At 58.2% G+C, this 115,343-nt stretch carries 91 protein-coding genes, 2 tRNA genes and 1 pseudogene (2 of these 94 only partly in view); 54 read left to right on the forward strand and 40 right to left on the reverse strand.

Translation table 11 applies throughout. From position 1 onward, the window contains the following. Window positions 1-390, forward strand: the 3' portion of a protein-coding gene (locus CENDO_RS04180; protein WP_136140919.1) for an ATP-binding cassette domain-containing protein. The gene continues 375 nt to the left of window position 1, outside the view; the window shows 390 of its 765 coding nt (coding positions 376-765); its start codon lies off the left edge, out of view; it ends in the stop codon at window positions 388-390. A gap of 22 nt (window positions 391-412) precedes the next feature. Here CENDO_RS04180 and CENDO_RS04185 read toward each other — a convergent pair whose 3' ends face one another. The 3 genes from CENDO_RS04185 to CENDO_RS04195 all read right to left on the reverse strand — a co-directional run bounded on the left by CENDO_RS04185 (window position 413) and on the right by CENDO_RS04195 (window position 3,300). Next, a complete protein-coding gene (locus CENDO_RS04185) occupies window positions 413-1,984 on the reverse strand; it encodes a succinic semialdehyde dehydrogenase (RefSeq protein WP_136140920.1) in 1,572 nt (523 codons plus the stop codon). A 247-nt stretch (window positions 1,985-2,231) separates the two neighbouring features. Further along, window positions 2,232-2,843: an NAD(P)-dependent oxidoreductase gene (locus CENDO_RS04190; RefSeq protein WP_136140921.1), complete on the reverse strand. Its 612-nt coding sequence runs from the start codon at window positions 2,841-2,843 to the stop codon at window positions 2,232-2,234. A 22-nt stretch (window positions 2,844-2,865) separates the two neighbouring features. Continuing rightward, the gene (locus CENDO_RS04195) at window positions 2,866-3,300 is read right to left on the reverse strand and encodes a 2-thiouracil desulfurase family protein (RefSeq protein ID WP_136140922.1); all 435 of its coding nucleotides are present in this window, start codon (window positions 3,298-3,300) and stop codon (window positions 2,866-2,868) included. Window positions 3,301-3,767: 467 nt separating this feature from the next. On the opposite strand from CENDO_RS04195, the gene CENDO_RS04200 reads away from it, so the two are divergent. From CENDO_RS04200 to nrfD, 4 genes are all read left to right on the forward strand, one after another. Continuing rightward, window positions 3,768-4,235, forward strand: a complete 468-nt coding sequence (locus tag CENDO_RS04200; RefSeq protein ID WP_136140923.1) for a hypothetical protein — start codon at window positions 3,768-3,770, stop codon at window positions 4,233-4,235. 120 nt (window positions 4,236-4,355) lie between these two features. After that, window positions 4,356-7,628: a formate dehydrogenase-N subunit alpha gene (fdnG, locus tag CENDO_RS04210; RefSeq protein ID WP_246014373.1), complete on the forward strand. Its 3,273-nt coding sequence runs from the start codon at window positions 4,356-4,358 to the stop codon at window positions 7,626-7,628. Continuing rightward, entirely contained in the window at window positions 7,628-8,725 is a 1,098-nt protein-coding gene (locus tag CENDO_RS04215) for a 4Fe-4S dicluster domain-containing protein (protein ID WP_136140926.1), read from the forward strand. The genes fdnG and CENDO_RS04215 overlap by 1 nt, the downstream gene beginning before the upstream one ends. Beyond that, a complete protein-coding gene (gene nrfD, locus CENDO_RS04220) occupies window positions 8,726-9,862 on the forward strand; it encodes an NrfD/PsrC family molybdoenzyme membrane anchor subunit (RefSeq protein ID WP_136140927.1) in 1,137 nt (378 codons plus the stop codon). Between the two features lie 118 nt (window positions 9,863-9,980). Here nrfD and selD read toward each other — a convergent pair whose 3' ends face one another. Next, window positions 9,981-10,985 carry a selenide, water dikinase SelD gene (gene selD / locus CENDO_RS04225; RefSeq protein WP_136140928.1) on the reverse strand — a complete coding sequence of 335 codons (1,005 nt, stop codon included), beginning with the start codon at window positions 10,983-10,985 and terminating at the stop codon, window positions 9,981-9,983. 23 nt (window positions 10,986-11,008) lie between these two features. Continuing rightward, window positions 11,009-12,076 (reverse strand): lipoate-protein ligase small subunit, encoded by a 1,068-nt coding sequence (gene lplB, locus CENDO_RS04230; protein ID WP_246014423.1) that lies wholly within the window; start codon window positions 12,074-12,076, stop codon window positions 11,009-11,011. Window positions 12,077-12,311: 235 nt separating this feature from the next. On the opposite strand from lplB, the gene CENDO_RS04235 reads away from it, so the two are divergent. The 3 genes from CENDO_RS04235 (at window position 12,312) to selB (ending at window position 15,552) form a co-directional block, all read left to right on the forward strand. Beyond that, window positions 12,312-12,406, forward strand: a tRNA-Sec gene (locus CENDO_RS04235). A gap of 35 nt (window positions 12,407-12,441) precedes the next feature. Next, complete coding sequence (selA, locus tag CENDO_RS04240; protein ID WP_136140930.1) at window positions 12,442-13,752, forward strand: L-seryl-tRNA(Sec) selenium transferase; 1,311 nt, start codon at window positions 12,442-12,444, stop codon at window positions 13,750-13,752. Continuing rightward, complete coding sequence (selB, locus tag CENDO_RS04245; RefSeq protein ID WP_136140931.1) at window positions 13,753-15,552, forward strand: selenocysteine-specific translation elongation factor; 1,800 nt, start codon at window positions 13,753-13,755, stop codon at window positions 15,550-15,552. Between the two features lie 26 nt (window positions 15,553-15,578). Here selB and CENDO_RS04250 read toward each other — a convergent pair whose 3' ends face one another. Further along, the gene (locus CENDO_RS04250) at window positions 15,579-16,826 is read right to left on the reverse strand and encodes a hypothetical protein (protein ID WP_136140932.1); all 1,248 of its coding nucleotides are present in this window, start codon (window positions 16,824-16,826) and stop codon (window positions 15,579-15,581) included. 186 nt (window positions 16,827-17,012) lie between these two features. Between CENDO_RS04250 and zupT the strand changes: the two genes are divergently transcribed. Beyond that, window positions 17,013-17,816 (forward strand): zinc transporter ZupT, encoded by an 804-nt coding sequence (gene zupT, locus CENDO_RS04255; RefSeq protein WP_136140933.1) that lies wholly within the window; start codon window positions 17,013-17,015, stop codon window positions 17,814-17,816. Window positions 17,817-18,041: 225 nt separating this feature from the next. Here zupT and CENDO_RS04260 read toward each other — a convergent pair whose 3' ends face one another. Further along, entirely contained in the window at window positions 18,042-18,980 is a 939-nt protein-coding gene (locus tag CENDO_RS04260) for a DUF808 domain-containing protein (protein ID WP_136140934.1), read from the reverse strand. Between the two features lie 123 nt (window positions 18,981-19,103). On the opposite strand from CENDO_RS04260, the gene CENDO_RS04265 reads away from it, so the two are divergent. Continuing rightward, window positions 19,104-20,006: a 2-dehydropantoate 2-reductase gene (locus tag CENDO_RS04265; RefSeq protein WP_136140935.1), complete on the forward strand. Its 903-nt coding sequence runs from the start codon at window positions 19,104-19,106 to the stop codon at window positions 20,004-20,006. A gap of 126 nt (window positions 20,007-20,132) precedes the next feature. Here CENDO_RS04265 and CENDO_RS04270 read toward each other — a convergent pair whose 3' ends face one another. Both CENDO_RS04270 and CENDO_RS04275 read right to left on the reverse strand, forming a co-directional pair. Continuing rightward, window positions 20,133-20,669, reverse strand: a complete 537-nt coding sequence (locus CENDO_RS04270; protein ID WP_136140936.1) for a ribonuclease FAU-1 family protein — start codon at window positions 20,667-20,669, stop codon at window positions 20,133-20,135. A gap of 5 nt (window positions 20,670-20,674) precedes the next feature. Further along, window positions 20,675-21,394 carry an Rv1157c family protein gene (locus CENDO_RS04275; RefSeq protein ID WP_246014375.1) on the reverse strand — a complete coding sequence of 240 codons (720 nt, stop codon included), beginning with the start codon at window positions 21,392-21,394 and terminating at the stop codon, window positions 20,675-20,677. A gap of 511 nt (window positions 21,395-21,905) precedes the next feature. Between CENDO_RS04275 and typA the strand changes: the two genes are divergently transcribed. From typA to CENDO_RS04315, 8 genes are all read left to right on the forward strand, one after another. Next, on the forward strand, window positions 21,906-23,816 hold the full coding sequence (gene typA, locus CENDO_RS04280) for a translational GTPase TypA (protein ID WP_136140937.1): 1,911 nt from the start codon (window positions 21,906-21,908) through the stop codon (window positions 23,814-23,816). Window positions 23,817-23,929: 113 nt separating this feature from the next. After that, window positions 23,930-25,780, forward strand: coding sequence for an ABC transporter family substrate-binding protein (locus tag CENDO_RS04285; RefSeq protein ID WP_246014377.1), 1,851 nt, complete (start codon window positions 23,930-23,932; stop codon window positions 25,778-25,780). Between the two features lie 98 nt (window positions 25,781-25,878). Further along, entirely contained in the window at window positions 25,879-26,805 is a 927-nt protein-coding gene (gene mshB / locus CENDO_RS04290; protein ID WP_136140938.1) for an N-acetyl-1-D-myo-inositol-2-amino-2-deoxy-alpha-D-glucopyranoside deacetylase, read from the forward strand. Then, the gene (locus CENDO_RS04295) at window positions 26,798-27,223 is read left to right on the forward strand and encodes a hypothetical protein (RefSeq protein ID WP_136140939.1); all 426 of its coding nucleotides are present in this window, start codon (window positions 26,798-26,800) and stop codon (window positions 27,221-27,223) included. The genes mshB and CENDO_RS04295 overlap by 8 nt, the downstream gene beginning before the upstream one ends. Before the next feature lie 52 nt (window positions 27,224-27,275). Then, entirely contained in the window at window positions 27,276-27,599 is a 324-nt protein-coding gene (gene fdxA / locus CENDO_RS04300; RefSeq protein WP_136140940.1) for a ferredoxin, read from the forward strand. A gap of 34 nt (window positions 27,600-27,633) precedes the next feature. After that, complete coding sequence (gene dapC / locus CENDO_RS04305; protein WP_136140941.1) at window positions 27,634-28,749, forward strand: succinyldiaminopimelate transaminase; 1,116 nt, start codon at window positions 27,634-27,636, stop codon at window positions 28,747-28,749. Window positions 28,750-28,815: 66 nt separating this feature from the next. Beyond that, complete coding sequence (locus CENDO_RS04310; RefSeq protein ID WP_136140942.1) at window positions 28,816-29,607, forward strand: pseudouridine synthase; 792 nt, start codon at window positions 28,816-28,818, stop codon at window positions 29,605-29,607. Window positions 29,608-29,650: 43 nt separating this feature from the next. After that, window positions 29,651-30,229 carry a GtrA family protein gene (locus CENDO_RS04315; RefSeq protein WP_246014379.1) on the forward strand — a complete coding sequence of 193 codons (579 nt, stop codon included), beginning with the start codon at window positions 29,651-29,653 and terminating at the stop codon, window positions 30,227-30,229. A gap of 92 nt (window positions 30,230-30,321) precedes the next feature. Here the strand turns inward: CENDO_RS04315 and CENDO_RS04320 are convergent, their stop codons facing one another. The 5 genes from CENDO_RS04320 to CENDO_RS04335 form a co-directional block, all read right to left on the reverse strand. Next, window positions 30,322-30,816 (reverse strand): hypothetical protein, encoded by a 495-nt coding sequence (locus CENDO_RS04320; protein WP_136140943.1) that lies wholly within the window; start codon window positions 30,814-30,816, stop codon window positions 30,322-30,324. 3 nt (window positions 30,817-30,819) lie between these two features. Then, a complete protein-coding gene (locus CENDO_RS04325) occupies window positions 30,820-31,056 on the reverse strand; it encodes a helix-turn-helix transcriptional regulator (protein WP_136140944.1) in 237 nt (78 codons plus the stop codon). Between the two features lie 2 nt (window positions 31,057-31,058). Further along, the gene (locus tag CENDO_RS11140; protein ID WP_168707167.1) at window positions 31,059-31,226 is read right to left on the reverse strand and encodes a hypothetical protein; all 168 of its coding nucleotides are present in this window, start codon (window positions 31,224-31,226) and stop codon (window positions 31,059-31,061) included. A gap of 209 nt (window positions 31,227-31,435) precedes the next feature. Continuing rightward, window positions 31,436-32,407 (reverse strand): 2,3,4,5-tetrahydropyridine-2,6-dicarboxylate N-succinyltransferase, encoded by a 972-nt coding sequence (dapD, locus tag CENDO_RS04330; protein WP_136140945.1) that lies wholly within the window; start codon window positions 32,405-32,407, stop codon window positions 31,436-31,438. A 334-nt stretch (window positions 32,408-32,741) separates the two neighbouring features. Further along, a complete protein-coding gene (locus tag CENDO_RS04335) occupies window positions 32,742-34,157 on the reverse strand; it encodes an amino acid permease (RefSeq protein ID WP_136140946.1) in 1,416 nt (471 codons plus the stop codon). 200 nt (window positions 34,158-34,357) lie between these two features. Here CENDO_RS04335 and dapE point away from each other — a divergent pair, with 200 nt between their 5' ends. From dapE to folP, 3 genes are read left to right on the forward strand one after another with little or no spacing between them, the layout of a single operon-like run. After that, window positions 34,358-35,533: a succinyl-diaminopimelate desuccinylase gene (dapE, locus tag CENDO_RS04340; protein ID WP_246014381.1), complete on the forward strand. Its 1,176-nt coding sequence runs from the start codon at window positions 34,358-34,360 to the stop codon at window positions 35,531-35,533. Window positions 35,534-35,561: 28 nt separating this feature from the next. Next, window positions 35,562-36,326 (forward strand): LOG family protein, encoded by a 765-nt coding sequence (locus CENDO_RS04345; RefSeq protein ID WP_136140948.1) that lies wholly within the window; start codon window positions 35,562-35,564, stop codon window positions 36,324-36,326. A gap of 3 nt (window positions 36,327-36,329) precedes the next feature. Beyond that, on the forward strand, window positions 36,330-37,175 hold the full coding sequence (folP, locus tag CENDO_RS04350; RefSeq protein ID WP_246014383.1) for a dihydropteroate synthase: 846 nt from the start codon (window positions 36,330-36,332) through the stop codon (window positions 37,173-37,175). 36 nt (window positions 37,176-37,211) lie between these two features. Here the strand turns inward: folP and CENDO_RS04355 are convergent, their stop codons facing one another. Together CENDO_RS04355 and CENDO_RS04360 are read right to left on the reverse strand one after the other, a co-directional pair. Then, window positions 37,212-38,015, reverse strand: a complete 804-nt coding sequence (locus CENDO_RS04355; protein WP_136140949.1) for a glycosyltransferase family 2 protein — start codon at window positions 38,013-38,015, stop codon at window positions 37,212-37,214. Continuing rightward, on the reverse strand, window positions 38,015-39,952 hold the full coding sequence (locus CENDO_RS04360; protein ID WP_136140950.1) for a hypothetical protein: 1,938 nt from the start codon (window positions 39,950-39,952) through the stop codon (window positions 38,015-38,017). Before CENDO_RS04360 ends, CENDO_RS04355 begins: the two co-directional genes overlap by 1 nt. 198 nt (window positions 39,953-40,150) lie before the next feature. On the opposite strand from CENDO_RS04360, the gene CENDO_RS04365 reads away from it, so the two are divergent. From CENDO_RS04365 to CENDO_RS04375, 3 genes are all read left to right on the forward strand, one after another. Beyond that, on the forward strand, window positions 40,151-40,504 hold the full coding sequence (locus CENDO_RS04365; protein ID WP_210726569.1) for a cell division protein DivIVA: 354 nt from the start codon (window positions 40,151-40,153) through the stop codon (window positions 40,502-40,504). 197 nt (window positions 40,505-40,701) lie between these two features. Then, on the forward strand, window positions 40,702-40,869 hold the full coding sequence (locus CENDO_RS04370; protein ID WP_136140951.1) for a DUF3117 domain-containing protein: 168 nt from the start codon (window positions 40,702-40,704) through the stop codon (window positions 40,867-40,869). A 9-nt stretch (window positions 40,870-40,878) separates the two neighbouring features. Next, window positions 40,879-41,748, forward strand: coding sequence for a methyltransferase domain-containing protein (locus tag CENDO_RS04375; RefSeq protein ID WP_136140952.1), 870 nt, complete (start codon window positions 40,879-40,881; stop codon window positions 41,746-41,748). A gap of 624 nt (window positions 41,749-42,372) precedes the next feature. Here the strand turns inward: CENDO_RS04375 and CENDO_RS04380 are convergent. Continuing rightward, window positions 42,373-43,815: a GH32 C-terminal domain-containing protein gene (locus CENDO_RS04380; RefSeq protein ID WP_136140953.1), complete on the reverse strand. Its 1,443-nt coding sequence runs from the start codon at window positions 43,813-43,815 to the stop codon at window positions 42,373-42,375. A gap of 132 nt (window positions 43,816-43,947) precedes the next feature. Further along, window positions 43,948-45,102: a glycogen synthase gene (gene glgA, locus CENDO_RS04385; protein WP_136140954.1), complete on the reverse strand. Its 1,155-nt coding sequence runs from the start codon at window positions 45,100-45,102 to the stop codon at window positions 43,948-43,950. 162 nt (window positions 45,103-45,264) lie between these two features. On the opposite strand from glgA, the gene glgC reads away from it, so the two are divergent. After that, the gene (gene glgC / locus CENDO_RS04390; protein ID WP_136140955.1) at window positions 45,265-46,491 is read left to right on the forward strand and encodes a glucose-1-phosphate adenylyltransferase; all 1,227 of its coding nucleotides are present in this window, start codon (window positions 45,265-45,267) and stop codon (window positions 46,489-46,491) included. Between the two features lie 323 nt (window positions 46,492-46,814). On the opposite strand, the gene CENDO_RS04395 is transcribed toward glgC, so the two are convergent. Beyond that, window positions 46,815-47,474: an O-methyltransferase gene (locus CENDO_RS04395; protein ID WP_136140956.1), complete on the reverse strand. Its 660-nt coding sequence runs from the start codon at window positions 47,472-47,474 to the stop codon at window positions 46,815-46,817. Window positions 47,475-47,626: 152 nt separating this feature from the next. Here CENDO_RS04395 and sigE point away from each other — a divergent pair, with 152 nt between their 5' ends. The 3 genes from sigE (at window position 47,627) to CENDO_RS04410 (ending at window position 49,621) form a co-directional block, all read left to right on the forward strand. Beyond that, entirely contained in the window at window positions 47,627-48,250 is a 624-nt protein-coding gene (sigE, locus tag CENDO_RS04400; RefSeq protein ID WP_136140957.1) for an RNA polymerase sigma factor SigE, read from the forward strand. A gap of 287 nt (window positions 48,251-48,537) precedes the next feature. Continuing rightward, on the forward strand, window positions 48,538-49,080 hold the full coding sequence (locus CENDO_RS04405) for an anti-sigma factor family protein (RefSeq protein ID WP_246014385.1): 543 nt from the start codon (window positions 48,538-48,540) through the stop codon (window positions 49,078-49,080). 43 nt (window positions 49,081-49,123) lie between these two features. Continuing rightward, entirely contained in the window at window positions 49,124-49,621 is a 498-nt protein-coding gene (locus CENDO_RS04410) for a twin-arginine translocase TatA/TatE family subunit (protein ID WP_136140958.1), read from the forward strand. 44 nt (window positions 49,622-49,665) lie between these two features. Here CENDO_RS04410 and CENDO_RS04415 read toward each other — a convergent pair whose 3' ends face one another. Beyond that, window positions 49,666-49,881: a hypothetical protein gene (locus tag CENDO_RS04415; RefSeq protein ID WP_136140959.1), complete on the reverse strand. Its 216-nt coding sequence runs from the start codon at window positions 49,879-49,881 to the stop codon at window positions 49,666-49,668. Window positions 49,882-50,021: 140 nt separating this feature from the next. Further along, entirely contained in the window at window positions 50,022-51,155 is a 1,134-nt protein-coding gene (locus tag CENDO_RS04420; RefSeq protein ID WP_136140960.1) for an Mrp/NBP35 family ATP-binding protein, read from the reverse strand. A gap of 233 nt (window positions 51,156-51,388) precedes the next feature. Between CENDO_RS04420 and CENDO_RS04425 the strand changes: the two genes are divergently transcribed. Next, window positions 51,389-52,111: a hypothetical protein gene (locus CENDO_RS04425; RefSeq protein ID WP_136140961.1), complete on the forward strand. Its 723-nt coding sequence runs from the start codon at window positions 51,389-51,391 to the stop codon at window positions 52,109-52,111. A gap of 519 nt (window positions 52,112-52,630) precedes the next feature. Here CENDO_RS04425 and CENDO_RS04430 read toward each other — a convergent pair. Together CENDO_RS04430 and CENDO_RS04435 are read right to left on the reverse strand one after the other, a co-directional pair. After that, window positions 52,631-56,353, reverse strand: a complete 3,723-nt coding sequence (locus CENDO_RS04430) for a multifunctional oxoglutarate decarboxylase/oxoglutarate dehydrogenase thiamine pyrophosphate-binding subunit/dihydrolipoyllysine-residue succinyltransferase subunit (protein WP_136140962.1) — start codon at window positions 56,351-56,353, stop codon at window positions 52,631-52,633. 548 nt (window positions 56,354-56,901) lie between these two features. Next, window positions 56,902-57,663, reverse strand: coding sequence for a hypothetical protein (locus tag CENDO_RS04435; RefSeq protein WP_136140963.1), 762 nt, complete (start codon window positions 57,661-57,663; stop codon window positions 56,902-56,904). 642 nt (window positions 57,664-58,305) lie between these two features. On the opposite strand from CENDO_RS04435, the gene CENDO_RS04440 reads away from it, so the two are divergent. From CENDO_RS04440 to CENDO_RS04450, 3 genes are all read left to right on the forward strand, one after another. Next, on the forward strand, window positions 58,306-59,685 hold the full coding sequence (locus CENDO_RS04440; RefSeq protein ID WP_136140964.1) for a YjiH family protein: 1,380 nt from the start codon (window positions 58,306-58,308) through the stop codon (window positions 59,683-59,685). Between the two features lie 143 nt (window positions 59,686-59,828). Next, window positions 59,829-61,568: a carboxylesterase/lipase family protein gene (locus CENDO_RS04445; protein ID WP_136140965.1), complete on the forward strand. Its 1,740-nt coding sequence runs from the start codon at window positions 59,829-59,831 to the stop codon at window positions 61,566-61,568. A 68-nt stretch (window positions 61,569-61,636) separates the two neighbouring features. Beyond that, window positions 61,637-62,524, forward strand: a complete 888-nt coding sequence (locus CENDO_RS04450; protein ID WP_136140966.1) for a DNA primase — start codon at window positions 61,637-61,639, stop codon at window positions 62,522-62,524. 155 nt (window positions 62,525-62,679) lie between these two features. Here CENDO_RS04450 and CENDO_RS04455 read toward each other — a convergent pair whose 3' ends face one another. After that, window positions 62,680-63,258, reverse strand: a complete 579-nt coding sequence (locus tag CENDO_RS04455) for a hypothetical protein (RefSeq protein ID WP_246014386.1) — start codon at window positions 63,256-63,258, stop codon at window positions 62,680-62,682. Between the two features lie 114 nt (window positions 63,259-63,372). Here CENDO_RS04455 and CENDO_RS04460 point away from each other — a divergent pair, with 114 nt between their 5' ends. From CENDO_RS04460 to CENDO_RS11145, 3 genes are all read left to right on the forward strand, one after another. Then, window positions 63,373-64,641, forward strand: a complete 1,269-nt coding sequence (locus tag CENDO_RS04460; protein WP_136140967.1) for an MFS transporter — start codon at window positions 63,373-63,375, stop codon at window positions 64,639-64,641. An 85-nt stretch (window positions 64,642-64,726) separates the two neighbouring features. Continuing rightward, window positions 64,727-65,971, forward strand: a complete 1,245-nt coding sequence (locus CENDO_RS04465) for an IS256 family transposase (RefSeq protein WP_136140968.1) — start codon at window positions 64,727-64,729, stop codon at window positions 65,969-65,971. Between the two features lie 166 nt (window positions 65,972-66,137). Further along, window positions 66,138-66,299 (forward strand): hypothetical protein, encoded by a 162-nt coding sequence (locus tag CENDO_RS11145; protein ID WP_168707169.1) that lies wholly within the window; start codon window positions 66,138-66,140, stop codon window positions 66,297-66,299. Window positions 66,300-66,321: 22 nt separating this feature from the next. On the opposite strand, the gene CENDO_RS04470 is transcribed toward CENDO_RS11145, so the two are convergent. The 6 genes and pseudogenes from CENDO_RS04470 to CENDO_RS11340 form a co-directional block, all read right to left on the reverse strand. Further along, entirely contained in the window at window positions 66,322-67,386 is a 1,065-nt protein-coding gene (locus CENDO_RS04470) for a DNA cytosine methyltransferase (protein ID WP_136140969.1), read from the reverse strand. A gap of 43 nt (window positions 67,387-67,429) precedes the next feature. Then, the gene (gene drmB, locus CENDO_RS04475; protein WP_136140970.1) at window positions 67,430-69,229 is read right to left on the reverse strand and encodes a DUF1998 domain-containing protein; all 1,800 of its coding nucleotides are present in this window, start codon (window positions 69,227-69,229) and stop codon (window positions 67,430-67,432) included. Continuing rightward, on the reverse strand, window positions 69,222-72,560 hold the full coding sequence (locus CENDO_RS04480) for a helicase-related protein (RefSeq protein WP_136140971.1): 3,339 nt from the start codon (window positions 72,558-72,560) through the stop codon (window positions 69,222-69,224). The genes drmB and CENDO_RS04480 overlap by 8 nt, the downstream gene beginning before the upstream one ends. A gap of 2 nt (window positions 72,561-72,562) precedes the next feature. Then, complete coding sequence (locus tag CENDO_RS04485; RefSeq protein WP_136140972.1) at window positions 72,563-74,305, reverse strand: UvrD-helicase domain-containing protein; 1,743 nt, start codon at window positions 74,303-74,305, stop codon at window positions 72,563-72,565. Then, complete coding sequence (locus CENDO_RS04490; RefSeq protein ID WP_136140973.1) at window positions 74,306-79,039, reverse strand: DEAD/DEAH box helicase; 4,734 nt, start codon at window positions 79,037-79,039, stop codon at window positions 74,306-74,308. 591 nt (window positions 79,040-79,630) lie between these two features. Beyond that, a pseudogene (locus CENDO_RS11340) lies at window positions 79,631-80,019 on the reverse strand ((deoxy)nucleoside triphosphate pyrophosphohydrolase). Window positions 80,020-80,168: 149 nt separating this feature from the next. Here CENDO_RS11340 and gltS point away from each other — a divergent pair. Next, window positions 80,169-81,365, forward strand: coding sequence for a sodium/glutamate symporter (gene gltS, locus CENDO_RS04500; RefSeq protein ID WP_136140974.1), 1,197 nt, complete (start codon window positions 80,169-80,171; stop codon window positions 81,363-81,365). A gap of 113 nt (window positions 81,366-81,478) precedes the next feature. On the opposite strand, the gene hutG is transcribed toward gltS, so the two are convergent. Beyond that, entirely contained in the window at window positions 81,479-82,459 is a 981-nt protein-coding gene (gene hutG, locus CENDO_RS04505; RefSeq protein ID WP_136140975.1) for a formimidoylglutamase, read from the reverse strand. Between the two features lie 307 nt (window positions 82,460-82,766). On the opposite strand from hutG, the gene CENDO_RS04510 reads away from it, so the two are divergent. The 6 genes from CENDO_RS04510 (at window position 82,767) to pntB (ending at window position 91,614) form a co-directional block, all read left to right on the forward strand. Further along, a complete protein-coding gene (locus CENDO_RS04510) occupies window positions 82,767-83,513 on the forward strand; it encodes an IclR family transcriptional regulator (RefSeq protein WP_136140976.1) in 747 nt (248 codons plus the stop codon). Window positions 83,514-83,647: 134 nt separating this feature from the next. Further along, the gene (gene hutH, locus CENDO_RS04515; protein ID WP_136140977.1) at window positions 83,648-85,222 is read left to right on the forward strand and encodes a histidine ammonia-lyase; all 1,575 of its coding nucleotides are present in this window, start codon (window positions 83,648-83,650) and stop codon (window positions 85,220-85,222) included. A 257-nt stretch (window positions 85,223-85,479) separates the two neighbouring features. After that, entirely contained in the window at window positions 85,480-87,159 is a 1,680-nt protein-coding gene (gene hutU / locus CENDO_RS04520; RefSeq protein ID WP_136140978.1) for a urocanate hydratase, read from the forward strand. A gap of 86 nt (window positions 87,160-87,245) precedes the next feature. Beyond that, on the forward strand, window positions 87,246-88,442 hold the full coding sequence (gene hutI, locus CENDO_RS04525; RefSeq protein ID WP_136140979.1) for an imidazolonepropionase: 1,197 nt from the start codon (window positions 87,246-87,248) through the stop codon (window positions 88,440-88,442). Window positions 88,443-88,612: 170 nt separating this feature from the next. Next, window positions 88,613-90,163 (forward strand): Re/Si-specific NAD(P)(+) transhydrogenase subunit alpha, encoded by a 1,551-nt coding sequence (locus tag CENDO_RS04530; RefSeq protein ID WP_136140980.1) that lies wholly within the window; start codon window positions 88,613-88,615, stop codon window positions 90,161-90,163. An 8-nt stretch (window positions 90,164-90,171) separates the two neighbouring features. Beyond that, window positions 90,172-91,614 carry a Re/Si-specific NAD(P)(+) transhydrogenase subunit beta gene (gene pntB, locus CENDO_RS04535; protein ID WP_136142143.1) on the forward strand — a complete coding sequence of 481 codons (1,443 nt, stop codon included), beginning with the start codon at window positions 90,172-90,174 and terminating at the stop codon, window positions 91,612-91,614. Window positions 91,615-91,676: 62 nt separating this feature from the next. Here pntB and CENDO_RS04540 read toward each other — a convergent pair whose 3' ends face one another. Then, window positions 91,677-92,585, reverse strand: a complete 909-nt coding sequence (locus tag CENDO_RS04540) for an SGNH/GDSL hydrolase family protein (RefSeq protein WP_136140981.1) — start codon at window positions 92,583-92,585, stop codon at window positions 91,677-91,679. Window positions 92,586-92,829: 244 nt separating this feature from the next. Between CENDO_RS04540 and CENDO_RS04545 the strand changes: the two genes are divergently transcribed. Further along, window positions 92,830-94,908, forward strand: a complete 2,079-nt coding sequence (locus CENDO_RS04545) for a DEAD/DEAH box helicase (protein ID WP_136140982.1) — start codon at window positions 92,830-92,832, stop codon at window positions 94,906-94,908. 200 nt (window positions 94,909-95,108) lie between these two features. On the opposite strand, the gene CENDO_RS04550 is transcribed toward CENDO_RS04545, so the two are convergent. From CENDO_RS04550 to putP, 4 genes are all read right to left on the reverse strand, one after another. Further along, a complete protein-coding gene (locus CENDO_RS04550; RefSeq protein WP_136140983.1) occupies window positions 95,109-95,555 on the reverse strand; it encodes a DUF2269 domain-containing protein in 447 nt (148 codons plus the stop codon). A 74-nt stretch (window positions 95,556-95,629) separates the two neighbouring features. Next, complete coding sequence (locus CENDO_RS04555) at window positions 95,630-96,283, reverse strand: HNH endonuclease family protein (RefSeq protein ID WP_136140984.1); 654 nt, start codon at window positions 96,281-96,283, stop codon at window positions 95,630-95,632. Window positions 96,284-96,343: 60 nt separating this feature from the next. Further along, a complete protein-coding gene (locus CENDO_RS04560; RefSeq protein ID WP_136140985.1) occupies window positions 96,344-96,751 on the reverse strand; it encodes a hypothetical protein in 408 nt (135 codons plus the stop codon). Window positions 96,752-96,953: 202 nt separating this feature from the next. Further along, window positions 96,954-98,516, reverse strand: coding sequence for a sodium/proline symporter PutP (gene putP, locus CENDO_RS04565; protein ID WP_136140986.1), 1,563 nt, complete (start codon window positions 98,514-98,516; stop codon window positions 96,954-96,956). Between the two features lie 344 nt (window positions 98,517-98,860). Here putP and CENDO_RS04570 point away from each other — a divergent pair, with 344 nt between their 5' ends. The 8 genes from CENDO_RS04570 to CENDO_RS11155 all read left to right on the forward strand — a co-directional run bounded on the left by CENDO_RS04570 (window position 98,861) and on the right by CENDO_RS11155 (window position 108,811). Then, entirely contained in the window at window positions 98,861-102,004 is a 3,144-nt protein-coding gene (locus CENDO_RS04570; RefSeq protein WP_136140987.1) for a DEAD/DEAH box helicase, read from the forward strand. Window positions 102,005-102,073: 69 nt separating this feature from the next. After that, window positions 102,074-102,907 carry an SWIM zinc finger family protein gene (locus CENDO_RS04575; RefSeq protein ID WP_136140988.1) on the forward strand — a complete coding sequence of 278 codons (834 nt, stop codon included), beginning with the start codon at window positions 102,074-102,076 and terminating at the stop codon, window positions 102,905-102,907. 39 nt (window positions 102,908-102,946) lie between these two features. After that, window positions 102,947-104,092 carry a metallophosphoesterase family protein gene (locus tag CENDO_RS04580; RefSeq protein WP_136140989.1) on the forward strand — a complete coding sequence of 382 codons (1,146 nt, stop codon included), beginning with the start codon at window positions 102,947-102,949 and terminating at the stop codon, window positions 104,090-104,092. After that, window positions 104,092-106,743 (forward strand): AAA family ATPase, encoded by a 2,652-nt coding sequence (locus CENDO_RS04585; protein ID WP_136140990.1) that lies wholly within the window; start codon window positions 104,092-104,094, stop codon window positions 106,741-106,743. The genes CENDO_RS04580 and CENDO_RS04585 overlap by 1 nt, the downstream gene beginning before the upstream one ends. 81 nt (window positions 106,744-106,824) lie before the next feature. Then, the gene (locus tag CENDO_RS04590) at window positions 106,825-107,337 is read left to right on the forward strand and encodes a MarR family winged helix-turn-helix transcriptional regulator (protein WP_136140991.1); all 513 of its coding nucleotides are present in this window, start codon (window positions 106,825-106,827) and stop codon (window positions 107,335-107,337) included. Between the two features lie 262 nt (window positions 107,338-107,599). Continuing rightward, entirely contained in the window at window positions 107,600-107,965 is a 366-nt protein-coding gene (locus CENDO_RS11440; RefSeq protein WP_136140992.1) for a PspC domain-containing protein, read from the forward strand. Continuing rightward, window positions 107,938-108,399 carry a hypothetical protein gene (locus tag CENDO_RS11280; RefSeq protein ID WP_246014387.1) on the forward strand — a complete coding sequence of 154 codons (462 nt, stop codon included), beginning with the start codon at window positions 107,938-107,940 and terminating at the stop codon, window positions 108,397-108,399. The genes CENDO_RS11440 and CENDO_RS11280 overlap by 28 nt, the downstream gene beginning before the upstream one ends. A 235-nt stretch (window positions 108,400-108,634) precedes the next feature. After that, window positions 108,635-108,811: a hypothetical protein gene (locus tag CENDO_RS11155; RefSeq protein WP_168707171.1), complete on the forward strand. Its 177-nt coding sequence runs from the start codon at window positions 108,635-108,637 to the stop codon at window positions 108,809-108,811. A gap of 93 nt (window positions 108,812-108,904) precedes the next feature. On the opposite strand, the gene CENDO_RS04605 is transcribed toward CENDO_RS11155, so the two are convergent. From CENDO_RS04605 to CENDO_RS04615, 3 genes are all read right to left on the reverse strand, one after another. Continuing rightward, on the reverse strand, window positions 108,905-109,105 hold the full coding sequence (locus tag CENDO_RS04605; RefSeq protein WP_136140993.1) for a hypothetical protein: 201 nt from the start codon (window positions 109,103-109,105) through the stop codon (window positions 108,905-108,907). A gap of 80 nt (window positions 109,106-109,185) precedes the next feature. Beyond that, window positions 109,186-109,259, reverse strand: a tRNA-Arg gene (locus CENDO_RS04610). A gap of 110 nt (window positions 109,260-109,369) precedes the next feature. After that, window positions 109,370-110,595, reverse strand: a protein-coding gene (locus CENDO_RS04615) for an IS3 family transposase (RefSeq protein ID WP_136140994.1) whose coding sequence is annotated in 2 segments (ribosomal slippage) — window positions 109,370-110,334 and window positions 110,334-110,595 — 1,227 coding nt in all. Because the reading frame shifts where the segments join, the coding sequence is not laid out codon by codon here. Between the two features lie 549 nt (window positions 110,596-111,144). On the opposite strand from CENDO_RS04615, the gene argS reads away from it, so the two are divergent. Both argS and lysA read left to right on the forward strand, forming a co-directional pair. After that, window positions 111,145-112,797, forward strand: coding sequence for an arginine--tRNA ligase (argS, locus tag CENDO_RS04620; RefSeq protein WP_136140995.1), 1,653 nt, complete (start codon window positions 111,145-111,147; stop codon window positions 112,795-112,797). Continuing rightward, window positions 112,798-114,135, forward strand: coding sequence for a diaminopimelate decarboxylase (gene lysA, locus CENDO_RS04625; RefSeq protein WP_136140996.1), 1,338 nt, complete (start codon window positions 112,798-112,800; stop codon window positions 114,133-114,135). It abuts the gene before it with no gap. Window positions 114,136-114,297: 162 nt separating this feature from the next. On the opposite strand, the gene CENDO_RS04630 is transcribed toward lysA, so the two are convergent. Continuing rightward, window positions 114,298-114,708 (reverse strand): hypothetical protein, encoded by a 411-nt coding sequence (locus CENDO_RS04630; RefSeq protein ID WP_136140997.1) that lies wholly within the window; start codon window positions 114,706-114,708, stop codon window positions 114,298-114,300. Between the two features lie 438 nt (window positions 114,709-115,146). Here CENDO_RS04630 and CENDO_RS04635 point away from each other — a divergent pair, with 438 nt between their 5' ends. Then, window positions 115,147-115,343 carry the 5' end (the start) of a homoserine dehydrogenase gene (locus CENDO_RS04635; protein ID WP_210726572.1) on the forward strand. The gene runs 1,144 nt beyond the window's last position, so only the first 197 of its 1,341 coding nucleotides appear in the window; it begins with the start codon at window positions 115,147-115,149; its stop codon lies beyond the right edge, outside the window.

The following is a 115,343-nucleotide window of genomic DNA, read 5'->3' on the forward strand; positions in this document are numbered from 1 at the left end:
CGCGACATGGGTATTGACATCCCGGATGTGGACGTAGAAGCCGGCAATCTATCCGGTGGTCAGCGCCAGGTGGTTGCCATCGCCCGTGCGGTCTACTTCGGTGCCCGCGTGTTGATTCTGGATGAACCAACCGCGGCCTTGGGCGTCAAGCAGTCCGGCGTGGTACTAAAGTTCATCGCCGCCGCGCGCGACCGTGGCCTGGGCGTGGTCTTTATTACCCACAATCCGCACCATGCTTACCTGGTGGGAGATCATTTCAGTATCCTCAAGCTGGGCCGCCAGGAGCTTGATGCTCGCCGTGACGAGGTCACCCTAGAGGAGCTGACCCGCCAGATGGCCGGCGGCGGAGAACTTGAGGCGCTCAGCCACGAATTAGGGCGCCAAGGCTAGCCGCCCGCCCGGCGCGGGGCGGTTACATGCGCATCGCCTTCATGGCCCTCATGCCGGTTCTGACTATTGCACGGAATGTGGAAGGGGAGACGTGGTGGGATGGGGCGATGGGGTGGAAGCGCTGCTGGGACACGGTGCGCTTGTTCGTCCACAAACGCATGCCGGTGATCCCGTGCCGATGATTGAGCCCGGAGTCCTTGACCCCGCCCCCAGGCGCGGAGATGGAACCGTACGCGGGGGCAAAGGCCTCATTGATATTGACCATCCCGGCCTCAAGCCGGCTGGCCACAGCCCAGGCGCGTCTGGTGTTTTTACCCCACACCGAAGCGGTGAGGCCAAAGTCTGAATCATTAGCGCGCGCGATGGCCTCCTCCGCGGAATCCACCACATAGACGGCGACCACCGGGCCGAAGGTCTCCGAGTCATACAGTTTCATTTCAGGGGTAACTCCGGTGATGATGGTGGGCTCATAGAAGTATGGGCCCAACTCGGGCAGGGCGGTGCCGCCAGCTATCACAGTAGCCCCTTTAGCCACGGCGTCCTCAACGTGGGAAGAGACCGTCTCAAGCTGGGCCGGGCCGGTGAGGGAACCGATGGTGGCGGCGTCGCTAAAAGCGGGGCCTACAACCTGGCGCTTAGTGGCCCGGGCAAACGCCTCGATGAACTCATCCGCAATGGCGGAGTGGACATAGATGCGCTCGGCCGACATGCACAGCTGGCCGGACGAGGAGAAACAGGCGCGCACCGCGCCCTCGGCGGCGTAGTCTACGTCAGCATCCTCCAGCACCAGCATCGGATTCTTGCCTCCCAATTCGGCCATGGTGGGCAGCAGGCGCGCCGCGGCCTGGGAGGCCATTTGCTTGCCCACGCGGGTCGAACCGGTAAAGGAGAGCCCGTCCACGCGCTCGACCAGCGCGTCACCCACTTCGGCGCCACGGCCGGGGACCAGTTGCCATACGCCGGAGGGAAGGCCCGCCTGGATTGCCAAGCGCCGCAGGTACACAGCGGTAAGCGAGGTCTGGGAATCGGGCTTATGGACCACCGCATTGCCCGCGATGAGCGCGGCAAGCACGTCACCCACGCCGAGGGATAGAGGGTAATTCCATGGGGAGATGAGCCCCACCACACCTAGCGGGTAGTACTGCGTGCGGGTCTTGGTCAGTACCGGCAGAGCCCCTTTGTGGCGTTCGGTCCCGTAGGCCTTTTGGGCACTGACCGCGTAGAAGCGGCAGCAATTGTAGATATCCATCAACTCGTCATACGCATGGCTGCGGGACTTGCCGTTTTCTGCCTGTATAAGGTCCAGCACCGCTTCTTCATGCTCCATGACAAGGTCATGCAAGCGCAGGAGCACGGCGGAGCGCGCCGCGAGTTTGGCGTTGCCCCATTCGGGTTGCGCCGCCCGTGCATCGTTTACAGCCTGGTCCACGTCACCGGCTGTGGCGTTGGAAAAAGTAAAGAGTCGCTCACCGGTAAACGGGAAGACGGACGTGTGCTGCTCGCCGGTGCCGCGCAGGTCTGCCGCGGGGGACGAATCGAGAAACGTCCGGACGCTAGCGGGCAATGAGACAGAGGCTGGTGTAAAAACAGTCATGCACCCGATTGTGCCTGAACCAACCCCGCCAACGCACAAACCCAGTGCCCGGAGGAAAACCCGCGGTCCTCCCCAAACGGTACGGGCGGTTTCAGCGGCCCACGGGTAGTGCAACCGCGTGGGGGCCGGCCGCCATACCCTTCCTTTCTCATTCCGCCAGGGGAGTTGTTTAAAACTTATAAGCCGCCATGCCGACCGTTGGGGTCCGCATGACGGCTAGCACCGGCGCTCCGGGGGGACTAAGGGACTAAGTACTCAGCCCGATTGCTTTGCCGATGGTAGAAGGCGTGTGTAAGGCCTCAAGGATGAAGGCGGCAACGTCAGAGCGGGAAATGGAACCGCCAAGGTGTCCTTCTTGGCCAACCTCAAGGGCCTTGTACTTGCCTGTAGCCGGCGCATCGCGAAGGCCCGAGGGGCGGACGATGGTCCAATCCAGGCCAGAGGCCGTGACCAGCTCCTCCTGCTCGTTGTGATCGGCCAACGGCTTGGCCAGTGTCTTCTGCGCGATCCAGCGCAGCGGCTGCTTCATTTGCTGGGCGGAATCTCCAGCGCCGAGTGAAGAGTGCACGACGATGCGCTTGACGCCCGCCGCGCGCATGGCGTCGATGACAACTTCTGTAACCTTGGCGCGGTTGCGATCATCGCCTTTGCTACCGCCGACGGCTACCACCACGGCGTCGGCGCCGCGTACGGCTTCGGCTACAACCGCAGGGTCCTGTGCGGAGCCCTGCACTACGGTGGCAAACCCCGGGGCGTTGCCGCTGCGGCTGACGATGGTCACCTGGTCACCGGCAATGTAGGCCTGGTCAGCGAGCGCGGCACCGGTGCCGCTTGAACCGCCAATGATGGTTAATTTCATAATGTCGTAATACTTTCCTGATTTAGACTTCCGTGACGCGAATGCCGCGTTCCTTCAGGGCCGCCGCGAACACGCCGTGGCCCTCTTTGAGCCTTCCGCTATGAGTCCCATCGAAGATACGCGTGCAGCCGCACGCGGGGGACTTAGACTTCAACAGCGCCTCTTCAACCCCAGCGTCCACCGCGCGCTGGGCGGCGGCCCGCGCCCCGTTGATGAAGTGCTCGGTGACGTCCGCGCCCGCCGCGGTTACTACCCTCGCGGTTCCGGCTAGGACATCGGAGCCATCGCCGCCGGCGATTTCCGCCGCCGGCCGTGGGGTGGGAAGCCCGCCCACCTGCTCAGGGCAGACGGCCAATGCGCGTCCACTGGCAACCAGCGTTTGGGCGGCGGCTGAAGGTTTCGCTTTGCCGTCAAAGCGGCAGGGGATCCCGGCCAGGCAGGCGCTCACGAGCTTCATGCGCAGTGCCTCCTATCTCATTGGGGCGGGAATGGGGGATGGCCTCGTGGCCATGTAACTACTCGTTTATACCCACCGCGAAATGAATAATCCAGTCCGTGGATGGGCAGGAGTTGGCCACGCGCGGCCGCCCGCGCTGGAATGGGCTGAGGTGTAGGGGGCCGTTCGTCCGGGGCACCATTGGCGTCACGGCTCGCCCGCGGGCCTGTAGAAGCCCGCGGGATTCGCGCCCTTGACGGGGTTTAGCTATACAAGTTCCACTCCCTAATTCGGGGCGATTGGGCTGGTAGTTGGGCTGCGGGGTCCACGCGGCGGTGCGAGAATGAGGGCGGACTACGAATACTTTATTCAGCGATAGTGCGCCCGAGGGCGCTAAGCAGTGCTTTTACGCTCGAGGGGCCTAGGACCCTGGGACATAGGCGTGAGAAGGGCCTTTACGTGGAGGAGGTTGGAGAGATGCCCCACTTATGGTCTGCGTTATCGCGGTGATCACCGTGGCATCGTTGCTCTATGTAACGTGCGTCCAGAGCATCCAGCGCCAACGCGCCCGTGCGGGGGAGCGGGGCCGCGGGGAGCTGCGCGCCGTCAGGATCGTGGCGGACGCCTACCGCCCGGGAGGATTGGTGCACACGGCGATTATCCGCCGCGATGATGGCAGGCGGATTAACAGCACAGAAGTGCCGGATTGGTTGCTCGATAACCACGTGTATTCGCCTCCGGCCAGGCGCAGCGGCGCGAGGAGCGTGAACCTGCGCGCGACAGGCCAGGAACGCAGGCATGCGGCGGACAAAATCCGCCATGGTGGATACGTTTTTGAACTCGCCGCGCCCGTTCGGGTGCGCTGGACGTGCCATGCCCCAAGCGTGGTGCACTGGACCGTGGATGGGGAGGGGATTGATCACCCTGGCAATCCAGGCGCACACGGCGGAATCTAAATAGTCCGACTCTTTACCTTCATTACCATCCACGGGATGGCAGGAAACAGTGGCCGGTGAGAGCCAAGCCCGCCAGCCGAATTCTGGCGTTTAATTTCCCGGGGCACTATCTTTAGACGTATGACTTCCTTTAGCCCCCTAAACTGGCCGGTGGTTCGCCAGTTGCGGAACAAGGACCCGTTTGGCAGGGACGCTAACACCCAATCCGCCAAATCTGAGGGACTTGAAGGCCGCATCGCGGATGCTGACCGCGTGGTTCAGTCCGTTTGCCCGTATTGCGCGGTGGGGTGCTCACAGCGTGTGTACGTCAAGGACAACAAGGTAATCCAGATTGAGGGTGACCCGGATTCGCCGATTTCCCGCGGCCGTCTGTGCCCAAAGGGCTCCGCATCGGAGCAGCTGGTCAACTCGGCAACCCGCCTGACCAAGATCAAGTACCGCGCGCCGTACTCCACCGAGTGGCAGGAACTCGATCAGGACACGGCAATGGACATGATTGCTGACCGCTACGTTGAATCTCGCCGCAACGGCTGGCAGGACAAGGATGAGCACGGGCGTGTCTTAAACCGCACCATGGCGATCGCGGGCCTGGGCGGGGCCACGCTCGATAATGAGGAAAACTACCTGATTAAGAAGCTGTTTACCGCCACCGGAGCCATACAGGTCGAGAACCAGGCCCGCATATGACACTCCGCCACCGTTCCTAGTTTAGGAACTTCTTATGGCCGCGGCGGAGCTACCCAACCGCTGCAGGATATGGCGAATGCGGACTGCATTGTCATTCAGGGTTCAAACATGGCTGAGTGCCACCCAGTGGGTTTCCAGTGGGTCAGCGAGGCGAAGAAGCGCGGTGCACGCATCATCCACGTGGATCCGCGTTACACCCGCACCTCGGCATTCGCCAACCGTCACATAGCCATCCGCGGCGGCACGGACGTGGTGCTACTAGGTGCCGCAATCAAGTACATGCTGGACAATGACCTCTACTTCAAGGAGTATGTCCTGGCATATACCAACGCCTCCCACATCATTAATCCCCAATTCCGGGATACCGAGGATTTGGACGGCCTGTTTTCCGGCTATGACCCGGAGACCGGCAAGTACGACAATGAGACCTGGAGCTATGTTGGGCGGGAGCAGGCCAACTCCTGGTCCCACGAGAAGGATGAGACCCTTCAGGATCCGAACTGCGTGTTCCAGATTCTCAAGCGCCATTACTCCCGGTACACGCCGGAAATGGTGGAGGAGACCTGCGGCATTTCCCAGGATGATTTTGAGTACTTCGTCACGTCCATCGCGCAGAACTCCAACCGCGAGCGCACCACGTGTTTCGCCTACGCCTTGGGCTTTACCCAACACACCCTAGGGGCCCAATTCATCCGCACGGCGACTATCCTGCAGCTGTTGATGGGCAATGTGGGACGCCCGGGCTCCGGAATCATGGCGCTGCGCGGGCACGCATCGATTCAGGGTTCCACGGATATCCCCACGTTGTTTAACTCGCTACCGGGATACCTGCCTATGCCACATGCGGATAATGCAACGTGGCAGGACTATCTGGACTCCTTCTACAAGCGGGACCAGAAGGGCTTTTGGACGTGGGGAGACCGTTACGCGGTCTCACTCATGAAGTCCTACTGGGGTGACTATGCCACGAAGGACAATAATTGGGGCCTCGACCTGATGCCTCGCCTGACCGGGGCGCACTCAACGTATGAGACCCTGCTGGGCATGCTTGAGGGCTGGGTAGAAGGCTACCTAGTCTTCGGCCAGAATCCGGCGGTGGCTCAGTCTAACGGCAGCATGCAGCGCAAGGCGCTGGCCAACCTTAAGTGGCTCGTCGTGCGTGACTTCCAGGAGATTGAGACTGCCTCTTTCTGGTATGACTCTCCCGAGATTAAAAACGGCGAGCTCAAGACAGAGGAAATTGGCACCGAGGTATTCCTGATGCCGGCGTCTACCCACGTTGAAAAGGCCGGAACGTTTACCCAAACCCAGCGCCTGCTGCAGTGGCGTTTCAAGGCCGCTGATTCGCCGGGTGATGCAACCTCTGAACTGTGGTTCTTCTATCAACTGGGCAAGCGCATCAAGGAGCGGCTGGCGGATTCTAAGGATCCGCGAGACCTGCCGGTCCAGGCTGTGACGTGGGATTACAAGGAAACCCACGAGCATGAGCCAGACTCAGAGGACGTGCTCCGAGAAATCAACGGTTACTACCTTGACGGCCCCCGCAAGGGCCAGCTTCTGCCGTCCTACGCGGAGATGAAGGCAGACGGTACAACCTCCGGCGGCTGCTGGATCTACACCGGTGTATTCAAGGACAATATCAACCACTCCGCTAATAAGGTGCCAGCCTCGGAACAAGATGAGCTGGCCCTCGAGTGGGGCTGGGCGTGGCCGGCTAACCGCCGCATGCTCTACAACCGCGCGTCCGCGGATCCGGATGGAAAGCCTTGGTCCGAGCGTAAAAAGTACGTCTGGTGGGATGATAAGTCCGGCAGGTGGGTAGGCAAGGACGTTGTTGACTTCCCTGTCGACAAGGCCCCTGATTACCGGGCGCCCGCCGAAGCGGTGGGGCCCGACGCGCTTGACGGCACGGATGCGTTCATCATGAAGGAAGACGGCGTGGGCTGGCTCTTTGCCCCAACGGGAATGGCAGATGGTCCTTTGCCTACGCACTACGAGCCGCATGAGTCGCCGACTCACAATGCGCTCTACACCCAGCAGCAGTCCCCGACGCGCCTGACCATCAAGCGCGAGGACAACCTGTCCCGCCCCGGGGCGGGGGAACCCGGCTCCGAGGTCTACCCGTTTGTCTTCTCCACCTACCGCCTGACCGAGATGTACACCTCAGGTGCAATGTCCCGCCGCCTGCCGTTCCTCGCGGAGCTGCAGCCGGGCCTGTTTGCCGAGGTCGATCCGTACCTCGCGGAAAAGCGCGGGTTGACCAATGGGGACTGGGCCACCATCGTCTCCCCACGCGGAGTGATTGAGGCACGCGTGCTGGTCACCGAGCGCATTGAGCCAATGATCATCAACGGGCAGGAGTTCCATCAGATAGGCCTGCCGTACCACTACGGTGAATCCGCGAGCGCGCCCGTTGCGACCGACGGCCCCAACGACCTGCTGGGGCTTACCCTCGAGCCAAACGTGTTCATCCAGAACTCCAAGATCGGCGCTTGTGACATTCAGCCGGGCCGCCGCCCCCGCGGTGACGCGCGGGTCGAGATGCTCAAGGAGTACCAACGGCGAGCCGGCCTGACCATCGAGTCCGGAAATGAATTGGCAACCGGGATTCAGGACGCTCACTCCTCCGGCGAGGACGTTGGAGGCACGGGCAGTGATGACTTGGCGGGCAATGACGCGGACGAGGAAGGCAAGGAGGGCAATTAATGTCAGAAAACTTCCTGACTGAAAACCGCCACGGTGAAGGCTACGGGCACTATCAGCGCATGGCGTTTTTCACGGATACCTCCATCTGCATTGGCTGCAAGGCCTGCGAGGTGGCGTGTAAGGAGTGGAACCGCAACCCGGTTGAGGGGTATGAGGTCACTGGTAACTCCTATGACAACACTGGCTCCTTGGGCGCTAATACCTGGCGCCATGTGGCCTTTATTGAGCAGGGCCATGAGCGCATGGCCAAGGCGCGGCGCGAGGGTGCCAAGTTGATTTTCCTCGGCATGCCTACGGTGGGCGGGCCCGCCGCAGACCCACTCTCGCCGGCGGCTGGAGGGGGTACTGCGGAGCGCAAGATTCCAGACACTGACTCCTTCCGCTGGTTGATGTCTTCTGACGTGTGCAAGCACTGCACCCATGCCGGGTGTTTGGATGTGTGTCCCACCGGCGCCCTCTTCCGCTCCGAGTTTGGCACCGTCGTGGTCCAGGATGACGTGTGCAATGGTTGCGGCACCTGCGTAGCCGGTTGCCCGTTCGGCGTGATTGAGCGTCGCGAGGACGGCGGCGTCAGCTTGAACGCCACCCGTGAGGAGGCCGCCGAGCAGTCCGAGCATCCCCGCAGCCACGCCGGGGTCAACGTTCTGGCCAAGCTGCGGCAGCTGAAAAGGCAGGGCCCTGACCACACCCCGGGTGAGGTCATGCCGATTAAGAACATCGGCATGGCTCAGAAATGCACCATGTGTTACGACCGGCTAAAGGTGGGGGAGCAGCCGGCTTGTTCCAAGACCTGCCCCACGCAGTCCATCACCTTCGGCACCTACGAGGACATGTTGGCTGCGGCCAAGGAACGCGTCGCCGTGCTCCATGAGCAGGGCATGACTGAGGCCCGCCTCTACGGCGCCAACGATCAAGACGGTGTGGGTGGAACCGGGTCCATCTTCCTGCTCCTGGATTCACCGGAGGTCTACGGTCTTCCACCAGACCCGCACGTGCCCACCCAGGATTTACCCGCGTTGGCGGCCACCGCGGCGAAGGCCGTGGGCGGGATGGTCGTGGCGGCAGCGGCAGCCTTTGCGATTGGAGGACGCTCCTAGATGACTACCCCAAGCGAGATGGACGCCTACCGTCCACCAAATACCTTTAGGCGCTCGGGCGCGCGCAAAGGCCCTCGCCGCAAATCGGATGCTCGGAGGAAGGGCTTTAGGTCTTATGGCGCGGGCGCCGGCGCGCAGGATGGTTCCAAGGAGCAGCGCGTCGCTGAGGACTTCGAGTTCACCTCCTATTACGGAAAGCCCGTGGTCAAGGCCCCGCCTTGGGAGTGGCCCATCGCCGCCTACTTTGCCCTCGGAGGCATAGCCGGCGGTTCCGGTCTGCTTTCCCTAGGCGCCAAGCTCACGAAGAATGCGCCCCTGCGCAGGTCCACGGCGCTCACGGCGTTCGGTGCGGCCTCTGTGGGATCGGTGTTTTTGATTTTGGACCTGGGGCGCCCAGAGCGTTTGCTGCACATGTTCCGGGTGTTCAAGCTGTCCTCGCCCATGAACCTCGGTTCGTGGATCCTTGCCTCCTTTGCCTCCGCCGCGGCCGTGCCGGCGGTGGTGGAGGCGGACAAGCTCACCGGTGAGAAATTGCCGCTGGGGTTTGTCCGCACGCTGCTCAAAGCCGCCGATGGCCCCGCCGCGGCGGTAGTTGGCGCCCTCGGAGGCCCCCTGGCCGGCTACACCGCGGTGCTGATTGCCGATACATCAAACCCAACGTGGAATGACTCCAAGAAGCACCTGCCGTACGTCTTTGCCGCTTCGGCCACGATGGCCGCCTCCGCAACCGCTATGATCTTCACCCCGGTAAGCCACGCGGGCCCAGCCCGCGCGCTGGCGCTGGCGGGCGCGGCAGCGGACATTACCGCCACCAAGGCCATGGAAGCGGGCATGGAGCCGGAGACGGTCAAGCACTACCATCAAGGCACACCCGGCAAGCTCATGAAGGCCTCGGAGATCCTGGTCGCCGCCGGCGGCGTGGGCACGGCCCTCGCCGCGGCTACTAAGTCCCGAACGCTGTCTGTGTTGTCCGGCGCCGCATTGGTCGCCGGTTCCGCGTGCACCCGCTTCGGGGTCCTCGGCGCCGGCCTCGAATCGGCGAAGGATGCCGAAGCCGTGGTCGGCCCGCAAAAGCGCCGTGCGCAGGCAAAGATGGACGAATCTGGCACGCGGCATACCATCATCACCCCGCGCTAACCTCCCCGTGTTCCGGCGGTGAACCCCGGCCGGAGCACCCCTGCCGGAGCATTCCGCCGGGGCACCCTGATGTGACCCGGGGCGGTTTTCCGGGATTGCCGGGAAACATGCACTATCCTTACGCGTTTATGGTGACGGTTGCCTCGCCGCCGGATTGCGGGATGGTGCGGCCAATGACCGGGTAGCCGGGAACCTCGCCGATGAGGATGAGGCCGCCGGAGGTTTGGGCGTCGGCGAGCAAGACTAGCTGTTCCTCGGAGAGATCCGCGCGTACGTCGAGGTGCTCGCGAACCCAGTCCAGGTTGCGGCGGGAGCCGCCCGGGATGTAGCCCTCAGCGAGGCGCTCGGCAGCCCCCTCGATGAGAGGGACGGACGAGAAATCAATCTCGGCGCTGATCCCGGAGGCGCGGCACATTTTCCAGAGGTGGCCTAGCAGGCCGAATCCCGTGACGTCCGTAGCTGCCTTAATCCCCGCGGCCACGGCGGCCTGGGACGCGTCCTTGTTAAGCGTTGTCATGGAATCGATGGCGGGCTGGGATACCTCACCGGTGGCCTTGTGCCAGTTATTGAGCACGCCCACGCCGATTCCCTTGGTCAGGGTGATGGGAAGGCCAGACTCGGCCGCGTCGTTGCGCATCAGTTTTTCCGGAGCCACGATGCCGGTGGCCGCCATGCCGTAGATGGGTTCGGGGGCGGTGATGGAGTGGCCACCGGTCACGGAGATGCCCGCTTGCGTGCACACGTCCATGCCGCCGCGCAGCACCTCACGCAGGATCTCCAAGGGGAGGACCTCGCGCGGCCAGCCCACCAAGTTGATGGCGGTGACAGGGGTGCCGCCCATTGCGTATACATCGCTGAGCGCATTAGCCGCGGCCACGCGGCCCCAGTCATAGGCATCGTCGATCATAGGGGTAAAGAAATCCGCGGTGGAGATGACCGCCATGCCGTTATCGAGTTTCACGGCCGCGGCGTCATCACCGTCATCGAGGCCCACCAGCACGTTGGGATCCGCGGTGCCCACTAGCCCCTGCACGGCTGATTCCAGCTCACCGGGGGGAATCTTGCATGCGCACCCGCCACCGGCGGCAAACGAGGTCAACCTGGTTTCGTGTGGAGTAATCATAGCCCCCACGCTACCCGCCTAGCCTACGGGATGCGTTTGGTCCATTCCTCCGTGGAGTATTTCTCTTCCACTAGACGCTTGGCGGCGTTGATGGTCTCATCGGTCAGCTGCGTTTCCCGGGCGCCGTAGCGGGTGGCGAATTCCGCGGCCATAGTATCGACAATCTCCTCGCGTGCCACACCGGTCTGGCGGCGCAGCGGATCCACGCGTTTCTTGGCGCTGGCCAGCCCCTTGGAGGAGACCTTCACCTTGCCGATGCGCAGGACCTCCATCATCTTGTCCGCGTCGATGTCATAGCTCATGGTGGTGTGGTGGAGCACCGCGCCGGCGCGGCGCTTTTGGGCGGCGCCGCCAATCTTGCCGCCATCGGAAGTGATGTCATTAATCGGCACGTACCAGGCGTTAACGCCGTGCTTGGCGAGTGCCGCCAACACCCACTGGTCCAGGTACGCATAGGAATCCTCGTAGGAATAGCCCGCCACGAGAGATTCGGGCGCGTAGAGGGAATAGGTGATGCAGTTGCCGCCCTCCATGAACATGGCGCCTCCGCCGGACATGCGGCGAACCGGCGTGATCCCGTGCTTGTCCACGCCTTCTTGCTCCAATTCGTTGGCGTACGACTGGTAGCTTCCAAAGACCACGGCCTTGTCATCCCATTCCCAGAAGCGCAGGGTAGGGCCGCGCTTTCCCTCAGCCACTTCGTTTAGGATTTGCTCATCCAGCGCCACGTTAAGCGGGGTGGGGAGCACGCCGGGGCGCAGAATCTCCCACGTGTGATCCGTAAAGTCAGTGCCCCCAGCCAGCGCGCGCTTGACCGTAACGGCCACGTCCTTGGTGGAAAAACCATGCAGGGCCACTGGGTGCTCTGCGTCAATTTCCGCCAGGGCCGCGTCGAGCCGGGCCTGAATATCCGCGGTGGAATCGGATTTCTTGGTCCCTTCCAGCGCGGGGGCGAGTGCGTCGTAGGCCTCCTCTGGCTCCAGGAAAAAGTCGCCAGATACCTGGGCGTGGTTGATAACGCCATCCTGGACGTCGAGGTCAACTACCACAAGCTTTCCGCCCGGAACTTTAAGCTCAAAATGAGAATTAATCATACCCCTGTCAACGGACCTGGACCGGCATTTGTTCCCGCCTTTGCGCGCGCCGCTATGAGGCCTTAGGCGCCGGACCTACGGGACTTCGACCGGGTAGTGGGACCGCCGGCTACAAGCAAACGCTCATGCGTGGCCCACGGTGCTTGTTCCATGTTGGACGGCGCCAGTTGAGGCTGTCCCCGTAGGGGCCGATGGAGGCGCGGGCGAGCGGGGCTGTATATTGTCATGGAGTGGAGGCGTACGTGTCCTGGTGGGCGCCCCGGTCTTCAAAACCGGTGAGACCAAGTATCTTGGCCTGGCAAGTTCGATTCTTGTCCGCCTCCGCCATAGCTTTCTTACCCTTCCAGCGGAGCCCCTCATAGATGAATGACCCTCGTCGGCACATTCCCCGGACCGATGCCCTTCTAGACTTGCCCGCAGCGCGTGCATCGCGATTATCGGATGCCCGGATTAAATCCATCATTGTTGCCGCGCAGGAGGCGGCCCGGCGCGGCGAGATTGCGCCGGGGGACGTGGCCGCGCGGGTGGAAAGCCAGCTTCGCGGCGCGGCGCCGTATTCCCTGCGCCCGGTGCTCAACGCGACTGGCGTGATCATCCACACCAATTTGGGCCGCGCCCCGTTGCCGCAGGCCTCCGTCGACGCCCTGGTGGCCGCGGCGGGGTACACCGATGTGGAACTCGAGCTCGCCGCAGGCGTGCGTTCCGCGCACCGGGGCAGGGGCGCTATCGATGCGTTGCTGGCGGCCTGCCCGGGCGCTGAGGACGCGCTGGTGGTCAACAATGGTGCGGCGGCATTGCTCCTTGCTTGCGCCGCCTTGGCCGAGGGCGGGGAGGTGGTTATCTCCAGGGGTGAGCTCATCGAGATTGGGGCGGGGTTCCGCCTGCCGGAGCTTATCGAATCCGCTCACGTCACGCTCAAGGAAATAGGCGCGACCAACCGCACTCATCTGTGGGACTACCAGCGGGCGACCACCGCCAATACCGGTGCTTACCTCAAGGTTCACCCGTCCAATTTCCGCATGGAGGGCTTTACTTCGTCGGTCGGCGTGGAAGAACTCGCAGGGGAGGCCCGGCAGCGCGGTGTGGGGCTGATAGTGGATTTGGGCTCTGGGCTTTTAACCCCGGACGCTACCTTGCCGGACGAGCCGGACCTGCACGCCCAGTTAGCCGCCGGGGCGGATCTGGTGATTGCCTCCGGGGATAAGCTTTTAGGAGGCCCGCAGGCCGGCATCCTGCTGGGGACCCGACACGCCATTGCCAGGGCCAAGAAACACCCGCTGGCGCGGGCGCTGCGCATCGATAAGCTGCGGCTCAATGCTTTAGAGGCTGCGGTCAATGTGGGTTCCAACGCGGTGCAGGATTTCCTGCACATCGCTCCGGAAACCCTCAAGGCCCGCAGTCAATCCGTGCTGGAGCAGCTGCCCAAGGCCTTGCCAGCCCGCCTGGTTGCCCATGCCGGGCGGGTTGGTGGCGGCGGCGCGCCCGAACACCCGCTCGACGGGTGGGCCATCGCCGCTCCGGAAGCCCTGGCCGCGCCCTTGCGCCAGGGCGAGCCCGCCGTTATGCCGCGCACGCACAAAGGCCAGTGCATCATCGACTTGCGTTGCGTGCCGGAGTCCCAAGACGCGGCGATCGTCGCCGCTATCGCTGCGGCATGGGAACGGGTGAACTAAATGTACGTCATTGCCACCGCGGGCCACGTGGACCACGGAAAATCCACCCTAGTTAAGGCGTTGACCGGGATGGAGCCTGACCGCTGGGAGGAAGAACGCCGCCGCGGGCTGACCATCGATCTCGGCTTCGTATGGACCACCTTGGATTCCGGGGCCAACGTGGCCTTCGTCGACGTTCCCGGGCACGAAAGGTTCATAGGCAACATGCTGGCCGGGGTGGGGCCGGCACCCGCCGTGATGTTCGTGGTTGCCGCCGATGAAGGATGGCAGGCCCAATCCAGCGATCATCGCGACGCCCTTGCCGCACTAGGGATTGAGCGCGGCCTGGTCGTGCTCACCCGGACTGACCGCACCGATGACGCCGGTATCGCGGCGACCGCAGACCGCGTTCGGGCTGAACTCGCCGGCACTACCCTGGCCCAGTTTCCCGTTGTTAGCGTCTCAGCGCACACCGGCGCGGGCCTGGAAGAACTCAAGCATAGGTTGGATGGGCTGCTCGCGGGCATGGAAAAGCCGCGCCATTCCGGACCGGTGCGCCTGTGGATCGACCGGGCGTTTACTGTTACGGGCTCGGGAACCGTGGTCACCGGTACCCTCAATGCCGGAACCCTCACCGTGGGTGATCGCCTGGAACTGCACACCGCGGCGGGCGTACAAACCGTCGATGTTCGCGGCCTCCACTCAGAAAACCGGCCGCATACCGCCGTTGGGCCCGTAAGCCGCGTCGCCGTTAACCTACGCGGCATCCCGGCAGAAGCCATCTCCCGCGGTGATAGCCTGCTGACCCCAGGCCATCTCACCCCTGTTGCTGAGGTTGATGTGCGCCTCACCACCGGGCGGAGCGGCACCACCGTGGACGCGACCCGGCTGCCCCAGGAGCTGACCCTGCACGTCGGCACCAGCACCATCCAAGCCCGCCTGCGCGCCCTAGATTCCACCTTCGCCCGCCTCCGGCTGGCCCACCCCGTGCCGCTGGAGCTAGGGGACCGCATCGTGGCCCGCGCACCGGGAAGCCGCCACGTGGCCGCCGGCCTCCACGTGGTTGACATAGCCCCGCCCGCGCTCACCCGCCGCGGTGACGCCGCCCGCCGCGCCCACGACCTCCTTAAGCGCCGCCACGACTCGGATCCGCTCGACGTGGTCAAACGCCAGGGCGCCGTCAAAGCCACGTCGCTTTCCGCCCAGGGACTCGACACATCCAGCCTGCCCAAGGGAATCATTGCGTTTCGCGACTGGTGGATTTACGCCCCTGAGGTCACTGCCTGGAAAAAGGCGCTGATCAATGCAGTCCAGGAACACGCGAAGGCTCAGCCACTTTCGCCGGGCCTAAGCCGCAGGGCCGCGGTCAACGCGGTGGGACTCGCCAGCGAAGAGCTGCTAGGCATCGCCGTGGCCGCCGCTCGATACGAATCCCGCGACGGCCTCATCGTGGATCCTGCACGGAAACTGGATTTAGGGCCCGCGGAGCCCGCGGTGGCCGAGCTGGAGCGGCGCCTCAACGAGGATTCCTTCGCCGCCCCCGAGGCCAAAGAACTGGCCGCCCTAGGACTGGGGCTTAAGGAATTGGCGGCCGCCGAGCGCGCCGGGCGTGTGCTGCGGATAAGTGACGCAATCGTTTTGCCGCCCACAGCCCCCGCCCACGCCATCCGCCTGCTTAGCTCCATCGAGCAGCCGTTTACTACCTCCCAGGCCCGCCAGGTGTTGGGCACCACACGGCGGGTGGCCATCCCGTTACTGGAGTATCTGGACCGCAAGGGCCTGACCCGCCGCCTCGACGGGCAGCGTCGCGAGGTCTGCTAACCCCACGGGGCGGGATCAACGTGCCCCTATCGACGGTGGTGGCCGCGCCTGCGGCGGCGGGCCGGCCGGCGCTGGTGCACGCGGGCCGACTCAGAGTTTGAACGCTTGGGTGGCTGGGAGCCCGCAAGGGCGTTGACGAGTTCGGCAACGGATACCAGCTGCTGCGCATGGCCGCCCTCCGATGCGGTGGCCGGTTCCAGCAGCGCTTCAGGCTGAGCCAGCGCGTGGGTTTTTCCTTGGGCCTCCGGTTCTAGGCCCGGCTTGTTCCCCGCGTGCGGATCCAGTTCTGAATCGAGTTCTGGTTCTTGTTCCTGCTCTTGTTCACGTTCGGGCAGCCGTGCCGTTGTGGAAGCCCCGGGGGTCTCCAGGGGCTGGCCGCCCACTGGGGGTTCGCCTGCGGGCACGGGTCCTGCGGGTACCCCGCTTGGCGGGGAGGCGCTAAGGATCGAAGAAATGGCTCGAGGCCCTCGAGGGGCCGGGGAGTGGGAGGCAAAGTCCTCCGCGTCCACTGAGAATTCAAATTCGAGCGGGTGCGGCAGTTCGGATTCCTTCGGCGGAATGATGGGAGCATCATGCGGGGTGGTGATCTGGGGCAGGGGCGCGGCAAAGAGTTCGGCAGAATCCGCGGCGGGCAAATCCACGGCGATGCAGCCCGATGCCACGTATGCGCGCGCGCAGACCACGGTGCCTTGTTGCTGCGCTTGGCGCACCACATCTACGAGGCCGGCGCTGACATCCTCGAGGCGCACCGCCCCCAGGGCCACATCGTCTATGGCGGCCACCAGGTGTTCGCCCACTGCGGCGACGGTAGCGATAAGCTGGCAGGTCCCCATGGCCAGAAGCTGATACTCATCGAGGTCATCTGCCACGGAAGTATCAAGGATGTAGCCTTGGCCGCCGTTAAATAGCACTGAGCCCGCCGGCTGGTTGTTTCGCGGGACACTCCACACGTTAAGCCCCAGGTGGACCGCGATCTCGATGTCCCCATCGATGATCTCCGCGGTGGCCCACGTGGCCGGATTGAGCTGGGAGGCTAGCAACCGGTCCAGATCCGGAAATTCGGCAGACTCCTGCGCGTCTAAGAAGCCTATGATCCCAAACGGGCTGCGCACCTTCCACCAATGGTTAAGCGGGTTCGCCTCCAGCGTTACCTCCATTAGCACCGGGGCTTCGTTCAGGCGTGGAATGGACAAAGCCGTGCCAAGGACCACGTGGTCCAGGATAGTGACGTGCTCAACCCCCAAATGGGCAGCGGGAAGGGGGTAAAGCTGCATGGGGCGTCACCTCATGTTTAGTGCGGACAATGTTTAGGGATCTTCACGGCCCCGCGGGTCGCTCAGAGATTCTAGATACAAACTCTAGGCGCGATTGCCGAGTATTTCATCTAAGCGTGGGTAACTACCGCTATTGTTGTATTGAAAATTATTTCAACCTAATTTCGAGATGTACTGGACGGACCTTTGGACTACGAACTGTCAACCGTTGCCTTCGCGCTGGGACTCACGCTGTTTGCAGGCCTGTCAACCGCCATCGGCGGGGCAATAGCGGTAGGGCGCAGGGCGCCGGGGCCCAAGTTCCTGGCCGCATCCCTGGGACTGTCGGCAGGCGTGATGCTGTATGTGTCCTTCATGGAAATCCTGCCGGAGGCCGCTAACCACTTCGGTGAGGTCTACGACTCAGAAATGCGTTCCATGGGCGCTGCGGTCACCGCCTTCTTCGGCGGCGTTGCCGTCATCGCCATCATCGACCGCTTAGTGCCGGAGGAAATTAACCCCCACGAGCCATCCACAACCGATGAGGAGGCGCGCAGGCGCCGATTAATGAAAGCGGGCGTATTCACCGCCGCTGCGCTGGCCGTGCACAATTTCCCCGAAGGCTTTGCAACCTTTGTCTCGGGTCTTGAGGATCTCTCCATCGCCATTCCCATTGCCGTGGCGATTGCCATTCACAACATCCCGGAAGGGATCGCCGTGGCCGTGCCCCTGCGCGAAGCACTGGGCTCGCGCAAAAAGGCTTTCTGGTGGGCCACCCTATCCGGTTTGGCCGAGCCATTAGGCGCCGTCATCGGCTTCCTCATCCTCATGCCACTGCTGGGGCCCATGACCATGGGCGTTGCCTTGGCCGGCGTGGCCGGAATTATGGTGTTTATCTCCCTGGACGAACTTCTGCCTACGGCAGAGGAATTTGGCGAGCACCACAGCGCCATCTACGGCATGATCGGCGGAATGGCCGTCATGGCCTTTTCATTGGTGCTGTTTATGTAGCCCGCCCGCGCGCCCCAGTCGGCCCGCGCAATCGATGTGGCCGATTCTCGCCTAGCTAACACGGGCCGGATAATGGTCAACCGCACGGGCGTGGGCGGCCATGCCTTGGGGCGTGAGAGGCTACCGCCACACAAAGGCGCAAGACGCCAACAGCCACCTCACCGGCCAGGGGTCAGCGCAGAGTGCGCTGCGGCTTGGTGAGATGGCTGTTAATGGCCTGGTAGCTTAGTGTGCTGCGTCTTTCGGCTTATTCTTGCCAAAAAGTGGCTTGACCAGGGATACGACGCCTAGGACTATCATGCCGACGATAAGGCCAAAGACCATGGACGCGCCGGTATCGACCAACCAGGAAACAACACCCGCAGGTACGGACTCGGACCAGTGGTGGATGGTCTCATAGGGCCATGACAAGCCGAACTCATCCAGGCCGGCGACGATAATGTGACCGCCCACCCACAGCATGGCTGCGGTACCCACGATGCCGATGAGGGACAAGACGTATGGCATGCCCTTAACCAGCAGATGGCCTATGGAGGCCTTGCCATCACGGCGTTCGATCATGCGCAGCCCAACGTCATCCATTTTCACCAGGATGGCCACCGCGCCGTAGACCGCCAGGGTGATGCCAATGCCAACGACGATCAACACCATGAGGCGCGTCCAGAAAGGCTGATCAATGATCTCATTGAGGGAGATCACCATGATTTCAGCAGAGAGAATCAGATCGGTGGTGATAGCGGAGTTGACCAGCTTGTCCTCGGCGTTGGCGTCCCGCTCCTGAACCGGATCGTGGTGTGCCTTCTCATGGGGGACCACCTTCTCCCAAATCTTGTGGGCGCCCTCATAACACAGGTATGCGCCACCACACATCAGGATTGGTGTCAGGGCCCAAGGGGCAAGCCAGGAAAGCAGGAGGACAATGGGCAGGATGATAAGCAGCTTATTGCGCAGCGAGCCCTTCGTGATCTTCCAGATCATTGGAAGCTCACGCTTTGGATTCACGCCGGTGACATACTGCGGAGTCACCGCGGCGTCATCAATGACTACGCCGGCCGCTTTCATGGAGGTCTTGCCGGCCATCGCCACCACGTCGTCGGCAGAGGCTGCGGCGGCGCGCGCAATCACAGCAACATCATCAAGGAGAGCAAGTAGGCCACCGGCCATTGGCTGGTTCCTTTCATCGAAACAGTAAAAGTGGGGTTACGAAAACCAAGATACAGGCTCCTGCGATCAAGACCCCTTGGCTGAAACTCAACCATCGTATCGCGAAAGGCCTAAACTGGCAGAATGAGAATAGGTTTCCTAGGTTCCGGTGCCGTGGGTTGCTGGTTCGGTGGCCGCTTGGCCGAATGCGGTTATGACGTCACGATGATCGGCCGCGGCGCTACTTACGACGCGTTGCGGCGGCGCGGCATTCAAATCAACGATGAGGCCCCCAAGGAGGTGCGCGTAGCCCGCAGCGTAGCCGAGGCCGGCCCACTGGACATTGTGGTATTGGCGGTCAAAGTCACAGCCGATACGTGCGTTGCACGGCTCCTGGAAGGAATAGGCCCGGACACCGTGGTGGCGGTGACCCAAAACTGCGTGGAGACTCCGTACCTGGTGGCGGACGTGGTGGGTCAACATCGCACATGGCCCGGCGTTATTCGCGGATACCTGCACCACACAGGACCGGCCGCGGTGGAATATCATGGCGGGCCCACGAGCCATACCTTTGGCACGTGGGATGGGCAGCACTCTGAACTTGCCGCCGCTTTTGCCGGTGCCATCAACGCTTCCGGCAATGAAGGAATCTACCATCCGGCCATCTTCGAAGACGTGTGGGAAAAGGCCATGTTCGTCTCTTCGAGCGGGGCCCTAGGCGCCCTGGTGGATAAGCCTTTGGGCTACCTGCGTGCTGATTTGCGAAGCACGTTTGAAGGGGTGATGGCGGAGATCTACCGCGTGGGGGTGGCGGCCGGCGCGCCGCTGCGGGATGATGCGGTGGCCCGGGTGATGGATTTCGCAGACCGGATGCCGCAGGACGTCACCACGTCGATGCAGCGCGACCTCAAGGCGGGCATGGCGCCGTCCGAAACGGAACTGGATGCACAGGTCACGGCGATAAGCCGCATTGGTAGGGCCCATGGGGTAGACACGCCGATTTTGGACCTGTGCGCCCAACAGGTACGCCAGCGGCACCTAGGCTGAGCCGGGAGATTTTTAAGGGGCTTAAAACACCGGAAGCTGCCCAAGGAGCCCGGCTTCACGCCGGCCTTCATGGTCAGTGATAGGCAGGGCGCTTTTTCGTACGCTGTAGCTGTACCGGTGCGGGTGCTATGAGGCTGGGGAAAGCTCTACCTTGTCGGCCCAGGTGAGCTCAATGCCCTGGGCTTTAAGCCACTCCATGGCGTCATCACCATTGCGGGTAATGCCCTCAACGGCATTAAGGGTGGCGTCTATGGCGCGCTCTGCTTCCTCGGCGGTGATAAAGCCCGCCGAGGTAGCGGCGGAGAGCTCATCGATATCCAGCACGTCAATTGGTTCGCCGGTGATGGAGACCAAGTCCACGTAGAGATCGCGAGTGGTCCACACATCGCCGTCTACGCTGATGTCCGCGACATCGAAGTAGAAATCCTGCTTCTTGTCCACGCCGTCTCGGAAGTGGAAGATGTTGGCGCGGATGCCCAGGCTTGGGAGCAACCATGACTCCAGGTAACCAAACTGCGGATGGTCGGCGCCGCGGCCCATGTATAGGCCGAAGTCCGTGACGCGGTAAGTATCCACGGCCCGGAGGAAACCCTTTGGATCCACATTTACGTTATCCGCGGTGTTGAAGGTTTCTTCCTTCACTGGATGGAGATCGACGCTCATAAGTGCTATTTCACCTCGAAAAATGCTGCCGTGGGCAGGAAGTTGCACGATTGGGTCTGGGTGTTAACCGTGCCGGACAACAGTGCAATCACGGTGCCGGAACCGGTCTTAGCGGTGCCGGATACGGTGGTTGGGCCGTCAGTGTTGATGCCGTTGTTGGCCAAGGGGGTGACACCCGAGGTGAAGGTATCGATGTTAAACCACTGAACCCGCATTCCGCCCTGGCGTTCGGCGGCCGAATCTGTGCCCAGTGCCGTGAACAGGAAGACGGTTTCCCCAGCGCCGGCTCCCGGCGAAGGGATCTTAGTGGGGCCAGGAACAGCGATTCCCGAGCCCACGGAATCATCCCGGCCGCCGATGCAGTTAGCGGAGACTGTTGGCCAGTAGAATTGGGTGAAATTTGGCCCGCCTTCAACCAAGGCTGGCCCGCCTGATTCGCCAGTGCCTGCGGCAAAAGCAAGCGCAGAAAGAATCGCGTTGCGTGCATCTGCCGGCAACCACGGCTGCTCCGCAAACGCTCGAATGCGGTCCTGCGTGGCTGGGGTAGGGCGGCCCAGCTCATCGAGGGGGTTATCAATCCCCATCATGGAGGACATCTGGTAATTCACCTGGGCCAGGCTAGGGGCCTGCGCTTGGGCGGGAGCTAGCGACGGGGCCGCGATTCCAATCACCGCAGCGGCTGCGGCGATGGAGGCGGCGGCGCGGTTCAAACTAGTTGAGCTCACAGGTCCTAATTCCTTGCTTCGGGGGATTTACGCGGGAACACTTCGGCGGCTTCTGGGGCGTTTGCGACTCGGCCGGTATGTATGGCGCGATGGATACACCGGCGGCATTCGACCCAGATCACACAAGTCACAGAAGTCACACCTTTACCTTCAGTAACAATATTCACTTTTGGCTGGCAGTCAAGCGGTTGCCCAACCTGCTATCAACTAATTCGCCCTTAGTGACCGTTTCGTTACATTTGCTCATGTGCGCGGTGAAAATTTTCACGTGGCTCGCCTGCTAACGATGCCGGGTGAGGATCGCAAGTCACAATGAGGCACGTCATCTAGGCAAATTGGGGCAATAGGGGTATTGTTAGTGCGGTTGTTCACTAAGGGGTACCTGGCACCACGGCTGGGCCGAGCGCCATTCGGCGAAACGCTGACAATCTTTCTAACCCGCGGCCCTGCAGGTTAGATGCCCTGCTGGAAATTACCCCCATACACCTCAAATTCTATTAGGAGATCTTTCGTGACCCATACCGAGTTTCGCAACGTAGCAATCGTCGCACACGTTGACCACGGTAAGACCACTCTCGTCAACGGCATGCTGGAACAGTCCGGCGCATTCGGCGATCACGGCGAAGCCGCGGACCGCGTGATGGACTCTAATGACCAGGAGAAGGAACGTGGCATCACCATCCTGGCCAAGAACACCGCCATTACCCGTAAAGGCAAGGGCAAGGACGGCGCTGACCTGATTATCAACGTCATTGATACCCCAGGCCACGCCGACTTTGGCGGAGAAGTAGAGCGCGGCATCTCCATGGTGGACGGCGTGGTCCTTCTCGTCGATGCTTCTGAGGGTCCACTGCCGCAGACCCGCTTTGTGCTGACTAAGGCGCTGGAAGCAAAACTTCCGGTGATCATCTGCGTGAACAAGACGGATCGCCCCGATGCGCGCATCGATGAAGTTGTATCCGAATCCCATGATCTGCTTCTCGAGATCGCGTCCGGCCTCGAGGATGAAGAAGCGGCCGAGGCCGCGGAAACCCTGCTGGACCTGCCGGTCCTCTACGCCTCCGGCCGTGCTGGCGTGGCGTCCACCGAGAACCCTGGTGACGGAAACATTCCAGACGCTGAAGATCTGCAGGCGCTCTTCGATGTTATCTACGACGTACTGCCAGAGCCTTCCGCTAAGGTTGATGGCCCGCTGCAGGCGCACGTTACCAACCTTGACTCCTCCGACTTCCTGGGCCGCATAGCGTTGCTGCGCATCTACTCCGGTTCTATCAAGAAGGGCCAGCAAGTTGCGTGGATTCACTATGACGATGAGGGTAACCAGCACGTCAAGAACGTGAAGGTTGCAGAGCTTTTGCGCACCGTTGGCTTTGAGCGCCAGCCCGCTACTAGTGCCATCGCCGGTGACATCGTGGCCATCTCCGGTATCTCCGACATTATGATTGGTGACACCATCGCCGACGTGGAGAATCCGGAGCCACTGCCGCGCATCAAGGTTGATGAGCCCGCTATCTCCATGACCATCGGCGTCAATACCTCCCCAATGGCCGGCCAGGGTGGCGGCGATAAGCTCACCGCACGCATGGTCAAGGCCCGCCTGGACCAGGAGCTCATTGGTAACGTTTCCATTCGCGTGCTTCCTACCGAACGCCCAGACGCCTGGGAAGTTCAAGGTCGTGGCGAAATGGCCCTTTCCGTCCTGATCGAGTCCATGCGCCGTGAGGGCTTCGAGCTGACCGTGGGCAAGCCACAGGTGGTGACCCAGGAAATTGATGGCAAGACCTACGAGCCCTACGAGCACGTCACCATCGATACGCCGTCCGAGTACCAGGGCGCCGTTACCCAGCTCATGGCGAACCGCAAGGGCCTGATGCAGTCCATGGACGTGCGCGAGGGTGACTGGGTCCGCATGGAATTCCGCATCCCCGCCCGTGGCCTCATTGGTTTCCGCACCCAGTTCATGACCGAGACCCGCGGCGCTGGCATCGCGAACTCCATCTCCGACGGCCTGGACGTATGGGCCGGTGAAATCAAGGCCCGCCCAACCGGCTCGCTCGTTGCCGACCGCTCGGGCCAGATTACGCAGTACGCTTTGATGCAGCTGGCCGACCGTGGAGACTTCTTCGTGGAGCCTGGCATGGAGGCGTATGAGGGCATGGTTGTGGGAGCTAACAACCGTGATGAGGATATGGACATCAACATCACTAAGGAGAAGAAGCTCACCAACATGCGTGCGGCTTCCGCCGATACCACCGTGACCCTGAACAAGGCACGCACCCTCTCCCTGGAGGAAGCCCTCGAGTTCTGTGGCAACGACGAGTGCGTCGAGGTTGCCCCTGACGTCCTGCGCGTTCGCAAGGTAGAGCTTTCCGCAACGGACCGCCGCCGCGCCGCTTCCCGCGCCAAGCAGCTCAATAAGTAAGCCCTTAAGCTCGCTTTACCCGCCCTACGCCCTTTCGCAATCGAAAGAGCGTGGGCGGGTCTGCTTGTTTTAGTGAAGCGGAAATTTGGAGTTCGGAGGGTAAAATGGTCCGCATGACTTTACGCCTTCGGACAGTTGCCGCAACGGCGCTGTGCTCCTGTTTGCTTGCGGGCTGCATGGCCAACCCTGGCCCGCCTCCGGTGGTGGAGGAAGAGGGGCAGCCAGTGACTGTCCCCGATAAGTCCGTGGTCGATGGGCAATCGGGTGGGAACGTTGATCCAACGGGGCGGCCAATTCGCAGCACTATTTCCGTAGGCGTGGATCCGCTCTCCCTAGGTCTTAATCCGCATCTGCAGGCCAATAATTCTGAATTGGTGATGCAGATAGCGGATCTCGTGTTGCCGTCCGCCTTCAATAACGGGCGCCTCAATAAGGATCTGTTGGATTCCGCAGAGGAAGTAACTCCTCCCAAGGGGGTGGCCCAGCGGGTGCAGTATTCCATTTCTTCCGCCGCGCAGTGGTCAGATGGAACTCCTCTAACTGGCACGGATTTCGAGTACCTGTGGCGATCGATGATCTCCACCGCCGGCGTAAGTCAACCGGCGGGATACCATGCTATTTCGGCCGTGACCTCCACTGATGGCGGACGCGTGGTGACCGTTGATTTCAACACCCGGGTGGCGCAGTGGCAGCTGCTTTTCGACCACCTGCTGCCCTCTCATATTCTGCAGACAGATGCTAACGGTTTCGTCGGCGCCTTAGACTCAGGCATACCCGCATCCGCCGGGCGTTACGTGCTCAGCGGCGTTGACACCGCGCGCGGCCTAATCACTTTAAACCGCAATGACCGTTTCTGGGGTGCGCAGCCTGCCAACGTCGACGTGCTGCAGCTCCGCACCGTGCGGGATACCGCGCAGGCCACCACGATGCTGAGATCAAACCAGATTGGGTTCGCGGATTTCACCCCGCAGCAGACCTCCAGCGAAGCCCTGCAATTGGTGCCAGAGGTCCAGGCTCAGACGGTAAACACTACCCGCCAGCTGCGCCTTCATATGTCCACGATGCCGAACGCTTTGAGCTCAGAGCCGCTGCGCCGCCAGTTTGCGTCCCTCATCGATCCGGCTCTCGTAGCGCGTATCGCCACTGGGCGCACCGACGCATTGCGTGTGGGGATTAACCCCGTGACCAATAATCGCGCTGAATCTTCAGGGGATCTCAGTGCCCTGAAGCTGCGGGCGGATGAGACTCCGGTGCGGATTGCCGTTGACCCGTCTGACACCCAGGCTTTTACCGCAGCGAACACAATCGTTGATGTTCTCAATGGCTCGGGGGTGGACGCGGTAGTGGTACAAGAGCGCATGAACGCTATCACGTCCACTTTGTTGCCAACCGGCGCGGTGGATGCAGTGATCGCCTGGGAGGAAACCGCCCTCACGTCTTTCAATATGGCGAAGTTCTACCAGTGCACCGCCCAGACCTTGGTTCCCGCCGACCCTTCAGGCGCCGTGGCCAACAGCGGGTCCGGGGCAACAGAGTCGGCCGGGCAGACTTCGGCTAGCGCCACCGGTGAAGCGCAAGCTGAAGGCACGGTTCCCTCCGGCGGTGAGGGGGCAGGTACCACAACGCAAACCACGACTTATATCGATTCTGGTTCGCCCATCGAGTCCCAGGAAAACGGGGATTCCACGAGTACCGAATCCACGCTGCCGCTGGCGGGAGATCTCTCGGGCTACTGCCCGGACAACGCGGAACAAACGCTCAATGCGGTTTTGTCGGGTGAGATTGAACCTCGCGGTGCACTGCAGCAGGTCCGCGCCCTTAACCGGGAGCAGGTGTTGTACGTACCGCTTTACGATGAAACTCGGGTACACGCGTTGGGGACGGGTATCGTGGGTCCGGGGCCTCGCGTTGAGCAGTGGTCTGAGAGCCTGGCCACCGCGGCAGACTGGAAAATAAGCAATTAACCGCCGCTGGGAGCCCGCGCAGCGATGTGGGCCCCAGAACGCGCATCGAGTAAAGCAAAAGCCAAGCAAGAGATAGATTTAGAAGAAAAGTCGCATTTATGACGGAAAACTTGAACGGGCTGCGGGTCCTTGCGGTCCATGCCCATCCCGATGATGAAGCCCTGTTCACGGGCGGGGTGCTGGCTAAGCTGCGCCGCTTGGGGGCGCACGTAGAGCTCCTCACGGCCACCCTGGGCGAAGAGGGTGAGGTCATTGGCGAGACCTTTAGCCAGCTAACTGTTGATAACGCTAACCTGCTGGGCGGTTTCCGCGTCCTCGAACTAGATGCCGCCTCTGAGGCGTTAGGCATCCACTACAGGCTGCTGGGCGGTGCCGGGCACTTCCGGGATTCCGGCATGGCGGGGTCCCCGGCGCACGAAAACCCGCGTGCACTGGTTAACCGTGTCGGCGAGGCGCGCGAACTCATTGCTCGGCATATCGACGATGCGCGGCCGCATCTTATTTTCACCTACGGCCCCGACGGGGGCTATGGCCACCCAGACCATATCGCCGTTCACCGCGCGGTACACGGGGCCATAGAGGATTCTCAGTGGGCCGTCCCGCGCGTATGGTGGGCGGTAATATCGCGGGCCGACGCGTACGCAGCGCTAGAGACCATAGTCCCGCCGGAAGGTTGGACCAAGCCTGATAAGGCCTACCTGGATAACTTCACTAATGAAGGCTATGACGTGGCCCTGGAGCTTGATGACGTGGATTTCGCCGCGAAGCACGATGCTCTGGCTGCCCATGCCACACAGATCTGGATGGCAGATGGGACCGTCTCCCGGACTAACCCTCATGCGGCCATAGCGACCATGAAAGAACCGTCCGTAGCCTCCCACGCGTTCGCGTTGTCTAACCTGTACACCATGGCGCTCACGCGTCGTGAACACTTCCAGCTCGGCCATGGCCAGCTGCCACCGAGCGTAGACCCCGCTGCGGCCCACGGTGCTGCCGCGTTGATAGGAGGCATTGACTATGAGTAGTGCGCCAGCGGGCCGGCTCATCCGTACGGATTTTAGCAGTGGGGAAGCCGTCATGGCCTTTGTCTGGCTAGCGTTGGGCGCCTTGCTATCGCTGTTGTTAGAGGTGGTCTACCTCGACACGGTGGTTACGCTTGGGGCGGATACGAAGTTCTACTTCCCGTTCACCGTAGCGATAGCGTTTTTATTCAACTTGGTCCTCACACGCACCGCGGCTTTATGGGTGCGCCCGGAATCCCGTCAGCACGTAGCCTCTGTGCTTCCGGCAATCCCCGTCGCGGTGTGGGCCACGGGTTTCTTCGCTTTCCTGGTGGCCGGTGAGGTGACCGGACACCAGTGGATGCCGGCCAATCTATTGCCGTTTTTGTTGCTGTTTGCCGGTTTGGGTGGGGGCATGTGGCCAATCCTGCGTGCGAAGTGACATACTAGACCTCAGCATGACAATCGTTTGTTCAGGAGTTTGAGAATCCCTTATGACTTACACAATTGCTCAGCCTTGCGTTGATGTAATGGACCGTTCCTGCGTTGAGGAATGCCCAGTTGACTGCATTTATGAGGGCAAGCGTTCCCTGTACATCCACCCAGATGAGTGCGTGGACTGCGGCGCTTGCGAGCCCGCATGCCCGGTCGAAGCCATCTTCTACGAGGATGACGTCCCGGACGAGTGGCTCGACTACAACGATGCCAACGTTGCATTTTTCGACGAGCTAGGTTCCCCAGGCGGCGCCGCAGCGCTTGGCCCACAGGACTTTGACCCGCCTTTCGTTGCGGCATTGCCACCACAAAACCAGGATTAATATTTCCACTTTCTCTCCCGGAAGGCGCTAGCTCATGGCACGTACACCACTTGGACACACTCTCCCGGATTTTCCGTGGAACTCCCTGGCCCAGGTCAAGGAAAAGGCCGCCTCCCATCCGGACGGCATTGTCGATCTGTCCGTAGGTAATCCAGTAGATGAAGTGGCCCCTGGCGTGCAGCTGGCGCTGTCCGAGAATGCTGGCGTGCCCGGCTACCCTCAGACCATGGGCACCCCGGAGCTGCGCAGGGCCATTCCGGCCGCGCTGGAGCGCCGCTACAACATGACCGGGTTGGATGAGAAGTCCGTACTTCCCGTTATCGGCACCAAGGAAGCCATCGCGATGCTCCCTACGCTGCTGGGGATCCGTGGTGAGAAGGTTATCATCCCCTCCGTGGCGTACCCGACCTACGAGGTGGGCGTGCTCATCGCCGGATCCCAGGCCGTCCGTGAGGATGACCCGGCTAAATTCGGTGAAGCGGCACTGGCGTTTATCAATTCCCCCTCGAACCCAACGGGCAAGGTGTTGGGCGTCGACCACTTGCGCGCCGTTGTGGCGTGGGCAAGGGAGCACAACGCGATCGTGGCGGCGGACGAGTGCTACATGGGGTTTGGCTGGGACGATGCCAATCCGCCGGTATCCATTCTGGATCCCCGGGTAACCGATGGTGATCACACCGGCCTCATCGCCATGCACTCCCTGTCCAAGACCGCAAACATGGCGTCCTACCGCGCTGGGTTCCTGGCCGGAGACCGTGAGCTTATCGCTGAGTTGCTCGAGGTGCGCAAGCATTCCGGGCTTATGGTTCCCGGCCCAATCCAGGGAGCGATGGTTGCGGCACTGGAAGATGATTCGTCGGAGCAATTGCAGCGCAACCGGTACGTTGCCCGCCGCGCCAAGCTCGTACGGGCGCTGACCGAGGCCGGCTTCACCATCGAGGATTCGGAGGCGGGAATGTACCTGTGGGCCACCCGCGGGGAAAACTGCCGCACCACGGTTGACTGGCTAGCCGAACTGGGAATCCTTGTAGCCCCCGGTGACTTCTACGGCCCGTTGGGTGAGCTCTATGTTCGCGTGGGGCTCAACGGCACCGATGAGCGCGTTGACGCCGCCTGCGCTCGTCTCGCGCAGGCCGTTCAAAATGCTTAAACCGGTTTTCGTACCGTGACGTCTGCGCCTATAGGCTGCCGAGAGGGAATCTCCCCACGTAAGGTGATGCTTAAGGGGGAAGTTTCAAAAGACCCCGGTGCGCCCGTATATTATGCGGGCCGCGCTGGGGATTCCCTATTTGCGCCCGGGGAAATTATCCCGCCGGGCACGCGGCTGGCAACCCCGACATTAGCGTGGTTTCACCCAGCTGTGCCTCCCGAGCCGCCCATCCCTTATGACTATGAAGTGCTCTATGAGGACGCGCACCTGATTGTGGTAGATAAGCCGCATTTCCTTCCCACTACATCGAATGGCCGTGTGGTCCGTGAGACCGTGCAGACCCGCCTGCGTGTGGATTATGGGGAAGACCATATCGTGCCGCTGCACCGTCTAGATCGCCTGACCGCCGGGGTGGTCATATGCTCCCGTAACCCGGATACGAGGGGCCGGTACCAGCGCTTATTCCAGGACAGGATGGTGCGCAAGCACTACAAGGCGCTGACAGTCCATCCGTTGGATGTGGATGAAACCATCATCCTGGGCATGCGTAAGGAGAAGGGGAGTAGGCAGGTTAAGGTCGATTCATCTGGAACCACGACCGTAACCCGCGTCCTCGCCGCCGGGAATGAAGCGAATCTCTGGCCGGTTACCGGGCACACCCATCAGCTCAGGGTGCTGCTCAATCATCTAGGTGCGCCGATACTTGGCGATGACACGTACCCGATGGATCGCGGGCTGGATCTGTATGATTTTTCAAGTCCTATGTCACTGCTGCACGCAGCATGTGAATTTACTGACCCTTTGGACGGCAGGCTGCGAGTATTTAGGTCCGGACGGGTGCTGAAGAGTACGCTCTAGAGGTTAGGTTATCGTCCCATCCAGTAGTGTAAGGAGCCCAGGCATGAGCACTCGGCGCCCCATTGGCACCCGCGTGGTTAACAACATGGGGCAGTTCATCAAGTTTGGCATGGTGGGCGGTTCCGGCACCGTGGTGAATTTGGTGGCGATGTACCTCATCACCAAGCTCCTGGGGGGCGGATGGGGCATCCATGAGGAAGACGTGCTCTTCCCGCTGTTTGGCACCGAATTTAATGTTCGTTGGTACAACCTCATCACCATCATCGCTTTCTTGGTGGCGAACATGTGGAATTACCAGCTCAACAGGATGTGGACCTTCAAGCACATCAACAAGGTCAGCTGGCTGCGCGGCTTCTTTCCGTTCCTGGCCACGGGCCTGGGGGCGATGGTATTCCAGCAGATCGTGCTAGTTTTGCTGATGAACCCCACCTCGCCAATCGCGCTGCCGCGTGACATCTTCGACGGTTCAACCGGCCTGCGCACCCCGCTGTACTACGCCACGGCTATCTCGATTGTCGCGGCAATGCCCATTAACTTCGTGGTCAATAAGCTCTGGACCTTCCGCTCCAAGCCTAAAACGCCACGCGTGGTCGAGGAAACCGAACCTACCGTGCGGGCCTAGTACCCAAACTGTAAAAGCACCCCAAGGGGTGCTTTTAGTGCCTCATGGCCCGGGAGTTAAACTGCCCGTCCAGATTCCACTTGGGGGAGGGGCTATTCCTCGTCATCGAGTTGAGAATCGAAGCGGTTTTCATCCTTTTTGCGCACCGCATTGATAACCACGGGCGTGACGATAGCCGCTACAGCGGTTCCTGCTACCGCCCCAACCATTGCGCCCTGGGCCATGCTGTCCTGGTTGACACTAAAGAGGCGGTAAACGATTCCAGCGATCATCAACACTGCGGGCAGCATAGTAAGTGCCGTGAACTTTGAGTTCACGTTCGCGCGCGGACGCGGCGCGAAATCCTTGAGCCAGGTTTGCGCGATCGACTCAGAGCAAATGATGGGGATAATAATCAGGGCGGACATCAGCGTGTACATACCGGGCAGGCCCCAAGCCAGTACCGCGCCAACCGAGTACAAGAAGAACGGCAACGAAGCATATGCCAGCGCGCAGGATTTGTACCACATCATTTCTTGATACTCGTCATCCGTGGTTTCCTTGGCGAGGCCGAATGCGTAATCGGCGAAATACCTAGTAATACTCATGGTTTATGCTTCCTGTTCATCGCCGAAGATTTCCTCGACGCTCTTTCCCAGTTCGTGGCAGATGGCCAACGCCAAGTGGACGGAGGGGGAGTAGTTTCCTTTTTCGATATTCGCGATGGTTTGGCGGGAGACGCTCACTGCCGAGGCCAGCTCGGCTTGGGAGAGTTCTTTCCAGCGCCGCCACTTGCGAACCATATTGGGGTGCTCAACCGCATTCCGCGCGGCCTGTTGAGTGGTCATGCCTAGTGGTCTTCTTTCCTTGAGACGGGTGATTCACCGGACGGAAACTGCACACGGATGAGGTTGGCGATGATAAGAAGCACACCGAGTGAGCCCATCATCAAACCAGGAAACCCCTCAAGGTAATCGGCCAGGAATCCGCTGGGAGACATGCCAAGTTGTCCTCTCATAGTGTCAACTTTTCTTTACATAACCGAATGTAAACTATTCTTTACATACTGTCAAGGGTTGACGCTGCAGATGGCCTTAGCGGGACGCCCCCGAGGCTGTGCGGGCGCGGGCTCTGCACCACGGCTGACAATCCTGCGCAACGTAAAATGCCCCCGACCACGTGGCCGGGGGCATTAGTGCTGATGGCTTCGATGCGAAGCGCCAAACGTTAGTTGTTGTGCAAGTCGGCGTTGAGCGCTACGGCCTCGGCCTTCCACTGGGTTGCTTCTACGGAACCGGTGACGGAGTTGCGGCGCAGCAGCATGCCGGAGGCACCGGACAGGGTAGAAGCCTTGATGGTGTGACCCTCCTCAACGCCGGCTACCTCGGCCACCTTGCCGAATACAGCAACCTTGGTGCCCGCGGTGACGTAGAGGCCAGCCTCGACCACGCAGTCATCGCCCAGGGAGATGCCCACGCCGGAGTTGGCGCCAAGCAGGCAGCGCTCGCCGACGGAGATGACCTCCTTGCCGCCGCCGGACAGGGTGCCCATGATGGAGGCGCCGCCGCCGACGTCAGAACCGTCACCAACCACAACACCCGCGGAGATGCGGCCCTCGACCATGGAGGCGCCCAGGGTGCCGGCGTTGAAGTTAACGAATCCCTCATGCATGACGGTGGTGCCCTCAGCCAGGTGGGCGCCCAGGCGGACGCGGTCAGCATCGCCGATGCGCACGCCGGTAGGTACTACGTAATCGACCATGCGTGGGAATTTGTCCACCGAGTACACGGTGACCGGGCCGCGGGACGCCAGCTGACCGCGCACCATCTGGAAGTCAGCCACCGCGCACGGGCCGTAGTTGGTCCATACAACGTTAGCCAGCTTGCCGAAGATGCCGTCCATATTCAGGCCGTGGGGCTTGACCGCGCGGTGGGACAAGAGGTGGAGACGCAGGTAAGCGTCATAGGTATCCAGTGGTGCATCATCAAGGTCTTTGATGGAGGTCTTTACGGCGACGCGGGCCACGCCGCGCTCCTCATCCGGGCCGACGAGGGAAGCGAACTGCTGGGGAACCTCGGTGAGCTGTTCAGTGCCGGACTCGGTGACCTCTTGGTCAGTATGAACCGCTGGGAACCACACGTCCAGAACGGTTCCGTCATGGGTGATGGTCGCTAGGCCGCGAGCGGATGCTGAAGTCATGGGTGATTAAAGCCTTTTTATGTTGGGATCAGTTGTCATGCGCATGCCAAAGTCACATGCATCCACGCCGGGTGCGTCCCGCGGCGCCTGACCGTATCCAAAGGGATCAGTTCATGCACGTTTTAGCGTGGATTTCATCGCGGGACACGGGGCGTGAGCTGGCTATGAAGTATAGCGGGCGTACCGGCCATTGTCCTTAGCGACAGGCTTCACTTTGGCCAAAGTCACATCCGGCGAAAGCGTCAAAAATGCCCCGCCGAAGTCACACCAAGGTGTCTCCAACGGGGCACGTTACGATGCCGCGCGCACCGTCCCGGGAGGGGGCGGTAAGCCTTTAGCTCGAGGCGTTGAGCTCGCGCTCATGGCGCTTGCCGGAACCCTTGCCGCCGAAAGCAAAGGCCAGAACCGCGAGCACGGCGGTCAGGATGGCGACGGCGAAAATCTGGCCACGAGCGCTCTCATCGAAGAGCATCAACACAATGAGCACGCCCAGGCCAACCAGGACGAGGATCGGCACTACGGGGAATCCACTCACGCGCATCACGGAGGTCTCACCGTTGCGTATTAGCTCCGGGTGGAGCTTGATATACGCGGCGGTAATGAAGATCCAAATAACTAGCAGGCAGCCGCCCACCGCGTTGAACAGGAATGCCAGCAGCCCTTCAGGATTCCAGTACTGCAGCCCCACGGAGGCAAAGGCGAAGATCATGGAAAGGATGACCGCATTGATTGGCGCACCAGAGTGATTCTTCTTTAGGAAGAAGCCCGGAGCGTTGCCATCCTCAGCCATGTCGTAGACCAATCGGGAGGTGGCGTAGATCTGCGCGTTGAATGCAGACAACAGGGCGATGGCGATGATGGCCTCCATGAAACCAACCGCGCCCGGAACGTTTGCCAGACCAAGCACCTGGGTGAATGGGGACTGGGCCGCGACGTCAGCGTTCTGAATCTGGCTGAATGGCAACAGCAAGGCAATCAGCAGTACGGAGCCGATGTAGAAGATGATGATGCGGAAGATGATTGCTCGTACGGCGGTGGCAACGTTGTGGGATGGATCCTCAGACTCGGCGGCCGCGATGGTGACCAGCTCGATGCCGCCGAAGGCGAACGCTACGGCCAACAGGCCGGCGGCGAAGCCTGGAACGCCGTTAGGCAAGAAGTTATCCGTGAAGTTGGAAAGATTGGCCGTATCCGTGTTCGGCCAGAGGCCGATGGCCAGCAAAGTGCCCAGCACCAGGAAGGCTACGATGACCGCGACCTTGATGATGGCGAACCAGAATTCAAACTCGCCGAAACCACGGACGGCGGCGAAGTTAACCACAGCGAAGAAGGTCACGGCGATAAGTGCTGGGATCCATGGGTCCACGCCAAACCAACCGCTGATGATCGCGGCGGCGCCGGTGATCTCAGTGCCCATCACCATGATGAGCATGAACCAATACATCCAGCCATTGGTAAATCGAGCCCAGTTGCCAAAGGCCTGTCCCGCGTAGGTGGAAAATGACCCCAGGGAGGGGCGGGCCGAAGCCAGCTCGCCCAGCATGAACATGATGACCGCGACCAGCAGGCCGGCGATTGCGTAAGCCAGAAGCACTGAGGTGCCGGAGGCCTGAATGCCCACGCCAACGCCAAGGAAGAGTCCGGCGCCCACCGCGGATCCCAGGCCCATCATGGTGATGTGGCGAGTCTTGAGCTTTTGATTGTTCGGCTCAACGGAACTTGCCGCCGCGCCTTGGGACTGAGTTGTCATATAGCTCTCCAGTACAGATATATCGGCTTCGCATAGTGACTACATAGCGCCACGGTTATGCAAATGTTTCGAGCGTCAGTCTACCCGTGTCAGGGGGAGGTGAAACAAAACTACGCCGGTTGCGTTAGCCCCATGTGGAGGGCTTAAGGGGGAGGTTTACCCCGTCCCGTGGTCACACGATTGGCGGTACCATGGCACGGGTGAGTACTTCGGCATTGAATTTGTTTGCAGATCCCATTCAGCTAACCAAGGACCTAGTTGATATCCCCAGCCCTTCCCATCACGAAAAAGAGATAGCGGACGCTATAGAAACGGCGCTGCGGGGGCTCAAGGATGCCACAGGTGCCGAGCTGGAGGTGGCTCGCTTTGGAAATACCGTCTGCGCACGGACTAACCGCGGCCATGCTTCCCGCGTTGTGCTAGCCGGCCACATCGATACCGTGCCCATCGCGGACAACGTTCCGCACCACATCGCAACCAATGATGAGGGCGAGGAGGTGATGTGGGGCTGCGGCACCACCGACATGAAATCCGGAATGGCGGTCTATCTCCACGCCTTCGCGGAGCTGGTCGCGGGGGACCGCGCCGGGGAGCTGGCCCATGATCTCACTCTGATCGCGTACGAGTGCGAGGAAGTGTCCATGGAGTACAACGGGCTTGCGCACCTGCAGCAAGACAACCCCGAATGGTTAGAGGGTGACTTAGCATTACTGGGCGAGCCGACCGGCGGAATCATCGAGGCCGGCTGCCAGGGCACTATCCGCATCCGGGTAACCGCTCACGGCACGCGTGCCCACTCGGCCCGCGCGTGGCTGGGATCCAACGCTACCCACACCCTGGCCAAGACCATGGCCTACCTCAATGAGTACACCCCACGGGAGGTAACGATCGATGAGTGCACGTACAAGGAGGGCATCAACATCGTGAAGCTGGAGTCCTTTGTGGCTACGAACACCATCCCGGATATTGCGTGGATGTTCGTAAACTTCCGCTTCGCCCCGGACCGCTCTACGGACGAGGCCATGGCGCATCTATTGGAGGTGCTCCACCTCGAACCATCTCAGGAGCGCCCCTACGACCAGCGTGACGAGTTAGCCGAGCCCGGCGCGGTGACCTTTGAGGTAGATGACGTGGCCTCGGCCGCGATGCCGGGGCTGGGTCAGCCCGCGGCCAGGGCGCTTGTAGAGGCCGTCGGCGGCAATTTCCGCGCCAAGTACGGCTGGACCGATGTGGCACGTTTTTCCGAGATGGGCGTGCCAGCCGTGAACTTCGGCTGTGGCGATCCCGGCTTTGCCCACAAGGTAGACGAGCAGTGCCCAGTCAGCCAGATTACTAGCGTCGCCGGCGAGCTGATGCAGTACCTCACCAGCAAGTAACTTGTAGACCAAAAGGACGTTGACAGCGATGACTGAACACAAACGCATCAAGCGGGGCCCGGTGATGACCCGCCGCGATGCCAATGACACCTCCACGTATGACCAGCGCCTGCTGGAGTCCGGTTCAACCTATGACTGGCAGCACGGTGACCCGTGGCGCGTACTGCGTATCCAAAGCGAGTTTGTCACCGGCTTTGATGCCTTGGCCGAACTTCCCAAGGCGGTATCCGTCTTTGGCTCCGCGCGCACCCAGCCTGACCACGAGCATTACCGGCTCGCGGAGGAGGTAGCCCGCAAACTCGTTGCCGCCGAATACGCCGTTATCACCGGCGGTGGCCCCGGCATCATGGAGGCCGGCAACAAGGGCGCCCATGAGGCAGGCGGTTTGTCCGTGGGCCTCGGAATCGAGCTGCCCTTTGAGCAGGGGCTCAATGAGTACGTGGACCTGGGCATCGATTTCCGCTACTTCTTCGCCCGCAAAACTATGTTCTTGAAGTATTCCCAGGCGTTTATCTGCCTGCCCGGCGGCCTGGGCACCATGGATGAGCTCTTTGAGGTCATGTGCATGGTCCAGACCGGCAAAGTCACCAAGTTTCCTATCGTGCTCATGGGCACCCAATACTGGGGCGGCCTGGTGGAATGGCTAAAGAACACCATGACCGAGCAAGGTTACATCAGCCCGGAGGACAACAACCTGTTCTTGCTCACCGATTCAGCCGATGAGGCCGTTGAGTACATCACCACCATCCACAAGGACATGTCAGATCTGCGTGTCAAGGGACTCGAACGCTAGGACATGAATCAGAAACCTTCTGGCCTGGCGCAGGTCATGGCCATCGTGAACCGCACCCCAGATTCCTTCTATGACCAGGGCGCAACCTTTGGCCTTGAGCCCGCGCTAAAGCGTTGCGACCAAGCGGTTGCTGAGGGAGCCACCATCATTGACATCGGCGGCGTAAAAGCGGGCCCAGGGGACAGCGTGGATGCCCAGGAGGAAATTGACCGCGTTATCCCCGCCATCGCGGCCGTCCACGAGCGACACCCGGCAGTCACAATCTCGGTAGATACCTGGCGCGCCGAGGTTGCGGAGGCCGCCATCGCGGCCGGTGCGGGGCTGATAAATGACACGTGGGCGGGCTGGGAGCCCGAGCTCGTCGAGGTGGCGGGTCACCATAAGGTTGGCTACGTCTGTTCCCACACCGGTGGCGTAACCCCACGCACCTTCCCCAACCGCGTGCACTATGACGATGTGGTCCAAGACGTGATTGCAAAGACCACCCGCCAGGCCGAGCGCGCAATTTCCCTGGGCTGCCCGGAAGAGCTTACATTCCTAGATCCCACGCACGACTTTGGTAAAAACACCTTCCATGGCCTGGAGCTTTTGAAACGGGTCGATGAACTGGTTGCCACCGGATTTCCTGTGCTTATGGCGCTTTCTAACAAGGGCTTCATAGGGGAGGTTTTGCAGCGAGATTCAACAGGGCGTCTTCCCGGCACGCTGGCCGCCACCGCCTGGGCTGCGGCCCGTGGCGTGGCGGTATTCCGCGCGCATGAGGTGCAAGACACCATGGATGTTATCCGCATGACTGCCGCGATTGAAGGCACGTTTGCGCCCATCAACTCGTGGCGCGGACTTGTCTAACACGGTCCGCCGGTAGCGCTACTCCTACCGGTGTGCCTACTTGTAAGCTTCGCCATCAAAGTGAGGGGCCAGGATGTCCCTGACTTCACGCAATGCAAGAACTCGCCGGGTTATTGCCTCGCGTCGGTAGCTAAGGCTACGGGTGGCGTTATGCTCTTCGGTAGCAGTGATCTGCCCATCCCACTTGCGGTAAATGGTGCCTGGGGCTGAATGGAAGTAACCCAAAAACAGCGTGTTGAGAGAGTGCATGAGCCAGGTGTCTTCGCTAGTTTCCACCGCGCCCCATGCACCGGATAACCATAGCGCTTGACGCCTAATACACATCGTCGTGGGGTGGACGTTAAGCACGTAATCATGGGTCATCCAGTAGTTAAATGTTGAATCACGTGGGATGATGCCGCCGGCAGGTGAGCGGTCATATCCGCTAGTGGAACCGTCCGGATGCAGATCTGTAACCTCACTGCCCGACCACATAACTTCAGGCCTGGACTCAAAAACCGCTATCTCGCGGGCAATCTGGCCTGGGGTAAGAAGGTCATCGCCGTCGAGATTCTTGATGTATTCGCCACGTGCGCGCGTTGCAGCCTTGGTGCGCGTGATGCCAATTCCACGCCAGCGATAATTGAATCCCACTTCGATCCATGGCTCATCAAGCAACGCGCGAAGTGCAGCCTCGGTCTTTTCATCTACCGGGCCGTCAAAATGCACCTGCCACTCAAGCTCAATGTGGTCAGGAACCTCCTGAGCCTTGAGGGTTTCAAGCACGTCACCAAGGTAATCAGTGCGGTTACAAGCTACGGCAGAAACAACACTGTAGACGGTTCTTTGGGTCACGGTCACTAGCTTTCAACTTCGGGATTGGTTTCTTCGACGGGTGCCACGGCGGTTTCTGAAGAATCTACTGGAGTTTCATCAACAAACCATGACCCATTAAAAGCCAACGCGCCGATTGACAGGATCACCGCGCCAAGCGCAATAAGGATGGAGGCTTGAGACACGAACACTGAATTGCGGTACCAGGCTACTCGGCGGCGCTCACGATTCTGAGCCTTGGCGTCTGCCTCTTCAATGGCCTTGAGCACCTCCGGGGTTGGGTTATGGGAGAACTCAAGGTATTTGTTATTTGGATTCTGGGACAAGGACAGGCATGACGCACACGTGTCCCGTTTGGGCGTTTCACTTGCGTGCTGAACGAACACGGAATTACACAACGTACATCTTCTTGTCACAACGGCTTCACCGCACTCTTTACACGTGCGCGCGGACGCAGACATCTCACCGTGTAAGTCAGCGGTGTGAGCAACCGTATCGGCCAGTTGCTGCTGGATCTGGTTATCAACGCGGTCAGCTATGCTCTCACTCAGAGAACGCCGTAGGCGCCGTTCAAGCTCACGCTCTCTTTGCTTTTGCGTAGGAGGATGCTTCGCGGATTTTACCCCGGTATCGGTGAGGTTCCGGGTCATGACAAAAATCAAGCCGGAGAAGGCTACGAGGCCAATCAGCAAGATTCCGGAGATGATAACTGCGGATGCCAGATTCTGCTGGTTGGAGCCAATAGAAGCAGCACCAACCGCGAAGGCAACGGCCGAGGAAAACAGTGCTAGTACCTCAGTAGAGCGAAGCGTGTTGTTATCAAGCTTGGTATTGACCCTTGATTCGGTTTCTTCCATCCGTTCCGCTGCCTGCTGGGCCTTCTTAATCAGATCATAGGATTCGACGGTGAAAATAATCTGTGTGCGCTCCTGAAGGATTCTCTCCATTATCTCGATTGAAAATGAAGTGCCTACGTTAGCGCGCGACATGGCAATTGAAATTGTTGAATAAGCAGCGTCAAACTGGGCCGAACGCCGGTAGGCGCGGGCCAACTTGAGCAGTAATAAAGGGTCTTGCGGGGATTCACCAAATTCCTCTGAATTGGTTTGGAATTGTTTAATGGTTTCCACCGTGATACCGGCCAGCCGCTGCGCATTAGGCGCCTCATCCAGGGCTGAGAGCACCAAATCCCGGACACGAAGCGTTTCAAAGGGCTTCGAATTTTGGATAGCGGACTTGAGTAGATACGGAAGATCCGCAATCTCCTCTGACTCAGAAATGACCTTGCTGGTATACGTGGGTTTTTCTAACAAGAGACGGGCATAGCCACCAATTGCTTGGCCAAGTGCAGTGGTTTTAAAAGAGCTGCTTACACCCTGGCCGGTTACCAAGAGTTCATGCAGTCCTTCAACATCCTTGGCGAAACGGAAACGCTCACACAGTACCGCTGAAATGAAGTACTCACGGATAGTCCAGTCGTTGGTTGCACGGAAAGTGCGCAGTTCTTCTTGCCAATAGCTGACGGTGTTTCTGTATCTAGTCAGGAACGCAACCCGGTTCATGGTCTTGGAAAAGAACGGGTCCAAGCTTTGCTTGTCTGGATACCTCTCCTCAAACCACGTAGCGCAGAAGTCCAACAGGTTAAGATCGTCAGTGTTTTTCTCGGCCAACAATCCAAACACCGTGACCAGGTCAAGGTAGGAAAAGGTTGGGCAATCCTCGATGACCACTCGCGTCTCTTGGAAACTTCCTACCTGGTTCAGCAGAGTGGTGAAATCTTCTACTGATGCATCCTGCAGCAAGCGCTCAATGAAATTCCTGCTATTGGGACTCTCGGTGGCTTTAGTCAGGATGCTGGCAATGCTGCTTTTATCAACCTCAACTGGTTCTTGGAGGCCTCTGGCTCGCGCGGGGCTAGGTGATCCGGAGCAAAAGTCATTGTCGCTGTAGATAGGGAGATTCATAATTTATAAATTTTATGCGTGGACAGTGAAATATTGGGAAACTAGGCAATATTAAAGCGCGGTGGCTCAGCTCAAGTCTTCTCCCGTAACGTTCATTCCTCCCGCCTTCGTAGTAGGGGGTAGGGATTCGGCATGTGTTGGAGCTAAAGATGGAGCACGGTGTCAGCCCTTGGGCTCGCAAACGGTAGCATGAATGCCATGCTTTCCTGGATTGTTCTCATCGCCATCCTGATCCTGCTCATCATCTTTGGCACCTGGGCCTGGAGCGCAACATTCGGCTGGTTTGACGGTCTGGGCACCCCGGATGCTGACATTGACGTGCCTCGTGCCAACCGTAGCGCGGTGGAGAACAATCGCTTTGCTGATATCGCCTTTGACGTGGTGGCACGCGGTTACCGCCAAGATCAAGTCGATGATGTAATAGAGTCCTTGGCTAACCGCCTTGCCGAGGCCGAGGCTCGCCTAGCCCGAAACGCCGCTCCGGCGTCACCGCTAGACCCTAAAACCCAGCCGCTTACTGGGCAAAGCGAGAACCTGAACCTTAACGGGTGACCGGCCCGTGCGTCGCTGTGGGATGAAAAGAAAGAATTAGCCCACTCGAACGTTTTGGAAACGCCTGTTCAGGGCCCACTTCAGCCCGTTGCGGTGCGAATTTGCGGCCCCAAGCACCGCAAAACCGCGTAAAATAGCAAGGGTGACCAAATTATGGTCGCTTATATTTTAGCTTTATGAATGGGAGTTGAGCTTCGATGGCAGCTATGAAGCCTCGTACAACTGGCGGCGAGATGGAAGCGGTGGAAGAATCACGCAAGATCGTGATGCGCATCCCTTCCGACGGTGGTGGGCGCATCGTCGTTGAGTTAAGCAAAGAGGAAGCGGCGGAGCTCGGTTCGCTCCTTACAGAGGCCGCCAGCTAGTCTGGACCCATGCTTTCACACATCATTGATGTTCTTGCCGATCCCGTAGATGGGACAGGCCTGACCGGTGCTGACGATTTCTCGCGCCTAGTATCTGATTCGGGCCATTCTTACGACGTTGCTAAACAGGGCTACGTAACCTTGGCCGGTGGGGCCGGGCTCAAACACAAGGGTGACGATTTGGATATGGTTCGCGCCCGTGAAACCTACCTTTCCAGGGGGCACTTCGCTCCCTTCGTTGAGGCGGTTACCGGCGCGGTGCAGGATATCCTTGATGCGGCCGAGGTGCCCGATGAGGCGGAGCCCGCCCTGCTCGAAGTTGGCGCCGGCACCGGTTACTACCTGGCGCACACCCTTGATTCCGTCCGGGGCGCGCGCGGCATTGGCCTTGATATTTCCCCGCATGCGGCAAAGCACTTGGCGAAGTGCCACCCGCGCGTGGGAGCCGTGGTTGCGGACGTCTGGGATCGCCTACCCATCAAGGACGGCTCGATTGATGCCATCTCCGTCATCTTTGCCCCACGCAACCCGGCGGAATTCCAGCGTGTTCTCACCCCAGGCGGGGAAGTGGTTGTTCTGACCCCGTGCTCCGGTCACCTCGATGAGCTGCGCGAGCCTTTGGGCATCCTGGGCGTAGAAGAAGGCAAGGTCGAGCGCATGTACGAGCAGGCCAAGGGATACCTCGAGCAGTCTGCCGATCCGGTGGATATCTCATTCCCCATCGAGCTAGATCGTGATTCCATCAAGGCTCAGGTGGCCATGAGCCCGTCAGCCCGTCATATCAGCCGTGACGAATTGGCCCAGCGCATGGCCGCGCTGCCGGAGACCATGACGGTCACGGCGCATGCCCGCTTGGATCGTCTCCGGGCGAAGAAATAACGCGGGGCTCAACCTTAGTTTCCCAGTCACCACCAGGCTTTCCAGCCGGGTGGTGATTTTTTCTGCCCCCTTAAGTCGATAGATACTCAAATTATTGCTCTTGGGTATCCAAACGTGTCTTTAAAGTGCGGAGATTAGAATTCGAAAGACCCGAACCCGGTGATTGCCACGTGGATTGGGACGCTAGGCTAACGTCCCCGCCAACCGCGCCATGACTCCTGGCGTCCGGCCGAGGAGTCCTAAGTATGCGTTGCGGCTAGTCTGGAAGATGACGCCCGGTCGCCGGCGTCTAGGGCCGGTACCTGGGTATGGATTGGCCTTTGCTTTGGCGCCTCGCGCCAGGGGCTTAAGCGATGGGGCGGCCCAAAAGCCCGGCAAGCAAGCCGAAGCGGCTGCAACGTTTCCAGCCCCGGGCTCGCCGGCCGCTAACGGATGGCGGGCGGCAACCACCGGGGCCGCGGACTGCTTTTATATCCGGCGAACCTAACGCCAGCGGAGAACGCCGCAATGGGGAGTACGCCAACGGGGATAGGGAAACTGACTACGTCAAAGGGGCGACTTACGGGAGCCGCCCCTTCGACGCAGTTTTAAATGCTTTAGCCCCGTTTCCAGCCGTGCCTGGGTTTAGCTGCCGTGGCGTTCCCACTCGCGGACGATTTCAGCCTCGCCAGACGTGGAGGCCGAAATACCAGAGCAACCCCCGTCAAAATACACGCGGGAAGCCATGGCTACCTGGCCGCCGTCCGCATAAACTTCAACGGTGGAACCATCCACAACGATGGTCAAGGAATCAGAATCATCCTCGCGCAGCGGGGCCGAGGCCACCGCGTCCCCCGCGTAGCTATCCTGATAGGCCCCGCACAAGGAGCGGTCCAAGGTTAGTTCGTCACCGGAGTGCTTAATGATGGCGGCAGGGGAGCCATTGCCATCGAGCAGCTGTACTTCAACCTCAGAACCGGAGGGAACCTCAAGCAGGCCGGTCCACAGGCGCGCGCGATCCGTCGTGGCAACCGCATCGGGCAAACCGCGTGCCGGAGTCTGATAGATGACCCCGCCCTGCAGCGTCAGGTAACGCGGGAGGGATAGCGCATTGGCCCAGCCCTCTTGGCTCAGCGATGGATGCTCAGCGGGCGCGTCCTGGCGGCCGGCGCCGCTCATCAGGCCAAAGATTACGGCCTCCTCGTAGCGTTTGTCCGCGTCTATTGTTCCTGCGGTGACGTTGGTGTTGCGCGGGCGGGTGAAATCATGCCCGTAATCGATGCGCTTGAACCCCGTGACCACGTTAAAGACGGTGCCCTCGAGGCGGCCAACAAGGTAACCGGATAGCTCGGCCCCGTCGCGCTCAAGGGTGATGAACAATACGTCATAGATTTCCCCATCCACCTCATCGCGCAGGCGGATGATGCGCGGTGCCGCTACCGGCGGCAGTTCATTGCCCGGCGCCTCGGAGGATTTGAAACCGGTATCTTCACCCTCGAAGGTGAGTTCACCGTCCAGCGTCCACGAGACCCCATCGGCACTGGATAAAATGACGGGGGTGGAGCTGCCGGCCTCGCCGGTGAGGGCTAGCATCAGCCAGCCCTTGTGGCCCTCTGAACGATCCCCATTATCCCAGTCGGGGACCACGCACGGCGTGCGGAAGCGGGTAAATCCCTCCGTGTCCTGGACAATTGCACCGTGGCGCAGAACATGGGGGTCCAAGGCGCCTATCTCATCAGAAACCTCACAGACGTCATCGACGTTGGCGTAGCTTGCTAGGTTCACGGAGGAGCCCGCACCGGTGATGGACGTGAAGTAGAGGTTGATGCCGCCATCGACCGCGGCCACCGCACCCGCACGGAGACCGGTTTCGCCGCCGGCTGGGGCGAGGACATCATCGCATTCGATCCAGTCGAAAGGAAGTGAGGTCGAGTACGTGTGACCCCAGCGTGACTTTTCATCAGCGCCGAGCTTGTACTGGAAAAACAGGTGCCAGGATTCACCGTCCAACAAAACGCCGGCTGGTGCCTCGAGCACGCCAGTCTCTGTGGTGAAGTGAAGTTCAGGGCGATGGATGTCAGTGGTCATTGACCCTCAACACTCCTTAAGAGATTAAGTGGAGAATTATGCTTCGAACACGCCATGATACTTAAAAATAAATCTGCGGGTTTTCAACCGGTCCGCAACCAGTAGAAACCCGCAGAATCCAGCGCAAAGGCGTTAAACGAGGGAGGCGTAGATGTCCACCGTCTGGGCCGCGATGGTGGCCCAAGAGAACTTGTCCACTGCGCGCCGGCGGCCTGCGTTGACATACCTGGCCGTCAAGTCCTTATCGCCGGCGAGCTTGTTGACGGCATCAGCGAGGCCGGACTCGAAATCATCAACGGCCTGCTCATCGTAGTGGACAAGCACGCCCGTCTCACCGTCCACAACAACCTCTGGGATGCCGCCTACGTCCGACGCCACCACCGCGGTGCCGCACGCCATGGCCTCTAAGTTGACGATGCCTAGTGGCTCATAGATGGAAGGGCAGACAAAGATATCGGCGCCGGAATAGACTTCCTGGATTCTATCGCGGTCAAGCATTTCCTTGACCCAGAAAACCCCGTCGCGCTCGGCCTGGAGCTCCGCGACCAATGCCTCCGTGCGGGCCTCAATCTCTGGGGTGTCCGGAGCCCCCGCGCACAGGACCAATTGAATGTCCCGGTCGAACTTCCGCACCGCTTTGAGTAGGTGCTCCACGCCCTTCTGGCGGGTGATGCGCCCAACGAACGCCACCACGGGGCGGGTCTTATCCACCCCAAGTTCGTCGAGCACGTTGGCCTCGCGCGGCTGCCAGAGCTGGGTGTCAATACCGTTGAGGACCACGTGCACTTTGGCTTCATCGATTCGTGGGTAGGCCTCAAGGATTGAGGCCTTCATGCCGGCCGAAACCGCGATGACCGCGTCCGCGTACTCCATGGCGTTCTTCTCGGACCAGGATGAGATCTCGTAACCGCCGCCGAGTTGTTCACGCTTCCACGGGCGGTGCGGCTCGAGAGAGTGAGCGGTGACAACGTGCGGAATCCCGTAGAGCTTGGCGGCTAGGTGCCCGCCTAGTCCGGAGTACCAGGTGTGCGAGTGGGCCACATCAATCGAGGATGCGGCGTTAGCCATGCGGAGCCCGGTGGACAGGGTCTGGATAGCCGCGTTTGCCCCGGCCAGCTCCGGATCCACGCCGTGGGTAAAGACGTCCTTTTCCTCCCGGGGCTTGCCCATGCAGTGGACCTCTACCTCGATGAGTTCACGCATGAAGCGGGTCAGCTCGGCGACGTGAACACCCGCGCCACCGTAAATTTCTGGGGGATATTCCTTTGAAAAGATTCCGGCTCTCATAACTATTTAGCCTAACGTTCTCAGGTGGGCGTTGCGAGATGTTTGGCAATCATTAACTGTGATTTTTTCTTCGCGACAGGTAAGTGAATTTTCCCCTGTAAAGGGGGGATTTAAAGCCCCGATTAGCTGAAAAAACCCGCGGGAGGGAATAACGTTGGAGGGGTGAAAAGCCAGCCTAATGTCCTAGCTATTGTCCTCGCCGGCGGTGAAGGTAAGCGGCTTTTCCCGCTTACTGAAGACCGTGCAAAGCCGGCCGTCCCATTCGGTGGAAACTACCGCCTCATTGACTTTGTTTTGTCCAATTTGGTCAATGCGGGCTACTGGAAGATTGCCGTTCTCACCCAGTACAAGTCCCACTCCCTCGACCGGCATATCTCCCAGGCGTGGTCGATGTCCGGCCCCACTTCCCAGTACATCGCATCGGTTCCCGCGCAACAGCGTCGCGGCAAGCGCTGGTACACCGGTTCTGCGGACGCCATTGTTCAGTCGCTCAACCTGATTAATGACGAGCAGCCGGATTACGTCATCGTATTCGGCGCGGACCACGTCTACCGCATGGACCCTTCCCAGATGGTTGAGGAGCACATTGCTTCCGGTAAGGCGTGTTCCGTCGCTGGTATCCGCGTGCCGCGTGAGGAGGCCTTCGCCTTTGGCTGCATTCAGTCCGATGAAGAAGGCAATATTACGGAGTTCGTGGAAAAGCCAGAGAATCCACCGGCAACCCCGGATGATCCAAACATGACCTACGCATCCATGGGTAACTACGTGTTTACGGCGGAGGCCCTGCGTGAGGCGCTGCTTGAGGATGAGAAGAACGAGAACTCGAGCCATGACATGGGTGGAGACATCATCCCGTACTTCGTGGAACGCGAAGAGGCCCACGTGTATGACTTTATGGCTAATGAAGTACCGGGTGCTACCGACCGTGACCGCGGTTACTGGCGTGACGTGGGCACCATCGACTCGTTCTATGAGGCGCATATGGATCTCATCTCTGTACACCCAATCTTCAACCTGTACAACTTCAAGTGGCCGATTAGCTCCACTGATGATGCGAACTTCCCACCAGCGAAGTTTGTTCAAAACGGCATAGCTCAGTCCTCCATGGTGGCCCCGGGCTGCATTATTTCGGGCGGAACCGTGCGCAACTCGGTGCTCTCTTCAGACGTCCATGTTGAGGACGGCGCTACGGTCGAAGGCTCCGTGCTGCTGCCGGGAGTGCGCGTTGGCAAGGGCGCTGTGGTCCGTCACGCGATCTTGGACAAGAATGTCCGGGTGACCGATGGTGCCATCATCGGCGTCGATCGCAACCTCGACGAATCCCGCTTTACCGTCTCCGCCGGTGGGGTAGTAGTCGTGGGCAAGGGGGAGGTAGTCGAGGCGAATTAGCTTTTTGCAGCCGCCACACTGGGACCTGCCGGACGACGGCGGGTCCCTTTGCTTTTCACCTACACCCGGCATCTCCCACAAGAGGAACTAAACCGGTTGGACCTTTTAACTACCCCCGATGGCGAACCTCAAGGTTTGCGGGGTCCGGTACGAGCTCCATGAATCCAGGCCAGAAAATAGGGCCACGGTCCTGCTGAGGCAGGCTTAAGGGGGCGATCCTCCTGCGCGGCAGGCCCGAATGCATTCTCATGAATAGGAAAACGCCTAATCCCGGTCCTTCCAGGATGGCGCTGGGGACCGGGATGGACAAGTTTGAGTCAGGCCTAAAGCTTGGTGATGAGGGTCAAGCCTGAGCCCAACGGGAGGCGGGTAACATGGGCGCCTTTCAAGCCACGGGCCAGTTCGTCGGCCTCGCGTGCGGCATTGGTGTCGCGATCCGTGCGGGTCGAATCGGCGATTGTGCCATCCAACAGGGAATTGGCCAAGACTAGGGTTCCGCGCTGAGAAAGAAGCGGCCAGGCGGCCTTCACGGTTGCGGGCATGTCCATGGCGCTTACCTCAGCGTAGATGACCTGGTACGAGTCATTGGCTAAACGCCCCATCACGTCCAGCGGGCGTGATGGGAGGAAACGCACGCGGGTAGGTGAGTAGCCGGCCTCCCGGAACGCCTTCTTCGCGTTGGTCTGGTGCTCAACCTCGGGGTCGATGCAGGTGAGAATGCCGGTCTCTGCAAGGCCTTGAAGCAGGTAAAGCCCCACCACGGAAGCGGCTGGGGTGATGGCAACCGCCTGGGCCTTCTCCCCGGTCTGGGCCGCGTGGCCCGTAGATGCCGCGGCCAAGGTGGTTAGCAATTGACCGGTAACCTCATCCGGTACGGGAAGTGAATACTCCTCTGCATGGGAGCGAGCAGAGCTCAACGCTTCAGAAGGCTCTGAGGAAGTTTCGATATAAGAACGCAGCGCGTCGTAAGCCAAGTCAGTCACGTGTCCCACTTTATGTATTCATACTGGAGGGTGTACCCGAAACACCCGAAACCAATGCTAATTGTGACTGGTGGGAATGCTGAGGTGTGTTCACAGCCAGTTCTCAGCGCCGTAAGTGGAGATTGCCGGGTTGTTGTAGCACAATATGTCACATGACAAATGAGCGACGCAGTAGTGAGAATGTTGGCGAGGTAGATAAGCCTTTGACCGGCACTGCGGCGTTTGATGCCGGCGAGTCGGCGATGCCGGAATGGGGCGAACTGGTGGCCGAGCATGCGGATAGCGTGTACCGCTTGGCGTATCGCCTGTCTGGCAATCAGCATGATGCGGAGGATCTAACTCAGGAAACGTTCATGCGGGTCTTCCGCTCCCTGGATAGGTACCAGGCGGGGACCTTTGAGGGGTGGTTGCATCGAATTACTACCAACCTGTTCCTGGATATGGTCCGCCACCGCAGCAAGATTCGCATGGAGGCGCTGCCGGAGGATTATGATCGTGTCCCCGGTTCGGACATGACTCCGGAACAGGCATATAACGTGGCGAATTTGGATCCTGCCCTCCAGGCGGCGTTGGATGAGCTGGGGCCTGACTTCCGCGTTGCCGTGGTCTTATGCGATGTAGTGGGCATGAGCTATGACGAAATTGCTGAGACCCTCGGAGTGAAAATGGGCACGGTGCGCTCCCGCATTCACAGGGGGCGGTCCCAGTTGCGTGCATCTCTCGAGGCTGCGGCAGAGGTAAACGATGAAGCCAAGATGCTGCTGCGCACCCGCTAGTTGTGCGCAGGTCGTGGAATATCGACAAAGCATCCATGGGTGAGGGCCGGCCTTTGCCGGCCTTTTCTTTGCCTAAATCAACTTGTTAATACTTTTAAAGTTCCATCTAAAGTTGGATGGCTCGCACGGGCAATAAACGGTGGACGTCGCTACAGTGGGGAACTAGCCACCGGTGCGAAGATCAAGCTCGTCGTAGCCGGAATTTGTGAAACCAACAAAACACTAATGTGTATTCACATGAGTTAAGCGCCGTCATAGAAGCCACAGCAGGAGGTGAGCATTCCAGAATGGATAACATTTCGCGTTCCCATTCGGAGCACACTCTGCGCATGGGGCAGTTGGCCCCCACCGCATCCAAGCGCGAGAAGTTGCGGGCCAGGGTGCGTGACTTTTCGCGCGAAAGGGATGAAGGTAGGGCTCACGATAAGGCCCGCGAAAAGGCAAAGCTGCGCGCCCGCCGCTTTGACACCATCGGCCACTTAGGGCCCGAGGCCATTGTGGCTTTCGTCGATGAGGAGATGGAAGGAAAGGCGGCCCACCGCGTGCGGGTGCACCTTGTCCACTGTGAGGAATGCCGTGAAGAGGTGCGTTCCCAGCGAGGGGCGTCCCAATGGGTACAGCAATGCTCAGGTAGCGATGACATTCGCGCGCCTCGCGACCTGCTTGCCAAACTAGCCAAAATTGCAACCACGTGCTCCCGTGAGGAGAATCAAGCGGGGGAGCGAGCGGAGCAATCCTCGCCCCGCGGAGCCTATGGCACCGAGCAGGATATCTTTGACAAACTCGAAATGATTATGCGTGCGATCAAACATAATCAGCGCTCAAGCTAGCGCGGTCTTAGAAATGACGCGGTCCAAAGGATAGAGTAATACCGTGCTTTCAAATTTCGGTTGGTTCGAGCTATTCGTCATCGTAGTCTTGGCCGTGATTATCATTGGCCCGGAGCGCCTGCCCGGTGTAGTTCAGGATGTGCGCGCGGCAATCTTTGCGGCCCGGAAAGCTATCAACAACGCTAAGGCCGAGCTCAACGGGGAGTTTGGTGACTTCGGCAAGGAATTTGAGGAGCTTCGCGCGCCACTTAGCCAGGCGGCGCAGTGGGGCAAGCTAGGCCCCCGGGGTGCTATCACGAAGGCGTTGTTTGACGGTGATGATTCGGCGTGGGATGACTTTGACCCGCGCAAACCCGTTGCTGGTAGAGAGCAGAACTCCGGAAACCCGGCCGGGCACAACTCGCAGCCACCGGCTCCGCCCGCGCCATCGAGAGAACCGCACGCCCAACGTCCTAATCAAACTGACCAGTATCAGCAGCCTCAGGCGCCAGGGCAACAGCGCCCGTCTTTCGATTACTCCACGTATTTCGACCAAGATTAAATCGCGAAAATAAAAGGGCGCACCATGTGGTGCGCCCTAGGCGTTTAATCGTGGAGCTTTTTGCGTACCCGTTCTTCAGGGGTGCGTACGTCCCCCCGCGGGCGACCAATGAGGGAGAGGCCCACCTGGGCGGCGCCCACGAGGATGAGGAAAGCGATGAGCAATTTCCCGCCAATGGCAATGTCATTGCGCAGCCATACGTAGAGCACGATGCCAAGGATGACGGCAAAGGCACCTACGCCCCATTCCGGAAATTTCATTCCCACAATCTACCTCGATGCTTTCCTGTTGGGAATCAGTGGTTGACGGCTTCGCGCCGAATCGTTGCTAGAGCAATATAGCCAAAGGCCGCGTGACACACAACTATTACGTGGTGTACGCGGCCCGAGTTTTAGGAAAGTTAGGAGCGGGTGACCCCCAAGCCTAGGGGTTTTCCGGCCAAGGAAGTTGAGCGCACGGCAAGCTTATTGGCCACCTCCCTGATGGCTTGCGCTGCGGTGCATTCAGGGTCTGCGAGAACCACTGGGGTCCCGGAGTCGCCGTCCGCCCGCAGGGTAGGGTCAAGCGGAATGGAACCCAGCAGCGGAACGTCGTGGCCTAATAGCGCGGTGAGGCGCTCGGCCACGGCTTCACCGCCGCCCGCGCCGAAGATATCCATGGTGCTGCCATCGGGCAGGACCATGGCGGCCATGTTCTCAATAACACCGGCGACGCGCTGACGGGTCTGCTGGGAGATTGAACCGGCACGCTCGGCAACCTCGGCCGCGGCGGCCTGAGGGGTGGTGACTACGAGGAGCTCGGCGTTGGGGATCAGCTGAGCTACGGATAGTGCCACATCACCGGTGCCCGGCGGCAGGTCAAGGAGGAGCACGTCAAGGTCTCCCCAAAAGACGTCCGCCAAGAATTGCTGGATCGCGCGGTGGAGCATCGGTCCGCGCCAGACTACCGGCGCGTTGCCGTCAATGAATTGGCCGATGGAGATGTATTTGATGCCGTGGGCGATTGGTGGCAGGAGCATCTCATCATCCAGGACCGTTGGGCCAGCGTCGGAGCCCAGCAGACCCGGGACTGAGTGGCCGTAAATATCGGCGTCGACGATGCCTACCTTGAGGCCGCGGTCAGCCAGGGCTGCGGCCAGGTTGACGGTCATGGAGGACTTGCCCACGCCGCCCTTGCCCGAGGCCACGGCAAAGACGCGGGTGGTGGATTCAGGCTTTGCAAAAGGAATCTCCGGCTCAGCCTGGCCGCCCCGAAGCTTGGCCTTGAGTTCCTTGCGCTGTTCATCACTCATCACGTCCATCTCTACGGAGATGGTGCCGATGCCCTCAACTTCCTCCAACGCGGCACGCGTGTTGGACTGGAGGGTGGATTTCATGGGACAACCGGCGATGGTGAGGTACAGGACAACGGCCACGTCATTGCCGTTAATCTCGATGGACTTGACCATGCCCAGCTCGGTAATTGGGCGGCCAATCTCTGGATCCTCTACGCGGGATAACGCGCTGCGGACAGCGGATTCTTTTACAGCAGTCATATCGCCTACCCATCCTAGTCCTTATAGTTCTCCATGTGGGGCGTGGGGGCCTTTCGCGGTAGGAAACTAGTGTGCGGGAGTATCCCGTGTAGAGTTTCCATCAGTGCCCGTGCCGCCAACTTCCACATCCCCGTGCACCTCCCTCAGCGCGTGGGCGCCCCGGCGGATATGTGGGGCAGGGGTGCAAGGATAGAATTCCAAGTGGCATAGGCGAAACGAAGGAGTACTGGTCAATGAAACTGGCAACGGTCAAGGTCGTTGCGCTGGCCGCGATTAGCAGCCTGGCGCTTGCTGCATGCCAGGGCATCGAGCCCGCGGCCGAAGAGTCCGCGATTTCTGAGCAGACCGTCCGGATCATGGTTGACTCGGACAGTGCCGAACAGCGCGTGGTTGCCGAAATCTACCGAGCCACGTTGGAGTCGGAAGGCCACGACGCTGAGATCTTGCGGAATCAGCAGCTGACACCAGATGAGCGGGCTGAGCTCCTCAGCCACGGTGAGGCAGACATGTGGATTGGATGCACGGGCAACCTGCTCGAAGCCTTTGACAGTAACCGTGCCGCGGAACTGTCTACCGAGTACGTGGAGGATCAGGCGGACCCCTCAGGCACGGACTACCTGGCCGAAACCCATATCGCCATGATGGCGGCGCTGCCAGTGGAACTGACCACCGTAGACCCATCGTCGGCCCGGGGCTGCGAGGGGGATAGTCACGTGGAGCTGCCGCAGAACTACGTGCCCATCTATGTAAAGGGCCTGCTCGACCGGGACGAGCGCCTGACCGTGTCATCGGTGACCAAGTATTTGACCACGCAGGAAATCTCAGATTTGGTCGAGGAAGCAGAAGCCACTGGCAACGAGCAGGACATTGTGGCCAAGTGGCTAAGCCAGATCGTGTCTACTGGCGACATTGGCGCCGAGAGTGATTCGGATTCGTCCAATAGCGCTGGTGAGTAGGCCAATAACCATAGTGTGCGGGCATGGGGCCGGTTGAGGTAGTGCCTCGCCGCCTAGCGAAGCTAGGTGAAATGCTCGCTTCAGCGATTTGGATAAAGCCCTAAGAACTCTCCCCATCGGGCCTATAAACCGTGAAGGACTCTTTTATTCCTCCCGCCGCCCACCGGTCAGACGGTACTCTCACTGGATTTTCGCGCAGTATCCTCCCGCAGGGGGTTTCGCAGCAGGAATATCGTTGTTGAAAGCCGATGAGGCCGCGCGGGTTGCGGGAGACTACCGGCGGTAGGGCTCCATCGCGTGCTCGAGCGCTGTGTGAGAACTTCACCGTGCCCCATTGCAATCCGGGTTGGGTTATTTCCCGTTGATGCCGTAGCAGGGGATACACGCCAAATCCTTCTAATTAGCTTGCAGAAAATGAGGGCAGCAAAAATGCCTTCCCCCTAAACACGCGGTTTAAGGAGAAGGCATATGCTCGTCGGTTAAATGCCGACCATTAGCTCCATCTATCAGGCAAGAGAGCTAAACCTCGAAAGCTTCCTCGATCAGCTTCTTCTGCTCAAGCTGGTGCACCTTGGCGATGCCCGTAGCAGTGGAAGACTGCGCGCGGCGGGAAACGCGAACCATCTTTGGCATGTCCTCGATGAGGTTTGGAAGGTGCTCATTGAGGAATGGCCATGGGCCCTGGTTTGCCGGCTCATCCTGAACGAAGCGGATCTGCGTGGCGTTAGGGTAGCATTCAAACGCCTCGCGCAGGCGGTTGAATGGGATTGGGTGCAGCATTTCAATGCGGACAATCGCCACGTCATCACGGCCGTCAGCTTCCTTCTTCTTGGCAAGCTCGTAGTAGATCTTGCCGGAGCAAAGCATGATGGTCTTGACCTTGTCCCCGTCGGCGACCTTCTCACCGTTGATGTCAACGAAGTTAGGATCGTTGATCACGGACTTGAAGGACTTCACGTCGGTGAACTCGGACGTTGCGGAGAATGCAGCCTTGTTGCGCAGCATGGACTTCGGGGTGAAGACAACCAGCGGGCGGCGCATCTCGCCGAGTGCCTGGCGGCGCAGCAGGTGGAAGTGGTTTGCCGGGGTGGAAGGCTGGGCAACGGTCATGGAACCCTCAGCGCACAGCTGCAGGAAGCGCTCGATACGTGCGGAGGAGTGGTCCGGCCCCTGGCCCTCGTAGCCGTGCGGCAGCAGGAGGATGAGCTTGGAGGTCTGGCCCCACTTAGCCTCACCGGAGCAGACGTACTCATCGATGATGGTCTGAGCGCCGTTGGCGAAGTCGCCGAACTGTGCTTCCCAGGCCACGATGGCGTCCTGGTTTCCGATTGAGTATCCGTATTCGAAGCCCATGCCCGCATACTCGGTAAGAGCGGAGTTGTAGATCATGAACTTGCCGCCGTTGCCCTTGGAGGCAGCCAGCTCGTTGAGCGGGTTGAACTCCTCGCCACTGCGTGGGTCAAACAGCACCGCGTGGCGCTGGGTGAAGGTGCCGCGGCGTGCGTCCTCGCCGGCTACACGGATGACCTTGCCGGAATTGGCGAGGGAGGCAAACGCGATCAGCTCGCCCCAGCCCCAGTCGATTCCGCCCTCCGTGACGGACTTAGCGCGCTCCTTGGCAACCTTGGATACACGCTTGTGGATCTCAAAGCCCTCCGGTGGGTTGCCGTACGCGGCCCCAATCTCGGCCAGCTCGGCCTTGGAGATGGAGGTATCCAAGCCGCGGGTGAGCTCCTGAGAGCTGGTGATACCCGTCTGCTCCTGAGGCCCCTTGGCCTCGGCTTCCTTGACCTCGGTGAATACGGATTCCATCTGGTCGTGGAAGTCGCGTGCCGCTGCCTCTGCGTCCTCCTCGGACAGATCGCCGCGGCCAACGAGCTCATCGGTGTAACGCTCACGAACGGACTTATGGTCCTTGATTACGTCATACAGAACCGGCTGGGTCATGGTTGGGTCATCAGCTTCGTTGTGGCCGCGCAGGCGGTAGCAGATGAGGTCGATGAATACGTCCTTGCCGAACTGGCGGCGGTACTCGGTGGCCAGCTGGCCAACCCATACCACTGCCTCAGGATCGTCGCCATTGACATGGAAGACAGGGCAGTCAAAGCCCTTAGCCAGGTCAGTGGAGTAGTAGGTGGAACGGGAAGAATCAGGGGTCGTGGTAAAGCCAATCTGGTTGTTGACCACGATGTGGATGGTGCCGCCGGCGGTGTAACCGCGCAGCTGGTTCAGATTGATGGTTTCCTGAACAATGCCCAGGCCTGCAAACGAAGCATCGCCGTGAAGCATCAGTGGAACAACGGTGTAGCCGTCCTCGCCCTTGTCCAGCATGTCCTGCTTTGCGCGTGCCATACCAACCAGAACCGGGTCAACCGCCTCAAGGTGGGATGGGTTGGCGGTCAGGGAGACCTTGATCTCACCGTCGCCAAACATCTGCAGGTGCTCGCCCTCCGCGCCCAGGTGGTACTTAACGTCACCGGAACCGCCGGCCTGTCCACCCTTGAAGTTGCCCTCAAACTCGGCGAAAACGTCAGCCAGTGGCTTGCCCACGATGTTGAACAATACATTGAGGCGGCCGCGGTGCGGCATGCCGATGACAACCTCGTCCAGGCCCTGGCCTGCCGCGGTGTCAATGATGGAATCCATCAACGGAATCATGGACTCTGCGCCCTCGAGGGAGAAGCGCTTCTGGCCAACGAACTTGGTCTGCAGGAAGTTCTCGAAGGCTTCCGCGGCGTTGACCTTCTGCAGGATGTACTTCTGCTCGGCATTGGTTGGCTTAGGCATACCCGCCTCGAGGCGATCCTGCAGCCACTCGCGCTCATCGCGGTCCAGGATGTGGGTGTATTCGGAGCCAACCTTGAGGGTGTACGCAGCACGCAGGCGGGAGAGGACCTCACGCAGGGTCATGGTCTCCTTGCCGCCGAAGCCGCCGACGCTGAAGGTGCGGTCCAGATCCCAGATGGTCAGGCCATGGGTGTCCATGTCCAGGTCGCGGGAGTCAGGAATCGGCAGGCCAGGCTGGGTCCAGCCCAGAGGGTTGGTATCCGCCAACAGGTGGCCGCGGGAGCGGTAAGCCTCAATCAGGGCGCGAACGCGGGTGTTCTTGTCAACGCCCGTGTTCGGCACGTCCTGTGCCCAACGGAATGGGCGGTAAGGAACGCCCATGTCCTCGAACAGTTCATCCCAGAACTTGTCATCTATAAGCAGCTGGCCGATGGTGCGGAGGAACTCGCCGGACTCTGCACCCTGGATGACACGGTGGTCGTAAGTGGAGGTCAGGGTGACCAGGCGGCCCACGCCCAGGTCAGCCAGGCGGTCTGCGGAGGCGCCAGCGAACTCGGCTGGGTAATCCATGGAGCCCACGCCAATGATGGCGCCGGAGCCCTTGGTCAGGCGGGCGATGGAGTGGCGGGTGCCAATGCCACCTGGATTGGTGAGGTTCATGGTCACGCCGGAGAAGTCATCCATGGTGAGCTTGCCCTTGCGGGAGCGTGCCACGATGTCCTCATATCCGTCCAGGAACTCGCTGAAGCTCTTCTTTTCGCATTCCTTGATGGCGGCTACAACCAATGAACGGGAGCCGTCCTTCTGAGGCAGGTCGATTGCCAGGCCGAGGTTGATGTGCTCGGGCTGAATAACGAAGGGCTTGTTATCCCGCAACTCGTAACGCACGTTCATGGCTGGGTGGGCCATCGCGGCCTTCACCATGGCGTAGCCAATGATGTGGGTGAAGGAAATCTTGCCACCGCGGGTGCGCTTGAGGTGATCGTTGATCATGGAGCGGTTTTCCCACATGAGCTTGACCGGCACGTCACGCACAGTCGTAGCGGTTGGAATCTCGAGGGATTCTTCCATGTTCTTAACGATGGCCTTGTATGCGCCCTTGAGCTGCTTTTCTGAAGCCTCTGGGTATTCGCCGATCTTGTCGAGCGGTGACTGTGGGGCCTTCTTCGTGGCGGCCTTTCCAGACTTCATGCTGTTCTCCTGTGCCTTGGCGGCATTAGCGGTGACTGCGGTCTCGCGTACTTCCTGCTTCTTTGCGGTAGTCGCGCCCTCAGACTTCTTGACGGATGCTGGGTTAGCAGCGGCGTCCTTAGCAGCGGACTCATTGGCGGGGGTGCCGTTCTTTTCGAAGTACTCGCGCCATTCTGGATCCACGGAGTTGGGGTCCTTGGAATACTGCTGGAACTGTTCGTCAATCAGCCACGCATTGGGGCCGAAGATGCTCGACTTGCTCACGGCAGGTTCTCGCCTCTTTTCCTTGGTTTTACGATTGTCTTAACGACTTTTATTGCTTTCAGCGCGCGCTAAAACCGGCCACTGAAAGTAGTCCGTTCTCAATGATACGGTTCCAAACGTGATTTACGCTATATCCGCCTGGCTTGGCGTGAATTTTCTACCCCTTGAATCTTCCCTTAGTTAGGGTTTATTTGCCTTGGGCTCGCGTGACTCCGCGGCCCGTTGAGCGGAGTTCCTGCGCGCCGGCGCCCCTACCTTGAAAAATGCTGTAAAGCATTATTTCTTTCTCCGGAGCTCCTCCTCGCGGGGCCGCGGAATTGTGTGGTGTTCGCCAGGTAGGCGGCGGTGTGATCTTGTCCCCCGGTACCCCCAAATGTCACGCCGCGGGCAGGCAATGTAGGCGATATGGCAGCTACGGGCACGCGGTAACCGCAAAACCACGAAGCTGGGGCCTTGCACCCTGCGGTGGTGGAGGCCCCAGCTTTCGCCCAGACGGGTAGTGGTTTTGAACGATTGATCGCCGCCCCTCGGCGTTAGAGGTGCGCGCCCTATGCCTCTAGCGGCACTGGCGGGAGCTGCTCGTGGGCATGGTTAATCACGCGGTCGGATAGCTTGCGGTTAGCAATGGAACCCAGGACTGCGCCGATGCCGAGCGGCATGAGCTTAGACAGCCACGCCCACTTCAGGCGGCCGGTGGCCTGTTTGATGAACACTCGTGCCAAACGGGAGTTGACGTTTTTCATGGTCGGCGCGGAGAAACGAGTTAGTGCAGCCGCGGAGGCCAACGATCCTCCATTTTGGCCTAAGTCACCTACGAAGGTGTCCACGATAGCGGAACCCTTGGATCCGGAAAGCACCATGAGCACAAGGCCGCGGCGTGCCTCGGGGTCGTTGATATCCACACCGCGCAGCTTCGCGGACGCCAGGATGTACCAAGCGGCGGCCTCGAGGAATACCACTGATTCCGCACCAATGGCGGCCACGCCGGCGAACAGGCCGATTCCCGGGATGGATGCTGCCGCGCCCGCGCCCGCGCCGGTGCCGGTGGCGATGGTCTTGAAGTGCTTGTCAATGACTTCCTGCATCTCGGCGATGGAGGCGTCCTGATTTTTGTCCTTGACGTTGTCAACGTACTTGGAAATCACAGGCGATTGCACCGTGACCGCCTTTTCCAACGTGTTGAGGAGAATGCGGGTATAGCGGTCAGTGTTATCGGGGTCAATCTCATAGTGGTCTAAAACTTCGGCATCGGCCTCCTCCGTGGCAACCTTCTTATCGTTCTTACCGCGGAAAATGTCCGTAATTCCCATGAAGTACACGTCCTTAAGTCAAGTTAGTAACGCCCGTAAGCAATCCGTTTACAGGGTTAATTTAAGTTTATTATTTAGGTTCTTCGCTAGTTAGAACGGCGTTGCGAACTGCCTTGGCCGCGCGGGATAGCGTCGATACTTTCTGTAACTAACGCCTAGGATATTGGGATAAATCCCGTTAGCGCGTAACAGTTCAGTAACTAGTAATTAAACCACGCTAGTTGAAAACTACCGCGACCGAGCCACTGACAACTAAACCCTATTAGCCTGGCCCGCTCCATAGAATCCTCGTGGTCAAGCCTAGCGCGCCGATGAGAATGACTATTTCGTGTCCTATTGGAAACTTTTTGTGAAAACCCATTGTCTGAAGCAGAATCTTGCGCTAATCTGTCCGCAACGCGTCAGGCTGTCACGCGCATTCCCGAACTTGTAGTCAAGACCCCGTACGGAGTCTTAACCGCCTAGTTCGGTGTGCTCCTGTGACGGCTATTTTTATTGCCTGGGCATATTCGCGGGCTCATTCATCGCCGCACGATAAACCAAGCGCAGGGCATACCGCAGCTCGGTGGTGTTATCGATGAAGATAGGAAGCCGCCATGATGTGCAGAGTTTCGGCCCGTGACGTTAGACAAGGGGGCGGTCATGCCCTCGGATAAGATTACCGCCGGTAACGGCAGCGCTGAACGCAAGGCTAATGCGGTGGGCTACCTTGCCGATGACCACGAGATTCCGCGGGTAAGGGGCGTCTGGCGCCTGTTTGTCTACAGCGCCATAGGCGCCGTGGTATTTTTCCTGCCGGTGACGTACAAGGGCACTAAATCCATTCCGTTAGACCACATGGTCACCGCGGTGAAGGAGTATCTGCCGGAGTTGGTGCCATGGTTCATTCTGGCACTAGCCGCGTACGGCACAATTCGCTCCATCGCTCATAAGAACTGGCAGGACGGGCCCATGCAGGCCATCTTCGTGGTAGCCAACGTCGTGGGCCTTGTGATCTCATTTCTGATGGTTATCGACAAACTGCCGTGGGTGCTAGGCGATGAAGATCTCGTGCCGTTCCTGTGGGATTCCATCGCGGTCTCAGTAGGCCTGATCGTGCCCATCGGTTCGGCCTTCCTGGCCCTGCTCATAGGCTACGGTTTCCTGGAGTTTATCGGCGTGTTCATGCAACCCATTATGAAACCGGTTTGGCGGACTCCGGGCCGCTCGGCAATCGACGCGGTTGCGTCCTTCGTGGGGAGCTACTCGTTGGGCATTTTGATTACGGACCGGGTGTATCAAAACGGCGGTTATACGGCCCGTGAGGCAGCGATTATTGCCACCGGGTTTTCAACCGTATCCGCCGCCTTCATGGTAATCGTCGCTAAAACCCTTGGGCTCATGGATATCTGGGGACTGTACTTTGCCGTCTCCCTCATAGTGACGTTTATCGTTACCGCAATTACCGTGCGCATCCCGCCGCTGAGCACCGTTCCTGATGACTATTTTGAGGGAAGCGAACCATCCCCGGAGCGAGTGGTGAAGGGAAACCGGATCCGCGAAGCATGGCGCGAGGCCATGATGGCTCTCGAGCAGGCGCCGTCACTGGGCAAAGCCATATCTGAAAACCTGCCCGATGGCATCCGCCTCGCCGGGGCGATTGTCCCATCCATCATGTCAATCGGCCTAGCAGGCCTGTTGCTGGCGAAATTCACCCCGGTCTTTGACTGGCTGGGCTACCTTTTCTATCCCTTCGCCTGGGTTGTGCGCCTGCCGGAGCCGCTGATGGCGGGTAAGGCCTCCGCGATGGGGATTGCGGAGATGTTCCTGCCGGCCACGGAGGTCGCGGATCAGGAATCCCTCGTGCTGCGCTTCGTCATCGGCGTTGTCTCCGTCTCCGCCATCATCTTCTTTTCGGCCCTGGTGCCGTGCATCATGGCCACGAAGATTCCGGTCAAAATTACCCACATGGTGGTGATCTGGTTTGAACGCGTTGCCCTGACCATCCTGATCGCCACGCCCATTGCATACCTACTGTTGTAAGCGTCGACTTAGAGGCGTAAGGCCCCGAGCCTGTTCAGTTTATGACTTGAGCGCACAGAGCCCGGCACCAGTCAGGTCAATCCCGCTGGCTCCAGCGGGTTTCGTAGCAAGTGCGCGGCGACGCTACTAAAGTGGCGTGGCATATGCACGCTGGCCATGAAGAAGAATCCGTAGCTGCCGCGCGCCTGAGGGCCGAGCAGGCGCATTCCCGTGCCCGCGATGCGGTAGCGCGAGCGCACCGGACCCTAAGCGATAACCTCATCGCCACTACCACCGCCGGCGTAGTCCAGGGGTTCAGGAAAAACATTTCCGAACTAGATGCCGAGGCCGCAGAATTGGATGCGGAGCACTCGCCCGCGATGGTTATAGGCCCCGGCGCTGGATCTCCAGCAACCACCGTCCGTTGCTGGAGGGGAATACCATACGGAGCGGATACTGGCGGGGAATACCGGTTTAAACCTCCGCGGCCCGCGCCCCGGTGGGACGGCATCAGGGATTGCGGCAATTTCGGGGCCATTGCCCCTCAAACCACCTACTCGTGGACGGACAAAATAATCGGCAGCGAGGATTGCCTTAACTTAGACATCGTCCGCCCGGATACTGAGGAACAGCTTCCCGTGGTGGTCTATCTGCACGGCGGTTCGTTCATCGTTGGCGCCTCTCACCTCGGGATGCTGCAGGGCCACCACCTTGCGTCGGCCATGAACGTGGTCTACGTGTCTATCAACTTCCGCCTAGGCGTTTTGGGCTACTTAGATTTGCGCTCCATCCCGGGGGATGCGGCCGCCAATCCGGCCGTCATGGACCAACTCCTGGCCCTTGAATGGGTGCGTGATAACATCGCGGCCTTCGGTGGGAATCCGGATAACGTGACGTTGATGGGGGAGTCCGCCGGAGGTGCCGCGGTCCTTACTATGATGGCCGTTCCCCGCGCACACGGTCTATTCCACCGGGCGATTGCGCAGTCACCGCCCATCGGGATGATTCATTCTAAGACGCAGTCCCAATTCTGGGCTCGCGAATTAGTCAACCGCATGGCCTTGCCCCGCATGACGGATATCGGGACCCTGCGCCAGGCGCATTTCAGCGAGGTGGTGCGCGCCGGGCAATCCATGATGTGGCGTTCCAAGGAATTGCTACACCTGAATTCCTGCTTTGCGCCTACCGTGGACGGCCAACTCATACCGCAGCACCCGTTAGACGCCTTCGAACAGGGCAAGCAAGCGCAGGTGCCGCTGTTAATTGGTACTAATTCCGATGAGGCTAGTTTCTCCCGGTTCTTATATATAAGGGAGGCCGCACGCTCTAGGGCGGCGGTTCGCTTACTTAGTTCCTTTGATAATAAGAGCGCTGAGGACGTGGTGGCGGCCTACAACGGCGCTACCTCCCGTCATAATTTCGCGCAACTAGTCACAGATGCGTTGTTCTGGGCGCCCACCGTGCGCGTGGCTTCATCTCACTCTCGCACCCAGCCCACGTGGATGTACCGCTTCGACTATTCCACAAATGTTTTGCGCAAGTTGGGTTTGGGCGCCATGCATTCAATGGAGTTGAGCAATATCTTTGGCGATCCGGATGCCTCCCGCATGTCCATTCTGACCCGCTGGGGTGACACCACCGCTATGGACGGGCTGACCAAGCAGATGCAGGCGCAGTGGGCGTCCTTCATACATGATGGCGAGGTGCTCGGGGATTGGCCGCGGTACTCAGCTGACGCGGACCGCCTAACTAAAGTCTTTGATCACCCTTCCCGAATTGAGAAGGACCCACGTGCCCGTAAACGCGAGGCTTGGGAGTCCTACGCAATGGATGAATGGGGCAAGGGTAGGCCAGAATTACTGGAGAAGCTGGGTTTTCTCGCAGCTTTACCGGACACGCGGTAGGCTTAAATCTGCCCCTGCGGCATTCTGCAGGAAATGGCCTCTAACTATGCAAGGACGGTACGCCGGACATGAGCTTTTTTGAAGATATCGCAACTGCATTGGACGCAGAGGGCATTGAGTCCCGCGTTAATGATGAGGTGCTTTTCGTTCCCATCACCTCAGATCTCGAGATCCAATTCGTCGAGATTGATCCACTGTTGCCAGCCGCAAACGTATACATCGCTGCGGCTGATGTTGATGAGGATGATGAGGAGTTTGAAGCGGTTTTAGTATCAGTGGCCTTCTCCGTTGATGATGCAGTGGAGGCTGTGGCTCGCCACATTGCCACCGATCAGGTAGTCACGGTTCTCCGTGATCTCCTTGAGGGCACGGATGAACGAATCTCAGAACTGGAATTTACCCAAGATGAATTCAACCCCAACCTGGTGGTGGCTGAGGTAGCCAATGACTCCGAATTGCGCGTTTTAGTGGAGACCGTTGATGGTATTCCCCAAGCTGTGGTGCGCTTCCTAGCCTTCGATGTGGATGAGGAGGACTATGACGCGGCTTTCTCCGATGACGAAATTGATAAGGAAGACGCGGCCGTGTCACGCGCCTGGGTCAACGATGAGCTGGAGGGCCTAGGGGAAGAAGAGCGTCTCGCGTTGTTTGAAGCAGGGGACCTGTCAGACCCGCTTCCCGTCATCGAGATTCCTGCCGAGACGCTTGAATTGGGAACCTACACCGATTTTGACCGCCTCTTCGATGTCCTTTCCCTAGTCGCGGAGCAGGCACTGGATTGGGAGGCCCAGCTGGTTAACTTCGACGAGGAAGAGTTCGATGAACCAGACGTCTATGACATCTTCGGTGAAGATGATGGCGACGAAGAGGACTTTGATGAAGAAGATGCGGAAGAAGCCTTCACCAGCGATGATAGCGATGGCGGTGAAGAAGACGCCTCTGCGCTGGCACGCTAACCGCGGCGAGTCCATGGTGTCATGGTGACTATTCCGCAATGAACTTAAGGCCGTCCCCGCGGGGACGGCCTTATTTCCTTGTGCCCAGTCACGGTACTTCGTCTTTGCCCCCGTCCGGCGATGGTGTGTGCGCTTTGCTCGCGTCCGATGACGGACTAAGCTGCCTCGCTAAACCCGGTGAATAAGGAAACTGGGGAGTGGACCGGCCGGAATTCGCGGTCTACCATCCAAACGAAAGTGGCGGCACTGCCCGTTGAAATTTCGTGAATCGCACCTACTAGGTGGTTGTCTACCAAGCTGCGTATCCACCCCTCTGCGATTGGCCCGGGCACGCGCTCACCCCTCGGGTCCGTTACTCGGGCACTAATCAGGTAAACGGGCTCTCGGAGTTCGCCGTAGCCGCGCACGCGGGCCTTGGCTAGCGGGCCTACGCGGTGGCGAGTCAGCGCCATCTGCAGATGACCCGCACCCATTATCCCGGGCAGCTCTTTTATGGGCGGGCGCCAGTGGGCCGTGGGGCGAGCCAGCGAACGAGGGTGGCGGATTATCGAGTTAAGCGCATCGACCACCCCACGATGGGTAAACAAAATCTCCTCGGCCACATCGGTGGCCCGCGGACCATCGGTGTCACCTACGTGGCCTGCACCCAATTGACTATCGCGCAAGGATCCAGTGATAGATGGGCTAACGCTCTGGGGTGAAACGGTCTTGGCGGATTCAATGTATTTCTTCATGTCCCACAACGTAGGGCTTGCCCCGGACACAAATCCTCGGGAACCCGCACAGTTCGAATGCGTGTTCTAATTTAGATTTCTTATCAGGCCGTCCGCGGACTACCATGATTGGCGATGAACTCCACGAATGCCGCCCCTGCAACCCTGTCTCAGCAACCACCGCGCATCCCGCGTGAGATCTGGATCATGGTTACCGCTGGATTCATTATCGCCATCGGTTATGGGCTTATCGCACCATTGCTGCCCCAGTTTGTCCGCAGTTTTGACGTATCCATGACGGCCGCCGGCATAGTGGTGTCTGTGTTTTCAGCCTCGCGTCTTATCTTCGCCCCCGGTTCCGGCGCGCTGGTGGACAAGGTTGGTTCCCGCAAGGTCTATCTCACCGGCCTGATGACCGTGGCTGTTACCACCGGCATGGTGGCCATCGCTCAGGAATATTGGCACATTCTGGCCCTGCGTGCCGTCTCCGGCATCGGCTCTACCATGTTCACCGTTTCCGCCATGGGCCTTATAGTCAAGCTCTCACCGCCCACGATCCGTGGCAAGTGCTCGGCGGTCTACGGCACCTCATTCCTGCTGGGTAACGTATTCGGCCCACTCGTGGGGGCGGCCCTATCCTTCCTGGGATTCCGCTGGCCCTTCTTCATCTATGGTGTCGCCGTGGCCCTGGCCGCGCTCGTGGTGTGGCTGATGATGCCTAAAATCGACCCGGCGCTGGCCAAGAAATCTTCGCTGCCGCCTATGCGCATCGACGAGGCCTGGCGGGATACAGCCTTCCGCGCGGCGCTTACGTCTAATTTCTCCCAGGGGTACATCAACATGGGTGTGCGGGTGTCTGTGCTCCCGCTCTTTGCCGCCGCCGTCTTTCATAACGGTGCCGCGGCATCCGGCTTCGCCCTGGCCGCGTTCGCCGGCGGCAATGCGCTTGTGATGCAGTTTTCCGGCAAGCTCGCGGACCGCATTGGCCGCAAACCTATGATCATCACCGGCCTCGTGTTGACGTCCATTTTCATGGGAACGCTCGGTTTCGCCGAAAACGTCATCCCGCTCATTATCATGTCCATCCTCGCAGGCGGAGCCTCCGGCATGATTGCCCCGGCGCAGCAAGCCGCTCTAGCCGACGTAATCGGCAATTCCCGCTCCGGCGGCCAAGTGCTCTCCACGTTCCAGATGGCCGGTGACTTTGGCCAGATCTTGGGCCCCATCCTGATTGGCCTACTCGCGGACATCTACGGCTTTAAGATTGCATTCGCCGCCTGCGGATTTATTGGCCTAGTAGGCGCCATTGCCTGGGCGTTTTCTCGCGAAACACTTGAGGACCGCACGACCACGATTACGTCGCGGTTGCGTCCGCTAGCGTGGTGTATCTGTAGCCCGCGGTAGGCCTTGTGCCGGTGCACAATGAGGCGACCATCGCGGGTACCTTTCGAATCAACTCTTACCTATCCTCGAAAGGAAGTACCCTGCGATGGCCGCTGACCCCAATCATATCGATCCGACCGCGTATGTCGAACAGCTACTGACTCAAGCCTCCCCAGACCTGATGCGCCAAATGCTCACTGACTTCATCAACCAGATTCTCTCCGCCCAGGCAGACACCGTCTGCGGGGCAGATTATGCAACAGTGTCGCCGGATCGTACAAACACCCGCAATGGTTACCGTCACCGACGGCTAGATACCCGCGTCGGCAGTATTGATGTGGCAATCCCGAAGCTACGCATCGGCTCATTTTTCCCCGACTGGCTGCTAGAGCGCCGCAGCCGCACCGAACGCGCCCTGACCACAGTTATCGCCACCTGCTACCTCAAGGGGGTCTCCACCCGCAGGATGAACGACCTAGTCGCCACACTCGGTATCAACAACCTATCGAAATCACAGGTCAGCGAGATGGCCAAAGAGCTTGACACGATGGTCGAACAATTCCGTACCAGACCATTGGACCAGGGCCCGTATTACTACCTCTCCTGTGACGCGTTGACGATGAAAGTGCGGGAAGGCGGCCGAGTCGTCAAAGCCAGCGTGCTACTGGCCACAGGTGTCAACGCTGACGGCTACCGCGAACTGCTTGGCATGCAGGTTGCTACAGCGGAATCTACCGCGTCGTGGACGGGTTTCTTCCGCGACCTCATCGCCCGTGGCCTCACCGGGGTATTCCTGGTCACCAGTGATGCCCATCTTGGTATTCAAGCAGCCGTGGGTGATTGCCTGCCGCAGGCTAGTTGGCAGCGGTGCCGCACCCACTTCGCGAAGAACCTATCAGCCCAGGTACCGAAGACCCAGTGGCCGACCCTATCAGCAATGTTTCACACGATCTTCCAGCAACCCGATGCCACCAGCGTGTGGGTCCAGGCCAGGGATGTGGTGGAGTTCTGCCAGCACAAGTTCCCGAACGTGGCAGGCTACCTCGAGGAGTGTCTCGACGAGCTGTTGGCGTTTACCGCTGCGCCGAAAGCGGTGTGGAGCAAAATCTGGTCGAATAACCCCACTGAACGGCTCAATAGGGAGATCCGCCGGCGTAGCGATGTCGTAGGAATCTTCCCAAACCGAGACGCTGTTGTGCGCCTTGTTGGGGCGGTTTTGGCCGAACAGCACGATGACTGGATCCAACAGAAGCGTTATATGTCACTGGCCAGCCTGACACAGACCAAAGACATCATCGCCGCTGGGGTCATCGACGAGGACCGCGACAACAACCAGGAAAACGCCGCATGAATACCCTCACCCCACATCCCCGAGACGGCCCCTAAACCACCGCCATGAAACTAACCCCAGATTCGAAATACAGATACACCACTACCCAGGACTTGACCTTACGTCGCTGCCACGCCGTATCATTCCACGCCGCAAGCGCCACTAGCGGCCGGCTATCGTGCGGTTTATGCACGCACAATTCGACGAAGCAATCCGCAACGCGCTCATCGTCCGCATCGTTTTCGCCCCCGCATCCGAGGTTTCCCCACCCACCCTCATCGCCCGCGCATGGTGGCGGGGACAGACTGACGGTGTCTCTCTACATCCTGGAGCTGGAATCGCTATTTGATGAGCTTAGGGCAGTCGGCAGTCTATGACTGAAAAAGGGAGACTATGGCTTTTCCAATAAGGTCGCCAAGCTCAATCGGCACTGCATTTCCAATCTGTCTTGCGATAGAAGTTTTTGAGCCAACCCACTTATAGTCATCTGGAAAACCCATCAAGCGGGCAGCTTCTTGGTGGGTGATAGCCCTGTTCTCTTCCGGGTGGAGATATCTGCCCTTTTCGGGCTTGTTAAATTCAGTGCGAATAGTGACAGACGGACGGTCCCAGAATAGTCTCCCCATTACATCTCCGGAGCCTGTCTGGTGTCGTAGCCAACACGGGGCTTTCAGATTATCGGGAAGATCGAAACGATTTCCTCCCGGAGGGATATGTGAGAATCGTTCTAGGGAAAGCGTCGTGAACTTTCGCGTAATGTGGAGCTCCGAAGTTAGAAATGGTCCTGGTCGTAGCTTTCCATCATGCTTGACCATTCGATCAGGCAATTCTGTTTCAATGACTTTTGGTTCGAGTCCATTAAATGCATCTCGGACTGTTCTGATTTGACCGAAAAGGGAAGTAGGCGCAGGTAAGTTTAGTTTTGGGCAGTCTTCCCTTGTACCTAGAATAATGACGCGCTTACGTGACTGAGGTGACCCGTAGTCGGCTGTATTTACGATATGAACGGATGCGTTGTAATGTTGCAAAGCCCCTTCATCGAGTTCTTTCTGGAAGACATTTAGCTGCTCGGACTTTGTGAATTGAGGAACATTCTCCATTACGAAGTATCGGGGAGACGTTTTCTCAACTACTTTGGCATACTGCTCCCAGAGAAAGTTCTTTTCATCATTCTCTTCTCTCTTACCCAAAGTCGAGAATCCCTGGCAAGGTGGTCCACCGACTACAACATCTGTTTTGAGTGGTGACGCCGAGTCCGCCCATTCAATTATTGATTCAATAAATACGTCTGACGAGCGGAAATTCTGTTTGTAGGTTAGCGCCGCGTCGAGATCCCATTCGACAGCTTGAAACGGGGTGAAAACACCACTTGAGGAACAGAGTCCAGCAGTTAAACCGCCAGCTCCCGCAAACAAGTCGGTAATCCGGATCTTCATTTTGCAGGAGCCTTTGTGTCGAGGGATAAGTTAGTGAATCATCTTAGCCAACGCTGTCTTGGAATTGGAAATATCCTCCTTCGGGGTTTTGAGGAGTACCGACCAGGACGGCGCGATCGAGATAGCTGTTCAACATTTCACAGGAAACTTCAGGCGCGAGCATGCAATAGTGGCATGCGACCAGGTTTCGGTTGTTGACGCCGTGAGCAGAAGATTCTCCGCAAACGGGGTCAGCTGAACACCAACGTGCGGTTTCGAGCGCGCTTCGCATTGTTTGGCTTATGTTTTCCTCAGTGCCTAATGCACACAATCCGCCGAGACTTCCGGCCGAATCAGTACCTGCAGTGTATAGAAGAATTCCAGCCTGGTTTTCTTCAGCGAAAACCCGCTCTCGAATTGAAGATGCTGGATATCCAGCGACGAGGGAAAGCTCTTGCATGAGGATGTGGGCCAGCGAATGAAGGAGTAGCAGTCGAGGTGTAACGGCAAATGTTTCTTCGCTATTGGTGACGGCTTTGTTTATCTTGGCCGCACGGCTCAACGCAAAATCTGAAACCTCCCATTGGGACACTGCATCCTCACTTAAGCGGATGAAAACGCCCTCGCCGAATGCTTCAATAGCTGGAACCCAAAGCTGTGGTTGGTTCGACAACAGTTCGATGTTCATTCTGGATTTTTCTTGCTTTGGATCGACTCGGGAGAATCCAGTTAACGCTCTGACCTCCCGCAATCTTGGGACCATTGCGGTCTCTACTAGTGAAAGTTCCCGAGCCTCCGTTGACTCGACTGGCTTGGTAATGCAAACGAACTTTTCTGATCCCGTAATCTCATCCTTTCCTTCGACGAATGCCCTGTATTCGGCATTTCGAATCTCTTGATCAGATTCACGGGTTCTGTTTCCCTCAATTTCATCGAGAGCGGCAGCGTACAGCTCGATAGGCTGATTCTTTGAATTCGCCATCTCGCGAAACATTCTCAACTGAGATGATTTATCCATGCCACGAAGAATCGGGGCGATTGCTAATACATCCGAGTAGACGGGATTTTCTGGTCGATCGATGCTAATAGCAGAGCGAACCTCTGCTTGCCATACTCGGGTAGCACCACGTTGTAAACCGACTTGCTTCTTTTCACAGTTTCCGTTGATGGTATTGAGCCAAGGCGAATTTCCAGGGCAACGGAAAGTCAGCCCGCCCTCTCCCAAAGCCCCTTCCATTGAGCGTTCAGCACCGCACTTGCACTTGACGGAAATGCCAGCGAGAGAGTCATCATCGCTCGAAGTGATGAGGGAAAGACTATGTTGGGTCGAATCGTTGACCTGTTGTTGAGCTTTTTCTTCATCGGTGGACTGGTGTACCCATGCGAAATATGGAAAATCTTGTAGGTGACCGTCTTCGCAAGCAGTGACAAAACGCGATGTCACGAGTTGGACCTTATCGGCTTCGATTCCGTCGTTCATACAGAACTTACATGAATTGATTAGACTATCTTTCCTCTTTCCTGCAATGTAAATCCATTCACTTAGACGGAAGCAGCGGGGACAGGAGACATACTCAGGGAAACGGGCTACCGGAATACCACTGTTTCCAGATGGCGGCTGAATTAATCGCTTGTTTCCTAGGGCCCGCGAGAATGTTTCTTCGACGATCTCTGTTGAAGGCTTTTGCGTATTAGGGTCGATGTTGTACTTACTGAATGGATCTGGCCATTCATCCAAACCAAGTACGATAAAGCTCTCTTGTTCGATCGGCAGCATTGAACCGATTCCGTAGGTCGTAATGAGCTGGGAACGCCTTACGGATGCGAGGTATTCAATCTTCTTTTTGTTGCGCCCCTTAGCCATTATTGTGCTCCTTTTTGTTGTGGCGGTTGGAGTCTTCAGTTCTAGGGAATACCCGCTGGTAGACATTTGTTTCGGCATCTACATCGCGGAGAGAAGTCAAAGTTTCCCAAGGGACACCGATTCCGAATCGATCCGAGTCTTCGTCCTGGCCAGCTTGAACAAGCAGCGAACCAGTGGAATCAGGTTTGCCCCGTTTGGGGTTTACCATTTTTCCATATCCGGTGAGGTAGCCATTCTCGGCTGCTTCAATCCATTCATCTAAGAGTGCATTCAGCCTCGTCTCAAGGGCGAGAGCATCTGAATCGAATTCGCTTACGCGATGAGCTCGGCGAACGATTGGCTTGATTACTTTTTCCCGGATTTCATTTTCGAAAGCCTGGACTTCTTTGGCTCCATTCGAAGAAGATAGAAGTTCGAACATTAATCGAACTGCTGATACAAGGACTCCGTGTGCACCACGATCTCGAGCTCTGGCAGCGAAAGGAGTCGCTGTCGTAGCTTCAACGGACCGGTAAAGGGTGTCATGGAATGGTTCGAATGATTCGAAATGGGAGACGTCACGAGTTCTTGCAGCGTTAAAAGCTACAAATACGAGACCAGGATGCTGACGGCCGACCCTACTGGTGGCTTGAATGTACTCAGAAGTATTTTGTGGTTGGCCTGCAACTACCATTAATCCAAGTCGGTCAATGTCCAGGCCAACCGAAATCATATTAGTTGCAAGAACGATGTTTGGAGCATCACTATTCTGCTGTTCCATCTTCTTGCGGATGGTAATGATTTCACCCGCGTTAACACGAGAAGTCAGTTCGAGTGGTGGGTTGCTGTCAATGTTTTTGCGGGGATCAGTTCCTTCACGCTTTGCGATGATTTCAATTCTTTTTGGAACGTCATCGACGGCTTGCAGATATGCAGAACCCAAAACTCGCAAACTATTAAAGTATCCAAGAAGTGTCCAGTATGGATCAATAGCCTTTGAGGAGGCAGTGGAAACTTCGGCAGCCTGTAGGACTGCGGCATAGAGTCGAACGAGAAGTGATGCTTGTGATGTTCCTGGTGCAATTACACCGATGTAACGCCTTGTTCCAAGCTTGCCGCGGCTAGCAGTCTTCGAAAAGTAATTATCTCCAGGTGTAATACCAGCTGGAGGAAATTGGAAAGCCTCCCGGTCGAAAACAGCTCGAACCTGTTTATTGGCCCTTCGGATAGTAGCGGTAGATGCGATGACTTTTGGTTTCGTGCCTGAAATATTTGATAAAGCTGTATCGATTGCAGCTTCGTAGAGGCCTACCATGGTTCCAAGAGGGCCCGAAATCAGATGGAGTTCATCTTGAATAATTAAGTCAGGTACGCAGTATTTTCCATCAAGAGAAAAAAGCAGTCTTACGTCATCCCTCCATGCCATTTGAGCAAATTTATCGACAGTACCAACGATCATCGATGGTCGAAGTGCATATAGATCTTCATCCACAATGTAGAGAGGTAGTCCGTCATTGAAATCGCATGAGAGTCGAGGGCAGCTGATTTGCAGGTGATCGGTGACTTTATAATCTAGGTAGGAGATTGTTTCGCCACATGCCGGACAGCTACGTATTCTGATGAGGATGGATTCATCCGGCGAGGCGGTACCTTTTACAAGCTTACGAAGTTCTTGTTCCGCAGTAGCTAGGGTGTTTGGACTTGAGGATTCACCCACCCACATGCCTAGAGAAATGGGCACCGTTGAATCTGGCAGCTGGTTACGTCGAATTGTCTCCAATGCACAAATGAGTCGGGCTGCACGATCAAATTGATCCGTAGTTAGCAGTCGAAGCGTGTAACGCATGATTGCCGAAACTCCACCATCATTTGGATCAATCAGTCGTCGATAGAGGATCGAGAATCCGATACAGCCAAGATATGCTTCGGTTTTACCACCGCCTGTAGGGAAGAACAGTAGATCCGCCAACTCGCGGTCTTCATGTCTCGGATCTGCCAAGGCTGGGAGGTTTATCAATATGAAAGCAATTTGGAATGGCCTCCAACGTTGTTCGAAGTCTCGGCAATTGTTGAGGTCTACTGCTGGAATGCCATTTTCATCTCTAAGTGCGAGTCGTTCATTAATCGTCCGCTGTTGAATCATCGCAAAGCTCATAAGTTGGAATGCTCGCCAAATTGTATCGTCGCTTAGTGATTCGATGCCCTTACGAATACGCACGAGACAGCGCTCTGCATCACGCAGGTTATTTTGGCCTATCTCGAACTCGCGCTCGTCAATCTTGCCGGAATCGAACTCGGCCTTTAGATCTTCAGTACGGATATCAATCCAACCTTCGTATGCATTCGCAAGAAGATGAAGTTGGCCGCCATCTCTTTCAGTTGCAATGCGTCCCATCAAAAGGTCAAATTGCGGTACGTCTCCATAAACACCAGCATCTGGGCTCGCAAGATGGACTTCGTAGCTAGGGAAAAGCGTAGTCTCGATCACGGAAACTTTGTCAGAAGTTTGATCTGTGGAGTCGATTTCTTTCACGTCCCAATGCGGTGAACAGCTGTGTCCTTGTGCCAGAAATTGTTGGTCGCGATATAGGAAATCGAGTTCCTGAAGCTCGGAGTCGCGATGGTTGAGTTCGAATTCTGGACGTCCATCAACAAAGTAGCCCTGGTCTGTCTGAACCTTGATGTAAGGTCTAAACCAGCAAAGCGCATCTTTTCGAGTCTTTGGCGTAGCCTGATTATCATTTACGAGGGTTACGGTTACTCGAATCCGGCCGTTTACCGGCTTCCTGATCAAGTATGTAATCCTCAATGAGCCATTGCTACCTGGAACTTCGTCCGAAACCGTGTGCCCGTAGAGCGTCCTATCTCGAACCGAGATCGAATAACCAGTCGCTGTACTTACAGTAACGGGTCTCCATTCAGATTGACGATCAGCTTTGTCGCCATCGCAGACATACCTCGTGGCGGAACCTGAAACCAAAATACTCTGGGTATCAGATTCATCGTTGATGGCAAAAGTGATGCCGATAGAGGATGGTTTCTGAGTGTTTGAGTAAGTAACTTCACTTACCGGTTCCGTATCAAAATCATCGATTATTGGGTCCATGTCAAAGTCATGGTCTGACGCTTTGGTGAATGGAGTTTCATTAACGATGTCCGCATTTAACTCACCATCCGCCAAAGACGCATCCATCTGTGGATGGAGAATTCCGCACAGGATGCGATCCAGTGGGTAGCCTTTAATAACCTCGCCAGGTTTGCCCATTAAATCATCTTGAACGAACTGGGCTAATTCTTCGCGGGCCTCATATCGTTCCGAAAGTGATGGGGGACGATTCATTGTTTCTGACATGATCAGTTCCGCTTTCTATAAGTAATCGAACTAATACCACATGGACGTGCGGCTAAAACAGGGGTAATTTCACTACCACTTCCATGGAATCGTGTTTCGAAACCATCGATTGGTACGGGGGAGAGCTCGGGCCACTCAGACCCAGTTGATAAATCCTGAATGATATTGGTAAAGCCTTCACTAGCATGACCAATAGGGTGACCGTCAATTAGGCACCAGTAGATGGGGCTCGTGCCGCCCAGATGGTGGGCCCTGAAATCAACAAAATGTTTCTTGTTCTGGTCAAGGCTCCGCAGAAAGTCTTGAGTTTCAGGATTCGCATTAACTTCGAGGTCTACTGGAAGAACTGAAATAGCAGAAACGAAGTCGCGTGAATATCGATAGCTTTTCTTTAATTGAATCCAGCGGTTCCACCTTGTGGAATACCTCTCGAATTGATGCGAAACTGCGAAAGTTTTTTGGCGGGCTCGAGATAGCGCTACGAATAGAAGCTCTTCTTCGACGTGTTCGCCAGCAACGAGCCTTTCAGGATCGTGAATGCCCACCAATTCGAACTCTTGCCCCTTGCTTTGGTGAATCGTACTCACCACTAGTGCAGTTTCTGCTGAACTTGGCTTCTGTCGGTGAATTGGTAATAGCTCAATTGCGCATTTTTGCCAAGACATCGTTCTATTCGATTCAAGATCCAAGCATTCATCAATATCACGGTAATCAGCAGTATTTGCGATCGGGGAGAGTGCATCTCTCAATTTGTGTGTGGTGAATTCAGGGGAATTCAGTTCGAATGAAGCTAGCGCAATAGCTGGTGAGAACTGCCGGCGATCATTTCGTGAGAGGTGTAATTCAAGCTGTTTAGGAAAAGAATGATTCAAAAGACTAAAAGCTTCGAGAACTTCGAAATTATATCGAAAAAGAAGTGCCGATCGGCTAGAGGTAATCGGTCGAAAGCTTCCCAAGTTTTCAAGAGGAACGGAAATACAACCTGCCTGAGCTGCATCTAGTATACGTCGGCTCGTTTCGGATCCGATATTTACACGAGCGGGGGTAATTGAGTCGATCAATTCCTGCTGGGACTTACTCGAAGCGCGGAATTGTTCGCTCAAGGTAAACGTTTGTGAGCATCCCAAAGCTTTGAGCTTCTCTGTGAACTTCGCCCATGCCGTCGATTCATCAGTAGAAATCATTCCTTTGGGACTTGAAGTGGAATTCTCCATAAAGGAATAGATTGATTGCGCGGGGTCAGCAAAGATTGTGATTCCACAATCGTCAGGAATGTATTTTAGGTATTCGAGAATAAATGCCTGACGATTTCCATATACGTCCTGTGCTTCATCGATAATCACGTGACATAGGTCAGAAGAAACTTCGTCTTGATATTTCAGCACAATATCGCGAGCGATTCTAAGCCGATTTTCGAAATCTGGATTCGGTGTGTCGAAGTCGTCTAGTTCTTCATATTCACTGCAAAGCTGGAGGGCTAGTGAGTCGATTGTCCTGGTATCAATATTGAGATCACATGAGGCGATGTAATCCTCAAATGCCCAGATTGCACTTCGAACCGAGGCCCTCGAGAATGAGATGAACAAGATTGCTCGTTCCTCAGGTGCCTCCAGCTGTGCTTCGATACTTTTCATGAGTTCGAGTGCAGCGCGAGTCTTGCCCGTTCCAGGTCCGGCAATAACGAGCCCACGAGCACTGTAACGTCTTTCAACAATCGCTTGTTGTGAAGTAGAAAGCAACGTCATTTACAGTTCTCCCTGTTTTCCGAAAAGAGAACGGCTTGAGTCCGTCAGCTTCTCGAACTGCTCGTAATTGATGCTGAGATCGAACTGCTCGATATTGTCCAAGACGTTTACGATATGGCATTTCTTAGTTCCACCGTTCTTTGGTCCGCGCAGTCCACGGCCAATCATCTGCTGATAGCGTACTTCGCTCTGTGTAGGGCGCGTGATGTAAACAGCATTGGTCCCTGGGAAATCAAAACCCTGAGAGAGTACCGCGTAGTTAGTAAGAACGCGAAGCTCTCCGTTCTTAAATCTTTCAACTGCAAGTCGCCGTTCGCCAATTGAGGTGTTTTCGCTGATTGCGGCAGCTGGGCAGCCCTGCATAGTCAGCAGGGTCGCAATGGTTTCCGCGTTTTCAACTGAAGCAGCAAACACAATGATGGACCAATCCGAAGGCTTTTCGAGGATAGATGCAACAATGCGATTGGTCCTATCGATATCGGATCCCAGCTCGATCTCAGAATGTCGAGGCAGCCAATGACGCTCTCGGAAAGCTTCAACTTCTTCAGGCGTCAATTTAACGAATGAATTTGTGTCGATATGCTCCATCTCTACATGGGAAAGGACGAGATCTCTTTGAAGTCGCGCCAGGGGTTCTTCATCGCCGAAAACTCCCTTGTCTAGGATATTCTCGTCGAATCGCTTTAACAGGCGTTGGGTCTCAGGCGAATCTGAGCGACCCCGGAATGGGGTTGCAGTGAGACCGAGCAGCAGTTTGTCGCGCTGATGTGCTGCACGTCCAGTCCACTCAAGAATCTTTGTATACGTTGGCGCAAGAGCTGAGTGAGCTTCATCAATAATTACTAGAGGGGTTTCGCGAAGCCACTCGTAATCTGGATTGCCGATTGTTCGGCCCATTTTTTGATAGGTTGAAACAACCACTTGTACACCAGAGACTTCTTCTTCTGCGTTGTAACGTTGTCCAAAGTGCCGGCTTAGAGTCAGAGGTGTACCTTGCCGTCCTAGGCCCCGCCAAATGTATGCCCAGACATCAATGGCTTGTTCGCATAGCTCTTCATTGGAAACAATCCAAAGTAGGGTTCCATCGAAGGGAGTTCCGTCTTCGGAATCGAATTCTCCTGCGGTAATCGACTCTACGATGGATTGGACTGCTACGCGTGTCTTGCCTGCACCCGTTGGCAGCGTAATCAAACCTCGCTTCTTTTCCGTTCCACGGATCATCTCACGAAGCTTGTCGGAGACTAGTTGCTGATAATCATGGAATTGTGGCGGCTTTGCGGGGCCTTCAACGAATTCCGACGGACTTGCAGGAGCAACTGACTTGAAGCCTGCCCACCGTTCACTGAATCCAAGCTCCTTCACCCACTTACGTGCTGCGTAAGTTCCATGCCAACGTTTAGGTGGTTGGCCGATCGAATCAGGCAAGGTGGACTTAGAAGCTAGTTTCTCCAACGTGCTTGGCCCGTACATCTTTGTGCATAATTCGGCCAGCTCGATTCCTGAAGGAATTCTTTCTGACGATTCCTCCATCATTTTGAATACCTGGGCAGGAATCAAAGTCATTAGGTATTCGTCGGCAAAGAGTAATGAGATACGTTCTGCGTCACTTGCTGCGGCTCGTAACTGAGCGCGAAGCTTTTGGTTCTTCTGCTTTTCGATATCTTCGATGATTCTATTAAGGGTATAGTCATCGAAACTCTGATCAAGACAAAGGAATACGTGTTCTAGTTGTCCCCTAAGGGTTTCCGAAGTAGTGAGAATCAAGTTTCCTTCACGCCCACGATCAACGACCTTAGTTGTCCTTGGTCGTCCTGGAACAGCGCTGGCGATAACCAGCGATTTACAAGCTTGAACTTCAATGCTATCTAAATCGATATCCTGTTCAAGGTGCATCCATAAAGTAGGGAACATGGTCGCAAGTGGAATTGAATCAAGAACTGGTTCATAGTCGAATTCACGTGGCACACGGTGACTTGGCATGAAACCCCAAGCTTCTGCCATTTGGTTCACGTCTTCTGCTGAAACAACAGGGAGCGTAGGAATTCCAAGATCCTCAAGAATGGTTTCGAGCTCTTGATCTGCGGAAATTGCTACTTCCTCGGGAGGTAAGTATTCCCAGTTTTCACCGACCCGCACATGGACTTGCGCAGGAGGTGTTTCAGGTTCAACAAAAGCCCACCATGCGTAAGTTTTTCCAAGTAAGCCCTCATTCTCCTTTTGGCGATGGAACGCAGCCATTTCTTTAAAGTCCTCAGCTTGAAGTTGGTCCATTGCCGTTTTGATTCCAAGCTGTTTTGCTGCATTTTCCGTTAGTGAAAGACCACTTATTACTGGCACGATATCTTCGACTTCGGTCGATTCATCGTTGAGTGCAAAACTGTTGGCCAAACCAACTAGACCCATAGAACTCTCGATGATTCCGTGGCGGCGAAGTAACCAATACTCAGGGTGCAGGGCTTTAACAGAAGTCTTTGTTTGCGGATGTTTGGCGCGAATTGTAGGGGTATTGGAATAAGTAAGTAGATACTTTGTGATATGGGCTCGGTTTGTATCGCTCATCTCAGCAAAATGGTTCAATGGTCCATGAATCGGAGTATCTTCGCCGTATGCGATTCCGTCCCATTGGTGACGTTTAAGCCCAAGCTGAATGCCAATTCCTTCACGATTGGCTTTCTTGTATTTCTTGAACCACTTCTCGTTGAAGTGATCGAAGTTACGGAACGGGTGTGATTGAATTCCAAGCTCACGTAGGATTTCAGCATCGGCACCGTGATAGCGATTATCGACGAGATAGTCCGCGTCTGCCGCTAAAGGCTCAAGGAGAGCGCCAGGTAGGTAATGCCCATCAGGGAGCACCCATTGGCCTCGAAGGTTCCTAACTTTGATGAGCAAGCGATGCTTTCCGAGCAGGTCCTCGCGAAAACCTCTCCGGACGTCCTCAATATCAGAGGACCTAAGAATCGACCAAGCTCGGTCCCAATTAATTCTTGTAGTGTGACGAATGTCAGCCAATAACTCAGTCAGTTGTCCTGATTCGGCGTATGCATCGATGTCGAGTGCATTCAGCGCCCTAAGAGCGCGATCATTTTCAACCACTCGAGCATCGATAAACGCAGGGCCGCGGTCTTTCTCATTGCTGCGTACAAAACACTGGCCGCGAACTGGATACTGCCAAATACCAGTTTCCAATAGTACGATTGCAGCTTGCCTAATCTCTGTTTCGGTACTGCGCACGTTTTCTGGTTCAGTATTTAGAAGAACTTCGTGTGCTGCGGAGAGAGCATTTATAGATTCCTGGGGGAGTTTCTTTTTTGGATGAATGTAACAGGAAAGCCACTGAGAGAGCTTTCCATACTTCGACTCACCAAGAAGTCGCTTCGCTTTTGAAGTTCGTTCGCTGTTAGAAGTGCATGAGGGATGAATCCATTCGTCCTTTTGGACAGCTTTCTCGAGCCAATCCGGCGTTAGTGACGTTGGTACTAGTTCTGGCGTCAGCTTGAGAGTGGAGGGACTTCGAAGCTCACCATCGCCATTCGGAAGGCAACGTGTACCGCGAAGTGCTTCATAGATAGGTTCATTAATAACTTCATCAGCCCAGCTTCGGGACTCACGGCCACGTGCGGGGAGAATATCTAAGTACCGGCCAAAATCAATCTCTGCAAGGCTTTGACGAGCTTCAACCACTAATTCCGGGACCACCATTTCTAGAATTTCCCGGTTGAATTCCCCTTCAATGACATTAATTCGATCATCGGAGAGTTTGAATGGGGCATTGATTTTTCCAGAAAGAGTAACTTCAGATTGGACAGGAAAGAATGCGGAAAGTTGTCCAACGCCTACTTTGCCGTGAGTCGGAACTGCCCAACTTACAGTGACTTTATTTCGACGGGCAGCTTGGCCGGCACTTTCAAGTGCCTTGTCTGAAGGTATGTGGGATTTGCTGAAAACTAGCCAATGGGACTCTTTACCATTTGCGTCTTCAAGAGTTACTTTCTTTCCAGCGCGCTTAGCCTTGAATTTGCGAGTAATCTGACTAATTTCGGACGTCATTTTCAGGCTTTTTACTGCAGGAGCAAAAAGGCAGAACGACTCGTCGAATTCCCTAATTTCTTCTTCCAAAGCTGTGCTCGCCCCTGTTAGGAGTGGGATCTTAATTATGGTTACTGCCCAATTTGCGAGTTTTCTAAGCAGCGGATCACGATCGAACTCAGCCTGAGGATCTAAAAGCCATGCAAGCCTCAAAACTGGAACGTCAAGAACATCGGTAGAGGAACCCAGATCGTTCGAGAGCTCTTCTTTGGTCTTATCTCTATTGAACTCAAAAGATACAGTTTGGCTGAAAATCTGTGGAGCTTCAGATATTCCGCACATTGATTTAAAGCCCAGGCCAAATCGTCCGATTTCCTCGCCCGTCTTTGCAGAAAGATGTGCATAGAGCAGTGCTCGGACGCCTTCTTTTTGAAATGGCTTTCCCTGGTTTGCAACATACAGTGCATCTTCGGTGAGGTGTACTTCAAGTCTTCCAGGGGCGGTTTGCAATGCATCGGCAGCGTTTTGAATTAGCTCTTGGATCTGCTTTCGTCCATAACCGCCTTCGGCAATGCTCCGTTCTTTGCGGAAGTCTTCTTCGATACGATTTCGGTCAGTGCTGTAGACCTGAACGCATCGTTCGCGGTAATCATCAACCGCCGCCATAAGTTCATCCGAGGGGGATTGCCAATCTTGGAGTGACATCTCAAACCTTTCATTTTCAGGGGGATACCTTCTAAGATATGCTCTCGCTTTGACATAAATCCCCTGGAATTAAAGCTAATCGAAACTATGTTTTATGTGAGTCCAGATAGGGATAGGATTTCGTCGAATTCACCCTTCGAAAGAGGGCGTACTCCTTGCATGAAATGGAAACCAGGCTTGGAGAAACTGTTTGCTCTAGTTTCGATATATCTCTTGCCGATTTTTAATGGGACAGGGTTGGGAAACTCATAGTATTCAGTTAGTTTTGCGCGATGCTGTGGTTGCCCCGAAGTACTTAACTCACTAATAGGGTTTACGCTTTCAATTTCGGCCACCCCGAGATAGCTTCTACCGGGCTTGCCCGGATAGCTTCTTCGCCCGGTATAGAAAACCGCAACGTCTCCTGGCTGTATGCGACGCAAGTATCGGTTAGGGAATGTGTAGAACTCGCCGAGTCGGTCATTGTATTCATGCCCAGATTCGGTAAATCCACTGACAGTTAGAACGACATGCATGGATCAATGATAGGTCTCAATTGAGCAACATATGGGCGATTCAATAAGAAGGGGTAATCTCTCATAACAGGGGTTGCTACTGCTGCAAGGCCATAATCGTAGGGATATCGGCTGGGGCCCAGGAAAGCTCGGACAGCTGAGTGCGGGGGACCCAGCGGACCTGATCGTGGTCGGTGAGGGTGGGGGTGCCTTCATCGATGGTGCACAAATAGGTTGCCAATTCGATGGTGCGAAGTCGTATTCGTGCACCGTGGTGGTGACGTGGTCGCCGATTGAGGCTTGGATGCCTAATTCTTCGTGGAGTTCGCGGGCCAATGCCTGCTCCGGGGTTTCGCCGGGCTCTATCTTGCCGCCGGGGAATTCCCAAAAGCCGGCCATCGACTTACCTTCGCGCCGTCGGGCGGCCAAGACAAGCGGGCCGTCGGTGAAGACGGCGCCAACAACTTTGATAGGGGAGGAATCCATACATGCCATTGTTCCCTAAGTGGCGGACACATGGGAGTTGTTTTCAGTACGGGTGTGCGAAGGATTAGGAAAAGCCTCAGTGCCTGGGATATTTTGTTCGGTTCTTTTGTTTGTGTCAGGAAGCTGGCATTTTAAATGGAGATAACTGAATGGAATTTGAACTCGATTTGGTCAGCTCAATTGCGCTGACTCTGATTTTGATGCTGCTGGGCGCATGGGCCGCAGCAAACTTGAAGATCTTTAGCCGCTTTGCCATCCCAGGCCCTGTTGTCGGCGGTTTCCTTTTCGCACTGGTCGTGCTGTTGCTGCGTGAGACCGGCGTCGTGGAACTGACCATCGACACCACGCTGCAGTCCCCAGCAATGCTGGCATTCTTTACCACCATTGGTCTTGGTGCTTCCCTGGGTCTTATCAAGACCGGCGGTAAGTTCCTGATCATCTACCTGGTGGCGTGCTGGACCGTGGCGATTTTCCAGAACCTGGTGGGCATTGGCCTGGCAAAGGTGCTGGACATTAACCCTCTGCTGGGCATTATGGCCGGCGCGGTGTCCCTGGAAGGTGGCCATGGTGCAGCGGCAGCGTTCGGCCCAACCGCTGAAGAGCTGGGCGCACAGGGCGCAACCGCAGTCGCGATTGCCGCGGCGACGTTCGGCTTGGTTGCTGGTTCCCTGATTGGTGGCCCGCTGTCCACCTGGCTGATTAGGCGCAACAACCTGGACGTTAAGACCCGTGAGATTGAGACCGTTGAGGAAAAGGGCATCGACAAGGACTCTGAGGTCAGCGAAGGTTCCCTGATTGCTACCGCCGCCGCTATCGGCGTCATCGTGGTTATCGGCGTTTACCTGGGTAACCTGTTCGCTGACATGACCGGTTACTCCTTGCCTGGCTACGTGGGCGCGATGATCATCGCAATTATCCTGCGCAACATCAACGACGCTGCTGGCTGGTTCAAGGTCCACGACAAGGCCCTGAAGCTGATTTCCGATATTTCCCTGGGCTTCTTCCTGACCCAGGCGATGATGAGCCTGAAGATCTGGGACCTGTACGACCTGGCGCTGCCGCTGTTCGTCATCCTGGCGGTACAGGTTGTTGTACTCATGCTGTTCGTTATCTTTGTGGTCTTCCGCGTGCTGGGCAAGAACTACGACGCTGCTGTTATCTGTGGCGGCATGATGGGCCACGGCCTGGGCGGTACGCCAGTTGCTGTGGCAAACATGGACGCTGTTGGTCGTCGTCACGGTCTGCAGTCCAAGGTCGCGATGATTGTGGTGCCACTGTCAGGTGCAGTGCTCATCGACATCGTGGCGTTGCCATGGATTGTGTTCTGTCTGAACTGGGTTGCCTAACGCGTTAGGTGGCTAGGGGGCTTTAGGGCGTGTGGGTTCTGACGATTAAGCGCCGTTCTTCCTTGCAATGGGGAAGAACGGCGCTTATTTGATTTGGGGTGTTCGACTTTTGGTTAGTCGGCGGTTGCCTGGGCGTGGGCGATGATGATGTCGTTGATCAATCGCGCGGCAGCCTTAGCGGTGCGGGAGTCGATGTCGAAGTCAGGGTTGAGCTCGACAATGTCGACCAAGGTGAGCTTGCCGGTCGCGGCGATGGCAACGGCCATGGCGCGGATGCGGTCGTAGGAGACACCCAAGGCAGCTGGTGCGGACACGCCTGGGGCGATATCGGCTGGGAGGACGTCCAAGTCGATGGACAGATGGACTGGCTGGTCCTGTGCGGCGATGTCGTGGGCTAGCTTGGCGCATTCGTTTGGCGTGAGGTCGACGAGCTCTTCATCAAGGTGGATGGTCGTGCCAAGTTCTTCCGCGGTGTCGAAGAGGACCTTCGTGTTGTTTGGTTTAGAGATGCCCAGCACGGAGTAGCGGAAACTGTTCGGGGTGTCGGCGTTGACCATGTCGGCAATCTGCTTGAACGGCGTGCCGGACGTTGGGCGCTCAGCCTGGCGCAGGTCGAAATGCGCATCAAGGTTGATGATGTTCAGTGGGGCATGGTGTGCCTGGTAGGCGCCACGGTGGGAGCCGAAAGCGGTTTCGTGACCGCCGCCCAGAATGATGACTAGGTGCCCGTCGTCGATGATTTCCTTGACCGCGTTGGATAGCTCCTGGTGGGCGCCTTCCAGGTCATCACCCTGAGTGGTGATGGTGCCGGCATCATATCGTGGGTAGTCGTCGTGGAGGGCGAGGGAACCCAAGGCAGCGCGAAGTGCGGCTGGGCCCTGGGCGGCACCCTGGCGACCGTGATTGCGCTCGACGCCCTCGTCAGAGGCGAAGCCAAGAAGTACCGCGCCGGGAGGGGCCGAATGGCGCTTATTCGCTAAAGGAAAAGGGGATATGGCTGAGTGCCAGCGAGCGTGTTCGGGGCCGGGACCATCGGAACGGCCGGACCACTCGGGCGCCTCGGCGTACAGGGGCTTGTCCGTAACGGTGTTCATTCCACCGATGCTACTGGCTTCAGGCGACAGGGGACGGAATGCAGGGGCAAGACGTTCGCTAGGGCTAGGGTTAGCGCTTCTGACCATGTCTAGGGCTGGGCAATCGATATGGCTAAGGCGTCGATACGCACACCCCGTGGTGGGCCGCCTCGGGTTGGGGAAACGGAGGGGGCCGCCGATGGGTAAAGGAATAACAGATATGGTCATGGCCCTTTCTACGAGCGGTGTTTTAGGGGCGTGGTTTGAGCGGGGATGGAATACGTACGCCCACGGAAGGCCTGTGTGTTCTGCGTTACAATGGGAGTTTATGGCGAAGTCACAAGTTCCCGCAGCACGCAACACACTGGCTATTTTGACTCTCCTGTCCTCCATTGATGTGCCCATTTCCGCATCGCGTATTCGCAGTGAGCTGGACCTTCCGCGATCCACTACCTATCACCTGCTCAACGAGCTCGTTGAAGCGGGCTTTGTGGTCCATATCCCAGAACAGCAGGCCTACGGATTGGGGCTGGCGGCGTATTCCATGGCATCCGCATACACCACGCAGCAGCCTTTGGTGCGTTTGGCCTCGAAGCACATGAAAAAGATCGCCAGCTTCATGGGCGGCTCCGGCCACCTGTCCCGCCTGTCGGGTTCTGAGATTGTATACCTGCAGGAATATCGCGCGGAGGGCGCCCCGTCGCTGATTACTGAAAAAGGGGTGCGCTTATCGGCCCTATCCACCGCATCCGGCCGCGTCATGCTGGCCCAACTTCCAGAGGTTGAGGCGGGGGCCGTGTTTGCCGCCTCCGGCCAGGGAGGTCGCCTGCGCGACTTTCGCGAGCGCCTGGCGCAGGTCCGCTTGCGCGGTTGGGATGAGGAAGTCGAGGAAGTCTCCAAGGGGCAGGCGTCGGTGGCTGTGGCGCTCCAGGATCACCTACAGCGCCCGGCGGCGGCCCTTGCCGTGACGTTCCCATTCGGCAGCGCGGACGATGCACGCAAGGATAAATGCTTAAACATGCTAAGTAATGCGGCTAAGTCGTTGGGCGAGCGCATGTATGGGCGTGTAGGATAGGCCCATCGCGTTAGGCTGTCGCGCGAGTAAACGCTGAAATAGTGCGCTTACCTGTATCAATCCCGGAGGCTGGTGGAGTCATCGGTGGCTGATATCAAGGTGTGGCGCATGCTACTTTTCAAGGAGTTACTCCCATGCCTAACGTTTCTGACGTTTTTCAGGACAATTTCCCAGACACGGTGACGCTATCCGTCGGCGCGCTCACCATCGAAGAAGTGGTGGCCGTTGCCCGCTACGGCGCCAAGGTCAATATTGATCCCGCCGCGCTTGCGGCCGTGGCTGAAACCCGTGAGCACATCGAAAAGCTCGCGGCCGACCCAACCCCTGTTTACGGTATTTCCACGGGGTTTGGCGCCCTGGCCCGCCGGCATATCCCACAGGAGCTGCGTGCCCAGCTGCAGCTGTCCCTTGTCCGCTCCCACGCGGCCGGCTCCGGCCCCGAGGTAGAAGAGGAAGTCATCAGGGCCCTGATGCTCCTGCGCCTGTCTACACTGTGTACCGGCCGCACCGGTGTGCGCCCAGTGGTAGCGGAGACCTATGCGGCCGCGCTTAATGCTGGTATCACGCCCGTCGTCTACGAGTATGGTTCCTTGGGATGTTCCGGTGACTTAGCGCCCTTGTCCCATTGCGCATTGGCGCTGCTGGGCGAGGGTCACGTGCGCGTCAACGGTGGCGAGGTGCAGGACGCCGGGGAGGCTCTTGCCGCCGCTGGCATTGAGCCACTGCAGTTGCGCGAAAAAGAGGGACTAGCGCTTATCAATGGTACGGACGGCATGCTGGGCATGCTCTGCCTGGCGATTACCGATCTGCGTGCGGCCGCCAAGGTCGCGGACATCGCCACCGCCATGACCGTTGAGGGCCTTTTGGGAACCTTGACCGTATTCGCCGCTGACCTCCAGGAACTGCGTCCGCATCCGGGGCAGGGTGCGGCTGCGGCCAATATCCTAACCGTAGCCGAGGGGTCCGAGATCCTCGCCGCGGCCCACGAGGAATTCAAGAAGTCCCACGTGCAGGATGCGTACTCGGTGCGTTGCGCCCCACAGGTGGCCGGTGGCTTCCGCGACACCCTGGACCATTGCGCGTTGGTGGCTAGCCGCGAGCTGGCGGCCGCAGTGGATAACCCGGTCGTGGCCCTAGACGGGCGGGTTACCTCCAACGGTAACTTCCACGGAGCCCCGGTCGCCTATGCCCTGGACTTCCTGGCGGTTGTCACCGCAGACCTGGCATCCATTTCCGAGCGCCGAACGGACCGCTTCCTCGATACCGCCCGCAACCGAGGCCTCAATGCTTTCCTTGCGGACGACCCGGGCGTGGACTCCGGCCACATGATTGCCCAGTACACCCAGGCCGGCATCGTGTCCGAACTCAAGCGCCTAGCCGTGCCGGCATCGGCAGACTCCATCCCGTCATCAGCGATGCAGGAAGACCACGTATCCATGGGGTGGGCCGCGGCGCGTAAGCTGCGCAAGTCCGTCGACGGTCTCCAGCGCGTGTTGGCCATCGAGATTCTCACGGCCGCTCGCGCTATCGACATGCGGGGCGGCACCCCGGCCCCTGGTACCGGTGCGGCGGTGGCTGCGGTGCGCGAGACCGTTGAAGGCCCAGGGGTGGATCGATTCCTGGCCCCCGAGATTGAGCAGGTGGTTCATTTGGTACATGGCGGTGCGCTGCTCCAGCGGGTGGAACGGGAAGTTGGGGCGCTGAAATAAGCTAACTAACTGGAAAATCTCGTATCCCGGACACCTGGCGGCTGTGTGGCCTTCCGCACAGTTGCCGGGTGTTCTAGTTTTGAGCACAAGGAAAATCACCCGCCTTAATGCGCGGCGTTTCTTACGCAACCATTACCTGTGCAAGGGGACAGCCCCGGTTATCCGGCCCGTAGCGAAAGGTTCAATGGGCGATAGGAAAGTGCTGCTGGGAGTACCCGTATCTGTTCGTTCAAGAAGACACTTGGAGGTAAACCCCCATGTCAGAGCCACGTGTAGTGCGCGCACCGCGCGGTACTGAGCTCAACGCTAAGTCCTGGCAAACTGAAGCGCCCCTGCGCATGCTGATGAATAATCTTGACCCCGAGGTCGCGGAGCGTCCCGAAGACCTAGTGGTCTACGGCGGTACCGGCAAGGCCGCACGCAACTGGGAAGCCTTCGACGCCATCGTGGAGACCCTCAAGGACCTCGAGTCCGATGAGACTCTGCTTGTACAGTCCGGCAAGCCTGTTGGCGTGTGGAAGACCAACGAGTGGGCACCACGCGTTCTGCTGGCTAACTCCAACCTGGTTGGTGACTGGGCAAACTGGGAGCACTTCCGTGAGCTAGAGGAAGAAGGCCTAATGATGTACGGCCAGATGACCGCGGGCTCCTGGATCTACATCGCCACCCAGGGCATCCTCCAGGGCACCTATGAGACGTTCGCTGCCGTTGCTCGCAAGCGCTTCAACGGCTCCCTGGCCGGCACCTTCACCCTTACCGGTGGCTGCGGCGGCATGGGCGGCGCACAGCCGCTTTCCGTCACCCTCAATGGAGGCGCCTGCCTCATCGTGGACGTGGATGAGACCCGGTTGAAGCGCCGTCAGTCTAAGCGCTACCTGGACGAGGTTGAAACCGATCTCGATGAAGCGCTCCGCAAGGTCCTAGCCGCAAAGGCAGAAAAGCGTGCACTGTCTGTGGGGTTGGTGGGCAACGCCGCTGAGGTATTCCCAGAGATCCTGCGCCGCCAGCGCGCGGGCGAGTTCACTGTGGATGTGGTTACCGACCAAACCTCGGCTCATGATCCGCTGAGCTACCTGCCGACGGAAATTAACGTCGAAGACTGGCAGAACGAGGCTAAGGCTGATCCAATCACCTTCACCAAGAAGGCTCGAGAGTCCATGGCGGCCCAGGTGCAGGCCATGGTGGAATTCCAGGACGAGGGTGCCGAGGTATTCGATTACGGCAATTCCATTCGCGACGAGGCCCGCAAGGCCGGCTATGCCCGAGCCTTCGAATTCCCCGGCTTCGTCCCCGCGTACATCCGTCCGCTGTTCTGCGAGGGCCTTGGCCCATTCCGCTGGGCTGCGCTATCCGGCGATCCAGAAGACATCAGGGTCACCGACCAGGCCCTCAAAGAACTCTTCCCCGAAAACGAGCACCTGATCAATTGGCTCGATGCCGCGGAGGAGTACGTCGAGTTCGAAGGTTTGCCGGCGCGCATCTGCTGGCTGGGATACAACGAGCGCCACAAGGCGGGCCTGAAGTTCAACGAACTGGTCAAGGAAGGAAAGATTTCCGCACCGATCGTCATCGGGCGTGACCACCTCGATTCCGGTTCCGTGGCTTCCCCGTACCGCGAGACCGAGGCGATGCTGGACGGCACCGACGCCGTGGCCGACTGGCCGCTGCTCAACGCCATGACGGCTGTTTCCTCCGGCGCCACCTGGGTATCCATCCACCACGGCGGTGGTGTGGGCATGGGCCGTTCCATCCACGCAGGACAGGTAAGCGTTGCCGATGGCACGGATTTGGCGGCGGCTAAACTGCGTGCTGTGCTGACTAACGACCCAGGCATGGGCGTAATCCGCCACGTGGACGCAGGCTACAACCGAGCCAAGGAAGTTGCCGACGAGCGCGGAGTTCGCATCCCAATGGAGTTCCGCTCCCGCGAGGACTAACTCCAGAAACCCGTTCTCACTCCGCGTGACCGTACCGCGGGCTTAACCTCCCGCGGTAATTCCACCAACCTAGGATCAGAAGGACTATGAGCACCCTTTTTACCGGAATTTCCGAACTGCGCACCGTGACCGATAGAGGAACCATTAAAGACGCTGCGATTGTAGTAGATGACGGGGTGATTGCCTGGGTTGGTCCTGCGAATGAGGCGCCGGAGGTTGATTCCTCAGGACGCCGCGTTGACGTGGAGGATCTTGGTGGGCGTGCCGTGCTGCCCGGCTGGGTGGACTCTCACACCCACATGATCTTCGACGGTGACCGCGGCGCGGAGTTTGAGGCCCGCATCTCTGGCGGCTCTTACGAGGCCGGCGGGATTGCCGTGACCATGGAAGCCACCCGCAACGCTGGGCGCGAGCGCCTAGAGCTGCTTCTACGGCAACGCTTGGCAGCTGCGGCCGCCGGAGGCACTACCACGGTGGAAACCAAGACCGGTTATGGGCTAGACGTGGCCTCCGAATTGTTGGCAGCGTCTATAGCTTCCCAATACGTTGAGGACGTAACCTTCCTCGGCGCGCACCTGGTTCCGCCCGGGGCAGATGCCGAAGAGTACGTGGAATTGGTGTGCGGCGAAATGCTGGACGCCGTAGCCCCGCACGTGGACTGGATTGATGTGTTCTGCGAGCGCGGCGCGTTCGATGAGCAGCAATCTCGCCGCGTCCTAGAAGCCGGTTTGGCCCGTGGCCTTGGGGTACGAGTGCACGGCAACCAGTTGGGCGATGGCCCCGGTGTGCAGATGGCCGTGGATCTGGGGGCCGCGTCGGTTGACCATGTCAATTACGTAGACGATAAGGACATCGCCGCACTCGCCGGATCTGAGACCGTGGCGACGGTCCTTCCCGCCTGCGATCTCTCCACCCGTGAGCCCCTAGCACCCGCCCGCAAGCTGCTTGATAGCGGTGTAACCGTAGCGATCGCGTCCAACCTCAACCCGGGCACCTCTTACACCTCATCGATGAATTATTGCGTGACTACTGCTGTCTTGCAGCAGCATCTTTCCTTAGACGAGGCGATTGAGGCCGCCACCTTAGGCGGTGCCAAGGCGCTTCGCCGCAATGCCGTGGACGGCGGCAAGGACGCTAAAGGGCGCCCGGCCAAGGGTCAGATCCTAGCGGGCGCCGCTGCTGACTTTCATGTACTAAATACCCATCAGGCCATCGATCTGGCATACCGTCCGGGAATGCCGCTGACCTGGCGCACGTATAAGGCGGGTGAGCGCATCCACTAGCCGGTTCACAGCTAAAGGCTTGCCTTGTCAGATCCCCTCTTAAGAGGGGATTTTTTCTGTGCAGTTTATCGCTTTACTGCCGGGACTTTCCTGGAGTGCTACCCCGGGATGCGGGTATGGGATAGACCTTAAAGGGTAACTATTGTTGTGCAACAAGTAAGGCGAGAATAGTGCTCATTGGAATCCCGCGGGAACCTGATGCGCTGGTCTCCGCCACGCCAGACACGGTAGCTAAGCTTATAAAGCTTGGTTACAAGGTGCAGGTGCAGGCCGGGGCCGGCGAACAGGCAAGTTTCCCTGATCCGCAGTATGTAGAAGCAGGCGCAGAGATAGTGGGCGATGATGTGTGGAGCGCCGATATCATCACCGCGCTCGATACCCCGCGTGAACAGGACAGGGCCGCGATGCGCCAGGGGGCGGTACTCATTGCGCGGATGGCCCCGGGCCGAAGCGGCAAACTGGTAGAGGAGTTAGCCGGCCGAAATCTCACGGGCTTAGCCATGGACGCGGTCCCGCGCATCAGCCGTGCGCAGTCCGTGGATGTCTTATCTTCCCAGGCGAACATCGCCGGTTACCGGGCAGTAATTGAGGCCGCCAACGTGTTCGGGCGTCTCTTTACCGGCCAGGTCACCGCCGCGGGCAAGGTGCCCCCGGCCACGGTCTACGTCATTGGCGCCGGTGTGGCCGGTTTGGCGGCCATCGGTACCGCGAACTCCATGGGTGCTGTGGTTAGAGCTACGGATTTGCGGCCGGAGACGGCCGAACAGGTGGAATCGATGGGCGCGCAGTTCGTTCCGATTCCAGCTGAAACGCAGGAATCCGATGATGGCTACGCCAAGGAAATGACGGCAGATCAAGCCGCGGCCGCGGCCAAGCTTTATGCTGCGGAGTCGGCCAAGGCGGATATTGTCATCACCACCGCGAACATCCCGGGCCGTACGTCACCGGTTCTGCTGACCGAGGCCGATGTGGCAGCCATGAAGCCGGGCTCAGTCATCGTGGATATGGCCGCGGCCAACGGTGGTAACTGCACGCTCACTCGCGCGGGCGAGGTGGTAACCACCAATAACGGCGTAACGATTATTGGCTACACGGACCTGGCCGGCAGGTTGCCGGCGCAGGCCTCGCAGCTGTTTGGCCAAAACATAGTCAACCTGCTCAAGCTCATGACTCCCGGCAGGGACGGTCAACTTGTGATTGACCTAGATGATGAAATTATCCGTGGCATTACCGTCACCCAAGCCAGCGACCAGGGGATTGGCAATATCCTATGGCCACCGCCGCCGGTCAAGGTATCCGCCGCTGCGCAGCCTGCTGTGACTCCCGCGGGCCTAAGCGCTCCGGATGGTGCCCAAGCCGTGGATGCGCACGAGGGTGGCAAGGGTGTGGCCTGGAAATTGATTGCCGGCCTGTTGGGCGTTGCGCTAGTTCTCGCTAGCCCCATGCAGGTGGCGAGCCAGTACATGCTTCTCTTGCTCGCCATCGTGGTGGGTTTTTACGTCATCACGGCCGTAACCCACAAATTGCACACACCGCTGATGAGCGAGACTAATGCCATCTCAGGCATCATTCTTATTGGGGCAATCTTGCAGGTGGGGTCATCCAGCTTAGTGGTAAGCGCCCTGGCGTTCGTAGCCATCGTGGTCGCATCAATCAATATTTTCGGCGGATTCTTTGTCACCCGGCGAATGCTGGGCATGTTTGATGGAGGTGAGCGTTAATGCAAGCCATGTCGACAACCGTGGAGTGGGCGGGCCGATTTACCAACCTGGCATACCTCATTGCTGCGTTGCTGTTTATCCTGGCGCTGGCCGGTTTGGCCAAGCAGGAAACGTCCTCCCGCGGTAACCGTTTTGGAATCATGGGAATGGCCATTGCGCTCATAGCCACAGTGGTCAAGGCGGTGGTTGATGCCGCCTCCGGATCGAGCTCTGAGACCAACGGGCCGCTAGCAACCCTGCTCCTTATCGTCGTGGCGCTGGGGATTGGCGCTGCCATTGGTATCCCGCGGGCCAAGCGCGTGGAAATGACGCAGATGCCGGAGCTTATCGCCATGCTCCATAGCTTCGTGGGCCTGGCGGCGGTGCTTATCGGCATTAACTCTTTCGTGGACGCGGATTCTTCCAGCTCGGACTTCGAGACATTCCATTTGGGAGAGGTCTACCTTGGCATCTTCATCGGTGCTGTTACATTCACAGGTTCCATCGTGGCCTACCTCAAACTGTCCGCCAAGATGAACGGCAAACCGCTGGTACTGCCACACCGCCACCTGCTAAACCTGGGTATTTTGGTCATCTCCCTAACTGGGATGGTCGTATTCATGCTGGCCGGGCACTCCGCACTGGGCTGGGTTGCGATGGGCATCATGCTGCTCCTAGCGCTATTTTTGGGCTTTCACCTGGTGGCCGCCATTGGCGGCGGGGACATGCCGGTTGTGGTATCCATGCTCAATTCCTACTCCGGCTGGGCCGCAGCTGCTGCGGGATTTATGTTGGGCAATCCGTTGCTCATCATCGTGGGCGCATTGGTTGGTTCATCCGGTGCGTACTTGTCATACGTAATGTGTAGGGCCATGAACAGAGCCTTTATATCCGTAATTTTGGGCGGATTCGGCGGTGAGGCCGCTGCCGCAGGCGATGACCGTGATTACGGTGAGCACACGGAGACGTCCGCCGCTGAGGTGGCCGAACTGCTTAAGGGGGCCAAGAAGGTCATGGTTACCCCGGGGTACGGCATGGCCGTGGCGCAGGCCCAATACCCGGTGGCATCCTTGGTAGCAAAGCTTCGGGACGCCGGCGTGGATGTGACCTTCGGTATTCACCCGGTGGCGGGACGTCTGCCGGGACACATGAACGTGTTGCTCGCCGAGGCCAAGGTTCCGTACGAGATTGTCCTGGAGCTCGATGAAGTCAACGATGACTTCGGCGATGTGGACGTGGTTCTTGTCATCGGAGCGAATGACACGGTCAACCCCAGTGCTGAGGAACCAGGCTCACCTATCGCCGGAATGCCGGTGCTTAAAGTCTGGGAGGCCGAAAAGGTAATCGTATTTAAACGCTCGATGGGCTCCGGCTATGCGGGTGTTCAAAACCCACTGTTCTTCAACGAAAACACGGACATGCTCCTGGGAGACGCTAAGGAATCCGTCAACGAGATCCTTGCCGCGCTTTAACCCCTGACTACCGCTTTGTGGGGCGCTCCTGGCTGCGGCGGGGTGCGCGCTGTTGAATTGGCCTAGAGGACGTCAGCGATAGCAGCGGCCATTGCCCGCTGACCCTCCGGGGTGGGGTGCATGGGGTAGGAGCCGGTGGCTTTGCCATCGAAACTTGTCCAGCGCAATTCGGGCTCGGCGCAACCGGTATGTTCCTGCGCATTCGCAGGAAGAACGTACGTTGCGCCGTTCCGGTCGGCCGCATCCTTTACCGCCCCATTAACCCGGTTCGTTACCTCTACGAACCAGTCTAGGTCCGGAGTCGAGATACTGTTGGTGAATTCGCACGTATCCGGTTCGGCTACCAGCGGGAGATAGCCCGTGGCGATAATCCGCGCGTTCGGGGCAGAGCCTTTGATTGCCGCGTATGCGGCATCAAGTTTCGCGGCCAGCCCTCTGATGGCCCTATCCACCCGAGCACCCAGGGTCTGCCTGCAATCCTGTCCGGTAGCGGCGCACGCGGCCATGGCGCCGAAGGAAATGTCATTGCCGCCCATGCTGATGGTGACCAATTGGGTGTCCCGGGACAAGGCGGAAGCTTGGGGAGGGATTCCGCCAAAATCCGCCTCGCGTTCGGAAGTAACGTGGGCGGTAATTGCGCCCTGGCAGGAAACATCGGTTAGGGATAGGTTATGGTTTCCCGCCAGGATGCGCGCGTAATTATCCTCACTGCGCATGCATAGAGCCGACTCTCGATCCGCCTGGCTAGCCGTAGTCCGGCTGCCCATAGAGGCAAAGGAATCGCCTAGCGCCACGTAGTTTTTAAGTGGTTCCGATCCGGATTCCGGTGGGGATGGGAAGGCGGCGGGGCCGTTGGTAGGCGGCTTATCACGTGGGATATCAACGGGGCCTGAGAAAAACAATGCCACGCCAACGCAAAGGGCGAGCAGCGCCGCTACTCCAGCGATTAAGGCGGCGTACGCTTTAGACATCGGAGCCTTTCGGTGGGGGTTTGATAGACGCAATCCTAGCGGGGCGTCCTAATGGGGATGCGACAGTTACGCACGGCGGTACGGCCCGGGCGCTTGACGGGGGCGGGGGTGGGGTAGAGGGGTGGGGTTGGGCCTTGTGAGATTGAAGCTTCGAGACGTCATGACGTGTTTATGCCCACCAATGCGGATGGGGCTGGGCGTTAAATCGCTATTAGCTTGGACTTCGCGTACTGTTGGTTGGGCAATGAGCATTACCGATAACGCCACTGGCGGCGTGAACGAGCCAGAAGATAATTTTAATCAGTCGGAATCTCAGGAAATCTCGCAAGGTGTCGAAGCAAGCAATGCTTCTGAAAATCATGACACCGGGGCTGCGGAAACTTCTGAGGACGCCGGCGCCGAGAACAATGACTCGGCCAACGAACAATCCCAGGGGTTTGCGAATCTTGACCTCCCAGAGCAGGTTCAGCAGGCAGTAGCCAAGGTAGGATTTACCACCCCTTCACCAATTCAGCAGCAGACTATCCCTCTGCTCATGGAGGGCCGCGACGTAGTAGGCCTTGCGCAGACCGGTACGGGCAAGACGGCGGCGTTTGCGCTGCCCATCCTTTCCCGCATCGATGAGCAGGCGCGTCACCCACAGGCCTTGGTGCTTGCCCCAACCCGTGAGCTGGCACTGCAGGTTGCTGATTCCTTCCAGTCCTTCGCCGACCACCTAGGCCGCATCGAGGTGCTGCCAATCTACGGTGGTCAGGCCTACGGTATCCAGCTGTCCGGCCTGCGCCGCGGTGCACAGATCATCGTGGGTACCCCGGGCCGCGTCATCGACCACCTGGAAAAGGGCTCCTTGGACATCTCCCAGCTTAGGTACCTCGTGCTCGATGAGGCTGATGAGATGCTTAACATGGGTTTCCAGGAGGACGTGGAGCGAATCCTGGCTGATACGCCGGCGGACAAGCAGGTTGCTTTATTCTCCGCGACCATGCCTAATTCAATTCGCCGCCTGTCCAAGCAGTACCTGAATGAACCCGCGGAAGTTACGGTCAAGTCCGAGCGACGAACCAATGACAACATCACCCAGCGCTTCCTGCTGATCCCTCACCGCCAGAAGATGGATGCGTTTACCCGCATCCTCGAGGTCATTGACTACGACGCAATCATCGTCTTTGTACGCACCAAGCATGAGACCGAAAACGTGGCTGAGCAGCTGCGTGCGCAGGGTTACAACGCCGCAGCGATTAACGGCGATATTGCCCAGCAGCAGCGCGAGCGCACCGTTGATCAACTCAAGGATGGACGTCTGGACATCTTGGTGGCCACCGATGTGGCGGCCCGCGGCCTAGACGTTGAGCGCATTACCCACGTGGTCAATTTCGACATCCCGAACGACACTGAATCCTACGTGCACCGCATCGGCCGCACGGGCCGCGCGGGTCGTTCCGGTGAGGCGATTTTGTTTGTCACCCCTCGCGAGCGCCGCATGCTGCGCTCCATCGAGCGCGTTACTAATGCGCGCCTGGAAGAGATGGATCTGCCCAGCGTTGATGAAGTCAATGCGAAGCGTAAGGAAAACTTCTACCAGTCAATCACGGAGAAGCTGGGCGATTCGCAGTTCGATATGTTCCGCGGCATGGTTCGCAAGTATTCCGAGACTAACAACGTGGCTATGGATGACATCGCCGCAGCGTTGGCCGTAGCCGCGCAGGGCGATGCAGAGTTCCTGATGAAGGAGCAGCCGGCTCCGAAGCGAGACCGTCGCGACCGTTTCGATCGCGATGACCGTGGCGGCAGGGATCGTGGAGGCCGTGACCGTGCTGGTTTCCGGGACCGTGGCCGCGACCGCGGTGAACGCCGTCCGGATGGCGACTTTGAGACCTACCGCATCGCGGTGGGCAAGCGCCAGAATGTACGCCCAGGGGCAATCGTTGGCGCAATCGCCAACGAGGGTGGCTTGTCCTCCAAGGACTTTGGCCGCATAACTATTGCCGTGGGACACACACTGGTTGACCTGCCTAAGAACCTGGACCCTGCGGTTCTTGACCGCCTGAAGGATACCCGAATCTCAGGCCAGCTGATTAACATCCAGAAGGATACGGGCCGTCCTCCTCGCCGGGACTACGACGATGACCGTGGTGGCCGTGGAGGCCGTGGTGGCTACCGGGGCCGCGACGATCGTGATCGTGGTGGCCGTGGCGGTTGGCGCGACCGCGATGACCGCGGCGGAAGAGACCGTGGCGGCCGCGGCGGTGGGCGTGGCGGTTTCCGTGATGATCGTAGTGGGCGCGGTGGTGACCGTGGCGGCCGCGGCCGCTGGCGCGATTAAAACCAACGTGGCCACCTGAAGGCTGCACCACAAGGCTCGTGCCGGAATTTTCCGGCACGAGCCTTCTTGCTATCTATCTTGCTGCTACTGACCGCTACCTGCTGCAGATTGTCGGCCGATAGCCTTGGTCGGTGGGTATGAAAGTACCCCGCAGCGCTGTGTATAAGCGACTGCGGGGTACTAATGGTTGCGTATGTTGTTTAAGCAAACATGGATAGTGCGGTAATCAACCACACCAGGCAGAAAATGCCGGAGAACATGGAAAGCTGCTTCTTAGCCTTAGCGTAGTCAAAGGAATGATCACCAGCCTCGAGTGCTGCCATCGCCTTTTTCTGCTTAGGGGTTACCAGGAAGAAAAGGATTCCCCAAGCGACGATGGACAGAACAATCGCCAGGTGGAAGTTGTAGCTCTGGCCGTAGGTTGCCCAATCAACAAACAATAGGGCTGCACCAAATACAGGCACGAGGACGGACCACAGGCCATACTGATCGGAAATTCGGTGCAGAACGCGCGCGGCGCCGAGCGCGGCGGTGTCACCGGTCGAGGCTTTCAGCATTTGCCCTTGGAAGCTGGAAACAGCAACGGTTACGGGTCCCAGAAGCAGGATGGCTGCGACGACGTGGAGGATGTACAGGATCAAACTCATGGCGAGTTGGTCACATGCCTTTCATGGTTGCGGACTATTGAGTCCTTTTTCGCTTGTCAATGGTGCCCTTGAGCCTAGCTACTCAAGTCAAGGAAAGCGAAACGGCAAGCTGCGGAAACCGTCCGGGTGTCCTCCCCGGTCAGGGGTAGGTCATACTTTGCGGCTACCGCGGCCAGGCGCCTGCCGTACCAACAGTGGGCACCTGCATGCGGCGGTAGCCATCGGGAGGGGAGCTGGTCCGATTTATCTTGATTGTGCTTACGGGCCGTGACCACGAGATTGAGAGGATCATTGGCGAATTCGACGCGCTTGTTCGAGTCCCAGGCGTGTGCTCCCATATCCCATGCGGCGGAAAGCGGGAATACGTGGTCTACCTCCAACTTGGTCTCCGGGTTGGACAGGTCCAGCATCACATTGGCGTAGGGGTCGTGAAGCAAACCGCTCGATACGCTGCAACCCGGTGGGGCGCTTTGCAATTGGCGGATGATGGACATCTCCCTCGACGTGCATTGGGAAGACGGCACCCTAGCCCAGCCGTTGCCAAATTCCTCGCGTTTATAACCTAGTACGCGCTGGCGCTGGGGAACCGTTTCAATCCGGCCAAGTGATGAGGACAGGGCGGGCAGGCCGGCTTGAGTTACCGGATTAAGGCGAGGGAGGAGATAGCTCAAGCCCAAAGCTGCGGTAAGGCAGATAACTATGGAAAGATAAATGCGGCGAGGTTCCATGCCCTATTGGACCGAGAAAACCTCGCCGCGGTTCCCGCGCACTGCGGGAATTATAAGAGATTAACGGTCGTCGTCGTTATCATCGCGATCGTCGTTGTCGTCGCGGTCGTCGTTCTGGTCATCGCGGTCATCATTCTGGTCGTCGCGATCGTCGTTCTGATCATCGCGATCGTCGTTCTGATCGTCGCGATCGTCGTTCTGATCGTCGCGATCGTCGTTCTGGTCATCGCGGTCATCATTCTGATCGTCGCGATCGTCGTTCTGGTCGTCGCGGTCGTCGTTCTGGTCGTCGCGGTCGTCGTTATCGTCGCGATCGTCAGAATCGTTGTTGCTGGAGCCGGAGTCGTTGGAGACTTGGGTTTCCGGAGCTGCTGGAGCCTGATCATCATCGCTATCATTGCATGCGGCTAGGGATAGCGCCGTGGCAGCTGCGATAAGGGCAATAGCTGGCTTGCGGTAGGAGAACATTAGTGGATCCTTTCATCTACTTCCATGCCGTTAGCTTCCAAGGCTAACCTTATGACTAAATCCAGCTTAACGCTTATGACTGCCAAATTTAAGGTGTGTCGAATGAGAAAGCTTTCATTAAAAACTTTCATTTAAAAGCACGAAGCACCCGCCCCGGCGATGGGCCGGAGGGGTGCAACGCTACGCGGAATGGGATGTCTGCCTAGACTTTTTCAGCGGCATCCTCGAAATCGATGTTTTCGTCCTTCGCGGAGAGCTTGGCCAGCTTTTCGGCCTTCTCGAATTCGGCGGCAACCTCGGCGTGCGGAGGTTTGGTCATCAGCGTGACGGCTACGGTGACGATGAGGGACGCGGCGAAGCCAGGAACAATCTCGTAGATCCACCCGGACGTGGTCTCATTCATGCCCCAGGCGATGGTGACAACCGCGCCGACAATCATGCCGGCGATTCCACCGGGAGCATTAAGACGCTTCCAGTAGAGGGAGAGCAGTACAAGCGGGCCGAATGCCGCGCCGAAACCTGCCCATGCGAAACCAACCAGACCCAGGATGGAGTCAGACGGGTTAATGGCCAAGATTGCTGCCAGAACGGCGATGGCAACCACAGCGGTACGGGACAGGTTGATTAGCACGCCCTGGTTGATATCGCGCTTTGCGACGATCTTGTACAGGTCTTCAATCAGGGAGGAGGATACCACCAGCAGCTGAGAGGACATGGTGGACATGATCGCTGCAAGAACCGCAGTCAGAACCAAGCCGGCTGGTAGTGGGTGGAACATAGCCTGAGCCATATCCAGGAAGATGGTCTCAAAGTTCTCCTGGTCCACGATGGAGTAGTCCGTCTGGGTGAAGAAAACCGTACCGGCCAGTGCCACGAACACGGCGCCCACCAGGGACAAGAACATCCATGAAATACCCCAGAAGCGGCCCTGCTTGGCGTCGGCAGAGTTACGCAGAGCCATGAAACGGACGATGATGTGTGGCTGGCCGAAGTAACCCAGGCCCCACGCGGCGTTACCGATGATGGCCGCCGCGCTTACACCCGCGATCAAGTTGAAGTAATCAGGGTTCGCGTCGATGACGCCGCCGGTGGCGTAGGAGTTCTCCGTGGCGTAGGTGAAAATCGCGGAGGGATCCTCAAGTGAGAAGATGGCCAATGCTGGCACGATCATCAAGGCACCGAACATGAGAAGGCCCTGAACAACGTCGGTGTAGGAAACGGCCAGGAACCCGCCGATGAAGGTGTATGCCACGGTCACCGCCGCGACAATCAGCATGCCGGTCAAGTAATCACCGTTGAAGGTGGACTCGAAGTAGCGGCCGCCAGAGACCATGCCGGAGGAAACGTAGAACGTGAAGAAGAAAATAATCACGAGCGCGGCGACTATGCGCAGGACGCGAGAGGAATCACGCAGGCGGTTTTCGAAGAAAGAAGGAACCGTAATAGAATTGCCCGCTACCTCCGAGTAGGCGCGGAGGCGTGGGGCAACGAACTTCCAGTTGGCCCACGCGCCGATAAGCAGGCCGATTGCCATCCAGAGTTCGGACATGCCGGTTAAGAACAACGCGCCAGGCAGGCCCATGAGCAGCCAGCCGGACATATCAGATGCACCGGCGGATAGAGCGGCTACGAATGGGTGAAGGCCGCGGCCGCCCAAGACGTAATCATCGTACTCATCGGTCTTCTTGAAGGACCAATAGCCGATGGCAAGCATTGTGAACATGTAGATGATGATCGCAATGACGTACCACGTCGAAGTATCCATTTCATCTCCCTATTGTCTTTTGTGATAGCGGAATAAATGCGGTGAAACACTTTTAAACATAATTCTGTCCGTGGTTACACGGAGCTTGTTACACCGTAACGAGTAGGCGGTCTTCGCCCAAACGATATTCGCAGGATACGGCCCTGCGTACAGCGAAAATTAAGGTTCTATAGGGCTAATGCGCAGCTATTAGCGAGTTTTATAACGGAACGGTAACGATTGCCGTTTGTCGAGCGTACCGCCGCGTGTCAGCGCTCCAGCGGGAATGGTCGGCGAGGCGGCCGCTACGTGTTGAAAAGCTTCGGCGCGGCCGCCGCATAGTCGTGGCTGCTAGAATATTTCGCATGTCTAAATTCGTTCTCCACGGGCTGTGGCTTCCGGTATCGGGGCTTGGATTGTGGATCGAACGAGTAGATGGCCACAAGATTGTGACCCCCGATGAAGTGCCAGAAGGCACCTTCCCAGAGGTCGTCGAAGGCATTTTGAAAAAGAAATCCTTCCGCAACCGGGCGCGCGTATCCCTGCGTACGCCGAAGGGAAAAGAAGTCTCCCTGATGATTCCCATGGCAATGTTCGCCCCGGAGCAAACCCCGCGCACCCTGGCGATGCTCGCATTCCTCGATGAGGAAACGCCCGCGGCCACGAAGGCCCAGCGGGAAGCGATGGGACGTGATCTCATGTGGCTCGTTCGCATGTATAAAGGCCTGCGATCCTTTGTTAAGGCTGGGCGGGTTACCATCCGCCTGTCCTATCAAGCGGGCGAGTGGTATCCCATGTGGGAATTGGCCTCAGGGCTTGGAGAACGTGGTTGGTTAGCCGAAATGGTTGCCGCGGCCCCAGGGGTGCTAACCATCAACAATCGAAGTTTGTCCGAGGACATGGCCGGTGAGCTTGCGCACTGGATTACCTATGCGGAGCTATCCCCGCTTATCCATGAGCCTCGCCCGTATCAGTGGCATAACTTCGTGCGGAACCTTTTGACGACCGCGCCCATCAAGCGCGGGCGCGCCCAGCTGCTCAGGGGTATTAACGAATGGAAGGAATCCATAACCTCCATCGATCTTCAATTGCTCTTTATCGTTGAGGAGCCCCCTAAGGATGCTGACTTCGAGCAGGTTTCGGGCAACGCTGCGCTGGGCTATCTGGCGGACGATGAGCCAGAAAATGACGATCGGCAAGACGTTTCGAGCGATACTTGGGCCGTGCGAGTCGCGGTGCGATCTGGAACGGATGCCCCGCAGCCAATCCGTATTTCCCAACTAGACCGCAGCAGCGTGGAAAAACTCCGCGAGGCCCACCGTCGAGCCATGGAAATTTCCCCGTTGCTCAATCCGGCGCACTCGTCGGAAACCCCGTACTCCTACGATGAAGCGGGTGACTGGGACGTTTACCTGAGCACGGATGACTTGGTGCGTTTCATCTCCGCGGATGTGCAAGCACTAAAGGCGGCGGGCTTTACGGTGATGCTTCCCAAGTCGTGGGCGCACATGGAAACCAAGGCGCACATCGAAACCCGGGAGATTCGGGATCCGGCCGTCGCCGCCACCGTATCCCATGTTGGGATGGACAAGCTGGTCGAGTATGACTGGCACATATCCGTTGGGGATACTGTCCTAACTGAGGCGGAAATGGACCAGCTGGTGCGCTCCAAGTCCGGACTTATCAAGCTACGCGGTGAATGGGTGATGGCGGATACGTCGTCCCTCGGCAAAATCACCGAGTACATGGAGCAGCTGGCCAAAACCTCCCGCAAGCGGGCGAAGAAGGAATTGGATAAGTTAGTCCGCGCCGCCGAACGAGCCCGCCTGTTGGGGCAGGAGGGCTGGCAGGAGCTCGTTGCGGAGGCCGAGCTTAAGACGCGTGAGTATAACGCCATGGTGGACGGCGACGAAGAATTTGGTCAGGTAACCATCGGCGAGCTGAGAGAACTAGCGCTCGAATCAATGGTCAGCGAACCGGTGGAGTTCCGTGGCTCCGAATGGCATACCTCGCTGCTGGGTGGAATGGAGACCAAGGCGCCCGAGCGAATCGAGTTGCCGGATACGGTCAATGCGGAACTGCGTGAGTATCAGCGCCGCGGAGTGGACTGGCTTTACTGGATGTCCCGCAATAACGTGGGCGCAGTATTGGCGGACGATATGGGCTTGGGTAAAACCCTGCAGTTGCTGAGCCTGCTTGCTGTGGAAAAGGCCAGGAAAGAGACAACCGGACCCACGCTCGTAGTAGCACCAACCTCCGTGGTGGGTAACTGGGCGAGGGAGGCGCGAAAGTTCGTTCCTTCCTTGTCCGTGTCGGTTCATCACGGGCCAGACCGCCTCAAGGACGCGAAACTCGTGGATGCCGCCTCTCAAGCGGATCTCGTGGTCACCTCATACGGCACCGCGGGCCGTGACCATAAGACATTGGCGCTGGTTGAATGGGACCGCGTTGTGTTGGATGAGGCACAGGCGATTAAGAATTCATCCACCATGGCGTCCAAGGCTGTGCGCTCCCTGCCATCTCGCCACCGTATTGCCCTGACCGGTACGCCGGTGGAAAACCGGCTCAGTGAAATGCGTTCCATCCTGGATTTCTGCAATCCTGGGGTGCTGGGTTCAACCAGTTTTTTCCGCAACCATTTTGCCAAGGCCATCGAGCGGGAAAATGATGAGCAGATGGCGGAACGCCTGCGCTTGCTGACGGCGCCGTTTATCCTTCGACGCGTTAAGACCGATCCAAACATCATCGATGACTTACCGGAGAAGTCCGAGCAAATTATTACGGTAAAGCTCACCTCCGAACAGGCAGCACTGTATAAGGCGCTCGTAGATAACGTGCAATTGCAGCTAGAGCAACGCGAGGGGATGGCTCGCCGAGGCCTAGTGCTGGCCTCTTTGACCCGGATTAAACAGATTTGTAACCACCCCGCACTGTATCTGGGGGATGGTTCCCCGGTAACACTGAAAGGAAAGCACCGCTCCGGCAAGGTCGCGGAGCTGATGCGCATTGTTGATGAGGCCCAACTATCCGGCCAGCGGATCCTGGTCTTCACTCAATACAAGGCCTTCGGGGACATCCTGCAGCCCTACCTAACACAGCAGCTGGGTCAGGACATTCCATTTCTGCACGGCGGGGTGACCAAGGCAAAAAGGGACCGCATGGTCGTGGACTTCCAGGAACCGGATGGCCCACCGGCGATGATTTTGTCTCTTAAGGCCGGCGGAACCGGCCTGAACCTAACTGCCGCCTCCGTGGTGGTGCACATGGACCGCTGGTGGAATCCGGCGGTGGAGAATCAGGCCACCGACCGTGCTTTCCGTATTGGTCAGCAGCGCGATGTACAGGTTTACAAGATGATCACCGCAGGAACGCTCGAGGAGTCCATCCAGGATATCCTGGCCGGGAAGACCCAACTGGCCGGCGCCGTGGTGGGCGAGGGTGAAGGTTGGCTGACTGAACTCGAACCGGAGCAACTGGCCAAGCTGCTTAGCTACAGGTCGCAGGAGTAAGGCCGTGATAGTGATACCCGCGGTGGTCAGCAGCCTGCAAAGCCTGAAAAAGGATGGGAGGAGAAGATAGTGGCTGTGCGCGATGACGATAATAACGTTATCTACGCTAACTTTGGCACGCGCAAGCGCGTGACCTCGCCCGAGGAGGCCAAGGTAGAGCGTGTAGATCACTCCGGCTCGGTGCTGAACACTGCGGCTACGCGGATTGCCTCAATGTTTTCACGAGCCGCTGAAAGCGGAAGGCTAAGCCGGGGTAGGCAATACGCCCGCGACGGTCATGTGGTGGATCTCGACATTCGCAATGGGGCCATCCACGGAAAGGTAGCCGGCAGCCAGAACCAGCCCTTTGAGGTGCTTTTTTACCTGCCGTATCGCGACGCGGAAGATTTGGGCAAGGTCTATGACGTTATGGCGCGCACCGCTAATTCCATGCGCAATGTGCGTGAGGGCATGTTCAACGAAGAACTGTTTGATCTTCTATTCGCAGAGACCATCAGTGACGTGCGCCTGAGCTGCTCGTGCCCAGACCCAGAGACGTATTGCAAACACGTCCTGGCCGTGGCGGATCGCCTGTCCGCCCGCATCGATGCTGACCCCACGGTGATGTTCGCTATGCGGGGAATAGAAATGCACAACCTGGAGCGTGCCGTCATCGAGGCTGCGCAGGAAGCATCCCGTGATTTCCTTGGAACTTCTAAGGCTCTTTCCCAAGAAGAACGCAACGCGCTGTTCTGGGACGGACGTGAATTCTCGGAGGTACCGCGGCCAAAGACTGCCCCAGCCCTGGAGGATTCAGACATGGATTTACTGCGCAAGGCCTTGCGTGCGGTGTCAACCACTAATATCGATCTGCTGCGCGGCGTCAGCGATATAGAAGACCTGTACGATTATCTGACCCGCTAGCTCCAAGCTTGTCCGGTGCTAGTGGTAGAAGTGGATTCTATGATTACGTTCATTCACACCTCGGATCTTCAGCTTGGGATGACCCGCTGGTTCCTCGATGATGATGCGCAGGCGCGCTTTAGCGCGGCCCGCCTATCTAGCATTACCAAGTTGGGCGAACTGGCTGTAGATTCCGGCGCCAGCTTTATCGTGGTCGCCGGGGACGTGTTTGAACACAACGCCTTGGAAGATCGCACGCGCTTGCGGGCCTTTGAGGCCTTTTCGCGCCTGCCGGTGCCTGTCTATTTGCTGCCGGGCAACCACGACCCGCTTGTCGCGGACTCCATCTTTTTTAGCAGCAGCGCGGAAAATGTACACGTGCTGGATTCCTCGCAACCGATCGAGGCCGCAGATGGCGTAGAAATTGTGGGCGCTCCGTACAAGTCCAAGAGAGCCAATTATGACCTTGTTGCGGCGGCAATTGAGCCGTTGGAGACCACCGATTCAATCCGCATCGTGGTGGGGCACGGCCAGGTCAATTCCCGCGAGAGCGATAAGGCGCCGGACATTATTGACTTGGACACGGTCGAAAACGCGCTTAGGCGCGGGGCAATCGATTACGTGGCGCTAGGCGATACCCACTCGACGGAAAGCTGGGGCAGCACCGGTGCGGTCTGGTTTTCCGGTGCGCCGGAAACTACCGCCTACAAGGAAGTCGGTTCTGGAGGTGGTGAATCCGATTCAGGGAATGCGTTGGTGGTCACCATTGACAAACCAAGCGCTCAGCAAGGAGCCACGGTAGCCGTTGACAAGCGCGAGATTGGTGAGTGGCACTTCGAAGCCCTGGAGCATGCGGTGGATAGCCAGGCGGATGCTGAGGAATTCATTGAGCTGCTCAAGGCCTACCCGTCAAAATCCACCACGGCGATCAAGTATGGCCTCCGTGGAACCGTAAGCCTTAGCGTGCAGGCCTACCTTCAGAAAGAATTGTCTGAACTTGAACCAGTCTTCGCCTCGCTGCGACCGCGTAAGCGGACGATGGACCTGCACCTGGAACCGGAAGAAAAAGAGCTGGAAGAGCTCGATATCACGGGGTATGCGCGCGGCGCTCTCGATGAATTGCTCGGCGAATTAGATCGATCAACGGTAGCGCGTGACGCGGCTAATTTGCTTTATCGCCTAAGCCGTAAGGGAGTGAAAAACTAATGGGTACCTTCGTTCTTCATTCCATCGAATTGAAAAATGTCCGCGGCATTGATCACCTAATGCTAGACGCCTTGCCCGAAACCGGCGTGGTGGTTATTCACGGCGAGAATGAGGCGGGTAAATCCACCATCCTTGATGCGCTGAACGTGGTGCTCACGGAAAAGCACTCCGCCCGTAAGAAGTCCACGGTGCTGCCCCTGCAACCCAGCGGTAAGGACGTGGGCCCAGAAATCACCGTCTCCGTGACGGTTGGTCCGTTCGAGCTGACCATTATGAAGCGCTTCTTGCGCAAGGCTTCAGCCGAGCTGCACATTAGGAGTCCGCGCGTGGAGCGCCTGGCCGGGCGAGAGGCGGATGAACGCCTGGAGCAAATATTGGCGGAGCACCTTGATTCTGAGCTCATGGATACATTATTCCTTCGCCAGGATCAGCTGGGGCATGCGGTCTCAGCGGTCGGGATACCCAGTCTTACCCAGGCCCTCGAGGGCAAGTCTGTGGGTGCTGAAGGTGCGGCCACGCTGGAAGACACGGAGCTCATGCAATCCGTCGAGGCTGAATACCGCCAATACTTCACCGCCGGCGGCCGCCCTACCGGAGAATTCGCCAAGCTGGAAAAAGAGCTTGGCCAAGCCCGTGAGTCCGTGGATGACGCTATGGCTAAAGCCTCCACCATGGACGGGTACGTCACGGATTACGAGCGCCTAGACAAACAACTCAAGCAGGCCGAGGCTGATCTCCCCAGCGCGCGGACGGAGGTCGATGAGCGAGTCAAAGCTCATGCCGAAGGGCTTAAAGCCGCCGACGTTTACCACGCCGCGGCTCAGGAAGCCGAGCGTGCGGAGCAGGACCTGCAGAGGGTTGTAGACCAACGGAAGCAGCGCGGCGAACTTCGAGACAGCGTGGAGAAAGCCGAAAGGGAGGCGGAGCTCTTATCCGCGGAGCTGGTGCCGTTGAAGGAAAAGGCCGAACATGAAAAGGCCGAGGCTGAATCGTTGGGTGTCCAGCGTGTACAGGCGCAAAAACGCCTTGAGGAAACCCAAGCCGCCGTACGTGCTGCTTTGAACTCGAGGTCCATCGCTGCAGCGCAGCGGCGAAGGGGCGAGATTGAACGGAAACTGACTGGTATTGGCAAGGCCGAGGTGGTGCTTAAGGCAGCTAAAGAGCGGGCCGCAGCCAGCGGCAGGGACGTTACTGACCAGGATGTCCGCAAAGCTTCAGAGCTAGCTGGTGAGATTCAGGTGGCCCGCAAGCTCTACGAATCCTCCGCTGCGAAATTGGAAATCGAATCTTCCTCTGGCTTCACGTTCGAGGTTGATGGGCAGCAGGAAGAGCATCTGGCCGGCGCTAAGGCTAGCGTTGTGGATCTTCGCCAAGGCACGCAGATTTCCATCGGTGACGTAACCCTGACTTATCGCGCCGGAGCGGATGACTCTGCGGAAGACCTTGCTGCCGTGGTAGAGAGGCTGGAGAGCCAGTTGGCGAACCTCCTGGCGGAACACGAGTGTGAAACCTTGGAAGAGCTCAGGGATAAGCGTGAGGCACACCGCGTCATCGCCGCGGAGCTGGATGCGGCCCGCAGGGAATACGCTCTGACCGTGGGCGATGACGATGTTGATGACCTCAAAGCGGAGCTGGCGCGCTTAGAGGGTGACTTAGAGGGTGAGGAAGATGTCCTCGAGCTTTCCGCTGAGGAATTCCAGGCGGCTGAAATGGAGGCTAAGGAAGCGCGGGACGCGGTTGAGTCCTTGAGCGTGCGTCTTGACCAGTTAAAGCAGAGCCCCGCCGCATTGAACCTAGTACGCCATGAGGTCAAGGTCGAGAACGCACAAGACAATCTCGAACGCGCGCAAGCAGCCTTGGCGAAGGCCCGTGAGTCTGCGCCGGATCATCAACTCAATGATGCGGTAGAAGCCGCGGAGCAAGCGCGCGCCCTAGCGGTCGACAAGCTGGGGACGGCGCATGAGCTCTACGTTGCAGCAGATGTGGATAAGGCGGCCAAGTTGCTGGAGGGCTCCCGCGCGCGCATGAAATCCCTGGAGGACACGGTACGCACCAGTTCCCTGGAACTCAAAGGGCTTGAAGGCTACATTCAGGCCGGAATGGGGGCCGCTGAACAACTTGAGCAGGCGCAGGCATACTTGGAAGCCACCGAACGCAAGGCGGCGGCCTTACGGCAACGCGCGGAGGCGGCCCGCTACCTATATGAACTGTTACTGCGCCATCGCGATGAGGCCCATGCTAAGTACACCGCGCCTTTCGCCAGCGCGCTTAGCGCCCTAGCGCGCACTGTCTATGGCGGCGAGGTGTCCTTTGAATTGGACGAGAACCTGGCCGTCTCGCAGCGCATTCGCAACGGCATCGTTGTACCACTAGACCAGTTATCCGGCGGGGCCAAGGAGCAGCTGGCTATTCTCACCCGTTTCGCCATCGCCGATCTACTTGGAGAGGGCGAGGCAAACGTACCGGTGATCGTGGATGACGCCTTGGGCTCCACTGACTCCACGCGTTTAGAGTTGATGTCAACGCTATTTACCGATGCCGGCCGTCATGGACAGGTCATCGTTCTCACATGCATGCCAGAACGCTATTCCCGGATTCCAGGGCGGACTGAGATATCTATCAGCGCGATAAAGGCTGCCCACGCTCGGTAGGTAGCTGGAACAGCGTCATACGTACAATGCGGTTACTGAGTGATGCCGAGTTTTGGCCAATGAAATGTTAGGTTTGTCGTCATGACAGCACAGACTCGTTGGCTTGGGGAAGAGGAACAGGAACTCTGGCGCTTAGTGCTTAGCGCAATCCGCAAGATTGGGCGCGGTATGGAGGAAACGCTCATCCGGTGTTCCAACCTCACGGCCTCGGAGTACGCGGTCCTGGTGAGTCTAACCGAATCCAATGAAGAAGTTGTGCGCGTGCGGGACCTATGCAAAGAACTGGAATGGGACCGCTCCCGCGCATCGCATCAGATTACCCGCATGGAAAAGCGTGGGCTCGTAACTAAAGCCAAGGACCCCAATGACGCCCGCGGGGTTGTGGTCGAGGTTACCGAGCAGGGCAAGAGGGACCTCGCAAACGCGGTCCCGGAGCATGTTGAGTCCGTTCGTCGCCTGGTCTTCGATCACCTGGATCAACGTGATGTTGAGGCGTTACGCCGCTTTTTCGAAGGCGTTATGGAGGTCGATAACATCCCTGGCTATGAGGGTTTCGTCCCCGATGAGCTGCTTAGCGGTGGCCAAGAGATTTAGTCGATGCAATGATAGATGTCGGCGTGGCCTGGCCGCCGAACTCGGCTCCGCGGCCTAGAAGTCTGTCCGTGGTTTCATCGCACCCAACCGGCTAGGTAGGGGTGGGGGCCGGGCGGGGTGTGTGGTCCTTGCTAGTAACGGCAGTTGCCGGCGTGCCATCCGGGAAGGTTAAGCGGGCCGTTTCTATAGAATCGGGAATAAGTCACCATACCGGCGGTGTTCTTGAAGCTGTCCGGCAGAAGCGAAGCAGGAAGGCTTAGACATGGACAACCGATTCGACTCTTCTAACCCATATGGTTCGCCAACCCCTAGCCCAAGAGGCTTTGATGGTGAGGGCAGCGCCTCGGAGCTCAACTTTGACCGGGCTTCCTACGGCTCAAAGGACTCGGGGCTGGATAGCGACCATGGTCGCCGGAATACTAATTCCAGGCTCGATAGATTCCTGCGCGCTAATCTCCATCGGTCCACTGAAGACAAGTATGTAGCGGGCGTGCTTGGTGGTATCGCGGAGACCTACGGGCTTAATTCGGCGCTGGTTCGCGCGTTGTTCCTAGCGTCCTTCCTAATTCCCGGCCCGCAGGCAATCCTTTATTTCATCATGTGGTTCGTGACCCCGAAGGGGTACTAGGCCCACGGGAGCAAAGCGCCATCACCCTTGGTGGGCAAGCGGGCAGGCGGGCGTTAGCCAGCCAGAAAAAGGTCTTATTGGTGGTGCAGTCCCGGTGCACAATCTTCGGCCTAGGCGTGCGTATGATGGTGGCCATGATGGGCCAAGAACTTTTCGAGCATCCGCTCCGCCAGTACAAGCATTACGGTATTTCGGCGTTGAAAGAACTTACCGATGTATTGGGGGAACCAGAGCAGTTTGAAGACTCTGAGCCAACGCCTCAGCAGCAGGAAGCCATAGAAAGGGCGTTTGAGTCCCAGCCGGATGGCGCCCTTGCCTACGATGAGAGCACCGGTTTGTGGATTCTGGGAGACGGTGATGATATCAACCGCATGTTCGCTGATCGCGAGGAATTCGTCGAGGCGCTGGAGAACGGGCTAGACCCTGAGGCTTAACTTTGGGGCCCTGAAAAGCTAATACGGCGCCCTTTGGGAAGGGTTTACTTCCCCCATTGAGGTGACCGATTTAGTGGCGTGCATCACGTGTGTGTACTCATTCTTGAGTTTTACCTGTTCAGCAGAGAGTATTGCGGATTTTCTGCTCACCTTTGCGCGGCGCAGCTGCTAAACTACCGCACAGTGAATGTCCCCCTATGTGGGGAGTAGCGGAGCCGAAAGGACACTGAATCTTATGACTACTCGCCAGGAGCAAGAGGCACGCGAGGCTGAGGCACGGAACAAAGCTGACGGCTGGGTTAGCGAGTTTGTAGCGTGGATTCCAATGGCAGTCATCACGTTCATTCTCTGCGCGTTGATGATGTACGGCATGCTCGCCATCGAGCAGGGCGGTTTTGACAACCTGTTCTAAGCTCTAATCCCCGGGACTGGGGGATGAGCGGCAGTATTTTAAGCCTCTACCCGCGCGCGGTAGGGGCTTAAAGCATTTGTGGGGCGTGGTGGTTTATGCCTTCGCCCGGTTTTTCTTCACCGCGGCGATAAATTCCTCGACGGTGTAGGTGGTCTCCTGTGGGAACTCGTCCAAATCCTCTTGGTAGCATTCCCGCAGCTCGCTATCGCTTTGCACCCTACCTTGTGCCTGCTCGTACATCACCGCGGTCATAACGGCGAGGGACAGGGCATCAGTATCGTGGTTGGCTTCCATGTGGAGTTCCTCCATCTACGTATTAAACGAGAAAACACTCCTTCACAGCACATTCGCGTGTGTGGGGAGTGTTTTACTTGTGTCCCTGACAGGGATCGAACCTGCGACCTTCGGTACCGGAAACCGATGCTCTAATCCGCTGAGCTACAGAGACTAAGCGCGTTCTAACGCACCTGCTTAGTTTAGACCATATTCTCGCGTTTGCCATAACTAGCAGGCTAGCCTTATTAAAAATGGGGTTGCCCGCAAATCGTGGACACGTAGTTAAGCGGCTTTAGTATTGGCCGCGGTAGTTGGGGTCTTTTCTTGGGTGGTCTGGTTTTCGAAGGTAACGGGTGGGATCATCCCGATGGCCGAGTGTCGGCGCCGCCGGTTGTAGACCACTTCAATCCAATAGGCCACCGCCTTGCATGCCTGGTCCCTAGTGACCCACGTTGACCGGTCATAGAACTCGGTCTTGAGCGTGGACCAAAACGACTCGCTCATCGCGTTATCAAAGCACACCCCTGTACGGCCCACAGATTGGGAAATCCCTAGTTCCTGACAAACCTGCCACATCTGTGTGCTGGTGAACTGGCACCCACGGTCAGCGTGAAACACCAGACCATCAGGTACTTCACCGCGCAGCGTGTGCGCCATGCGCAGTGCACGTTCCACCAAGTGCGTTGTCTGAGCAGAATCCATCGCCCAGCCCAGCACCCGGCGGGAATGCCCATCGCGGATAACGCACAGGTACAACCATCCTTCACCGGTGCGCAGATAGGTAATATCCGATAGCCATACCCGGTTAATATCACCAGCATCAAACAGGCGCTTAACCAGGTCAGGAAGATTCGACCCGTGCTCGGACTGGATGGTCGTGACAGGAGCGAACCTGCGTGGCGAGATGCCTTCGATACCCATCAGGCGCATCCTTTTGGCAACCGTTTTGCGGTCAGGATAGAAGCCGTAATCGGCTAGTTCCGCAGTGATCCGTGGTGAGCCGTAGACTTCATCTGATTCATCCCAAATCTTCTTAATCTGCTTGTCCAGCGCCTCTAAGTAGTTCTGGCGCCTATCCTCGCCGCAATCGCGCTGCCGCTGCTTGTAGACCCACTTATAGAAGCCAGAACGAGATACCTTCAAAAGCCTGGCCATGCGCTTGATGCTGTAGTTCGCCTTCTCCCGCTGCATTAGTTCGAATCGTTCCGCTGTCGTTGCTTCGCAGCGAAGAAGGCTGTTGCTTTTGACAAGAACTCGTTATCCATTCGAGCCTCAGCCAACTCACGGCGCAGCCTGGCGTTCTCAGCACGTAGATCGGCCTCGCTCATCCCGTCGACGGTTCCCTGGCGTTCGCGCTCATTTTTGACCCACCTGCCCAGCAAACCGGCGCTGACTCCGATTTCCTCAGCAACGTGAGCAATCGGCCGACCAGTCTCAATGACCAGCCTGGCTGCCTCCGCCCGATACTCCGAGGTGTACTTCCGGCGTGTTTGACTCATAATGAACATCCTCTCTGACGGACACAGTATCCGTCCTAATCGGGTGTCCACTACTCGAGGGTAACCGCAAAAAGCCTTAGGCGACGGTTTGGTAACGCATTCGCACACTCAAGGCACGCTCCCAAGGCGGTGTAATGACGCGGGTGCCATGATTTACCTAACTTTTCTTAACGAAGCGACTCTTTTCCTATGAGTTTTGAGGTTTCAAAACCTTGGGGACCGCAGTATGGATTCGTGAAAGCTGGCGCATCCCTAGGTCTTAAATTCTTTTACGCTGTAATGCCGGCGTCGAGGGCTATTGCGGCCGCGAGGTGGCTGGTCTTGGTGGATTGGTCGACTACCGCGGGGGCTTTGCGATGGCGGTCGATGCATTTAGCGGCGGGTTTATCTCGTTTGTTGCGTCGTGGTTGGTGGACTTGGGTAGCGCTTGGGTTTGTACGCCTGTGGGGCGCAGGCGTGGTGGACGGGATTTACCCATGGCCCATGCCGTTTGGTCTCGGCGCAGAAAAGCAGACTTAAATCGCCTAAGACTAGGCGGCTGGTCTAAACTGTTCGTTTATGACTCCTGCAGATTTGGCACAACTCATTAAGGAAACCGCCACCACGGTGATGGCGGAGCATGATTTGGATACTTCCGTACTCCCGGAGGTCGTGACGGTGGAACGCCCACGTAATCCGGAGCACGGGGATTACGCAACCAACCTTGCGCTGCAGGTGGCCAAGAAGGCTGGCGCCAACCCGCGCGATTTGGCTACGTGGCTGTCTGAGGCATTGGCCAAGTCGGACGCCATCGAGGAAGCATCGGTCGCCGGCCCGGGATTCCTCAACATCCGCCTGGCCGCCGCGGCACAGGGTGACTCCGTAGCCAAGATTCTGGCTGCCGGCGAGTCCTTTGGGCACAATGACCTCTATGCGGGCCAGAAGATCAATTTGGAGTTCGTGTCCGCAAACCCAACCGGCCCCATCCATTTAGGCGGTACCCGCTGGGCGGCCGTGGGGGATTCCCTTGGCCGCGTGTTTGAAGCCTGCGGTGCGGATGTCACCCGTGAGTATTACTTCAACGATCACGGTGGCCAGATTGACCGCTTCGCCCGCTCCCTAGTGGCCGCGGCCAAGGGCGAGCCAACCCCCGAGGACGGCTACGGCGGAGAGTACATCCACCAGATTGCCGCCGATGTTTTGCACAAAAACTCCGAGGCCCTCAATGGAAGCGATGAGGAAGTCCAGGAGAACTTCCGCGCAGAAGGCGTTGAGATGATGTTCGCTGCCATCAAGGAATCGCTGCATGAGTTCGGTGTGGACTTTGACGTGTACTTCCATGAAAACTCACTATTCGAGTCCGGCGCTGTAGACAAGGCCCTGGATAAGCTCAAAGCTGAGGGTCACCTTTACGAGGCTGAGGATGCTTGGTGGCTCAAATCCACCGATTACGGGGACTCTAAAGACCGCGTGGTTATCAAGTCTGATGGCAACGCCGCGTACATCGCCGGCGATATCGCTTACGTCGCTGACAAGTTCGACCGCGGCCATGACTTGGCTATCTACATGCTGGGAGCCGATCATCATGGCTACATCGCACGGTTGAAGGCGGCGGCTGCGGCACTGGGTTACGACTCGGATTCCGTTGAGGTGCTTATTGGACAGATGGTCAACCTCCTCAAGGACGGCAAGCCGGTGCGTATGTCTAAGCGTGCGGGCACGGTGATTACCATTGAGGACTTGGTTTCAGCCATTGGCGTTGACGCTTCCCGCTACTCCCTGGTGCGCTCCTCCGTGGATCAGTCCATCGATATTGACCTGGGCCTGTGGGCGTCCCAGTCTTCAGATAATCCGGTCTACTACGTGCAGTACGGTCACGCCCGGCTGTGCTCCATCGCGCGCAAGGCAGGGGAGGTAGGCGTTAGCTACCAGGATGCGGACCTGTCATTGCTGACCCACGAGAAGGAAGGTGACCTCATCCGAACCCTGGGTGAGTTCCCGGCAGTGGTCAAGGACGCCGCAACCCTGCGCGAGCCGCACCGCGTGGCCCGCTACGCCGAGGATCTGGCCTCCAAGTTCCACCGTTTCTACGATCAGTGCCAGATCCTTCCGAAGGCAGGCGAGGAGGCGCAACCCGTCCACGGCGCGCGCCTCGCCCTTGCCGCCGCGACCCGCCAGACCCTGGCCAACGCGCTGGGCATGGTGGGGGTATCCGCACCGGAGAAGATGTAGATGTCTGACTTCAATGATTTGCCGGCCCATGTGTGGCCGCGTAACGCCCAGCGCCAGGAGGACGGTGTGGTCACCGTCGCTGGTGTGCCGCTGCCCGAGCTTGTGGAAGAGTTCGGCTCACCGGTCATGGTGGTGGATGAGGATGATTTCCGCTCACGCTGCCAGGACATGGCCGCCGCCTTCGGCGCGCCCGAACGCGTGCACTACGCCGGAAAGGCCTTCCTGTGCAAGCGCATCGCGCAGTGGGTCAATGAGGAGGGGCTAGCGCTGGATGTTGCATCCCACAACGAACTCAAGATTGCCCTGGCGGCGGATTTCCCCGCTAACCGCATCACGGTCCACGGCAACAATAAATCCAATAATTTCCTTACCTCATGCGTGACCAACGGGGTGGGCCACGTGGTCCTGGATTCCTCCCAGGAAATTGAGTTGCTGGACATGGTGGCGCGCAAGCATGGCACCGTTCAGCGCGTGCTCATCCGCGTGACCCCGGGTGTGGATGCCCACACGCATGAGTTCATCGCCACGTCCCACGAGGACCAAAAGTTTGGCATCTCCCTGGCAACCGGGGAGGCTTTCGCGGCGGCGCAGGCCTGCCTCAACGCCGAGAATCTCGAGCTAGTCGGCCTCCACTGCCACGTAGGCTCTCAGGTATTCGACGCCGAAGGGTTCAAGCTGGCCGCCGAAAGAATCCTGGGACTTTACAAGCGCATCCATAATGAATTGGGGATGGCTCTGGAAGAGCTCGACCTTGGCGGCGGCTTTGGTATCCCGTACATCCCAACGGATACCGCGTTGGATGTAAACGCCGTAGCCCAGGACCTCCTGCACGCCGTGCAGCTCGTCGCCGATGAGCTGGAGATTGATCCTCCCACCGTGCTGGTCGAACCCGGCCGCGCAATCGCTGGCCCTTCGACCGTGACCGCGTATGAGATTGGCACGGTCAAGGATGTGGTGACCGGTAAGGGAGACGTGCCGGTTCGCCGTTATTTCAGCGTGGATGGCGGGTTGTCCGATAATATCCGCCCCGCCCTCTACGGTGCTGACTATGATGCCCGCGTCGTGGGCCGTTTTACCGAGGGCGAGCTCATTGATGCGCGCATCGTCGGGTCGCACTGCGAGTCCGGTGACATCCTCATCGAGGAGGACAAATTCCCCTCGGACGTGGCATCTGGGGATTACGTAGCGCTCGCAGCCACGGGGGCCTACTGCTATTCGATGTCTTCGCGGTACAACGCGGCGGTGCGCCCAGCGGTGGTAGCCGTGCGTGCTGGCAATACCAAGCCGATGCTGCGGCGCGAGACCATCGAGGACATCCTTGCCCTCGATGTTGACTAAAAGGATTGGGTAAAAATAGACCAAGGGCCATGAGAGCTAACTAGCGCTTTCATGGCCCTCGGTTTTGGTTGACCCAGCTCCGCTAGAGCAGTCCACCCCGCGCCCGAGATTCGCGATTATGCGTTGACGCGGGGGAGCGAAGGACTCGGCGGTGAGGCGGGCTTAGAGCTGCGGCAGTCCAGGGATGGAGGGCAGTTGAGGCAGCTTCAAGCGGGGCAGATCTACCTGCAGTGGCGGCACCATGCCTAGATTGGAAGCGCCAACGTAGAGCGCCGCGGCCGTCGCGAGGGCCGCAATCGTGGCGCCAACGCCCAGCCCAACATTGACATCGTCTTCGGATGCGCCGGTGGCTCCGGCGGCGGCGCTCACCGCGTCGTCACGCTGCTTAGAGCTAGTCGCGGCGGCATCGGAGCTCATTTTCGCATAATCCGGGATATCACCCATGCTTATAACGATTGGGTCCCAGCCGCCGGCGGGCGCTGAAGAGGTCTGGGCCGCGGCGGTGGTGGTGCCGGCCGTGGCGAGCGCTGCGGCGGTGACAGTGGTAATGAGGCCGCGTGAAATCTTCTTCACGTCAATTCTCCTTATTTCAATTATCTTCCCGATGTAAATCCCCCGGAATCCCCGCTTTGAATATGGCGCTTTACCCCCAAAGCTCCCCCGGTAGATGGCCGCGCACCATAGCACGGTTGCCTAAGAATCTAGCAGGGCAGACCAATGGGCGCAGTGGGAAGAGGAAAATTCCTGCACGATTGGCCAACCGGGCGTGGGATGGGGGCCAGAGATTTTATTCATTCGTCCGGTGGGCGTTTGGATGGCTTTGAGCTGTACATGGGGCCCGTTCGGGGGCGGCTACATACGCCCCGATGGAACTAGACAGCTCGTTCTGTAAGATGGTGCAGTAACACGCTGCGCATCCGTCTGGAATCGCGCGGCTGATTGCTTCCAATGGCCCGCTTTTAACGGGCGGTTGGTGGTAGGAGATAGGCACTACATACACCAGGAGATACCGTGACTGAACAGCAAGTGGGCAAAGCGCAGCCTCGAGCAGCTAAGGGTGAGGGCGCAACCGTAGGGGTGGCACTGCTTGGCTACGGCACCGTTGGTGCTGAGGTTTTCCGCCTGCTGGGGGAAAACCGTGATGCTTTCGCAGCGCGCATCGGCGGACCTGCAGAAATTCGTGGTGTGGCCGTTTCCACTCTGGACAA

This window comes from Corynebacterium endometrii, assembly GCF_004795735.1.
GTDB classification, from domain to species: domain Bacteria; phylum Actinomycetota; class Actinomycetes; order Mycobacteriales; family Mycobacteriaceae; genus Corynebacterium; species Corynebacterium endometrii.

What these genes read in the sequence shown, in the direction of transcription:
- mshB (WP_136140938.1), top strand. Translation starts at nt 25,879, where the DNA reads ATGACGGAAAACTTGAACGGGCTGCGGGTCCTTGCGGTCCATGCCCAT.
- CENDO_RS04420 (WP_136140960.1), bottom strand. Translation starts at nt 51,155, where the DNA reads ATGACTGCTGTAAAAGAATCCGCTGTCCGCAGCGCGTTATCCCGCGTA.
- CENDO_RS04195 (WP_136140922.1), bottom strand. Translation starts at nt 3,300, where the DNA reads ATGAAGCTCGTGAGCGCCTGCCTGGCCGGGATCCCCTGCCGCTTTGAC.
- CENDO_RS04450 (WP_136140966.1), top strand. Translation starts at nt 61,637, where the DNA reads ATGAGCTTTTTTGAAGATATCGCAACTGCATTGGACGCAGAGGGCATT.
- CENDO_RS04585 (WP_136140990.1), top strand. Translation starts at nt 104,092, where the DNA reads ATGGGTACCTTCGTTCTTCATTCCATCGAATTGAAAAATGTCCGCGGC.
- CENDO_RS04370 (WP_136140951.1), top strand. Translation starts at nt 40,702, where the DNA reads ATGGCAGCTATGAAGCCTCGTACAACTGGCGGCGAGATGGAAGCGGTG.
- CENDO_RS04365 (WP_210726569.1), top strand. Translation starts at nt 40,151, where the DNA reads ATGCTTTCCTGGATTGTTCTCATCGCCATCCTGATCCTGCTCATCATC.
- CENDO_RS04465 (WP_136140968.1), top strand. Translation starts at nt 64,727, where the DNA reads ATGGCCGCTGACCCCAATCATATCGATCCGACCGCGTATGTCGAACAG.
- CENDO_RS04185 (WP_136140920.1), bottom strand. Translation starts at nt 1,984, where the DNA reads ATGACTGTTTTTACACCAGCCTCTGTCTCATTGCCCGCTAGCGTCCGG.
- CENDO_RS04470 (WP_136140969.1), bottom strand. Translation starts at nt 67,386, where the DNA reads ATGAAGATCCGGATTACCGACTTGTTTGCGGGAGCTGGCGGTTTAACT.
- CENDO_RS04550 (WP_136140983.1), bottom strand. Translation starts at nt 95,555, where the DNA reads ATGAGTTTGATCCTGTACATCCTCCACGTCGTCGCAGCCATCCTGCTT.
- gltS (WP_136140974.1), top strand. Translation starts at nt 80,169, where the DNA reads ATGGAATTTGAACTCGATTTGGTCAGCTCAATTGCGCTGACTCTGATT.
- nrfD (WP_136140927.1), top strand. Translation starts at nt 8,726, where the DNA reads ATGACTACCCCAAGCGAGATGGACGCCTACCGTCCACCAAATACCTTT.
- selD (WP_136140928.1), bottom strand. Translation starts at nt 10,985, where the DNA reads ATGATTACTCCACACGAAACCAGGTTGACCTCGTTTGCCGCCGGTGGC.
- CENDO_RS04490 (WP_136140973.1), bottom strand. Translation starts at nt 79,039, where the DNA reads ATGTCACTCCAAGATTGGCAATCCCCCTCGGATGAACTTATGGCGGCG.
- dapC (WP_136140941.1), top strand. Translation starts at nt 27,634, where the DNA reads ATGGCACGTACACCACTTGGACACACTCTCCCGGATTTTCCGTGGAAC.
- fdxA (WP_136140940.1), top strand. Translation starts at nt 27,276, where the DNA reads ATGACTTACACAATTGCTCAGCCTTGCGTTGATGTAATGGACCGTTCC.
- CENDO_RS04270 (WP_136140936.1), bottom strand. Translation starts at nt 20,669, where the DNA reads ATGAGCGTCGATCTCCATCCAGTGAAGGAAGAAACCTTCAACACCGCG.
- CENDO_RS04285 (WP_246014377.1), top strand. Translation starts at nt 23,930, where the DNA reads ATGACTTTACGCCTTCGGACAGTTGCCGCAACGGCGCTGTGCTCCTGT.
- CENDO_RS04320 (WP_136140943.1), bottom strand. Translation starts at nt 30,816, where the DNA reads ATGAGTATTACTAGGTATTTCGCCGATTACGCATTCGGCCTCGCCAAG.
- argS (WP_136140995.1), top strand. Translation starts at nt 111,145, where the DNA reads ATGACTCCTGCAGATTTGGCACAACTCATTAAGGAAACCGCCACCACG.
- CENDO_RS04425 (WP_136140961.1), top strand. Translation starts at nt 51,389, where the DNA reads ATGAAACTGGCAACGGTCAAGGTCGTTGCGCTGGCCGCGATTAGCAGC.
- CENDO_RS04590 (WP_136140991.1), top strand. Translation starts at nt 106,825, where the DNA reads ATGACAGCACAGACTCGTTGGCTTGGGGAAGAGGAACAGGAACTCTGG.
- folP (WP_246014383.1), top strand. Translation starts at nt 36,330, where the DNA reads ATGAATCAGAAACCTTCTGGCCTGGCGCAGGTCATGGCCATCGTGAAC.
- CENDO_RS04415 (WP_136140959.1), bottom strand. Translation starts at nt 49,881, where the DNA reads ATGAAATTTCCGGAATGGGGCGTAGGTGCCTTTGCCGTCATCCTTGGC.
- CENDO_RS04200 (WP_136140923.1), top strand. Translation starts at nt 3,768, where the DNA reads ATGGTCTGCGTTATCGCGGTGATCACCGTGGCATCGTTGCTCTATGTA.
- CENDO_RS04265 (WP_136140935.1), top strand. Translation starts at nt 19,104, where the DNA reads ATGAGAATAGGTTTCCTAGGTTCCGGTGCCGTGGGTTGCTGGTTCGGT.
- CENDO_RS04310 (WP_136140942.1), top strand. Translation starts at nt 28,816, where the DNA reads ATGCTTAAGGGGGAAGTTTCAAAAGACCCCGGTGCGCCCGTATATTAT.
- CENDO_RS04405 (WP_246014385.1), top strand. Translation starts at nt 48,538, where the DNA reads ATGGATAACATTTCGCGTTCCCATTCGGAGCACACTCTGCGCATGGGG.
- CENDO_RS04485 (WP_136140972.1), bottom strand. Translation starts at nt 74,305, where the DNA reads ATGACGTTGCTTTCTACTTCACAACAAGCGATTGTTGAAAGACGTTAC.
- CENDO_RS04250 (WP_136140932.1), bottom strand. Translation starts at nt 16,826, where the DNA reads ATGCAGCTTTACCCCCTTCCCGCTGCCCATTTGGGGGTTGAGCACGTC.
- selA (WP_136140930.1), top strand. Translation starts at nt 12,442, where the DNA reads ATGAATGACCCTCGTCGGCACATTCCCCGGACCGATGCCCTTCTAGAC.
- drmB (WP_136140970.1), bottom strand. Translation starts at nt 69,229, where the DNA reads ATGGCTAAGGGGCGCAACAAAAAGAAGATTGAATACCTCGCATCCGTA.
- putP (WP_136140986.1), bottom strand. Translation starts at nt 98,516, where the DNA reads ATGGATACTTCGACGTGGTACGTCATTGCGATCATCATCTACATGTTC.
- CENDO_RS04435 (WP_136140963.1), bottom strand. Translation starts at nt 57,663, where the DNA reads ATGGGAATTACGGACATTTTCCGCGGTAAGAACGATAAGAAGGTTGCC.
- CENDO_RS11140 (WP_168707167.1), bottom strand. Translation starts at nt 31,226, where the DNA reads ATGAGAGGACAACTTGGCATGTCTCCCAGCGGATTCCTGGCCGATTAC.
- CENDO_RS04360 (WP_136140950.1), bottom strand. Translation starts at nt 39,952, where the DNA reads ATGAATCTCCCTATCTACAGCGACAATGACTTTTGCTCCGGATCACCT.
- hutH (WP_136140977.1), top strand. Translation starts at nt 83,648, where the DNA reads ATGCCTAACGTTTCTGACGTTTTTCAGGACAATTTCCCAGACACGGTG.
- CENDO_RS04440 (WP_136140964.1), top strand. Translation starts at nt 58,306, where the DNA reads ATGCCCTCGGATAAGATTACCGCCGGTAACGGCAGCGCTGAACGCAAG.
- glgA (WP_136140954.1), bottom strand. Translation starts at nt 45,102, where the DNA reads ATGAGAGCCGGAATCTTTTCAAAGGAATATCCCCCAGAAATTTACGGT.
- CENDO_RS04455 (WP_246014386.1), bottom strand. Translation starts at nt 63,258, where the DNA reads ATGAAGAAATACATTGAATCCGCCAAGACCGTTTCACCCCAGAGCGTT.
- CENDO_RS04375 (WP_136140952.1), top strand. Translation starts at nt 40,879, where the DNA reads ATGCTTTCACACATCATTGATGTTCTTGCCGATCCCGTAGATGGGACA.
- CENDO_RS04295 (WP_136140939.1), top strand. Translation starts at nt 26,798, where the DNA reads ATGAGTAGTGCGCCAGCGGGCCGGCTCATCCGTACGGATTTTAGCAGT.
- hutU (WP_136140978.1), top strand. Translation starts at nt 85,480, where the DNA reads ATGTCAGAGCCACGTGTAGTGCGCGCACCGCGCGGTACTGAGCTCAAC.
- CENDO_RS04545 (WP_136140982.1), top strand. Translation starts at nt 92,830, where the DNA reads ATGAGCATTACCGATAACGCCACTGGCGGCGTGAACGAGCCAGAAGAT.
- CENDO_RS04215 (WP_136140926.1), top strand. Translation starts at nt 7,628, where the DNA reads ATGTCAGAAAACTTCCTGACTGAAAACCGCCACGGTGAAGGCTACGGG.
- CENDO_RS04510 (WP_136140976.1), top strand. Translation starts at nt 82,767, where the DNA reads ATGGCGAAGTCACAAGTTCCCGCAGCACGCAACACACTGGCTATTTTG.
- CENDO_RS04380 (WP_136140953.1), bottom strand. Translation starts at nt 43,815, where the DNA reads ATGACCACTGACATCCATCGCCCTGAACTTCACTTCACCACAGAGACT.
- CENDO_RS04335 (WP_136140946.1), bottom strand. Translation starts at nt 34,157, where the DNA reads ATGACAACTCAGTCCCAAGGCGCGGCGGCAAGTTCCGTTGAGCCGAAC.
- selB (WP_136140931.1), top strand. Translation starts at nt 13,753, where the DNA reads ATGTACGTCATTGCCACCGCGGGCCACGTGGACCACGGAAAATCCACC.
- CENDO_RS04570 (WP_136140987.1), top strand. Translation starts at nt 98,861, where the DNA reads ATGTCTAAATTCGTTCTCCACGGGCTGTGGCTTCCGGTATCGGGGCTT.
- CENDO_RS11145 (WP_168707169.1), top strand. Translation starts at nt 66,138, where the DNA reads ATGCACGCACAATTCGACGAAGCAATCCGCAACGCGCTCATCGTCCGC.
- CENDO_RS04480 (WP_136140971.1), bottom strand. Translation starts at nt 72,560, where the DNA reads ATGTCAGAAACAATGAATCGTCCCCCATCACTTTCGGAACGATATGAG.
- CENDO_RS04190 (WP_136140921.1), bottom strand. Translation starts at nt 2,843, where the DNA reads ATGAAATTAACCATCATTGGCGGTTCAAGCGGCACCGGTGCCGCGCTC.
- hutI (WP_136140979.1), top strand. Translation starts at nt 87,246, where the DNA reads ATGAGCACCCTTTTTACCGGAATTTCCGAACTGCGCACCGTGACCGAT.
- CENDO_RS11440 (WP_136140992.1), top strand. Translation starts at nt 107,600, where the DNA reads ATGGACAACCGATTCGACTCTTCTAACCCATATGGTTCGCCAACCCCT.
- CENDO_RS04460 (WP_136140967.1), top strand. Translation starts at nt 63,373, where the DNA reads ATGAACTCCACGAATGCCGCCCCTGCAACCCTGTCTCAGCAACCACCG.
- CENDO_RS04555 (WP_136140984.1), bottom strand. Translation starts at nt 96,283, where the DNA reads ATGGAACCTCGCCGCATTTATCTTTCCATAGTTATCTGCCTTACCGCA.
- CENDO_RS11155 (WP_168707171.1), top strand. Translation starts at nt 108,635, where the DNA reads ATGACTACTCGCCAGGAGCAAGAGGCACGCGAGGCTGAGGCACGGAAC.
- CENDO_RS04605 (WP_136140993.1), bottom strand. Translation starts at nt 109,105, where the DNA reads ATGGAAGCCAACCACGATACTGATGCCCTGTCCCTCGCCGTTATGACC.
- dapD (WP_136140945.1), bottom strand. Translation starts at nt 32,407, where the DNA reads ATGACTTCAGCATCCGCTCGCGGCCTAGCGACCATCACCCATGACGGA.
- CENDO_RS04445 (WP_136140965.1), top strand. Translation starts at nt 59,829, where the DNA reads ATGCACGCTGGCCATGAAGAAGAATCCGTAGCTGCCGCGCGCCTGAGG.
- hutG (WP_136140975.1), bottom strand. Translation starts at nt 82,459, where the DNA reads ATGAACACCGTTACGGACAAGCCCCTGTACGCCGAGGCGCCCGAGTGG.
- CENDO_RS04580 (WP_136140989.1), top strand. Translation starts at nt 102,947, where the DNA reads ATGATTACGTTCATTCACACCTCGGATCTTCAGCTTGGGATGACCCGC.
- lysA (WP_136140996.1), top strand. Translation starts at nt 112,798, where the DNA reads ATGTCTGACTTCAATGATTTGCCGGCCCATGTGTGGCCGCGTAACGCC.
- CENDO_RS04560 (WP_136140985.1), bottom strand. Translation starts at nt 96,751, where the DNA reads ATGTTCTCCTACCGCAAGCCAGCTATTGCCCTTATCGCAGCTGCCACG.
- CENDO_RS04345 (WP_136140948.1), top strand. Translation starts at nt 35,562, where the DNA reads ATGACTGAACACAAACGCATCAAGCGGGGCCCGGTGATGACCCGCCGC.
- CENDO_RS04315 (WP_246014379.1), top strand. Translation starts at nt 29,651, where the DNA reads ATGAGCACTCGGCGCCCCATTGGCACCCGCGTGGTTAACAACATGGGG.
- CENDO_RS04260 (WP_136140934.1), bottom strand. Translation starts at nt 18,980, where the DNA reads ATGGCCGGTGGCCTACTTGCTCTCCTTGATGATGTTGCTGTGATTGCG.
- sigE (WP_136140957.1), top strand. Translation starts at nt 47,627, where the DNA reads ATGACAAATGAGCGACGCAGTAGTGAGAATGTTGGCGAGGTAGATAAG.
- pntB (WP_136142143.1), top strand. Translation starts at nt 90,172, where the DNA reads ATGTCGACAACCGTGGAGTGGGCGGGCCGATTTACCAACCTGGCATAC.
- CENDO_RS04540 (WP_136140981.1), bottom strand. Translation starts at nt 92,585, where the DNA reads ATGTCTAAAGCGTACGCCGCCTTAATCGCTGGAGTAGCGGCGCTGCTC.
- CENDO_RS04325 (WP_136140944.1), bottom strand. Translation starts at nt 31,056, where the DNA reads ATGACCACTCAACAGGCCGCGCGGAATGCGGTTGAGCACCCCAATATG.